This window comes from Spartinivicinus marinus (assembly GCF_026309355.1).
GTDB classification, from domain to species: domain Bacteria; phylum Pseudomonadota; class Gammaproteobacteria; order Pseudomonadales; family Zooshikellaceae; genus Spartinivicinus; species Spartinivicinus marinus.
In genome coordinates this window covers 4,875,423-4,990,765 of sequence record NZ_JAPJZK010000001.1, presented here as the reverse complement: position 1 = coordinate 4,990,765, position 115,343 = coordinate 4,875,423, and the positions used below count along the sequence as shown (strand labels likewise).

Here is a 115,343-nt window from a genome sequence, read left to right as displayed (position 1 = left end):
TTTAGCAAAGACATCCATCTCGGAATCAGCAATTGCCTCTAGCCCAAGCAACCCTTCCTTACGCGCGGTCATACTCCAATTAACGACTTTGCTGATACCTTCTTGAATTTCAAACTGTGGTGGAATAAATATCCACAAAAACATTCGCAGTGCCCGTTTAAAACTCACTGCTGAAGTTTGAATACAGGCAGCCCCGAGGGTACCACCAAATACAATTAGTGCAGCTGGGCCATTAATTAATGCGCTTGCATGTCCCCCTTCCAGGTAATTGCCGCCTATAATGGCTAAAACAGCGAGGATAACCCCCACCACACTTAACACATCCATATATGAATGCTGTATCCTTGTTTATTGTATGAATATAATACAAGTGCTTAATATAATAGGTATTTAAATGTAGATATTGAGTTTTACTTCCCTGTTAACGTTAATTGATCAAAATGCTCTGCAGCAGTAGGTATACTCTTGAGTTATGCTCTTGCTTCAATAATTGATATCTTAGATGGCTTCTACTAATCGTTGGCTGAGGCTCTCCAAGCCAACCACTTCATCCGCTAAATTGGCATTAATGATGGCCATTGGCATCCCAAAAATAACACAACTTTCCCGGTCTTGGGCCCACACCTTTGAGCCTTTGGCTTTAAGCATTCGCGCCCCTTCCCTGCCATCGGCTCCCATCCCAGTTAACACCACAGCTAATACTTTATCGCCAAAGGCTTTGGCAGCAGAGCCAAAGGTCACATCTACACAAGGCTTATAATTTAACCGCTCATCACCAGCCAGTACCCGAACCGTTCCTCCACCTCGGCTATCAACCATCAGTTGTTTACCGCCAGGGGCTAACAAGGCTACCCCTGGTTTCAATTGATCACCATCTTCGGCCTCTTTTACATTTATTTGACATAGCCGATGAAGCCGTTCAGCAAAGGCTTTAGTAAAAGTACCCGGCATATGTTGAATCAGTAAAATAGGCGCAGGAAAATTACCAGGCAACGCGGTTAATACTTTTTGTAAAGCAACGGGGCCACCAGTGGAAGTACCAATAGCCACCAGTTTATGGCGAGCACTGCCACGATTAAAAGTAACCACTTTACCTGCAACTGCTTCGTTTGAGGCTAGGTCATGAATGATTTTTTTGGGTTTTGCGGCCGTCGGTGGTGGTGGGGCTGATGTCTTTGGCGCAGCGGGAGCCGCCGGAGCGGGAGAAGCCGCAGGTTCAGCAACGATGCTTTTACCTTGAATATGACTACGAGCGACCGCTTTTACGCGGTCACAAAGGGTTTTTCTTAATTCAGCACTATTTCTGGAAATATCTTCAAAGTTTTTTGGTAAATAATCCACAGCACCTGCTTCCAATGCATCTAACGTAACTCGAGCCCCTTCATGAGTTAATGAGGAAAACATCAATACAGGAGTCGGATGAGTTTCCATGATTTTAACAAGCGCGGTAATACCATCCATGACCGGCATTTCATAATCCATCGTAATGACATCAGGCTTTAATTCGAGATTTTTATCGACCGCTTCTCTGCCATTATCTGCAGTACCCACCACCTGGATTTGTGGGTCTGTTTTTAAAATTTCGCTGACCCGGCGACGGAAAAAACCTGAGTCATCAACAATTAGCACTCTAATGGCCACCCAGTCGCTCCTGTTTGTTAGCTAACAAAGTCAATACCATGTTTATGCATACTCTTTCAGTAAGCTAGGCACATCCAAAATTAATGCAATTCGCCCATCGCCTGTAATGGTGGCACCCGCCATCCCAGGCGTGCCTTGCAAGGTCTGTCCCAGGGGTTTAATGACCACTTCTTCCTGCCCAATGAGTTGATCGACGACAAACCCCACTCGTTGTGTACCTACAGATACCACGACTACATGAGCTTCTGTCTTCGTAACATCACTTTCATCAAATCGTCTGCCATTAATTAACCAACGCTTTAAGTGGAACAGTGGCAATGCTTTTTCTCTGACAATCACCACTTCCTGTCCATCTACCACATTAGTTTTCGATAAATCCAGATGAAAAATTTCATTCACACTGACTAGAGGTAAAGCAAATGCTTGGTTTTCCAGCATTACCATTAAGGTTGGCATAATTGCCAATGTTAATGGCACTTTAATAATAAGCTTAGAGCCTTCTCCTTTTACTGAGTCAATATTAATGGTGCCATTTAATTGAGAGATTTTATTTTTTACGACATCCATGCCCACCCCACGGCCAGAAATATCAGTAATTTCAGTTTTAGTTGAAAAACCGGGGGCAAAAATTAAGTTATAACACTCGTTATCCGATAGCCGATCCGCTGCATCCTGTTCATAAATCCCGCGAGAAACAGCAATTCCTCTTAATTTATCAGGGTCCATACCTGCACCGTCATCCGCAATGGATAGTAAAATATGATCGCCCTCTTGCTGGGCTGATAATACGACGGTGCCTTTGCGTGATTTACCTGCTTTTTCACGATCCTCTGGCGATTCAATACCATGATCAACCGCATTTCTGACCAAATGCACTAAAGGGTCAGCTAACGCTTCAACTAGGTTTTTATCTAGGTCGGTTTCTTCACCTTCAAGCTCTAAATTAATTTCTTTTTTCAAGCTTCTAGCCAAATCCCTTACTACCCGAGGAAACCGGCCAAATACTTTCTTGATCGGTTGCATCCGGGTTTTCATCACTGATAACTGAAGGTCACCTGTGACTACATCCAGGTTGGCAACGGCCTTTGATAGCACCTCATCGCCACTTTTGTTACCCAACCTGACCAATCGATTCCTGACTAACACCAGCTCACCGACCATGTTCATGATGTCATCAAGTCGCGCAGTATCCACCCGAACGGTTGCTTCTGCTGCCGGTGCTTCTTTGGCTGGCGCGGGTTTGCCGCCACCACCCGCTGGTTGACGGGCTTCGGCTGCCGCAGGCGGTTTAGGTGGACTGGCTGGAGGTGCTGCTGCCGGTGGCTCTCGTTTGACTGGCGCCGCAGTAGCGGCTGGTTGTGCTGGTGGAGGGGAAGCTGCCGCAGGCTTAGTAGGTGCAGCAGGAGGGCTCCCTTGTAGTTCATCTAGCAGGCTTTCAAACTCAGCTTCCGTTATCAAGTCGCTTCCTGTTTTGGCTGCGGCAGCTGCTGGAGCGCCTGCAGGGGCAGCAGGTGTAGTCGCAGCGGGTGGAGCCTCCGCTGTTTCAGCTGGAGTAGTAGCCTGGCCAACTGGAGCACTCCCGCCATGCAACTCATTCAACAGGGCCTCAAACTCATCTTCTGTAATTTCATCACTACCACTGGGTGGCGCTGCAGCCGAAGTAGTGGCTGGTGCAGGTTCAGCTGCTTTAGCGGGAGGTTCAGGCGGTGTTGCTGCGTCACTACTGACAGGACCACTGCCATGTAATTGGTCCAACAGCGCTTCAAACTCATCCTCAGTAATTTCATCACCACCAGCGGCGGTTGGCGCTGCCGCTTTAACCTCTGATGATTCATCTGCCACTGCATCTAACAGCTTTTCAAACTCTGCATCAGTGATATCCCCCCCTCCTTCAGTGCCAGCATTCGCAGTCGGTTGCTGGGGTGTGGTGGAGGCTGGCTCTGGTTCAGTAGGTGCAGGTTCCGGCGGTGCAGCTGCTTCTGCGGCAGGTGCAGCCCCTTCAGGCTGGGCTAAGTCAGCCAGAGCCTTTAATAACTCAGGATCAGCAGGTGTTGGCTCAACCCGGTCACGTACCTGGCTGAACATTTCATTAATGGTATCGAGTGCTTGCAACACCACATCCATTAATTCAGTCGAGACCTTCCGCTGCCCGTTACGCAGCATATCAAAAACGTTTTCAGCCACATGACAGCAGTCAACAAGACTATTTAATTGAAGAAACCCTGCTCCTCCTTTAACGGTGTGGAATCCCCGGAAAATAGCATTTAATAAATCCATATCATCGGGGCTATTTTCCAGGTCAACGAGCTGTTCAGAAAGCAGCTCTAAGATTTCTCCGGCTTCGACTAAAAAATCCTGCAGGATGTCTTCATCAGCCTCGAAACTCATGAGACAGCTCCCCTAAAACCCCAAACTAGAAAGCAAATCATCAACATCATCTTGGCCTGACACTACATCGACCCGTTCCTCTGCTTTGATTTGTGGACCTTCAGCAGCGATAGAATCTTCTTCAGTTACTGTTATTTCATGTTCAATACCAGTCAGTTTATCTACCTGACCCGCCATCCTGACGAGGTCAACTAAACTGTCTTCTACCTGCTGAACAAGCTCAACGACTCTTTTAATAACCTGACCAGTTAAGTCCTGATAATTTTGTGCAACTAAAATTTCAGTTAAGTTGCTATGGACTTGATTAACTTGTTTTTCACTGCGATCTAAAAACTCATCCATCTGTTTATAAAGCTTTCTAAATTCATCAGGGTTCATTTGTCGCTTGCGAATTTTTGACCACTCATCTCGTAAGCTATGAGCATCAGACTTTAATTCACCGACTATCGGCATACAGTTATCCACCAAATCCATGGTGGTATTTGCCGCACTTTCAGTCATCTTTGTGACATATTCCAAACGATCAGAAGCGTCCACCATATCTGACATATTTTCTTGATCGCCACCTGCCAGCCCCGCTTCAACATGAAAGTTTCGAATCGACTCATGTAATGCCCGGGTTAGTCTGCCTACCTCTTTATATAAGCTTTTATCCCTAACCTCGTTAATTTCCTGAATGACTTCTATGGCATCTTTTAAATTGCCTTTTTCCAGATGCTCCACCATTTTTTGAGCCTGCTCTTTCAGGCTCGTTTCAAATTCAGTGGGTGCCTGGTCTTTTAATTTATCAAGCAGCGACATATATACCTCTTAACCACCTGCTTCAACACGCTCGAAAATCTTTTCGATTTTCTCCTTCAACACCGCAGCAGTAAAAGGTTTTACTACATAGCCATTCACACCGGCCTGAGCAGCTTCAATAATCTGATCGCGCTTGGCTTCAGCAGTTACCATTAAAACAGGAAGTGCATTTAGTTTTGGGTCTGCCCTTACAGCTTTGAGTAAGTCAATACCTGTCATACCCGGCATATTCCAGTCGGTCACCAGAAAATCAAAGCCACCACTTTGCAACATAGGTAGTGCAGTTTGCCCGTCATCAGCTTCTGACGTATTAGTGAAACCTAAGTCACGTAACAAGTTTTTTATAATCCGTCTCATCGTAGAGAAATCATCTACGATCAGAATTTTCATATTTTTGTCCAAAGCGACCTCCATCAAGCCACATTGATGTTTGTGCTGAACATCTAACTTACTAGTCTAGTAGGTCATTAAGAGGGTGCCAGTCTATTCAACTGCCCAGTCTTGCAGACGTGCTCGAAGCCGAGCAGCAGCTTGACTGTGAAGCTGACTTACACGTGACTCACTCACCCCCAATACCATGCCAATTTCCTTGAGGTTAAGCTCTTCGTCATAATAGAGTGAGAGCAATAACTGCTCTCGTTCCGGTAGCGTGGCAATGGCTTTAGCCAGTGCTTTTTTAAATTGCTCAGTTTGATGCTTGGTTGGCGGCGATGATTGTTGTTGATCCGCTAACCAAGAGTGCCTTCCATCTTGGCTACTCAGTAATTCTTCAAAGCTAAATAACCGGCTTGAAGCTGTATCACTTAACAGCTGATGGTATTCAGTTAAGCTCAATCCTAATTCTTCTGCAATTTCTCCATCTTTTGCGTCGCGTCCAAGTCTCGCTTCAAGCCCACTGATTGCTTCTGTAATCCGCCGACTATTTCGATGTACCGAGCGAGGTACCCAATCCCCTTTGCGAATTTCATCAAGCATAGCGCCGCGAATGCGAATACCCGCATAGGTTTCAAAGGTGGCACCTTTGCTCCCATCATACTTTTTAGCAGCCTCTAATAGGCCTATCATGCCTGCTTGTAATAAATCATCTAATTGCACCTGAGATGGCAGCCGGGCAGCTAAATGATGGGCAATTCGTTTCACTAAACCAGTATATTGTTCAATTAATTGCTGGTTAAATTGCTGTCCTGACTTAGAATACAAACCGGCTTCATTCGACACCATAAAATTGCCTATTACCTTCCTACTTCACCAGCAACCAGGTTTTCAATAAAAAATTCTAAATGACCTCGCGGTGATGACGGGAGAGGAAAGGCATCGACTTTTTGTGCTAGTGCTCGAATTGCCACAGCAGCTTTAGAACGGGGGTAGATATCAATAACAGCACGTTGCCGCATAACAGCCTTTCGTACAGCCTCATCCTGCGGGATAGCACCCAAATATTGCAGTGCCACTTCTAAAAATCGATCAGTTACATTGGCTAGTTTATTATATATATTATGGCCTTCCTGCTGAGTTCTCACCATATTAGCCACGACTCGAAACCGCAATAAACCATAATCACGGTGCAATAATTTAATCAAAGCGTAAGCATCAGTAATTGAGGTAGGCTCATCAGTAACAACAATAATTAATTCTTGCGCCGCTCGAACAAAACTAATGACCGTATCGGAAATACCCGCTGCGGTATCGATGATTAGCATGTCCAATTGGTTACTGAGCTCGCTGAAGGCTGAAATCATTCCCGCATGTTCCTGGGGACTCAGCTCAGTCATTTTCTGAGTGCCGGAAGAAGCAGGAATAATTCGAACACCACCCGGGCCTTGTAAAATAATATCTCTTAAATCACAGCGCCCAGCCAATACATCTGCCATATTCCGAGTCGGGGATAAGCCCAATAAAATATCTACATTTGCCAACCCTAAATCAGCATCTAGCAGCATCACCCGCCGCCCCAGTTCCGCCAATGCTATGCTCAAATTTACTGCTAGATTTGTTTTACCTACTCCCCCTTTTGCTCCGGTCACTGCCACTACTTGTACTGGATGTTTGATCATATGCGGAATAATCCTGGTTATATCCTTAATGAATAGCTCATCGCATCAACCTCCTAAAACTCATTCATTGCCACCATACTCTTCAACTGAGTACAGATAATAAGGAGCACGCTATATGGAGGTACTCCCCTTAGCGCCTTATTTATTATTCTCATCCCCTTTTCATTGGGCACAGGGTTATTAACCAACATTGGCTTGCATAGGAGGTGTTACAGCTACAGGATTGGCCTGCATATAAGCTGACATTAGCTCATTTTCTGCTAACTCAGCATGTTGGCTGAGGGCCACCGCACGACTAATCAATTGATAAGCTCGTGCTTGGTGAATATCATCCGGAATCCGCTGGCCATCAGTGACATAAGAAACCGCAAGGTGTTTATCCATTAGCAGCTCAATTGCTTCCCCCAGCCTGGAAGCCTCATCCAGTTTAGTTAACACCCCCCCTACCAACCGAGTTTGACTATATATGTTATAAGCCACTTGCAGCACTTGTTGCTGGCTGGTTGTCGCTAAAACCAGCAAGCTTCGCACCATTGGCCTCACCTGATTCAATATAGATAATTGTAGCTGCAATTTGGGATCTTGGTGATTAAGCCCCGCCGTATCAATTAAGACCAACGATTTTTTCTGAAAGCTATCTAACACGGCTTGTAATTGCTGGCCATCTCCCACCACTTTAACGGGTACATTTAATATTTTACCCAAGGTTTTAATTTGGTCCGTGGCACCAATTCGAAAGGTGTCCATGGTGACTAATGCCAGTTTATCGGTACCGTGTTTTAATGCATAACGGGTAGCAAGTTTACCAATAGTCGTCGTTTTCCCTGCGCCAGTAGGACCGACACAAGCAAAAATCCCCCCTTGATCAACAATATCTTTAGAGGTAATAGGTAATTTCTTCACCAGATTGGCCAATACATGTCGCCAAGCATCAAGGCCTTGTTGTTGTAGAGGTAAATTCGCTAGTAACTGTTGACAATAATGGCCACTAAAACCTATCGCCTGTAATTTTTTCCAAAGCTGTGCCTTAGCCGGATTTTGCTTACAGTATTTTAACCAGCCCAACTGCCCTAACTGTTGTTCTAGTAATGCCCGCATCCCACTGACTTCATTTTGCAATGCACTAAATTGATGATCAGTGACATTAGGTTGTACAACAGATGTTACTGTCGTATCCATTTTATCAGCTGACTTTACGCCAGACGTTGCCCGCAGCTGTAAATTCACATCGGTTGTTGTAGCACTGCCCTGCTGAGCACGATTAATCACCTGCTTCGCTTGGTTAATTGCCACACGCAGCTGTTGTTTTTCCTCATTTAATAAAGGTTCAGGTGTCACAGGACCTGGTGGCCTGGTTGGCTGGGGTAATTCTAAAGTCGCTAATACCTCAACCCCCCCCGCCACTTTTTGTTGATTTAAAATCGTTGCATCAAGCCCTAGATCATTTTTCACCAGCCGCATGGCTTGTCGCATATCCGCTGCAAAATAACGTTTTATTGTCATGCCACTTAACCCCTGCGCACTCAACGGCCAAAACACTACAACTTAAGTCTTTTGGCGCAACGTTCCACGTAAGTTGTTTAGACTCACCATGTAGCCTTACCTTAACCAGCCTTATTGCTGGCTAATTATGTTACTGGCCGACGGTTGCTTCTATTGTGACCTGCTTGTTATCAGGTACTTCCTGGTAAGAAAGCACATGTAAATTCGGCACACCAAACCGGGCAAATCGAGCTAAAAACGGCCTGATCAGTGCTGCCACCAATAATATGGCAGGTTTTCCGGCTAGCTCTTGCCGCTGACAAGCTTCAGCCAAAGACTGCTGTAACTGCTCTGCCATACCCGGTTCTAACACAACTGAGTCAATCGTTGCAGCACCAGACTGTTTCGCTTGTTGTACAGACTGCAGCAACATCTGTTCCAACTGAGGTGCTAAAGTAACGACCGGAATTTGCAGGTCAGTACCCACCAACCCTTGGACGATAGATCGAGATAAAGCCTCTCTGGCAGCGGCGGTGAGTGTGGCAGGATCTTGACTGATCATTGCAGCTTCCGCCAAAGCTTCGGCAATGGTTCGAATATCTCTAACTGGGACTTTTTCCAGTAATAAATTCTGCAGCACTTTTAGTAATAAACTGATGGATAATTTATTGGGTACTAAATCTTCAGCCAGCTTCGGCGACTGCTTGGCTAATAAGTCCAACATCTGTTGTACTTCTTCATGACCAATCAACTCATGGGCATGTTTATGGATAATCTGATTTAAATGTGTAGCAACCACGGTGGATGCATCCACTACGGTATAGCCCAAGGTTTGGGCTTGCTCCTTTAAGTTTGACTCAATCCAAATGGCATCCAAACCAAACGCAGGGTCCTTGGCTTCAATCCCTTGTAATGAGCCAAAAACTTGACCAGGGTTAATTGCCAAGTCACGATCTGGGTGTACTTCTGCCTCACTGATTGTCACCCCCATTAACGTTATACGATAGGCGTTGGGTAATAAATCCAGGTTGTCACGAATATGCACCGAAGGCATCAAAAACCCCAGCTCTTGAGACAATTTTTTTCTGACCCCTTTAATTCGGCTCAACAACTCTCCTCCCTGCGTCTTATCCACAAGAGGAATTAGCCGATAACCAACTTCTAAACCAATCATATCGACCGGGGTAACATCATCCCAACCTAACTCTTTTACCTCCGGTGCTGCTGCAGATACCCCTGCTGATTCTGCTGTTTCCTGACCTGGTGCAGCAGGCAATTGCCCTTCTCCTGTTGTTTTCACTTTTGGCTGAGCCCGACGATGAATCAAGAAAGCCCCACCTGCGGCTAATAAGCCCAACCCCAAAAAAGCCAAATGAGGCATTCCTGGGATAGATCCCATCACTATTAAAATGGCTGCAGCCACACCCAACGCCTTAGGTGTAGCAAACATTTGTTGAATAACTTGGTGGCCCATATCTTTCGCATCAGACACCCTAGTCACAATAATGGCAGCTGCTGTTGATAGTAATAAGGAAGGAATTTGCGCGACTAACCCATCGCCAATCGTTAGTAATGAATAATTCTGCATGGCCACAGGAAAAGATAAATCATGCTGAATCATCCCAATACTCAAACCACCAATAATATTTATAAATAAAATTAAAAGCCCTGCAACTGCATCACCCCGAACAAACTTACTGGCACCATCCATTGAACCATAAAAATCAGCCTCCTGACCCACTTCTGTCCGCCGTGTACGGGCTTCATCCTGATTAATCAGGCCCGCATTTAAATCAGCATCAATGGCCATTTGTTTACCTGGCATCGCATCCAGGGTGAACCTTGCACTGACTTCAGATATACGGCCCGCCCCTTTAGTGACTACCACGAAATTAATGATCATTAAAATGGCAAACACCACCAAACCAACCACATAATTCCCCCCAATCACCACCTCGCCGAACGCTTGAATCACCTTCCCTGCAGCATCGCCACCTTCATGACCACGGAGTAACACTACGCGGGTTGAAGCAACATTTAATGCTAAACGTAATAAAGTGGCGACTAATAAAATGGTAGGAAAAACAGCGAAATCTAAGGGGCGCAGAGTATAAACACTGACTAACAAAACGACTAACGATAAAGTGATATTAAAGGTAAAGAGCACATCCAGTATAAAAGGAGGAACTGGCAACGTCATCATCGCCAGCAGCGCTAACAGCAGCAGTGGCACCCCAAAACTACCTCGACCTATCCCCTTAATACCTTCAACAACTGCTGCTTTGTCCATGGAGTTGCTCTTACCCTTCGTTGTGCATCTTTTATCCTGCTACTGCCAAATTTCTTACAGCAGTGGCAGATGATGCAAAAAGCTTTCCGCAACAAAAAACAGCCATACCAAATAGCACCCTTACAGTATTTTTTACATCAGCGGCTCCGTTTATTAGCCGGTATTTAATTAGGCTTGATTTATACCAATGAAACAGCAATTAAAATGTAAATTTTTATTGCCAAATTTGAATTTAGTGTAATATGCTGAACTAGTCTCAACGGTTATCGACATAAAAAATTAATCACAAGCATAATAAAATAATAATATAAATGTAATCTTTTTGCTCACATGGATAGGAGTACTTATGAAAAGAAGGGACTTTATTAAAGCTGCTGGTGTCGCAGGATTAATGCCTAGCATCGCACTTTCAGAAAATACAGCTATTGATAATTCTTTTTTTCCTAACTCTATAATGGATGGCAGCTTACAGCCTTCTTCTGGTTCATTAGATGTTATTGCTGGTACTTTACCCTACGACATCTATGGACATATATTTATCGCCGAAGGGATTCCACTGGAAAAGAATCACTTTACACCTAATAGCAAAGGGGCCTTAACACGGGTTGACTTTACCAATAGTGGTGCCAGCTTTGCTCGTAATATGATTAATACTCCATCAGCTATCATGCAAAATCATGTAGATAGTTTTTTAGATAAATTCTATCTGCTAGGCGGCACTATTTACTTTAGCCCTAATTTAGGTTTTATGAATTATTGTAATACCGCACCTATTTACATGGGAGATAACCGATTCGCCTTAAATTATGAAGGTGGCATTCCTTACGAGTTTGATGGTTCAACACTTGATTTAATTACCCCTATTGGTGAAGTTAGCGATTGGAAGTCCAGCCTTCCTCCCATTGCAGAAGCATTTGCGCCAGATAAGTGGTTATTTCCACAAATACGTACCACTGCTCACCCCTATTTTGACTTTAAAACAGGTGAGTGTTATACCATGAATTACGGTGGGAATATGGGCACAACTGGTACTCGCCATGGCTTTGTCAGATTGATTAAGTGGGATAGAGAAAGTCGTTTCAATAGCTGGACGATTGTTAACCGGGAAGGAAATAATATCTATATTTCTACCACCTCTCACTCACTTGGTGTCACTCGCAATCATATTATTATTTTCGAAACAGCATCACGAGTAGAAAACACTCGTGTACTAGGCACAAAAATTATTACCCCTCAAGAGCATAAAACGCCTATTTGGGTTATTCGAAAATCTGACCTATACGAGAGCAATAGTAAAGTTGTTGCCGACACTATTATCCTAGATTTCGATACCTCAGATATTATGTGTAATTATGATGATTATGATGATGAGCTGACTTTTTATGGTCATTATTTAGGTGCAATGGATAAATCTGAACCACAGTTTTATTATGAGAAGCTATTTTTTGGAGGCAGAGTTCTAGAGGATATTTCTGGCTATCCCGTAGCTCCAGTCGATGTAGGAGGTCTTGTTAGAGCAAGAGTCAAAGTAAACTATGATTCCATAAAAGAAATCACGTCTGGGTATAAAGTCATACGAGACGAAAAACTGTTGTGGGATATGAATGTTCCTGCTTATAAAGGTCAGTATCAGTTTCCTGATGAGTTTAAACATATTTATTGGGTTGCTATCGGTTATCGCCCAGAACATGTAGTTACAAGGGTCGCTAAAGCTTACCAAAATTACCCAAACCGTTTATATACCAATGAAACGCTACCCACTGAAATGAACCCATCCGCACTGGTGCATATGGATTGTCAGCAAATGTCTATTACTGATGAGTTTAGTTTCCCAAATGACTGTGTTATGCAAACAGCTCAGTTTTTACCAAGAAGAGGATCATTTGATCAGGATGATGGCTATATTATTACTCCTGTTGTGAGAAAATACCCCACCAACGGCTTGACCAATGGCAAAGAATACTGGTTATTTGATGGCAAGAATTTAGCACAAGGCCCTATCTGTATATTAGCCAGCCAGCAGCTTAACTTCGCTACGACTAATCATGCATTATGGGTAGACAGTATTGGTCCTCGTCCAGCTAATGCCTATAAAGCAGATATAGCTGGTTACTTCAAAGAAAAGCTACCGTCTCACTCTCGCCAAGTCCAACAAGCCATCAAAAGCCATGTTTTACCTCGATTTAGTTAGGGCTAGTCATAAGCCAGTATGAATAATTAATTAGTGAAGGATGCACACTACCACCACACAAGGAGACTAAGTGTGAAACAAAGAATCACCGCTTTTATCTCAGTTATTTTGATAGCGATTGCTTCAACAGTCGCTTTTGCTTGGTTTGAAAGCAATCAAGAAACCTTAACCAATTACCAGAATACCTTTGAGTGTAAGCCCGGGATTATTTACGACCCTCGATCGATTGAAGAAGTGCAAACGATTGTGCGACAAGCGATAACAGAAAATAGAACCGTTATGACGGGTAACCGTAAATTTGCCAGCCAAATTGATGCCGCTTGCACCAAAGATGGAGAAATCCAAATCACCTTAAAAAACATGGATAAAGTCGTTCAGTTTGATGCGGAAAATAAAACCATAACCGTACAAGCAGGCATGCGCTTTAATAAACTAAATGATTTTTTGCGTGAACAGGCTTTGGCTGTCAACATGGTCACAGAGCTTGGTACCTTCACTATAGGCGGTATGTTAGGCAGTGGCACCCATGGCTCAACGCTACATAAACAAAGTAACATGATTGCTGATTATGTTACTGAGTTAAAAATTGTTGATGGATTAGGAGAAGTCAGAGTATTAACCGGTGAATCCCTCAATGCCGCCAGAGTGAATTTAGGCGTATTAGGCGTTGTTGTCGAAGTCACTATTCAATTGGAACCCGCTTTCAAAGTCAAAGCCGATGTTAAAGGCCATAAAAGCGATAAAGGCTTAGAAGATAAAATATTAACCATTGCCCAACAAAACTATTCTACCAATATTGCTTGGTTTCCGGGATTAGGTCGTTATACCGTTACCACCTATAATCCAGTTCCCTTGGAAACACCCGGTAATGCTTATAATGCCCAGGCTGATGTATCAGACTTTCAGGAATATATGTATGGGTTATTGTTTAATGCCCTTCATGAGTTTCCTGGTTCCAGTCTACAGTGTTTAGCAGCCACTGTTCGCTATAACAGCAGAGCCAGTTCCTACTACCGAGATATTGATACAGGCAAAAAACTGAAAAACCCTATCGGACACTCTGATCGTATGCAGTACTTTCAATGTAAAAAACCTGATCAGTGTATTTGGGACCGGTTACCTATTGCTTTACAAGAAGTCACCATTCCTCTTGAGCAGCTCCCTAACTGGATTAAAGATGTCAAACAAATTATCGCCAAACATCCACGCACTTGCTTTCCTCTAAATGGTATTTACTTCCGCTTTTCAAAAGCGTCCCCTAGTTATTTAGGCATGAATGCTGGCCGTGATTCAGCTTATATAAGTACTGAATATACACTACGCAAAAAAGGAGAAGCGGTACCTAAAAATTATTTTGTTAATTTAGAAATTGAGCAAATGTCACTGCGTAAATATCAAGCTAGACCACATTGGGGTAAAAACTCCATTGCCATTTTTGAAGACATGCCATCTCGTTATCCTAAATGGGATGAGTTTGTTGCCTTTAAACAGCAAATTGATCCTAATAATATTTTTACCAATCCATTCTGGGAGCGTGTCAGTAACCAAGACCCTTTAGCCAACTATTTAAACCCAGGTTGTAACGCCAGTGGAGAATGCTATTGCCAAACTGACGAGCATTGCCAAGCTGGGGCTCAGTGTGTGCCAGGCAAACATTTTACTGACGCCAAAATTTGTATGTAAAACACTATAGGCTAACTTTAACTAATACATATGCTTTATCTGTTTTAGTTAAAGTTCTCCTTCACTTCTTCAGCGCCTTGGCCCAAGGCGCTTCTTCAAAGTGATAGTTATGGCAAAGCAGACAGTTTTCACCCACCCTTTCTTCTTTATGACAACTAACACAAGGCTGTTTAGTGACAGGTGAAAACAGCCAACTTGATGATTCTTGTTGTTCTTCAGTTTCACTAGTTTCTTCGCTATTAATACCCAACTGTTGCTGTGTTGATGCTGTGTTAGCTGCTGAACGGGTATGACAGTTTAGGCACACGGTTTCTGGTTGGCCTACCAGGTGAGGTTGATGTTTAAATTTAAAGGTGGGCATCGGTGGTTTTGGTTGATACTGCCATACAATTTTTTTATCTTGTATTTGGTGGCACAGTAAACACCCTGTATTGGCATCTTCTGAAGATAACTCACCTTTTTCCAATTGCTTTTCAATACGCTTAATTTCACTCACTCGTGCATGGTGATTAACAGACACAACCACAGAACCTTTTCGGGTTAATTGCCAATTTCCCATTGTTCCCCATTGCTGGTCAGGTTTAAGGGCTTTTCGCTGGGCTTTTTTTGGCTTATCTGTTGGGCTAGCTTGTGCTTTTAACAGGCTGGGAAACCACTGTTCTTGTAAATTAGTCAGCAATGGCATTACTGCTTTGCAATCATGCAACAACAGGCGTACAGCATCGGCCTCCTTAAATAACCCCTCTGCCATTAGCTTACCTTGCACCTTCAGTAATTTAGCTTCCTGTAAATTATCTTGTAAAATATCTTGAACCAGTTGTTTATAGCCCTTTGCAAGCTGCTGTTGAAAAAACTGGGTTGCTTTTTTTGACTTATCCGTAGGCTTTTCAGGTACACCATATTCAGCCAGTAATGCTAACATTGCAGCAGAAAGCCTTTTATTACCACGCTGTTTGGGCCACTCACCAATATCAGGCGTTTTTGTCGCTACACGGGGTAAGGCAAGCAAAACTACAGGTTTTTCGATCGTTTCTTCATGGCAGCTTAAGCACTGTTGATCAAATTTGGGAAATACAGGCTCAGCTTTACTACCATGACATTGTTGACATTGAAACACCTTCCCCTGCTCTGAAAATACGCCCTGATGGCGATCATGGTTAAACTGAATACCGGTATCTCGTGCCAAAGAGAAGTCACTATGCTGCTTAGCAAAATCTTGCTGAGACTTTAAATGACAACTGTCGCATTCCGTATCCGATAGTTTTGTTAGTTCTCCAGCAGTCCCTTGGTGCTCGGTGTGGCAGTTAAAACAGCCCAATGGTTTGCGGCTGGTTAATTCAGATAAATGTCGGTCAGCCTGTTGTTGTTCAATATTTTTCGGCAACAGCGTACGAATGGCTTGCTCATCTAAGCCATGGGCAACTACACCCTTTTGATGCTTGTGTTGATGACAGCTCATACACCCTTGGCTTTGTTGAGCCAAGGTCAGAGGTTGCATAGTGTGCCATAGCCAGGACATCACAGGGTCATTTGCTCTAACATGACAACTAATACACTGATCTTGTTGACTTCCATGCTGACTACTCAGTGCACCTGGAAACAGCAGTTGCTGCCGCCAAGGAGTATGAGTCAAAATGATAAACAACCCCAATAACACAACCAGAAAAAGCACAAATGCCAAACGACTACGTTTTAACCGGGTGATGGCTCCCTCTTGGCTGGGCCTGACATAGCGGCTTTGCCAGTGGGCTAACGGTTGAATACGTTCTCCTTTCATATCAACCTAAACCCCAGAAAAGCTATGAATCACCATTACGTGAGCCAAAACAAAAATAAATAATGCGTAAGCAAGAGGAATGTGTAAAAACAGCCATCGCCGCAGTAATCCCTGTATGGCGTACTGTTTATCAAGCTCAATTTTACGAAATACCAATATTCTTAGCTCCGTTACTGCAGGTAGCTCATCTTCTACTAGATAACGCTGTAACCCCTCAAACTTCAGAGCCCAGCGGCTACGCACCTGGCCACTGTTAAACACATGAAGCCAGAAATTGGCTGCCCCCAGCAAAAAATTTTGCAGGTTGCGGTTGTAAAATTTTACTAAAGTATCTGTGTGATGCTCGGCCGCTGCCTGTAAAGCCAGATCTTCTGCCTGCTGACGCAGCTGTTGATAATATTCTGGCATTTTTTCATACAATAACCGTTCCCCCAGCCAGGTCATCCTCGGTGGCATAGTCCGTGATAAATAAAGACCCAATAGGCCAGAGCCCACCTCCAATAAAAAAGCGGCCGCAATCAATTGATTAAACAAGCCCTTTGGCCAGCTAAAATTAATATGAATAAAAAATAAAATGACGCCATAAACCCCAAATAAAATATGCAGCCGCAGCCAATAACGTACTCCACCCACATTCAGAAATAACAGTTTTTTACGCCAGTGATAACTAGCCAACACCCCCATTACAGCAAGCAATCCCCAACCAGTGCAGTACACCTCACTGGGCATGGATAAGTTAAACCAACTTAATAAAATCTGTGTGCCAACCAGCAGCAAACCCAGCACTAACAAATAAGCAAGCCGACGTCTTACAACATATAAATTCATTTTCTACTGCCTGTCATGTCAGCCAATCTCTAATCTTTTCAACTTGATGAATATCAACTCGCCTCAGTGCATCATGAGGGCAAGCCAACTCACAGGCTGGTTTATTCAGCTGCCCGGTACACATATCACACTTGGTGGCCTTTAATTGAGGAGCCAATTTCCCTTGGTGGTCACTGGTATGGACTGGCTTGCCATGCTCATCCACAATTTTCACCATCTGAATATTGTCAAACGGGCAATTATCCGCACAGGTACTGCAGCCAACACAAATATCGTCGTTTATTACCACTGTGCCAGCATTGTTCATATAAATTGCCCCCGTAGGGCAGCCGTCCAAGCACAGTGGGTCACTACACTGCATACAAGCATTCGCGACCATAAAACCACCATGCTGATGACCATGACGAATAAACCGAGGGTTTTGGTCATGTACTGAAGCACAAGCTCTCACACAGTCATCACAGCCAGTACATCGATCAAGATTGATCAGCATGGTTTGAGTACCATAGATAAAACGCTGATCAATAAAAAACTCCAGCAAGTCTGATGCTTCATGAACTAAAAGCTCATGTTGTTGACTGGAAGGTAGCGTTTCTGGTGACAAGACAGCTGGTTGAGAGACGTCATGAGGAGTAGATGCTTTACTAGCTGCTAATACTTTTTCCAGCTCTCTCGCAGGAATTCTAATAATATCGGTATAACCAACAGCCCGAATAGTGCAGCTATAACGAGGCAAATCAGCTTCTGACAGCTCACTCACCTGCTGGCCACGTAACTGAATACCTCCCAATACCTCTTGAAACCCATAGCTATCACCTTGCCGAAGATAGTCTAGTGCCCGCTCACTATGCCCATAAGCCTTACTTTTTCGGGCATAACCTGCCCGGATAAAAATCACAGCATTGGCATAATCGCCTTCTTTAATAATTAACGGCTCCGACTGCTCTATTCGGCTTTTACGTTGATCAGAGTTTTGGTCAGAAACCGATTTCCAGTCCATCGCACCATAACTATCAAGCTCAGCAACCGTTGCCAAACGCTCCAACTGGGACTTATTTAACCCCAATAAAATCGGTTGTTGTTGCAATAAAGCGGGTAACCGATGGCGACGATACTGTTCATCTAAAAACTGGCGAAACCCCCGATCAAATCGGGCCAGCTGTCTGACCCCTTGCCAACGAATTTCCAGCAAAGTCGCTTGTTCACTGGTCACCACGATAGTGCGAAAGTGAGGGCTATGCTGTAAAGCAGCAACCGCACCAAACAGCTCTCCAGTCTTTAATAACTTAGGCTCTGGCGTACCGGGTTGATGCGCTTCGGTTAAGTCTGGAATACGTAAGTAACTATCGCGCCCTTGGGCCACAGTCACTTGTTGGGCTGCATCATAGCGTCGGGTATCACGACGTTCGACCCACTGGCTAGGTAACAAGTTTTGCTTGAGTCGCTGATACCAGGGGTGCTGCTCAGGACGTTGGCGAAACAGTGCTTTTTCTTTGACTTGTAAGGTGCAGGCTTGCCCTGCTAATAACAGGTAAGCATTACCCGCATGCTCATTCTGTCGTACCACGACTGCCGTTTTTTCCATGACTCGAATGGTGGCATGGTGCAGCAAGATGGATAACAAAGGCTGGAGTTCTTTTTGAGCAAGCTGATATGCCTCTTCTGTCGTATCTTTTCCTAGAAACGCTGTTAGCCATTCATTTGCTGAGTCATTTTTTACCCAGTGGCTTACAAGCTGAATGTCCTGCCATAGACTATTCAAGCTATTAACCAGTTCAATGACTGCTTGAAGCTGTAATGGCAGCTGTACCCTAGGAAGTCGGCCCAACTTAATCAGGTTTCTTTGATAACGTCCCTGCAACTTACGTAACCGCTGCTGCAGGTGATGCGACACCATGGTACGGAATGGTTCAAATACCAATAGGGTTGCATCAAGTTGCCAAGCGCTGTGGGATTGAGGAGTAGTCAGGTCTTCAGCCATTGCTGGATCGATTAGTAACCTCGGGCCTGCGGGTGCCTGCCTCAAAGCAAGCACCCGCAGGCCATAATGACATTAGTTTTTGTAGGTGTTGGCCGCAGGCAATAATGAATCAACGGTTGAAGAACTGATTCCCTGCGAATACTTACTTGCAAAAGTTTTGGCAGCCTGAGCGGCTTGTCCAGCATTTGTTGCTGATAACACCTTAGCTACCAGCGGATCACCCAATTTTGCTTGAATTTGTTTCAGTCGATTACGGGTTTGTTGTAATTTTTCTTTTTGTACCTGAGCATATTTACCTGTTGCACTCTGAGTCATTTTTAGCAGCAATTCATACTGAACCATTTGTCCCATCACATAGAGCAGGCGCTGCCGAGATTTAGGTACAGGTGGGTTATGGCTACCCAGGCTAAAGTTATGGCGAATTTGCTTACCTTGCGACCAGCTTAGTAGCTCAAATGCTAACTTAGAGGGATGACCACCTTGGTTAATCAGTTTTTGGTTTGGCACCAAATGACAGCTCAAACAATTTTTTGCCAGTCGATAAGCATGACCAGGCCGTACCATTCCAGCCCTATCAGCAGCGGCTAAGCGCTTCTGCCGTTGGACAGGAGCCTCTTGCTCTTTTTTGTTTACTTTTTTACCCGCCGCATCTCGGTATGTGCCGTGGGTTTCAAGCCAGTTTTTGGCAGGGTTATGACAAGACTCACAGGAAACTGTTGCTAACTCGCCATGAAGTTTAGCGCCTCTAGTGAAGTGACATTGCGAACAAAGCGCTGAGCTACTTTCTGGGTCAGACACTCCCATCTTTTCCGCAATCTCTTCACTATCAAATTCCTCATCAAGAAACCCTATATTATGAGGAGAATCTTCCCACACCCTATATTGTGGCTTATGACATTTTTGACATTTAGCAGGCCCTACCACTGATGAAGGCTGCCAATCAGACAATAAGTTGGCTGCTTGACTGGTTGCAGCGCTTGTTGCACCAACAACCCCCAAAATAAAACACCAGACCCATGCTTTCACTTCCAAACTCCTACTACCAAGCACTTTTTATATAATCCTAGTTAATTCTGTAATGATTGCGCGATTGTCAGACATTTAGTACCAAACGGTTACTTTTTGGATAACAAACACAAGGTAAACAGTAACGAGATGTATCAAAATGATTAGCCTGCTTTTGATTGAGAAACTCTGGGTCTTTGAGGTAACCCACTTCCCCTTCAAGAATCTCAGTCATACAAGAGCCACAAGAGCCTTTGCGGCAACTACTATTGATGCTTACCCCCTCTTCTTCTGACAAAGTGAGTAACCAACGATCTTCGCCTTGAAGCCATTCCGACCGCCTGCCAGAAGATGAAAATACAACCTCTGAGAGCTCTGGTGCATCCAAAAGAGGCACTTGATGGGTAACTGTGGCGCTAAAGCACTCATCATGAAACTGACTGGTATCAATATCACTTGCTGCCAGCTCTTGCTGAAGTTTGGTCATAAATGCCTCAGGCCCACAGAAATAGTATTGGCATTGCTGCGGCTGAAGCGAAATCTCTGCTAATACATCCAAACATGTTTGGCCATTTAGCCGACCACTTAGCTGGTAATCAATTTCAGGCCAATCCAGAGCAGAACGAGGATGGCTATAGCTAACATAGAGGTGCAGTCCCTGGTATTGAGTCTGCAGTGCTTCGAATTCGTCTTTAGCCGCATGGTGGGAGCCATTTCTTACACAGTAAAAAACGACGACAGGTGGTGGAAATGGTTGGTTAACTAATACCTTAAGCATACTGAGCACAGGGGTATAGCCAACTCCAGCGACTAAAAACACTAATGGCTCAATAGTACTTTCTGGTAATACAAAGCTGCCTTGGGGCTCTCGAATTTCAACAATTGCCCCCTCATACACTTCTTCATGAAGGTAGCTCGAAACCTTACCAGCGGGGTGATTCGTCTTAGCAGGTGCATCCGCTCGTTTCACACTAATCCGGTAATAGTCAGGATTATATGACTCAGACAATGAGTAACAACGGGTATATACCCGTGACCCAATTGGCAGCCTAACAGTCACATGCTGGCCAGCGGAAAAAGGCGACAATGGCAGTTCATCACGAGGCCGCAAATAAAATGAGATAATATCGCCTACTGGGTTTTCAACTACCCGTCTAGTGACGACAAAATCCCGAAACCCTTGCCAGTGACTTTGCTCAACTAATTGACTGGACACTTGCTGACAACGCTGCTGCCAGTTATTGGCTGCCAGTCCCCGTTGAACGTATTGAGCTTGGAACTGCAACCACTCTCTATAAACTAACCAAGCAATATAACTACATACCAACAGGGTGAGTATAAATACAATTAACCACTTCATTTGAACAGCTAACTACTTCCTTATGTGTTATTGCTAAAAATTAACCTGCAGCCCTACTCGTATCCCATTGGCATCATCTCGACGCTTCTGTGCAGAATGAAACATGTCCACCTGCACCAAGGTTCGATTGCCAATTGGCTGCTGGTATCGCATCCCTACTGCCATTGCACTTTGTTCTTGAGTTAAATGGCTGTAACGACCACCCAGCTCTACAGTCAGTTGACGCTGCTTAGCAAGTTGCCACTGATAGCCCATAGCAAACCCTGACGTTTTATTTGCTGAGGGATCAAGGGCAGCAACGTAGTTACCAATCCCCGCGCCAGCAAATAAAATCCCCATGGAAGCCAAAGGCCCACCATTACCTCGATCACGAGCCAGTGACACATAATTTTTTTCACTGTGAAATAAGTTTAAATACGCCAGATCATGAGTTGCTGCAGGAGTCAGAGAAAATTCAGCAGATAATAAATAACCATCTCGTCGGGTGTTATCTACTGGGCTACCAGGCTCAGGTAAATCGGTAGCATCTGAGAAATTAAAGCGAAAGGTCGTATTCAGATGACCAAATCGTTGAGTGCTGCCCAGGCCAAGCCAATAACCATCATGACTGTCATCTGACTCACGATAAGCCAGATCGACTTCCATCGTGGTTGAATAAGTGTCCCAAGCAGAAAACAAGCCGTAAATTTTCGTACCACCAATGGGTTCTTGGTTGTAGTCATTAATACTGCCCCAGCCATAAAACCCCGTAAGACGGAAATTCGTCACTAAATCACCTAAGAATAAGGTGTTTTTGGTGACCCCAATACCATCCAACGTATCATTGATTAAAATACCGTTTTGGATATTGAGTGGCTGACGGCCAATAGCAAAACCAATATCAGCAGCCCGATAGCCTTTTTCTGAAAGGACAGGAAATATTTCGCCAACATCTCCCTCAAAAAAAGCAACACTGACATCAGTATCAAAGTCGCCATCCCAGCCTTCACTTTCGTTTGGCTTAAAGGTATAGCCTGCATACTGCCTACCATCACGATCGAGTGGTCTAAAACCGACAAGTATCCGCTCAGTGCCTGTCAGTCGCAGGTTAAAAAACAGATCAAGTCGATTAGCCCACTCTGCCTGGTCAGTTTCACCATTATCAAAATACTGCAATGCCGATTGATAGCGCCCAAACACCCACAAACTGGGCCGCCAAACAGCGCCAGTAGGTAGCTCCCAGCCTTTTGATAAAGTGGCTGGTGCAAGAAATGGCTCGTTTACTTCCAGTAAAGGAGCAGGCCGTTCAGGCAAAATAGCCAGTCCGCCAGCGGTGCGTGCTGAGTCATTTTCTGCATTAGTTGCAGCCAACGCCAGCTCAACCGCACCACTTAAAACCAACCCCGCAGTTAGTACAGCTACTTTAGTCATTTTGCTGTCCCCCTTGCACTTTACTCCTGCCTTGCTGGTAATAAGCCGGGGTGTAAAGGTGGTTTTCAGGCAATGTCATTCGCTCCGCTACATTCTGTTGCTTACCTTTCCGGTTCAGGTCAATCTGCTGCCGCCAAAGCAATAATTTGCCAGCCACCAATTGCTTGACTACTTGCTCAGTTGTCATTTGGTAATCAAAGCCAACACCAGCAATCGTATGCACTAAGTTAACTGGTACCATTTGAGCGTACAGATTAACCTCTACGGTATAGCGCTGACCTGGTTTGATTTTGTTTTTAGGAATTTGATATTCCACCCAGCGTCGACCATTAGGAGGCAAGCTGCGCTTATGAATCCGCGCACCCTGAGGACGACCTTGCAATGTAGTGGGTGAAGTGGCTGGGCGTAAAAATGGCAGCGCCGTTTGCGAGTGATTAATTGGTATAATGGCTTCTCGCTCACTACCCCGTAAGTTTCTGGTTAAGAATCGAGCTTGTAAGTTATGTAGTTGATCATCAAGGGGAAGCTTACCGTCATGTACATACAAAGAGTGCTGATCTCGCACATCGCCATTTGGATCCAGATCACCTGACTCAAATACGACCTGACCAGCAGCATCCTGTACTTTCACGTTGAGATAAACCAGCCGTTCACCGATAAAGCCAGTGGGTACCATATGGCCATCTGTGCCGTTAACTAGCTCAACTTTCACAATTGGGTCACCCAGCCAGCTCCGACTAACTTCAGCAGCACCTAACTGATAACCATTTTGTAATACCGTCAGCCGTTTTTCGTGAGCTTCTGATAACAGCTGCAAGTTAGGTTGAATCACCTCTTGCCAAGCGATAACTCGGTCTTTGCTCTTAGACCAGACTTTGGGAAAGCGGTAGCCAGCAGGAATTGCTTTTTCAAATGCCGGTGTGCCCCAGCCATCGGCCAGATTAAACTTGCTCCAGATGTCGATGCCAGTTAAGCAAGTCTTTTTACGCTTTTGGCTTTTTTTCCGCTGCTTTTCAGTGCCGTCATGACAACCTTTTAAATATTTACGAAACCGTTTACGGATAAAACGATCAGCCGTCGGGTTATGAGGAAAAATACCAGGATGAATGACAGAGTAATCTGGACCGATAAAACTGTGGTCAGTTAAGCGCCGAGTAGGAGAATGGTAAGTGGAACCATGGGCTTTCTCAAAAGTAGCAGCAGGACCTTGTTCATAGCCAGCAGCGACACCAGGCTCTTTGCCCATATGGCAATCCTGACAACTAATCCCTTTTTTCGCAGCAGGAGAAGCACGGTACTCAGAATAAGCTTCTTCGAGGCGTAATTGGGTCATTGAGTTTACATCATGACAGGTACCACAAAATTGAGGTTTTACTAAATCAAAGAAAGGCTCAATTTTGCCATGGACTTCAATACCGGGTGCCTGAAATTCGGTGGTTAATCCTACCTCAGGATCTTTTAACAGCTTTTCAAAACCTTTATTTTCTGAAGCTCTTGGCCCACTAACCGGTTTAGTTAAATCGCCTTCAACCAGATTAATTCTGCCACTGAATTTGCCATAAGCCTGATTGACTCTGTGACAAGCAACACAGGTAACACCTTCCCGTGAAATCGGGTGCCGGTATTTATTTTCGATAAAAATAGGCTCTTCCATTGCCATCCCTACCGGTGTATGACAACGAATACAAAAATCGCCTGTAGTACCATTAGTTAACTTAACTGTTGTGGCATGCATCGCATTAAAAATAGGACTTAATTGTGCGTAAGCATGAGGTGATACAGACCACTCACGGTATTGTTTGGGATGACAAGCACCACACTCTTTCGCTGAGACAAAACGCTTTTCCCCATTAAATAATGTTTGATGGGCTCGGTTAGCCTCAGAAAGCCGTTTTTCTTCTTTTGTTAATTGGGCAGCATTTGCAGCTTCCTGCCCCAAAATCAGGAAACAACACAGGAAACTTATCCATCTTGTCATTATCTAACTACTCTCCACATCGTATTAATGACTGGCTATATCTTAACTATTAACTACTTATCGTTTTTGATCGTTATTGCTATTGCTTTTGGTTATTGCTTTTGAAAGCTATTCGCAACATGTCAGCATTTATAAATATTTCTTTAATAACTAATTCATAGTCTATTTTTTGCTATACGTGTATCTAAACTCACTCATTGAGTTTGAAAAAGTACCCACGTCAAAAAAGACTATTTTCACTCATCCTAAAAACCAGAAAAAACCAGCAAACTGGGTGTGAGTTAACAAAACGAGTAAAAGGATTAATTTCTATTACGGAGTAATAATTTTTTGATAGATAACATGGATGAGTAATAGTACAGCAGGTTAAAGGTAGATCTAATCCTGTTGAAGATGGCTGTAACCATGACCTGACGATTCCTTTTCTATTTTATTTCATCAATATGACGACCTTATAAGCATTCTCCTTTAAGCAAAAGGCATACCATTATCTCGAAAACACATAAAACACTGGCTACTAATTGCAAGCCCAATTAAACAAAACAATAAAATGTAAATTTATTTGACAAGCGCACTCATTATTTCACACTTATTACACATTTTTTGTCGATGATTTTTATAAACGTAGAGTCACAGTAAATGCTTTTTATTTTTGAAGCTCGTCAGGCACCGTTACTTTAGGAACGGGTCCTGGTTTTTGACCTTGGCCATTACGATATTGTTTTAACTGATAGACATAAGCTAAGACCTGTGCAACAGCCATATACAATGCTGTAGGTATTTGCTGATTAATTTTAGTGTTGTAATAAATGGCGCGAGATAAAGGTGGAGCCTCTAACATGACGACTTCATGTTCTTTAGCAATTTCTCTGATTTTGAGAGCCACTTCATCAGCACCTTTGGCAATGAGGTAAGGTGCATCAGCTTGCTCTGGATCATATTTAAGGGCAACAGAGAAATGAGTCGGGTTAGTAATAACCACATCTGCTTTTGGTACTTCAGCCATCATTCTTTGTTGAGCTAAATCACGTTGCAACTGTCGAATACGGCTTTTAACTTCTGGTTTGCCTTCTGTATCTTTAAACTCGTCTTTTATCTCCTGCTTCGTCATTTTCAATTTTCGCTGATGCTCCCAAACCTGAAATGGCACATCAATCAGTGCAATCAAAATCAAACTAGAGCAAATGGCTAAACTGGCCCAACCTAAAATCCAACTACCATGCACAATGGCCTGCATGATGTTTTCTTTACCTAACGCTAATAAATCATCTTGCCTAACAAACAATACTAATAATACAAATGCTGTCACCACTAATACTTTGGCAATCGCTTTAATTAGCTCTACCAGTGACTTCAAAGAAAACATCCGTTTAAGCCCACTCAACGGATCAATTCTGTTTAATTTAGGTAGTAATGATTTACCGCTAAATATCCACCCCCCCACTAAAATAGGAGAAGCTAACCCTACTAATAATAATGTGATAAATAAGGGTAATAAGGCAAAGGTCGCAGCTGAAATGGATTCGCCTAAATACTGAAACATCCGTGCAGTGTCAAAAGCGATTTCTCTTTCAAAGGCAAAGTTTAACCGCATAATACCAGCCAGTTTAGTTGCCAAAAAATGACCTGAGAGAAACAGGCTGGATACTCCCAGCATCAACAACGCCATGGTTGACAACTCTTTAGAGCGAGCAACCTGCCCTTCTTTACGAGCATCCTGTAAACGCTTCTGGGTCGGCTGCTCCGTTTTTTCCTGACTGTTGTCTTTATCTTCAGCCATACCCTCATACCTTTCGGGGCTGTCGCAAAATGACGGTAACTGCAAATACTACAGCTTGCAAAAACTGTGTTAGAAACAGGCCCTCAAAATAAAAGTAGTTAGCCAAAATTATGGCTGTATTAGGCTTCTAAGCATAAACAATGCCGCTTCAGTAAAACGGCTGTATTGTGCCAATAAACCGCTACTCACCCCTACCCAGGTTACAAACAAACCAAAAATCATTGAGATAGGAAAACCTAATGCAAACACATTCAGTTGAGGAGCCGCTTTGGTCATCACCCCAAAGGCAATATTGACAATTAACATTGCAATCACTACAGGTAGTGCAATAAGCAACGCACTAGCAAAAATCCAGCTAAACCACATCACTAATTCAATGAAGTGGTGAAATGGAACAAACTGGCCAATAGGAATTGTACGAAAACTTTCTACTAATACTTCAAACACCACATGATGTCCGTTCATTGCCAAAAATAATAATGAACATAGGATTAAGAAAAACTGCCCCACAGCGGCTACATTCACACCATTAGCAGGGTCGTTAAGAGAAGCAAAACCCAATCCCATTTGCATCGAAATCATTTGCCCTGCAACCGCAAACAAATGAAAAAATAGTTGTAACGCAAACCCCATCAATAAGCCAATTAATACCTGCTGGGCAATGATGACCATGCTTGGGATTGAAATCAGGTCAACTGTTGGTCCAGGTGGAATAATCGGCGCAATTAATAACGTCACCAAGATAGCAAAAAATGCACGAACCCGCATGGGAACCAGCTGGGTACCGAAAATGGGCATCACCATTAAAATACCTGCTACTCGAAATAATGGCCAAAGTATTTGTGCTAGTAATAACTGGATGTCTTCTAGTTGATAATGAATCAAACTAAACCTAATAATCAGCCGATTAAATTGGGAATTTCAAATAAAAGATTTTCAAAGAAATCCTGCAGTTTTCTTAATAACCAAGGCCCCGTAAACAAGACCGCTAATAAAGTCACTAATAACCGAGGTAAAAAGCTTAGGGTTTGTTCATTTATTTGAGTAGCTGCTTGAAACACACTCACTACCAACCCCACGATTAAGCTGGGAGTAATAATCACTGCTACCATTTGAACAATGATAAAAAGTGCTTCGCGAAAGATATCATTTACAGATGATGGATCCATAATAGCGATTCTTTTTACAGACCTAAATGCTCGCACCAAAACTGGCTGCTAATGTACCCATAATCATTGCCCAACCATCGACCATTACAAACAACATAATTTTAAAGGGTAATGAAACAATCAATGGCGACAGCATCATCATCCCCATTGCCATCAAAACACTGGCCACGACCAAATCGATCATTAAAAAAGGAATAAACAATAAAAAGCCAATTTGAAAAGCTGTTTTTAATTCACTCGTTACAAATGCTGGCACTAGGATAGAAAACGGCACATCCTGAGGCGTATTAAAGCTCTTCTCATCAGCAATTCGAATAAATAAATCTAAATCTGACTCACGCGTTTGTGCCAACATAAACGCATGAAAAGGCTCACTGGCTTTATGCAATGCATCTGCAGACGTCAATTGCTCATTCAAATAGGGTTGTAAACCGGCTTTATTTGCTTCCTGTAAAACTGGCGTCATAATAAAAAACGTCAAAAATAACGCTAGCCCAACCATTATCTGGTTTGAAGGCGTCTGTTGTAATCCCAGAGCCTGGCGTAAAATGGCTAGCACCACAATAATACGAGTAAAAGAAGTCATCATCATCACAATCGCCGGCAACAGCGTTAATGCGGTCATGATGGCTAAAATTTGGATAGTCACCGTATATTCCTGTTGACCATCCGGCAACGTGGTTACCTTAAGCGCAGGAATCCCCAAATCAACAGCTGTTGCAGGCTGGCAAATAAATAAACCTGCCCCTACAAGCCATAGCCAAGGATTGCACTTATCAGGTAACCACTGCTTCATGATGATTTTTGCTTTAATAGTTTTGCTAGTGTATTGGAAAAATCCGTTCCTGCTGCCGGAGTTGAATTAGCATCAATAACGGGCTCAGAAAACACATGCAGCATATTAATTCGACCTGGTGAAGCACCGAGTAATACTTGCTGCTCACCCACCTGAACCAACAACACCCGATCACGAGGCCCTAATGCCAAGCTTGCCACCACTTGCATTGATGACTGGGACATAGGCTGAAAATGCTGCATTTTTTTCACTAACCAAGCTAAGCCGGCAATAGCCGCAATCACCAACAGTAACGATAATGCTACTTGAGCAAGTGCTGAAATACCCAAACCATCATCTGGTTTAGTTTTTTCTGCGGCCCATCCCCATTGGCAAAAAAAACTACCTAAAGAAATAACTGCAAATTTACCGAAGCTTTTTAATACGTTCTGTTGGACTAATAACATCAGTTAACCGAATACCAAATTTTTCATTGACCACAACCACTTCGCCATGCGCAATCAAGGTGCCATTCACTTTGACATCTAACGGCTCCCCCGCTAGGCGATCCAATTCAATTACAGACCCCTGGTTTAACTGCAACAGATTACGTATAGTAATTTCTGTGCCGCCCACTTCCATTGTGATCACAACCGGAATATCTAAGATAACATCTAAACTGGGTCCTTCGTCACCTTCCCCAAAACTTTCAACCCCAGCAAACTCATCCATCACCATTGGCTGAGAATCATCACCACCATCAGCCTGGCTCATTAACTCATCAATATCGCCCTGATCACCATCGTCAGACTCTTCCAGGGCTGCAGCCCACTCTGCGGCCAGTTCTGCATCATCCTGATTAGTGCTCAGCTCATCAGCCAAGTCCTCAGGACTAGCGTCACCATTAGTGGTTTCATTCGGCTCTTCGGAATCTGCCATAGTACTCTGCGGTGCCTCCTTACCTACCTGTGGTTATTTAGGTCTGGAAATTGATGAAATAATCTGAAAGGCTAGATTTTCTTTGAATATCCCTAAGCGTGTTTTAAAAATAGGGATTTGATTCGCTGTTAGCACAATATAAGGAGGCATTTCAGCCGGAATTACATCCCCTTCTTCTAAATTTAAAATGTCTCTCAAATTGAGTTCTTGCTTCATGATGGTGGCACTCATCTCCACATTAATATCCAGCACTTCCCGCCTAAGTGAGCGAACCCAACGTTCATCCCGATCATCCACATCACTTTGCACGCCGGCATCAAGCACTTCTCGAATAGGCTCAATCATCGAATAAGGGATAGTGATATGCATATCTCCCCCGCCGCCTTCCAGCTCGATATGGAAGGTACTAACCACCACCACCTCACTGGGGCTGACAATATTGGCTAAAGCAGGGTTAACCTCTGAGTTGATATATTCAAATAGCACCTTCATAACCGGGTTCCAGGCTTCTTTTAAATCCACAAAAACCTGGTTAAGCACCATCTGAACTACTCGGTTTTCAGTTGGTGTAAATTCACGGCCCTCAATTTTGGCATGCAATCCCTCACCACCAAAAAAGTTATCCACCAACTTATAAACCAGCTTGGCATCGAGAATAAACAATGCCGTGCCACGCAAAGGTTTTATTTTGACCAAATTTAAGCTGGTAGGCACATACAGGGTATGAACGTATTCGCCAAACTTCATGACTTGCACACCACCAACAGCAACATCTGCCGTACGCCTTAGCATATTAAACATGCTAATACGGGTATAACGGGCAAACCGTTCATTAATCATTTCCAGAGTGGGCATTCTGCCACGGACAATCCTATCCTGACTGGTCAGGTCATAGGATGCCACCCCATCCGGACTCTCATCACCCTCAGTTTCAACAGCGCCGTCATCAACACCACCTAAGAGGGCATCAATCTCGTCTTGTGACAGTAAGTCTTGCATAGTACACCACTCACCGCATGATCACTGATTTAAACTGCAATTGCTGTTTAAGCACTTTATTGCATGACAAAATTGGTAAATAACACTTGCTCAATCCCGGGCTTACCAATTTCCTTTTCCAACACCGCTTGAATTGACTTGGTTAATGACTCGCGTAGCTTTTCTTTACCCTCTTCTGTTTGCAAAGAATGGTATTCAAAACCACCGATTAATAGCACTAAATTATTGCGAATTAACGGCATATGCTTTTTCAAACCTTCCAAGGCTTCCAAATCACGTCCCATTACAGTTAAATTCACCTGCAAAAATCGCTGTCTTCCTGACACATTAAAATCAATGACAAAGGGTGGATCTAAAGACTGATAAGCCGCAGGCTGCTTAACTGGCTCTGTCGGTTGTTCAGTTGTTCCACCTTCCTCTTCTCCCCCCATCATCAAAAAGAGAGTTACACCTATTGAAACCCCTATCAGCAACACAGCAATAACAATAAATAGTATTAACTTTTTGTTACCACCAGCTTCTTCTTTTTCGTCTTCCTGTCCTTGCTCTGTATTGTCAGCCATTCCCTTACCCGTCAATAATTCAACATTTCTTGCACTTGATCGTTAACTATTACTGTCATCCATACAAAAAACATACCACTAAATCGATTAAGATTTCCTGTCGATATAAGTTTAGAAAACTAACTCCCTTATTTTGACAACGTTTATTGGATCTGCTTAAAAAATTATAGAGATAAAAAGCTAGGCTATACCAGTCAATTGGCAATTAAACAAAAAAATGCAGCAAACAATGATTAAAGATGCCCTTAACAACGGCTGGTTTTAACCAACCGTTTAATCAGACAAGATAAATCAGATGAGTTTAATGCTCGTATCGAGCGAGAAATAGATGAAATACATCTTCGACTTTTTTTCGGGAAGTGATCACGTCAGAAGGCGTAATATTTAATGCTTCACGCAGCCAAACACCATCAATAGCCGCGGCAATAACTTCAGCCATATGTTGTGCTTGTGAACGGGGAAATGCTTTATTTAGTTCAAAGGTTAGATTACTGACTAGACGTTTAGCATTTACATTTTGTAATCGGCGCAGCTCAGGCTTATGCATAGCTTCTGCCCAAAAAGCCAACCAGGCTTTGCGAGCAGCTGATGTCATTTGGGTATGATCAAAATTCCCATCAATTATCGCATGAACCCGTGCCTTAAAGTCTTCTTGTGGAATGGTTGATAGCCTAGCTTTTACACCCAATTGCAAATCCTTAAGAATTTGCCGCATGGCTGCTTCCAATAAGCCATCTTTACCAGAAAAGTAATGATTAATAATACCTGCGGATACCTGAGCCTGTTTACTGATGCGCTGGGTAGTGGTTTCAGAAAGCCCCCACTCATCAATGCAATTTAATACTGCCTCAATTAATTGTTTGCGCCGTATCGGCCCCATTCCAAGCTTTGGCATACAGTTAGTTCCTATTCATCCCGCGAAAACATCTTCTTACTAAGCTATTCAAGTAGCTTTTTGTCAATGACTTGTTAATTACTGTTAATTGTTTTTTTAAAGGCTCAGCTACTCTATTCAATTTAAGACTAACATAATACATGAAACCAGCCTGTCATGTTAATTACATTTTAAAAAGTCAACGGCACAATCAAGTGCTATAGTTTATTCAAGCCCGATACCGGGCTAAAAGATCGGGCTAAAACCATGTGGCTTATTTTCATTTCTCGATTACGCCTACTTTTCACTGTCAGTTTATTGTTATTGCTTACCGCATGCGATAAAGCACCTGAAGAAAAACCTGCTTCCTTAGAGCCCAAAGGTCCGATTAGTCTGGTTTATGTTGAATGGGCCAGTGAAATTGCTAGTACTCATGTAATGAAGGCTTTATTAACTTCTGTTGGTTACAACGTATCGATCAAGCCAGTCACTGCCGATGAAATGTGGAAAAATGTGGGAAACGGTTCTGCAGATGCCATGGTAGCTGCGTGGCTACCTAGCACCCATGCCCATTACCTTGAACAAAACCGGCCCGGCATTAACGACTTTGGTCCAAATCTAACCGGCACTCGAATTGGGTTAGTCGTTCCCTCCAATTTACCGATTAACTCCATAACTGAACTTAATTCGATGGTATCAGAGTTAGAAGGTAAAATTATTGGAATTGATCCAGGGGCAGGATTAATGAAAAAAACTCGTCTAGCAATAAAAGAGTACCAACTGAACTTTCAATTAATTGAAGGCAGTGGTACAACAATGACAAAAGCACTTACCGAAGCCATTAATAACAGCAAACCAGTTGTTGTCACTGGCTGGACACCACACTGGAAATTTGCCAAGTTTGACCTGAAGTACTTGGCAGACCCCAAAGGTATTTATGGCAAACAAGAGTTCATTCATACTATTGCTCGAAAAGGTCTACAAACAGATAAGCCACTAGCAGCTGCCATTTTAAATGCTTTTGAGTGGACTCCAGCTGATATTGCGCAAGTCATGGTATGGATAAATAGTGGCATGACCCCAGAAAAAAGTGCCGAGCGCTGGTTAAGTGCTAATAAAGAGAAAGTGGCTAAGTGGTTGCCCAAAAACTAATACGGCTAAAGTCAAGCAATATATACCCATCACAAAGGGGATAGTTAATCAGAGCCAATCGTATTATTTTCAAGCCGTGCAAGCCGATCATCTATCTGCTTCAATTGTTGTTGCAAACCTAATGATTGATTAGTGACTTCAGCTGCCACTCCATGATTATCCGTAATTTGATAAGCTGAATTACCTTTCCACCAGTCTAAACCCAGCTCCACGGCTTTATCAACAGAACAAATCACTAAACGAATTTCTAAACTCAGTAGCTCTATATCAACCAGTTTTATTTTAATATCCCCAGAAATAACAATACCTTTATCAAGAATTCGTTCCAATAAGTCGGCAACTGACGTGGTTTCAGTTGCATGACGAAGGCCTTGCTGATTTTGCAATGCCATTTATTGACTCCTTTCAACAGTTTCATACTTACAGTAATTGACCAAGCGGCCCTAAATCCAGGTTTAAATCTTCTTCAACCAAACCGAATGCTTCACATAACCTGTCAATTTCTGCTGCTTGCTGCATCAAAGCAATACCTAGCTGCTCTACTTCCTCGTCAGTTAAAGAACCAGCATCCATACGACGAATTGCTTGTCTTTCAAGTAACTCATGAAGTAGTTTAACCAGGGTTAATACTAATTGCCCCAAACCATTCTTAACTTGATCGGTATCAACATTAACTCGCTGTGTAACTGTGGACTGAGGCTGACTGAGCAGATCTTTTTGGTCAGATAAATCGGTAGTCACTATATCAGCAAAGTCCACTAAATAATCAGACGACACTTTAGTCTGCTGGCTCATTCGTTTGTACTACCCCTACCAATTTGATGTTTCATTGCAGTTTCAATTGAGCTAAGCACCAATTGCAAACTAACATGAATAAGATCAATATTTGCAACTGAAAGCGTGACTTCTCCAACAACTACAGCGCCTTTATTAAGCACTCGGTCAAGGGTCTCACATAGAGTAAGACGCTCTGCGTCTTCTATTAATAGCGGTGTTTGACCTTCTTCCTGCTCTAATAAGTTATCAATAGTCATTATTATTTTGCTTAAGAGATGAATACAATTACATATTCATTCACTATTTTTCATCCTTAACTAAAGTTTGTTCTTCGGTTATTGCTGTATTCCTATCAAACTCATCATCAAGCTCACTGTCTTCCTCTTCATCTGGATGTAGAAGTGCTTCAATTTCATCCAGTCGATCAAGTAACACCTGTTCTTCTTCATCAAACTGTTCTTCAGCTATTTCGCCTGATTCTAATTTTCTATACAGTTCAGTTAATGCCTGAGTTATTTGTTCTGATTCACTTTCTAGTTCTTCTTGGGTCAACCGGTAAATTTCTTTGAAAATCCATTTAACACCTTTATATGGTGCTAAGAGAAGGTCATCAATTAAAAACATTGTTATTTCCTCCTCGACTGTTTCATCTAATATGAAAGGTCCAAGGCATTTGGAATATACACTCTTCTCAAACCTCACTTCACTCCAAATTAACTTGCCAACACTTTTAAGTCCAGGTCAACAAAATTATGTGGAGCCCAAGGCCCAGAAAAATCGATATGGCAATCATTATTCAGTTGTGTTGCTGTATCATTAATGTGTTGCTCCAATTCATCAATATTTGCACGATCAACTAAACAGGCAAAGTTCAAGATTTCAAACTCATTACTAGGTTGCAATATTTTTATTTTACGGCAACATGGCTGCAGCATAGCCTCTATGATTTGTTGGTGAGCATCACGTTCTTGATTCAGCAGTTTTTCATACAAACTGCCAACCGCTATTTTTTCATCTCTATTTTTAAACTTTGTATTACTGTTTTGTTGTTTAGACAATAATTTATCTCTTGCTTCCCTTAACTGCGGATAATGATTAACAAAATATTCATAAATATTACCTACTTTCCATTTTACCCGAAGCCCCATTTCGACTTTACCACCTAACTCACCAAGCGCGCTCATAATCAACTCTTCATTGTTCTCTAACAACCGCTGAATTAACTGAGTACTGCTGGTTATAACCCCAAAGCGCATTGGTAGCACTGTTTCCAGCTCAGTAAAATATTTAAGTACTTCTCGGTGGGCAGCTAAATTTCTCCGCTCAGGTCTCACTTTTGGTGATAATATATCACTGGCTACTGCAGCAACTTTACCATAGTTAACAATATATACAGTTGATTTATTAATTCCTGTTAACGACAATTGCTGCTTATCAGTAGCTGCTTTTAAAGCGTAAATGTATTTAACATTACGCAGATTACGCTTTTTCATAGCTACCTTCCTATTGAATTAAACGCTTAGTGGAAGACGGTGATAGTGGTTCTTCATATTGTTTGGGTTCTGATACCCTTGACCAGGGAATCACTGATTTAACCTGTCCAGATTCTGCTTTTACTTCAAGCATGGCAGAACACACCCAACATTTTATCGGACCTTGATAGTCATCATAATTAATACCTAAATCAATGCTATGGCCACAGGAAGTGCAATTAATTTTCATGATAGGCTGCTCCTTGCCGACTGGGTTAAGGTAAGAATTTTATTAAACTCCCCTAACCTGCCAATGCCAAATAGTTAATTTGCTATTATAAGTTTTTTTTATTGCTTTTCGAAGTATAGGCATTGACCGAGAAATTACCACTTCCTTCAATAGTCAATTCTTAAACCATTATTGACGGCCAACTCCGGCTGAATATTATTCTGTTCTGATTTTTTTTCCAATATACCTGTAGCGTTATTCAACTGATTGCGTAACTCAATTAACTCATGGTCAATGCGGCTAAGGCTCTTGTCAATATTATCAATTCGTAACATAGTTGCCTCACGCTCCTTGAGTTTTCTCATCCTTTGTATTTCCAGAGCGCCTAGCTTAAAGTAAGAGCGATAAGACAGATGTCGCTGGTCAGTTTTACCACTCATTGTTTTGATATCAGTCATTCCTGGTCTTGGTTTGGTTGGGCTTCCCATAACAGCTCTCCTGACTATTTTTTATCCAGCTCAATAATTTTCACCGTGCATATCTTTCTTATTACTTCACTGATGAGTTGTTCTCTTTGTTTTATATTATTAGGTGATGTGCTTGTTGTTACAACATTAAAAAGGTCATAACAAGTACGACGAAAATTAATATTGTCCCACCGAGCCTGCCCACCAGACTGAGCTAGCACTTTGCCAATGGCAATACCAGAACGAATTGTGGTTTTAAATTGATTTTTTTTCACCTTTCGTAACGTACGCATGACTCTTACTATACGCTGAGCTTCACTCCATTCAATACCTGAGCGTTTCGACACAATTTCTATTTCTGTTTCTAAGTCAGGATGCTCAAGTCTAATGGTGATCATTCTATCCAACAATGCATCTTGTGCTTTATGGGTTCCTGCATACTCTTCTGGGTTAGAAGTAAAAATAGCGTGAAAATCAGGGTTAACATCAAGATAGCCTTCCCCTCTATGACGAAGCCCAGGTAAATTCAATACCCCCTCAGACAAGACACTAAGTAATACATTGTTTGCTTCCGGACGAGAACGATTAAATTCATCATAAATTAAGGTATCACCATTACGACAAGCAGATGTCAAACGATTATCCACCCATAACTGCATCATTTCTTCTTCTCGTTTGATCACTGAATGAATAAAATTGTCAACAACTTGTTTTTTACTGTAACCAGCATCTTTACCAATTAAATCAGAACTGCCAAATTCATCATTACCATGTATCAGTGTCACTGGTCTTCTAAGTGAAGCAGCCACGTGGAATGCTAAGGTTGTTTTTCCTGTACCGGCTGGGCCTGCAAAGTGAACTGGATAACCCGCTTTCAAATAACCCTGTGCTCGTTGAACAATTTCTTCAACATAAGGGGTAAGAACAAACTTATCGCTGGCTGTTGGAATAATTTTATCTTCATTAGCTGGTAATTTAGCCACTGCAACCCCACTAACACCTGCTTGATTATTGGTCATTCTATATCCACTCCCAAGGAAAATTAATTTAATACACAGCAATATATTTCAACATTAGATTAATGCTGCTTTATAAAATTATTAAGCTTCAACAACAGCAGTTATCAATAAATTATTATTTTTAGTTATATACCCATCATGATTCATTTTTAGGTATAAAGACAAAGTAATATTTACAGCGTAAATTTATTTAGGCAGAACCGCCAAACGATGAATTCCAACAGCACTTTTGTACTTTAAAGGTTTAAAAATCATTCGTAACGAGTATACTGAGGGCTATTTAGCCCCCAGTGAACACTATACTCAAGCTGGTGCAGCAGCACTGGCAGTTAAACCAATAGCTTCGGCATATTTCAGATAAGTTTCAACTGAAGAAACAACAACCCGCGCTTCAACAGATAATAACTCAATACCAACTAATGAAACTTTAACCCACGCGTCAACTACAATACCTTTATCCAAAATACGATCGACTACTTCAGCTAGCCCAGAAGAATCAGTTGATTTTTGAATAGTAGCCATGTAAATCTCCCTATTTTAATATTAAAAATTTATTTTTTTGTCTACAGAAATGGCTATCACCACTTCTATGAAGATACTTTAGCATAGGCAATGCCATACTTCATTTTCACTATAAATATTTTAGCTCACTGAATTTTCAATCATTTTAATCAAGCATCTCGCTAACTTAGTAGTAGTTAAGCATTCTATCCAATAGTAGCTATGGAATAAAAACCATAATAGGGTTTCTATTCCATATATACTCTTCGCGAATAATTTTTAGGCTTTGTTACCATCGCACTTCACTCCAGTCATTTAGTTTATCTAAACTCCTGGGACTTCATCTCTCGGTGGCCTTGCCTAAATAATCCTTCGCTGTGAGTATATACCACTTTATTTTTACACCTAAAAATGATTTGTGATGGGTATACTCATTGCAAATAAATTTTAGATTGCTTGAAGGTTTTTAGAAAAGCTGGTTATTTATCAAACTTCATTAAAGCATTTTTAAAATATCATTATGGGTAAAAGGCTTTGCGATGAAATCATAAATTAAGCCTGCTGACAATGCTTGCTGAATGGTTGGATCATCTTTATAGTAATAACCAGAAACCAACACAACTTGCAGCGAGGGTACCAACTTATGGACTTGCCGAGCTAGTTCCAAGCCTTCTATATCAGGCAACTTGGCATCCATAAAGACTCTACCAAAAGCGTGGCTTTTAATAAGAGATAATACTTCCCCGCCTGTTTGTAAAGTCACTACACTGCCACCTGCCGAACTTAAAATTCGCTTCATCACCCAACAGATATCAGGCTCATCATCCACGACAAGATAATCTGCTTTTTTTAGCAATATTAACTGTCCTTTTGTTGCAAAGGCAGTTTAATCGTAAACTTACTGCCTCGATTTAGATAACTTTCCACCAGAATGTGGCCAAAGTGTTGTTTAATAATTGAATAACAAATGGTAAGTCCTAATCCAGTACCTTTTCCTATCGGTGATGTAGTATGAAATGGATCAAATATTTTATCAAAGTCCTTTGGATTTATCCCAACGCCAGTATCTTCAACTTGTACTTCAACACAATCAGAATAAAGAAAAAAACTAACGGTTAAAGCCCCCCCATTAGGCATAGCATTTACTGCATTTAAACATAAATTTAAAAAAACCTGCTGTAGTAAGCTAGCCACGCCATTGACTAACACCCGCTGTTTTGGAAACTGGCTATTCACACAGATATTTTGAACCTTCGCATGACTGGCAATTAATGTTAATGCTTCTTGAACAACTTTAATCAAGTCAACCGACACCATCTCTGATGCCGTTGTAGGTCGAGAAAACCGCAATAAATTTTCTATGATAGAAGAAATTTTTTCGATACTCACTTGTATTTTATCTGCACACTCTCTGGCAAATGGTGTAGGAAGAGACTCTTCCTGAAGAAATTGGGCAGCTGACGAGCATATCGCTAATGGATTGCGAATTTCATGGGCAATCCCTCCAGCCATTACACCTAAAGCGGCAATTTTTTGTGATTGTCTTAATTGATACTCTAATTTACGTTGCTCAGTTAAGTCCCGTCCCACTGCAACAAAACCAACCACTTTTCGATAATCATCCATCATCGGTGATACCACCCATGATACGGGAATCATCTGGTTCTCTTTGGTAATAAGTTCCCATTCAGCAGTGTGGACATCGCTACCCGAACAAATCTGCCCAAGAAACCCCTTGATGTTTGCCACTTGGCTACAAAATTCTGACCAGCAATGGCCTTTGACTTCATTGAACTTAAATCCTGATAACTTTTCTGCAGCTGAATTCCAGGTAAGAATTCGCCCAGATAAATCCGTAGATAATACAATATCTTGGGCACTTTCAACGACACTGGCTAAATGCCGCTCCATTCGTCGTACTTCTTCACTTAAACGTACTTGCTCTGTGACATCTTCCATCAACAGAACAACAAGTCGCACACTTTCATCCTCACCAATCGGTAAAATACTGTAATAATAAGTACGAATAGGTATACCTGGGGCACGATAAGTCATTCGATGCCCACGCACCACCCGTTTTTTTTCAAAACAGTCATACACCTGTTTCTTTATACTGGTATGCTCTAAAATAACGGCTGGAAATACTTCTTCTAATCGTCGACTAATAGTATCTCTCATCAGCCGCTGACTTTTTTCTAAAAAATTTCTATTAACAGAGACGATCCGCAAACTCTCATCCAAAACTAAAATAGACGAAGGAATGGCATCCAATAGAATACTGTAAAGCTGCATTTTATCTGGTAAAGTCAAACACTGTATATCTGTCAACATGCCACCGAACTCCCTATTTTATTCTTTTTAAATTAACTCATGGGCTGTGTGACGAAATTATAAGGAGGCCATGGCCCACTCAGTAACAATTTTTGACAATCACTTGATTTTGATAGTAACTGTTGAAATGCAATATCAAATGGTTTTATCACTTTTTTAGCAACCAGATAATAAATTGAAAGAACCTGCTGACCTGTTTGTGTTTTCACTTCCCACTGACATTGATGATAAAGTCCCTGAAATGCATCATTAATACTTTCAATGAATGTGTTCAATTCAGCATTATTAGTTGTCTCATTATAATATGACCGTCTGGATTGTAGATATGCTGCTCCAGCGACTTGCTTGTTAACACCCGATAATACTTCCTCTTGCAATACTCCTTGATCAAGCAACGCTGATTTTATTTTATTGGTTAGTTGTGAGGGCAAAAGCGCTTTTATACTAAACTCTGCGAGATTGTCTAGAGAGGTTAACAACTTTGTGTATTGTTGATAGTAATTGCTTAAGTAGCTAATTAACTGTTGTTTATTATCCAGGCAACAACCAAAGCGAATAGGAATGAGTGTATATTGATTATATAGCCTTTCAATTATCTGACTAAAGACTAATACATCACGAATAGCTGCCTTTTTCTGACTATTTTCACTGTTAGCAAAATGTGCTTGTTGATGCAGGTCATCGGAATAAAAACTATAGGCAGCAAAAAGATCATGATAACTAGCAACAAGTACTTTTTTCCCTTGCACTCCAACGGGCAAACCTGTGCATAAATCAGTCACTTGTGGCGTTTGAAATAAGCAATATAACAAACATTTCATGAGGCCACGTTGAGTGACTCAGAAGTAAACGTGGTTCGACAAAAACTATAGGGTGGCCAGCGAGTACAGCTGAATTGCAGGCCATATTCCTGCCAACGGCTATTATTCTCTGCTATTTTTTGCAAAAAGTTGTCTTGCTGCAAAGTATCAACTAAAAACGCCAGATTCAATATCGTTTCTACTTGACTACCATCAGGTAATTCCGCTTGTTTTGTCATCACTTTTCGTTGGCACCACTCTCTAGCCAGTGCCGATAATTCACTAGTAAATGTCTGACAAGTGCCGTTTAACCATTGATTAACTTGTTTGCCAAGCTCCCTACGTAAACGCTGCTCCTGCAAGTGCCGTATACCTGCCGAATGAGAAAGTGTTGACTGCTGTTGCTGACAAGTGATTTCCCACAGTGCTGTCTGTGCTTGTTGCCTATCAAGAAACCCTTTCACAGCCCATTCATTACATAGGGCAAACTTAGTTAAACATTGTTTAATGCTGTGTTGCTGGCAAGCCATTTGCTCAGCTAGCTGACGGGTAGACGAAAACAAGGTAGCAAAGCGCACGGGGTAAATAGGCACATGCTGCCACACTTGCTCCACTACTTGTTCATGCTGATAAGCCTGTTGAGTCAACCACTCTGGATCTTGTAATCGCTGCTCAGCTGCTGATCCAGTAAATACATCAATTGACACCTTGCTGATAACCGCCGCGAGTTGCTGCTGATAATAAATAATAACTGGGGCCTCGCTAATCCCCAATACTTTAATTGGCACAGGTAATGCGTGAGGCAGGATAAAACCATATAAATAAATAGCTTCATCAGTTAATAATGTTAAATCCGCAGCTTCTTCAGCCATGCCCATGCTTCCAGGCTTCTTCCATAGCAGCGGCAAAATCAGCTTCGCTAATAGAAACTTGTATCTCACCTGAATCATCCATCGAGGCGATAGCACGTCGGATAGCAGCAATCGCCGCTTGATTACACACCCCCGCAATGTCTGCGCCACTAAAGTCTACCGCCTGATCAGCTAAGCTAGCTGCTGATACACTGGATACCACAGGCTTGCTTTGTAGATGAATAGTAAAAATCTGCTCACGATCCCAAGCAGTCGGTAACCCAATTTCTACCACTTGATCAAATCGCCCAGGCCTTAACATGGCAGGGTCAATTAAATCGGTACGGTTGGTGGCCCCTAGAACAAAAACCCCTTTTAGCTCATCAATGCCATCCATTTCCGCTAAAAACTGACTCAACACCCGCTCTGACACATGAGAGTCCGTTCCTGCAGCACTTCGCGCGGGTACCAAACTATCAATTTCATCAAAAAATATAATACAAGGTGCTGCTTGCCGGGCTTTATGAAAAACCTCTCGCACTGCACGCTCTGATTCACCCACGTATTTGGACATTAACGCTGGGCCTTTCACACTAATGAAGTTCACTCCACTTTCATTTGCCACCGCTTGAGCCACCAGCGTTTTTCCCACGCCAGGTGGCCCACCTAAAAGTAGTCCTTTAGGCGGATTCACTCCAGCCTGCTGAAATAGTTCTGGATATTTCAGTGGCCACTCAACCGCTTCTTTAAGGTGTTTTTTAACCTTTTCCATGCCCCCTACATCATCCCAATGTACATCAGGTACTTCAACAAACACTTCACGGATAGCGGAAGGTTCTACTTCACACATGGCGGCTAAAAAGTCATCCATTTGTACCTGGAGATTTAACAGTTGCTCCGAGGGTATTTCCTCTAAAGTAAAATTAATATCGGGCAAAATACGACGCAAAGCAATCATGGCTGCTTCACGACATAAGGCTTCTAAATCAGCACCGACAAAACCATGACTGCTATCTGCCAACTGTGTAATATCGACATCATCGGCTAATGGCATACCACGGCTATGTATTTCTAAAATAGCCAATCGACCATGACGATCAGGAATTGGAATCGCAATTTCCCGATCAAAGCGTCCTGGCCGCCTTAAAGCCGGATCAAGAGCATTAGGCAAGTTAGTCGCTGCAATTACAATGACATTATTGCGCTTATTAAGTCCATCCATCAGCGCTAATAGCTGGGCAACTACGCGCTTTTCTACTTCACCTGTCACCTGATCACGGCGTGGAGCAATGGCATCAATTTCATCGAGAAAAACGATACTGGGTCCTTTTTTACTGGCTTGCTCAAATACTTTGCGTAAAGCCGCTTCACTCTCGCCATAAAACTTATGGACGATTTCCGGGCCACTGACAGAAAAGAAATTAGCTTCTGTTTCCTGAGCAATAATCCGTGCTATTAAGGTTTTACCGCAACCCGGTGGTCCATGGAGTAACACACCTTTAGGAGCATCGATACCCAAGCGCTCAAACACTTCTGGGTAACGCAAAGGTAATTCAATCATCTCACGAATACGATGTAATTGATTTTTTAAACCACCAACATCTTCATAAGAGGCTGTAATTGTGGGTTCATTTTCCTGAGACTTACCAACACTTAATTCCGTGGTAGGGTTTATCAGCACAGCACCTCGTGGCACAGTGCTTTGCACCCGAAAATCAGCAGAGCCTCGCCCAAATAAAGGAACATGAATCCGGTCGCCTTCCATAACCGGTAATCCATCCACTAGATTGCAGATATAATCCAAGTCACGTTGTTTAGGCGTAAAAGTGATTGGCGCAATCACCAAGCGCTCTGCATGACGCGCCCTAACCGGTTGAATGGTTAATTGCTCATCTAATTTAACACCCGCATTTTGTCGGGTAATGCCATCTAACTGAACCTGACCTTTACCCCGCATCTCTTTATAAGCAGGCATAAGCTTGGCAACGGTACGACGCTTACCGACAATTTCAACAATATCGCCAACATCCATGCCTAACTGCTTGATATCTTCAGGTCCCATCCGCGCAAACGAGCGCCCGACATCTTTGCTTAACGCTTCTGCCACTTTTAACGTTAAAGCTTTATTAGCGGTTTTTTCCTTATCTGACTGCTCTTCCATATGCTCAACACTTTCCTTTACTGTGATCCTTAAAGGTTATCCCTAAAGCCCTTAGAAGTTGTCGAGATATCCCTCTTACGTTGGGGTACTGACTCGCTCTAACTTAATTTCAACCACCCCGTTTTTAACTCTGACGCTCATGCTGTCGTCACTAAATTTTTCAGGTAATAACATTTCTTTACGGTATTTTTTATCACCCCGTTCAGCAGCCAAGATTAAAATATCATCTTTCAATTCCAGTATTAAATCATGCTGGTTGATACCGGGCATCTCCCCTACCAACAAGACATGATCTTCTTCTTCAAAAATATCAACTAAAGGTTCACGCACGTCTTTTATTTCGGTTTTACCTGTTTTTTTATTACGATAGACATTACCAAAAGGCTCAACCTGTACTTCCGAGTCACCTTGCTCTCCGAGTCCCATTTTTACTGAAAAGCCAAAAACACCTTTTGCCTCTTGGCCTTCCTTGATCTCAAACTCCATTTCACCAGTACGTTTCAATGTTTCACCGGCTTCCGCCAGATCTGTCAGTTTATCCACCAACCCATTTAAGCCTTCCAGAATGCCGCCAAAATGCATACCAGCGCCACCACGCTCATTATCCTTTGCCATAACTAATCCCTAATTATGCTATTCCATATCTTTTTAGCTTAGTATGAATTGTTTTGTAGTCCACCTGAAGTAAACGTGCCGCTTCTGCTTTATTACCATTGGTAAACGCTAACACCTCAGTTAATACTTGCCTTTCAACACATGCCGTATGCTTTTTTACAATGTCTTTCAAGGAAAGACCCTGATAGGACAATGTTTTATCAATGACCTGCGATATATCATTATCGTTTTGTGAATCCAGCTGGATATGTTGCTCAGTAATCATCTCTTCTGCTAACAATACGGCTCGCCGCACAACAGTCCGCAATTGCCGGACATTGCCAGGCCAATCATAGGCTTGAAGTTGACAGCAAGCACCTTTAGAAAACCCTGTAACTGTTTTTTTCAACTCTTGATTAGATGCTTTACGAAAACTTTCCGCCAAAAATAAAATATCGTCTGAACGTTCTCTCAAAGCTGGTAGATTAATAGCAAACTCATTCAGCCGATAATAAAGATCTTCTCTAAATGCACCATTCCCTATAATGGCACGTAAATCTTGGTTAGAAGCAGCTAATAATCTTACATCCACAGGAATAGCGCTGGTACCACCCACAGGAAAAATAACTTTATCTTGCAAGACACATAATAATTTCATTTGTGATGATAATGACAAATTTGCCACTTCATCTAAAAATAAAGTACCTCCTTGAGCTAACTCAAACTGTCCAGCTTTACGACGGGTAGCGCCAGTAAATGCCCCTTTTTCATAACCAAATAGTTCACTTTCCAATAGACTTTCTGGAATAGCGCCACAATCTAACGCAACAAAAGGATTTTTGGCTCGTGGACTGGCCTCATGAATAGTTCTTGCTAATAAACTCTTTCCCGTGCCCGTTTCACCTTGTAACACCACGGTAAAATTGGTTTGCGCCACTCGTCTAACATCAGCTGCTAAATGTTCAATCGCCTGGCTGGGTCCCATTAATTGATGAAGCTGTGTCTCTACTTCCATTGCAGAGCCAGTTTTAACTACTGTTTGCTTGCCTTGCTCCAAAGCACAGCGAATCACCCGAATAACATGTTCATGGTTAAATGGTTTTGAAATATAGTCCACGGCACCTGCCCGCATCACTGCCACTGCATCAGCAATACCCGCGTGCCCGGTAATCATAATCACCGGCAACTCTGGTCGTTGTTGTAATGCCCGTTTTAATAGCTCAATGCCTGTCATTTCAGGCATTTGTACATCTACCAGCATTACATCGGGCCAGTCCGAGTTAATTTTTTCCAGCGCAGTGAAACCGTTATAGACGGCCGTTGCTTTATGCTCATGGGTTTTCATCAAATAACACAACATCTGACACATATCAGGGTCATCATCAACAATTAATATATTGCCAGGTTCAGCCGCTGCCACAGTACTTCTCCTCACTCTTTATTGATTATTATTTTGCGCATCGGCTATTGGGTTAATTAGCTGAATATCATTGGCGAGTAAGCTAGAGAGGCTATGTAACATACCTAGAAAAATGATTGCCGTTTCCTGTTCGGCTAACGTTGAGTTAATCCGTTCTGCAATAAACTGGTCCCGTTGCAGCAATAACTGTTTCGCTTTTTCTAGTGTGTGTTGCTGATGTTTTTGAGTAATAGCCACTTTTGTGAACTGATATTCCTCTCGTAATAATTCCGACGATTCAGTCCCCATTAACGTGGCACCTTTTGCCATTAAATCCAGCAACAATTGATGATTAATACTACCCTGCTCAGCTAGATCACGGACAATTTGCTGCTCTTTACCACATATGGGCAAGCCATCTTGATACAGCTTCACCTTGGCAAAGTTCAGTTGTAAACTATGCACAAATTGCTTTATTTCATTCCAAGCCTGGGTAATTAAGGCTTGCTGTTGTGCCCAGGCTTGTTGCCCCTGTTGATGAATTTGTGTTTGACTAACTGACGCAGCTAAACTCCCCAAATCAACTTGGGTATGAATGATAGGAATTTGAATAACGACCCGATTAACTGTGTTGGTTTCACGCCCACTGTTCATGTCAATAATTGGTATCCCTTCCTAGTAGACTGCTATTGTATACCACGCATTGGTGATATTTTTTGCTCTTTTTTTCAACAGCCTAATACAGTGAAACACTGATTTTTATAAAGAAACACACCTAGTGTAGTACGGGACAGCCATTTAGGTGGGAATTAGAATTATTAAGAAAAGGCTGCTTAGTCGATTAAACAAAGTAGTCAACCAACCCAACCCCTTGCTCACCGACATTAGCCTCAGCGGTCGTTGTATCTTGCTCTTCGTCCATCTCTTCAGTTGCATCAGCCTGGAATCCTGATTGGCGATTCGACTCTGCAAATTGCTGGCTAGAAACATCCACATTGACCAAGTCAATACCTTGTTGCGCAAACATTTCCCTTAACCGAACCAATTGCGCTTCGATACTTTCCCGAACACTGGCATGGTGACTGGTAAACTGTACATTTGCCTGGTCTTGGGTCACCTGTACGCGTACCTCAACCATTCCCAAGTCAGGAGGATCTAATTGAATATGGGCCGTTTTAACCCCTTGCTGAACTAGCCAAACCACTCGATCAGAAAACTGTTGTCCCCAATTAGGGTGAGGCATCGGTAAAGGCAGTTGCGAAGCAACCACTGACGGTTGAGCAAGCTGAGCCGAATTAGCATTGATACTTGAGCCTGTCAGCTGCAAAGCGGGAAATTGTGATAAATGGCTTTGCGCTGTTTCATGGGTAGCCGCATTGAGAAGTGGAAAGTCTATACGCTGCTCGACACCCGCCTGTAAGCTCATTAATCCTAGTTGATTATTGAGTTTGCTTGGGTTTAGTAAAGACATGAGTCCTGTACTGTTTTCTCCACCGTCTAGTAACTGGGTTTTAACATCAGCGAGGGTTTCTCCTAACAACTGATGCGGCATGGCTTGATGAGAAGAGCCTCGCTCAGCTTTGGCCAAATTCTGCCAATGAAACTGCAGCGCCCCGGCCTCTTCTTGCTTCATTAACGCTGCGAATGGGTTCAACTCCGCCAGTAGCATATTGGGATCATTGTATTGATCACTTTCCTGCTCATCACCTACTGCTGTTTTAAGAGGTTTAGTGCTGGGCTGGGTGCTTTCCATTAGCGTACTGATGTCCATTTCAGCTTGATCACTTTCCTGTTGATTACGTTGCTCAGTTGTCAGTAATAGCGCTTCATCTAGCATTGATGGCGCAATTAACGCTTCTAACGCTTCAGTTGCTTCAACAGCAACCTGGTGCTCTGGCTCTACTTCTTGTGATGCTTGTGGTGCGTGGGCTTCTACTTTAGTTTTAGTCTGCTTGTCAGTGTCAGTCGTTTGGGTAGTGGTTTTAGTGGCGGCAACTGGTTGCCGCTGCTTATCAAGTGTTTGCTGAAAAGGTTTTTTATCAGCAGGCTCAATCTCTGGACGAGGCTCAACAGCCGGTGCTTTTTCTTGCTGGCTTGTGGCAGGCTTCAGCTCAGAAGCCCCTATATTTAACAAGAAGGTATTCACTGCTTAACTCTCTAACTATTTACCAACTACTTATTTATTAACTACTTATTAACGACTTAACTCGCTAACAACCGCTACTACTGATTATTTTTTACTGACTAACCACCAACACCCTTACAAACGACTATTGCCGCTTTTTGTTGTTATCTAAGAAACAGCAATGGTTATGCCAAGCAGATTAAAGAGGATATATCAATTAATTGTGCTTTTTAAAAAACCTTCCACTAGTTTGTATTCTTGTTCAATGTCAGCCAACACTGTTTCAGTACCACGGATATCTCCCTTTTTACCCTTTTCCTCAAGGGTTAAACACATATTACCTAACGGCATGATACCCATGTTAAAACAGCTGCCTTTCATGCTATGTGCCAATTCTCTTAACCGATATGCATCACTTTCCGCAATAGCACTGGCCATTCCTTCGATGCGCATACTACTGTCACGCATAAAAGTTTCAACTAACATTGCAAACTCATCTTCCATTACGGCTTTCAATTCCAAAATGGCATCTAGGTCTACATGTGATTCAATCATCCCCCTCTCCTCAGAGGCTGCCACCAAAACACTTCACCCATAGCCTTTTGCCACACACTTTCCAGAGACAACAAAAGGCTTTAGTTGTCCCTTTAATCATTTGTCCATGAAAATACCACTTCAACACAATTCCCCTTTCCAAGATAAGTCACTTGTTGGCAAAATGAACGCAACAAGCTAATACCTCTGCCATGAAATAGCTGATCACCTTTCATATTTTGTAATTGTTGATAGTCAAAACCAGGCCCACTGTCTTCCACCCTGATCTGAACAAAGCCTCCTTGCTCAGTAGGGACATGATTTAATGCAAACCGAATGTAACCCTGAGCCAACCGCCGTAATCGGCTCTCTCGCTCAGCATAATACTCAGTAAATCCTTGGCTGGAATGTTTCAATGACGAGCTCATTTGTAATACGCCATGCTCCAGCGCATTGGAGTAAAGCTCAGATAAAATGGTATAAAGCTTACTGTTATGTAACCCCAAACCAGGAATTTCCATCAAACAATGTAGCACTAACGGAATCGGGTTATAGTTGCGGAGGGTTTCTGGCCGAAATTCAAAATTGACTGCCCAGTTTTGTGCCCCCCTTGCCGCAGATACCTCAAAGACTTCATCCTCATCTGCAAAGGTTTCCGGTGGCACCATCATTACTTCAACCATGGTCAAATCATCGGTAGGTTCACCAATAAAACTAAATACTGATTTGCGAATCTCTTCAAATAGGCTGTCAATCTGATTATTTTGCTTAAACACTTGTTGTAGCCGTTCTACCCCAAAAAATTGCTTAGCTTCATCTTGTGCTTCAATCACCCCATCACTCATCAGTAATAAGCGATCATCATTCGCCATTTCAATCAGTTGATATTCTGCATTAAATTTTTGAGCACCAAGAATACCTAACGGCAAGTGCTGAGAAGTCAACGCTTCAAATTCTCCCGTACAGTTGCGGTATAAGTAACAATCGGGCAGACCACCAATCCATAATTTAACCAGCTTGCTGGTAAAATCTAAATCCACCATAACAGCACAACAAAAACTGGAAACTGGTAGTACTTTTTTCAGTTTATTATTAATTTCAGCCAACACCTCTGGCATGGAAAAACCTTTATTAATCATGCCATAAAATATTTCTGCTAATGGCATTGCACCAATGGCCGCGGGTAACCCATGCCCAGCAAAATCGCCTAACAATACCATCATTCCACCAGATGGCTTGCGAGCAGCAACAACAATATCACCGTTAAAAATTGCAAAAGGCGATTGCACAGCACGTAAATTAGGTGCATTTAAACAACCTGAATGAGCAACTTTGTCAAAAATTTCCTTGGCTACTGTTTGTTCATGTAATAAATATTGATTGTGCTCAACAATTTTATCCCGCTGTTCTTGAAGGGTATTATGCATTACCCGCATGCGATTAAATGCATTAATTTTAGCGCGCAGGATAGTGGCATTATAAGGCTTAGATAAAAAGTCATCCCCACCCACATCTAAACAACGAGCCAATGACTCCGCATCGGTTAGTGAGGTTAAAAAAATGATCGGTACCAGTTCCTCCCCCGCCAATGCTTTAATTTGTCGTGCGGCTTCAAGCCCATCCACATTAGGCATCATTACATCAAGCAATACCAGCTCAGGGCACTCTTGCTGATATAAATCAATGGCTTCTGCACCATCGGTTGCAATGATGACTCGATGTCCCAGCTTATTAACAATTGTCCTTAAAATAAGCCGATCTGTTTCTGTGTCATCTGCAATTAATATGGTTAGGCCCATAGTTTTACGCTTAAATGCTAGAATAGTGATAGTCAGGTCAGAACAAGCGATGACGATTTGATAACATAGATCAATGCACTTTGTTACAGTGTGTAACAGCCACTGCTAGTTACCCGCTATTTTAAGTATTACCGTCGGTTGTTGTACTTCATTTGTTACATATACCACTCCTGCCATTAACGTAACCGTCCATTCACAAAACGCTAACAGAAAGAAAAGGAATATGTTCAAACAATTCAACTTAAGTACTACTGAATAGCAAATAATTGTTCAAAGTTAGAAATTAATAGGATCTTTTTTACATCAGGTTTGCAATTGACGATTTTAATATCTGCTTCATCACCACCAGCATGATCTCGCAACAATAACAACATGCCTAATGCAGAGCTGTCTAAATAGGTTGTTTCATTAAGGTCGATCACATATTCAGCGGGGCGTCTTGGAATTCGCTCATATGCATCACGAAAGGCTTGATGTTCACCAAAGTCAAAACGACCCTGAATTTTGATGGTTAGTGCTTTGCCATCCTCTGACTTAATCGTGGATATAGTCATCTTATCCCCCTTTAATCATTCCCTTATTCATTTAGCATAGCATTAAACAACTTGTCAGTGCTGACGAGATTGGTGGACCATTACCCATTCATCCAGTAGCCGTTGCTCTCTACGGGTTAGCCTCACTTGCTCTGAAGCCGCTAGTCGTGCCTGCAACTGTTCAACTTTTCTGGTTTCTTGATGAGCCTGTTGCCATTGCTGCTGGGCTTGTTGCCATTGCCGAGTCACCGCTACAAGCTGCTGCTGCTGTTGCTCAATGGCTTGCCCTAACTGAGATAAAAAGTTACTCATCATTTGTAACTGCTGGATATTAACATGGGGGCCAGTCGCCTGCTGTTGGTAATCTGCCTGAAATTTAAATAGCTGCTGTAGCTGCTGTTCAGCATGTAAACACTGCTGTTGGCACTCTTGCAGGTATCGCCCTGCTGATGTTTCTTTAGCCTGATTTACTTTTAATACGACATTGAGCTGTGCTGCAGGTTTCATTGTCATTGCTCCTAGCTACCACTTCACCATTACTCCTACCTAAACTAGCTAATTAAATTTACCAATTACTAGCACCTTACCCCATAGGAGTTGATAACAACTGTTCCAGCTGACTGATGCTATCCGCCAGGGTAGCTTGCTCATTCAACCCTTGAGTTAAATAGCGCTCTAGCTGCGCCCTTCGCGAAATAGCTTCATCGGTTACCACATCACTCCCTTGGGTATAGGCCCCAATGTTGATTAAGTCACGGTTTTTTTCAAAAGCTGAGACTAATTGTTTTAACCGTTGAGCACTGGTCAAATGACTGGTTTTCACTATCGCAGGCATTGCTCGGCTAATTGAAGCTTCAATATCGATAGCAGGATAATGACCGGCATCAGCCAAATGACGAGACAATACCAAGTGACCATCTAAAATAGCCCGCGAAGCATCTGCAATAGGGTCTTGTTGATCATCGCCTTCCGCCAGTACAGTGTAAAACGCCGTAATAGAACCACTGCCTTGCGCGCCATTGCCCGCCCGTTCCACCAGCTGAGGTAACTTAGCAAAAACTGACGGTGGATAACCTTTAGTCGCTGGAGGCTCACCAATCGCTAAGGCAATTTCTCGTTGCGCCTGGGCATAGCGGGTGAGTGAGTCCATCAATAACAGCACACTTTTGCCTTGATCACGAAAGTGCTCTGCAATGCGGGTGGCTAACATAGCTGCCCGCAACCTGACCAGTGGAGAATCATCAGCAGGTGAGGCCACGACCACAGAACGAGCCAAGCCGGCTTCCCCCAAAGTATGATCAATAAACTCCTTCACCTCACGGCCCCGCTCACCCACCAGCGCCACAACGATTATGTCAGCCGCCGTAAAGCGAGTCATCATTCCTAACAGCACACTTTTCCCTACGCCACTGCCAGCAAATAGCCCTAATCGCTGGCCTCGACCAACAGTTAACACTCCATTGATGGCACGAATCCCTACATCCAAAGGCTCCTTGATAGGCTGTCGAGAAAGTGGGTTAATCATTGGCCCGTAAAGCTCTACATAGTCTTCCACATCTAATGGCCCTAGCCCATCAAGCGGCTTACCCAAACCACCCAGAATACGCCCCAATAAGCCTGATCCTACAGGTACCAAAGTTTCACTGGCCATTGGAATCACTTTTGCGCCAGGGTGAATCCCTTCTGCAGAGGTCAGCGGCATCAGAAATAGCTTGTCCCCTGCAAAACCCATCACTTCAGCTTCTACCTGGGTATTGTCATCCGCCACCACCATGCAGCGCTGCCCCGTAGCGATTCGGCAGCCCACCGCCTCCAAAGTCAGCCCGACCATGCGAGTCAATCGACCTTCCACTAAAGGCTGAACTGGCTGAGTCAAGCTTGCTTGATACGGTTTAAGCCTTTCGGTGAGTGGCATTCTCAAGTGCGTCATGGTGATGAGCTATCGGCTGGCTGACTGTTGTCTAGGGGGAGGGCTTCTGCAGCAGGATTATCCGCAGTAACGGGGGCAGCCTCAGGCTGGGTAGTTGACTCTTCAACAACCGGTTGCTGTTGAATCGTTTGTGCATGGGTATGTAAGTGTTGCTCTGCCAACCTTTCAGTCAGCTGGCTTAATCTTGCTTCGACAGAAGCATCAACCAGACTATTGGCTGTCTCTACCCGGCAGCCACCTGGTAATAGCTTATCATCTGGTAATAACTGCCAATTTTCACCTTGTTGAGCTACATGCTCATTGATTAAGTCAATATCCTGCGGGTTTAAGAACACCTTAATCTGTTGATCAGTAATTGGCATCGCTTGTATAGCAGCTCTGACGACCGTAGTAATTTGACTGGAGTCCAGTTGTAGCTCTCGCTGAACCACCTGCTTCGCAATAGCAATTGCGATATTCACCAGCTGTTGCGTCAAAGCTTCATCTTGGTCGGCAATAGGGTTATATAATGCATTAATTAGCTGCTGTAAGCGCCCCATTTGCTTATGCAGCTCTTCAATGGCTGCTTCCTGGCCTTGCTGTAAACCTTGCTGGTAGCCGTCTTCTTGCCCTTTAGTTAACCCCTCTTGATATCCAGCGGTTTTACCTTCCTCTAATCCAGTTTGCCAGCCGAGCTGTTTTCCTTCATTAAAACCCGCTTGAAAACCCTGCTCTTGCAGCTGATCAGCATCCATGGCAGCGGGTGGCGAGGCGCTTGGTTGTGCACTAGATGAAGTCTGAGAAGGAAGTGGCGCAGATGGCTGGGCTACCGGCTGATGTGTAACGGGTGCTGGTGCTGGTGCAGACTGCTGAGTTGTCGGCTTAGGTGGTGGACGTCGCTCCGCATCTCGCATGCGATGCTTAACAATGTGCCGAGCATTAGCAAAGACTGGCAGCCCAAATGACTGTACATCCACCGCCTCGCTTGCAGAAATTACTCGTTCTTCCTTATTCTTAGCCATGTTTTGTTGCTAGTGCTCAACTAAGTACCCAGTTTAGATCAACCTACACCATTTCCTCTCCACCTTTACCTAAGGCAATTTCTCCAGAGTCAGCCATTCGTCGGGCGATGCTGAGAATTTCTTTTTGTGCTGTTTCCACTTCACTTAAGCGAACAGGCCCTTTAGCTTCCAGGTCATCTTGGAGTAATTCCGCCGCCCGCTTAGACATGTTTTTGAAGATTTTTTCCTTCACTGCTTCATTGGCACCTTTCAGTGCCAAAATCAGTACATCCGAAGAGACTTCACGCATCAATGCTTGGATACCTCGATCATCAACATCTGACAAGTTATCAAACACAAACATCAAATCTTCAATTTCGGTACACAAATCTTCATCAACTTGCTTAATAGACTCCATTAACGGGGCTTCGATAGAGCCTTCTACATAGTTCATTATATCAGCAACCCGTTTCACCCCACCCATCGTGGTGGTTTTGGTTGACCCACTGCCAGAGAACTGGCGTTCCAAGATGTCATTTAGCTCTTGTAATGCCGCTGGTTGAACCGTTGTCAGGTTAGCAACCCGTAGCATAATATCCAGGCGCACCTTGGCATCAAAATACCCCAGAATTTCTGCTGCTTGGTCTGCATCTAAATAGGCCACCACAATGGCTTGGATTTGAGGGTGTTCATAACGAATGATATCGGCCACAGCTCGCGGCTCCATCCACTTTAAGGTATCCAGGCCAGTGGTATTACCTCCCAGTAAGATGCGATCAATCAGGCCACTGGCTTTATCTTCACCAAGGGCCTGGGTCAACATATTGCGAATATAACCATCGGCTCCCATACCCAAGCCAGTCTCATGACGAACAATTTCTATAAAGTATTTCAGCACTGATACAACTTTGCTGCGATTAACATCTTCCAGCTGTGCCATCATTGCCCCTACTTTCTGAACTTCTTTAGGGCCCATATGTTTTAGTACTTCTGCAGCGTCAGCCTCGCCTAAACTCAGCAAAAAAATTGCTGAACGTTCAACACCTGACATTTTCGCTGCCTCAGCAGTTTCTTCTGATACCACAGAGGGGGGACTGCCAGCTTGCTCAGTCATCTTCTGATACCCAATGTTTTATCACTAATGCCACTCGGCCAGCATCATCACCAATAAGCTCTCTCACCGCATTTAGCTGCTGCTCATAGCCTTCGTGAGGGCCTGGCAACAAAATACTGCTACCTGCACCTGAAATGCTGACTTGATCTTCTGCCAATGAGCCACCTTCACCCAACGACTCCAAATCTTCCAGCCCTTCCATACCACCAACACCAGCTGCAGCAGCTACAGGCTCAGGTTTAGCGAATAAATGACGCACCATAGGCTTTAAAAAACCAAATAATAAAATCAGCAAAAATATGCCAGCCAATACTAGTTTGATAATTTCCCAGAACCAGGGTTGCGTCCAAAATGGAATTTCTTCGATGGCTTCTGTTGGCACATCTACGAAAGCAGAGTTAATGACATTTACACTATCACCCCGTGATACATCAAATCCTACCGCATCTTTGACTAGCTGGGTGAACCTCGCTAGTTCGTTGTTATCCCAAGGTGTACGAACGACCTCATTGGTGTCTGGCGTTACAGTCACCAGGTCATTGACTACCACAGCGACTGTCAACCGCTTTAGTCGCCCCTGTTGAAAACGAGTATGGCTGATGGTTTTGTCTAGCTCAAAATTACGAGTGGCTTGCACTCTAACATCTGAAGGCTTCGCAGCAGCCGCCTGACCACCTTCACCCGCTTCTACTTGCTCAGGTACGGTTACCTCTCCTGGAGGTTGATTAGAGAGGGCTCCTGGTACCCCGCCTTGGCCTGGACCCGTTTGGCGGCTTTCATCTAAGGTTTGCTCACTGCGTAAAGCAGGTGTATCTGGGTTAAATAGCTCAGATGTTTGCTCAATGGCAGTAAAATCAATATCGGCAGCCACCTCTGCTTTATAATTATTCTGGCCCAGGATTGGCTCTAAAATATTATGGACTCGCTGCACCAACCCTTCTTCAACTCGACTAATGTACTCTCGCTGCTGATTTGCAACTTTGAGCCTGCTCTCTTCAGCGGTAGACTCCACCGATAGCAGCTGGCCATGTTGATCCACTACTGCCACTCGTTCAACGGGCATATCTGGCACACTAGCAGCGACTAAGTTACGAATGGCTTTTACCTGTTCTGGCTTCAAGCTACGAGTACCATATAACTCCAGAAAAACGGATGCAGAGGGCTGACGAGCATCGCGAATAAAGACAGAGCGTTTAGGAATAGCTAGGTGCACTCGGGCATTTCGAACGTTATACAGACTGGCAATGGTTCGGGCCAACTCGCCTTCAAGGCCTCGGCGATAGCGAGCATTCTCTAAGAACTGGCTGGTGCCTAAGCCTTGTTCTTTATCCAATACTTCCAAACCTATATTGGTTTCATCCGTCACATCAGCAGCAGCTAATGCCATTCGTGCTTTTGCTACCTGGTCCGCCTCCACTAAAATAATGCCGCTGTTTGGCTCTATTCGATAGTTAATCTCACTATCCTGTAGCGTTTGCACAACTTGGGCACTGTTAAATCCTTGCATTGAACCATAAATGGGGCGAAAGTCTGGTGACTGAGACCAAATGACAATGGCAAAACCAATCGCGACACTGGCCGCTAACCCTACCATTAAGGCAATTTGCCTAGCGATAGACAGGCCACTGAGTGACTCTAACAACTCCCCACCAAAACGGTTTGGCGCTGCAGCCTGATTACCCAACACAGCTGGTTGAGTATTGTTAGATTCAGCCTCGGTTGTTGCCATTGCAATATCCAACCATTAAATGGGCATTTTCATAATCTCTTCATAAGCACTGACTAGCTTATTACGTACCTCTACCATGGCATCAAAGGCTACTTTTGCCTTTTGGCTTTCAACCATGACTTGAGGCAAATCAATGGTGGTATCACCTCGATCATAGCGATCTCTTAATTGGCCACTGATTTGTTGCTGGGTATTAACCTCATTGATGGCCTGTTTAAACATATCTCCAAATGAAGGCGTCACTTGCTTGACGTCCCCTTCTGCCGCCTGATCAGTAACTAATAGCTTACCAGGCAATGGCGTTGACATGGCTTCAGCCTGCATAGCTCGCATTTCAACAAGCAAACGATTCATGGATAACTGCGAAGACATAATGACTAAACTCCCTGAGCAGCCAATGACAAACAATTGGCTTTCTGTCAGGGCGCTGCATTTTTTAAGCCAGCCATTATGTTAAACAAAATATTTTCTTCTTTTTCAATTGGTTAAGGAGCTAACTTAAAAAGCCTTTGAAGTTTTAGCCAGTCACTGTTACACACTAAAGTGATTTCTCGTTTATGAACCCCATTAATGAACTAAGGAGCTGCTTGTTTGAATATATTAATTACTGGTGCGGCTGGTTTTATTGGTAGTGCCATTGTGGCTGAGTTATTAGCTCAAGGGCATCAGGTGTATGCCTGCGTGCGAAATCCACGTAATTTACCCAAGCATCCCAACTTATCGATTATTTGCTTAAACCTAGCTGACTGCCTGACTCCTAAAAGCTGGCTCCCTCATTTAAAACCTATCGATGCTGTGATTAATTGTGCGGGTATTTTAACGGAAACCAAGCCCGGTGATTTTGAGCAGTTGCATTACCATGCACCCAAAGCATTGGCTGAAACCTGCTTACAACAAGGCATCAAATGCTTTATTCAGTTATCCGCTTTAGGCAATCCTACAGATGGTGCCTTTATCAGGAGTAAACATCAGTTTGATGATTATCTTATTGAACAGTTTCCCTCAGCCATCATTATCAGGCCTTCCGTCGTATTATCTTGCCGGGGCTCTTATGGAGGCACCTCATTGATGAGAGCCATCGCCAGTTTGCCGATGATTCCACTGGCTGGCGATGGTAACCAACAGTTTCAGCCCATTTTACTGGAAGACCTGGCTAATATCGTATGCCGGCTGTTGACGTATCAAGGCGATAAACGAGTTTTTTACCCTGCGGGGCCAGAGATATTGTCAATTAAAGAATTTTTAGGCAACTTGCGACAATGGCTAAAATGGCCTGAACCTCACTGGTTACCCACTCCATTAAGCTTATTTAAAAAACTGGCAACGCTGAATAGCAAACTCAAGATTGTGCCATTTAACGACACTCTGTTAACCATGCTGGAACAGGGAAATGTTATACCTGATAATGAATATCAGGCCCTTTCCCAAGAACTGAATTACTCACCACAATCGGTTAAATCAACCCTATTAAATACACCCAGTTTTGTGCAAGACCGCTGGCACGCCAAGCTTTATTGGATTAGACCAGTACTTTGGTTTGCCATTACCTTTATTTGGTTGCTCTCAGCCGTTGCTGGGTTTATAGCAACCCCCGAGCAATTCGCCCCCACCCTGAATGCCCTGGCAATTCCTCCCGCTTATCAATCAACACTTGTGGTATTAACCTCACTATTAGACTTAAGTTTAGGTATGCTATTTATTATGGGGTGGCGCCCTAAATTGATTCTGAGCTTAATGGTATTGTCAGTTTTAGGTTACACCTTAATGTTAGGGCTATTTGCACCATTTACTTGGTTAGACCCCTTGGGTGGGCTGATTAAAAATGTAGCGGTGTTAATGATGTTGTGGTGTTACTGGGTAATTAAAGAAGCACGTTAAGGGCACATCTAAAAATGTATTTTTAGATGTGCCCTTAAGAAAACTAGTGTTTAAACAAACAAGTACAGAAGTATAGTCAAAACAAATGGCAGAATATTATTTATTATTAAAATTAGTGCATATTATTTCTTCCACCCTGCTGTTTGGCACAGGATTGGGTACCGCTTTTTATATGTGGCGTGCTGATCGCAGTCAAAACCTGAATACCATCGCCATTACCAGCCAAAATGTTGTTTTAGCCGACTGGCTATTTACGACACCTGCCGTCATTATCCAACCCGTTACCGGTATTTGGATGTTACTGCTGGTAGGATTACCGTTGACCACCTCCTGGGTAATGGCAAGCTTGGTTTTGTATGTTATTACTGGGCTCTGTTGGATACCGGTGGTTTATATTCAAATTAAGGTGGCTAAACTGGCTAAAGCTGCTCTTAGTGAAAATCAACCACTACCTGCCGTTTATCGAAAGCTCATGACCTATTGGTACAGTTTGGGTTGGCCGGCCTTTATCAGTGTAATGGCTATTTTTTATTTGATGGTGTTTAAACCCATTCTTTGGTGATCAACATTATGAAAGTACTGCATACGCGTCAATCACATGTTGTAAAGCAAATCAACCAGTTTAATCAACAAGCCAGTGATGCTGATCGGCGTTTAAAATTTGAAAAAATGCAAGCATCTGCTTTTGTTTTTTTCAGAGGTACTAATCACATCTACTGGCACGATGTTTCCCGCGACTGGCGCATCAGTCTTTATGGTGGCCGCCCTGAAACCCAAGTCTGGTTACAAGGTGATGCCCATGTCTATAATTTTGGTGCGTTACATGATCATCATGGCCAAATTTACTATGGCATGGATGATTTCGATGATGCCATTATTGCTGATTACCAATTCGACTTATGGCGGTTAGCCACCAGTTTAGTCTTAGACTTGCAACAACATGATTATTATCAGCAAGACCTTGCTGAACAAGCAGTACAACGACTGGGTAAAGCTTATTTGCAAGGGGTTGTTGCTAGCAAAACCGACGACTCTGCTATTTACATTGAAAATGCTGTTAAGCCGATTAAAAAATTTCTGACCAAAGTCCATCAGAAGAATACCCGCTTAAACATGCTGCAAAAATGGACTACCTCTGACTTAAATCGCTTTAATTATGCAAATCCTAAATTAACTGAATTGTCCGACCATGTAAAAACCAACCTAACGGGTGCATTGCTAGATTACCATCGTAGCCAACAGTCCATTACACCAGATTTTACCAGCCGTTTTGAAGTAGTAGACCTGGTCAAACGGGTCAAAGCCGGTACAGGATCACTCGGTAATCAGCGCTTTTATGCATTAATCCAAGGCCCCACACCAGAAGAAAATATTATTCTGGATATCAAACAGCAGCAACAGCCCGCAGCAATTCGTTGCTTTCCGAAAATTGAACAACACTGGTATTACAGTCAATTTACCAATGAGGGCCAACGCCATGCTGATGCCTATTCAGCCATTGCCGAGCATCCAGATGCCTGGCTAGGCTGGTTGAGTTATAACGATGAATTGTATTCCGTGAGAGAACGCTCACCCTTCAAAAAAGACTTCCCCACCCACAAGCTATTTAAACCCAAGCATTATTTAACAATGGCTGAGATATGGGGTGAAATATTAGGTAAAGAACATGCCCGCGGCTCCATTCAGGTGCAGGAACCCAACCACCGATTTATTCATTATGTTAAAAATGAGTTAATGGAACATCAAAAAGAGTTTATCAAACTACTATCTGCTGTTTCAGTTCACTACGCAAGATGTGTGGTGCAGGATTGGGGGTATTTTCGGAATAGCGGATTGTGGTAATTTATAGCGTAATTACTATGACCACTATAAATTTACATTTCTTCTTGATCTTCTCTATAAAACTAGAACCATTGATGACTTCATCATGTGCTTTTGAATAATGCTAATGGTGTTGTCATCAACGGCTTCATTAGTTTCACTCAAGGAGTAACTTTTAAAACTCCAGCATTCTAAAACAAGTAAAGCATCATTTTTTGCACCATGTTTTTAATAGTGTTTCCCAGATCGATATACTTGACTATTCCCATCGCGAATCATTTTTAGGTTTTGTTATCATCATTCTTCACTCCATTCACCTATTTCAATAGGCTAATGAGGCTTCGTCACTTGATGGCCTCACCTAGTGGTCCATGTGCAAAAAAGAACCTTGCCAGAAAATAAATGGTTTTGAAAACTGTTACCCAACTTTACGCATGAACCACTAGAAACCCTTCGTCTTGGGTATATATTTAAAAGCTAACGCCCTATTTTTCGATATAAACCTTTGTGAGCCTGTTTTTCTTGATATTCCTTCACCCATTCAACAAAACTCGCTGCAGGTAATGGAGGTGAAAAGAAATACCCTTGTGCTTGATCACATTTTAATTTTTGTAAAAATTCCAATTGTTTTTTCGTTTCTACACCTTCTGCGATGACGACCAAGTTTAAGCTGTGAGCTAAGCTAATAACAGAACGAACAATTGCCTGCGCCTCATTATTATGCAGTAAATCTTTAATAAAAGAACGGTCTATCTTTACTTTGTTAACAGGAAAACGCCACAAATAGGCTAAAGAGGAATAACCCGTTCCAAAGTCATCAATCGAAATACTTACACCACGCCTGGCAAAATGGTGAAGTGCTTGCGAAACAGCATCCGCGTCATTCATTACCATGGTTTCTGTAATTTCCACTTCTAGACAGCCAGGCTCCATTGTCAACTTTTGTAAAACTCGATCGGCAGTGCCTGTAATATCTCCATATTTAAATTGAGATGCAGATAAATTAACCGCCACCTGTAACTTCCCCAATTCATTTACCTCACTCCATTCCTGGCACTGCCTACAAGCTTCCTCTAGCACCCACTCACCAATATCAGTAATAAGATTACTCTGCTCTGCAATAGGAATAAATTTATTGGGAGTAATTAAACCACGGTTGGAATGTTGCCAACGAACTAACGCTTCCATCCCTACCACATGTGATGTATTTAAATCTATCTTGGGTTGATAATAAACAAGGAATTCATCGGCCATTAAGGCACGTCGCATGTCTTTTTCTAGTGCATTACGTTCTTGTACCCGTCGATTCATTTCATCGTTATACATTCGGTATTGATTGCGCCCCAAGTTTTTAGCCTCATACATTGCCATATCAGCATTTTTTAATAACTGATCACAATCATTACCATCATAAGGAAATAAAGTGACGCCTATACTGGCACCAATATGAATAGTGTGGCCTTGACAATCCACCGTGCAATTAAGCAAGTCGTTCATCCGTTGGGCCATATTTTCCACTTCAACTTCAGAACGCAACCCACTGGAAATCACTGCAAACTCATCCCCTCCTAACCTAGCTGCAATATCAAACCCACGAATAGAGTTTAATAAAATATCTGCGACTTTTTTCAGTAACTCATCACCCACCATATGTCCCAAGGTATCATTTACATCTTTAAACTTATCTAAGTCTATGAAAAATAATGCAACGATTCCTTCAAACCGTTCAGCACGATTAATGTTTTTCTTTAACTCATGCTGAAACATCACTCGGTTGGGTAAGTTTGTTAAAAGATCATAAGAAGCCAAATACTGTAAACGCTGCTCAGCCATTTTCCGGTCGGTAATATCAGTATGTATACCAACCACCCCCCCATCACTGGTTGCATATTCCCTAAACTCAATAAAGCGATCCTGATTTAACTCTATCAAATGCGCTCGTCCAACTTTATCCCTAGTGAGCATAATACTCTTAATCCAAGTTTCTAAAGGCACATCAACGGAGACGACACCTTCTCGATACATAATACGTAAGATATCTTGAAATGAGGCTTGGTCAGGTAACAAGGTTAAGCTGTAAAAATTTCTAAAGTGTTGATTACATAAAATAAGCTGGTCTTGTTCATCAAACAGTACAAACCCTTCTGACATACTTTCAATAGCATCACTTAACTGTGCTTTAGCTTTTTCAATTTCTTGATTGGTTGATTCTAATAAATGGGTTTTTTCTGTTAGCGAGTGCATCATACCTGCGATACTATCACTTAGAAATTCAAACTCTGAAACTCCTCTATAACTTGGTTGATTACCTTTTTTAATAGCACCAATAATGCGATTAATGGGATTTCTAACCTTATAGCTCAAAAAATAAAACATTAGCCCGGTAATAATTACGATAGTGATCAACGCTATACTAAATGCATAGCGATATACAGGCTGCTCCATTGTTCGTAACGCCTGGGCTTTAGGCTTTAATAGAATAATACGCCACTGCCATGGCTGAAATAATTGAGAGTGAACAATATAGTCTGTCAATTTATCAATGACAGCAATCGAGGCATCTGTTAATAATGAAGTTTCAATAGTTGCTAATGTTGCTCTGGGTAACTCTGTTTTAACGATGACTTCTTGTAAGTTATTATCAAAAACAATAACGCCTACATTATTAGCACGTACAAAGTCCTCGATGGCCACCATAGTGGATACTTTTTCCAATCTGACTAGCTTTTCATTAGTTGCATTTCCTGTTTGAAACAATTTATCTACGTTGGTATCGCAAATATACAGTACACTGCGGGATAACCAGTTGAGATTTTCTTTAATTTGATGGTTGGCTGAATCAGAAATTGAATATGAAGTAAATAGATATAAAACAATAACCACCAAGCTAACAAACACCAGAAAAGGCGTAAAAACACGGAATGCAAAAGAGTTAACCAGTTTCTTTAGCATTACTCATACCTTCCTATCCTACCACTCGCATTGGCTATACTTTTTCCATAATTTACTAATTATCACTGGCTGCTTCCATTAACTACTTTATTTAATAGGTGTAAAAACCGGCGGTTTCGTTCTCAGCGCCTCAGGCCAAACTATTTCCTTTTTTCCTTGCTGCCATTGAATAGTGAGAGGAAACCGCTTTACCTGAACACCGGTTCGATCAACAGCATAGCGCCCAATTAAACTGTATGTATCTAGTGTAAATAATGCTTCCCTCACTTTATCTCGATTAAATGAGTTAGCCCGTTTAACCGCTGCTTCTAAAATTTGTCCCGCAGCAAAGGCAGTAGCCGCATGGTAAGAAGGAGATATGGTATAAGTAGCTTCGAAGTTTTTAGCAAATTCTTTTGCTCCACCTTTAATACTACCCTGGTCTTTTATTTTCTCCCAAATTGACACCGCAAAGGTATTTTCAACCTCAACAGGCCCTAGTGTAGTTAAATATTTTGGCAGTGTTGGACCAACTGTTGCCAAATAGCCTCTCGGCTGCCAATGAATTGCCGTTAATGCCTGACGCATCGCTACTGACTCTTCAAAATGTCCTGTCATCATAAGAATCTGTGCTCCAGACTGGCGGGCAACTGTTGCTAATTCTTGATAATTAACTGCACCTTTTGCAAATACTTGGTAATACTTGATAGTTAAACCTAGTCTTGTCGCCCATTCACGGGCGCCTAATCCAACACTTTTTGAAAAACTATCATCAGGACTTACAATGGCTAACTTATCTTCCTCCATTATTAGCAGCATTTTTAAGAAGCCTAGGGTATAGCGGCTAGCGGGTGTCCACATACCAAACACATTATTAAAGCCTTGTTGCCAGATTTTATCAGACGCCGCACCAGCAGCCAGCATAGGATAACCATAACGCTCTGCTACTCCTGATACCGCTAAGGTAATGGCACTTGAATAAGGGCCAAAAATAAAGTCAACTTTATCTTTAGTGATTAGCTCTTCATATAACGCAGGGGCTAAACCTTTCTGACTTTGATCATTTTTTATAACAATATCGACTTGCCGCCCTAGCAGTCCTCCTCGACTATTGACTTGCCTTTGCCAAAGCCGATAGGCTTTCTGCTGCATATCAGCCATCAACGCATATCGCCCCGTTAAGCCCAGCGACAAGCCAATTTTGACGGACTCTTTAGCAACCGCCCAATGACTTCCTAACCCTAGCAACAACAACCAGCCTATCAATAAACACAGCTTAGTTATGCTAGATTGACAGAAAAAAATCACAATGTTTTATACCCTTCCCAAATGACTTTTAGGGTTTGTTGTCGTCGCTCTTCACCCCAATCATTTATAAAAACATAAACTCATGGGGCTTCATCGCTTGACAGCCGCCCCTAAAAGCCATTCGCTTTGGCTATATTAGCTAAAAATTGCAATGAGTTAGTTACAGTATAATTAAGTCGTAATCACTGTGCAGGTGCAATTATCAAGAAGTAACAATCCAAGCATGGAATAGCAGCAAATGGTTGGAAAGCAAGTAACAATAAGGCTTTTGATAACAATGATACTTTAGAGATATGGGCTATATTAATTATGCTCTCATTACCAATGGTTATTTAATATATATAGATTTATATGATGTATAAATAGAAGCGTACATCACTGGCATCAGTACTAAATAGCCTAGTCCCAATGGTATTGCAGCAATGATAGCCATTACGAGCATTAAAACGCCATAAATAATAAATGGCAAAATATTGCGTAAACAACCTTGAAAGCTCATAACCATAGCAGGCCATGCATTGAAATCATTCAAAATAACTAAGGCAGGAGCGAACCAAACCATCATAACAATGGGTAACAATAGAGCCAAAAATAACAACCCAAAGATAAGCGCAACAGCCATGCTAAAATCCGAGTACCCACTTGGGCTCATCATATTAAAACCAAAGGCTAACGCTATCAAAAAGAGCACAGCAAAAACTATCACTGACAATACAATACTTAACACTGCGACTAACACCAGCTGACCCAGATTGCGCTGAAACCCTTCAAAAATATCGACTATTTCCATCCCTTGCCCAGTATCCAGTTTATAACTGGCATAAATAAAGCCTGCAGTAAAGATTGGCGCCACGAAACCAGACACTAAGTTAACAAAAGGGATAACTGCCAAAATAATGACAATGACCCAGTAAACAATAGTTGCCAAAATCCATAAACCAGGCTTACTACCAAACAGCTTAAAAGCATCGCTAATCCAGCTGACACCTGAGCCTGCGCTTTGTTTAGTCGGTTCATGCAAGTGCAAATCGGCTGAGTGGTCACCAATTACATCAGCCTCAGGGCTTTTGTAAGGGTTTGTATCAGTCATTGTTATCCCCAATATTTAATCAGATTACCTTGCCCTGCTATCTGATGGCAGACCTGTACTGTTAGCGAATTACATATTACTGACGTTGTATATAGTATAGCCAGTTTGATCAAACTATACGGCAAATAGACTGAGTCGTTAATATCCATGCGGCTTGTAATACTAAGCCAGCGTTATCTTCATTACACTCACAGCTGTCGCAAGACAACTAACCTTACACATCGCAAGCCGCCTTGCGCAAGACCCCGTCAGTTTGTGCAGAGGCCATAAACAATTATTAGAGGTACCCTTAAAGCTCATCTAAAGTAAGTGAATGTGATGCTACTCTGCATGTGTTGTACTGACTTAGCCCTACATCAGCTGCAATCACAGAATATTAACGCCTATAAGACGATTGTGTTACAATTAGCGAGTTTATCTTTATAAAATTCAGGTAGATCATGCAACGGCTGGATTCACAAATAGTCATAGAAACTCCTGAGGGTATTTCTTTACCACTTACCCCAGCAGGGCCAGGGGTAAGAATTCTGGCATTTTTAATCGATGCTATTATTCGCTATGCCATCGTATTTGCAGTGTTTTTGGTTTTACAATTTTTTGGTGACATTGGTAGTGGTATTGGCTTGATTGCAATGTTTTTGTTTGAATGGTTTTATCCCGTTTTTTTTGACATCTTTCGTCATGGCGTTACCCCAGGTAAAAAATCTTTTAATTTACGAGTGATTCATGACGATGGCACTCCTATCTGCTTTTCTAGTTCAGTTGTTCGTAATTTACTACGAGTTGCTGACTTTTTGCCTTCTTTTTATATATTAGGCGTGCTTTGTATGATGAGTAATCGTCGGTTTCAGCGCTTAGGTGATCTAGCTGCGGGCACACTCGTGGTATACGACAGTCCCTCCCCACAGTTTGCAGAAAGCCGAATTGAAGGTAGTCAACCTTTTCCTGCACCATTAAACTGGCAACAGCAACAAGCAATTATCCAGTTTTCTGAGCGCTGTAATACCTTGTCCGAAGCTCGCCAACAAGAGCTAGCCAACTTGCTGACTCCTATCACTCAAGATAGGGATCAAGCAGCTGTTAATACCCTACTAAGAGTTGCCAATGGAATCCTTGGGCGTCAATGAAGCAAGAAACGTTTGAAAACCGATATCAGCATGATTGGCAAGCATTTGAAGCATTACTTGAGCAGCTGGAAAAACGCCAGTCACCTTCTGTAGTCCAGTTTGCCAGTCACTATCGACGTATTTGCCATTATCTGGCATTAGCCAAAGCCCGAACCTACAGTCCCCAGCTACAAGCTCAACTGGAAAGTATGGTATTACGTGGTCATCAACAGTTGTATAATCGCAGAACACAATTCCTTTATAACAGCATTCAGTTTATTGTGCTCAAGTTTCCAGCTTTATTACGTGAAAACTGGCGCTTTTTCTGGTTAGCAACCGCACTCTTTTATCTACCTGGCTTGGTTATTTTTTTAGCGATTCAGTGGGATCCTAATATTGTTTATACCATCATGAACCCACACCAGGTGACTGAATATGAAAGTATGTATGACCCTGCCCTGCGCCATTTAGGCCGAGAAAGACAGTCAGATACTGATATCTTTATGTTTGGTTTTTATATCTGGAATAATGTAGGTATTGCCTTTAAAACGTTTGCAGGTGGGATTTTATTTACCATCGGTAGCCTATTTTTTCTGCTTTTTAATGGGGTTTTCTTTGGAGCCTTTGCCAGCCATATCGTCAATGTGGGCTACCAAAGCACATTCTTTCCTTTTGTGGTAGGCCATGGTGCTTTTGAGCTAACCGCTATCACCATTGCTGGAGCAGCAGGCATAAAAATGGGCTACAGCCTATTAGCACCCGGTAACCTGTCTCGCCTAGATGCGTTAAAACAAAGTACCAAAGTCGCCGTCCAGTTACTCTTAGGTGCTGCTTTTTTGCTGGTTATTGCAGCCTTTGTTGAAGCATTTTGGTCTTCTTCAACGCTATTAACACCCACCATTAAATACATTGTCGGTGGGTTATTTTGGTTAGTGGTTGCTGGCTACCTGACCCAAGGAGGGAAAGGTTATGCAACTTGAACGCATTGCTTTTACTGCTCGCCCACGCCAGTCGTGGGAAGCAGCTGATTTAGGGCTTCAATTTACACGGCAACTGTATTGGCGGCTAGTCAAGCTATGCTTCTTGATCACTCTGCCTATTTACTTGTTACTTGAAGCAATCTGGCCAAATACTGGTATTAACAGTTTGCTTATCTGGTGGCTGAAACCACTTTGGGAAAGGGTTATTCTGGTCGTACTTAGCCAGGCAGTCTTTCAATCCACACCAACAACTCGTCAGACATTAACAGGATTTAAAGCCATTGTTTGGCGCCAGGCATTTGCAGCCATTACCTGGCGACGGCTGTCACCTTCTCGCTCGTTTAACTTACCTGTTATTCAGCTGGAAGGATTAAAAGGTAAACAATATCAATCGCGTTTGTCTATTTTACATCGTGGTCACACCTCACCTGCCTTCTGGCTTACGATTCTTGGAGTACATCTAGAGTCACTGATTTCTTTAAGTGCCTTTATGATAGTGATTTATATACTACCAAACGTCAGTGAATTTGATGAAGTCATTGGTTTACTTGAAATGACCTGGCTTGGTAGTGTGCTGTATTATTTTAGTATGCTGCTGGTAGCTCCTTTTTATGTGGCCAGTGGTTTTTTTCTTTACCTCAACCGCCGTATCATACTAGAAGCTTGGGATATTGAGCTAATTTTCCGCCAAATGGCCGCCCGTTTTAAACGGTCAGCAACCTCTCTTAACAAAGCTGCTTCCTTGATATTCATTTCAGGTTTGATATTCAGCAGCTTAAATCCAACTCAAGCTGTCTATGCAGAAACGTTTCAAACGCCAGAAGCAGCAAAAACAACCATTGAAGAAGTATTAAATGGAGAGGACTTTCATCAATTTGAAAAAACCAAGTTTCCTAAATTAAATATCGACTGGAATTGGTTATTTGATGATATGGAATTAGAGGATGGTGAGGATAAAGAGTCAGGCTTTTTGGCTGATTTAGCAGTAAATATCGCTCCTTTTCTTGAGGTAATGTTATGGAGTGTAGTCATTGCTCTTATCTTATTAGTTACATTCCGATACCGCCATTGGCTATTAGCCTTTGCAAAACCAACAGATAAAACAAAGACGAAGCCTGATAGCCTACCCTCTACTTTGTTTGGCTTAGATGTAAGCGCTGAGTCGCTTCCAAACGACATCCCTACCTCAGTCATGAATTTATGGCAAAAACAGCAACATCGAGAAGCAATTGGTTTATTGTATCGTGCTTTACTCAGCCAGTTAATTAATGATTATCAAATACCAATCACGACAGGAGATACCGAGGGAGACTGCATTCATAAAACTAGACCTTTAGCAAATACAACACTCAGCGGATATCTACAAGAGCTTACTAACGTATGGCTACAACTAGCGTATGCCCATCAGCTTCCTACTGAGTCTACGGTTAACGCATTGTGTCAACGTTGGCAACAACTCAATACAGGAGTAGTTAATGGCTAGGTCAACCCAAATCATACTGGCCATTATTTTATTACTGTTGGTTGCAGTAGCTGGCTGGCTATATAGCCGTATTGAATGGCAAGAACGCAACATTGACCTGGGTTATTCAAAAGCAGCCAAACAGAACCACTACTTAGCACTACAACAGTTTCTGGCAAAGCAGAATATAACAGCAACCGTTAAACAAGGGTTAGCAGGTATTGATAAGGTTTCAGGTTATGGCACTGTTATTCTCTCTCAGGCTTATGGATCATTAGATAAACAACGAGCTGAGCGATTGTTAAAATGGGTTGAGGCGGGTGGCCATTTAATTATGGAAGCACACAACCCGTTTATTCATAACTTGTCCGATAAAAAAGACGTCATTTTCAGCCAGTTTAATGTCACTGTTATTGAAGATGAGGCCGTGGATGAAGATCTTGAAGAACGTCTACAGTCTTTAACCGCGAGGTTAGATCAAAGCACAGAGAAACCGAGAAAAAACTGTCGTGGTTACAGCTTATTAGGCGAAATAAAGATTAAAGGTCGCAGCAAGCCACTCACGATTGATTTTTCTAACGACCAACGGTTAAGCGCCCCACTGGATGATGCCTATGGCTGGGTTGCGACTGAATCCACTGATAACTTTGTGAGGATGGTGCAATTTCAACATGGAGATGGCTTAATCAGCTTCATGGGTAGCCTTAAATTATGGCGTAACCCTTATATCAGCTGTGAAGATAATGCCTTTTTACTCACTCAGTTGATTGACCCAAAAGGCAATTTAACACTATTTAAAAATCAAGATAGTGACTCGTTATTTGCCAAACTGTGGCAGTGGGCACCTTATTTTATTCTTGGATGTATTTTATGGTTGGTAGCTTGGCTATGGAATAAAGGCGTTCGATTTGGCCCTATCAAACACTATCAACCCTATGAAATAAGACAGATTATTGAACATATTGAAGCAGCCAGTAGGCTATGCTGGCAACAGCAACAGATTGAAGAACAAGTGGACAATTTAAGAAAAACGATCCTCTTCCAATTGGCAGAAAAACACCCAGGCTTTAAGCAGCTGAGTCAGTCAGAGCAAATTAAACGCATCGCAAAAGACTCACATTTAGCTTATGCCTTGATAGAGCACAGTTTATTTTCTCCAGTCACTCGTAAAGAAGTTGAATTTACCCAACTGTTAAAAGGGTTACAACAAATTAGGAACGGTTTATGACACAAACACCTAACGCCACACTGGAACAAACCAAAGCCTATGAGCTAACCCAACAAATTCAACAACAATTGAATAAGGTGGTTATTGGCCAGCCGGAGGTTATTAATCAAGTATTAATTGGGCTGCTAGCAGGTGGTCATATTTTAATTGAAGGGGTCCCAGGTTTAGGAAAAACATTATTAGTCCGCTCACTAGCCAAAACATTTAATGGCCATTTTAGTCGGATTCAATTCACGCCTGATTTAATGCCCACTGATATTACTGGCCATGCACTGTTTAATATGCAATCCAGAGAATTTGAAATTCGTAAAGGCCCCGTATTTACCAATTTATTATTAGCAGATGAAATCAACCGTGCTCCAGCGAAAACTCAAGCAGCTTTATTGGAAGTCATGCAAGAAAAACAAGTTACCATTGAAGGAGACTCATTTGCAGTATCAGCACCTTTTATGGTGTTAGCAACTCAAAACCCTATTGAACAAGAAGGGACTTATCCATTACCAGAAGCTGAACTTGATCGGTTTATGATGAAGGTATTTATTAATTATCCTGCCGCAGACCAAGAGTTAGCAATGGTGACTCAGTTATCAGCTCCTTCTAAAGAAGACTATCTGGCACAAGTCAAACCTATCTTATCAGCACAAGCAGTGATTAATTTGCAACAAATGACTAACCAAGTCACTACAGATACCAGTGTATTGGATTATGCGGTACGTATCGTTCGTACTACCCGTGACTGGCCGGGTATTGCAAGAGGGGCTGGACCAAGGGCCAGTTTATTTATTGTTCAGGCAGCAAAAGCCAATGCATTATTAAGTGGGAGATATTTTATTACTCCAGATGACATCAAAACTCTGGCTCTACCTATTCTTCGTCATAGAGTATTACTAAGCGCCGACCGTGAGCTAGAAGGGGTGACCGCTGACCAAGCGCTGCAAGAGTTACTTGTGCAAGTGGATGCACCGCGACAATGAGACAGTTTAAGCCTAGCCAGCCATTACTGTATATACTCGTCCTATTCACTGGCCTAGGCCTGGTCCAGGCCTTTATCCAACAGTTGTGGCCTAATGTTTTACCTTGGCTTGCTCAGCTATTACTGGCTGGGTTATTAATCATTGGCCTGTTAGCTTTAGCTGATTTAATATTATCTACACAGGCGCCATCGCTAACAATTACCCGACAACTGCCTCATAATTTAGCCCTTTCTAATTCAGTCCAAGTAGCAGTCCAGGTGCATCACCAGCTACCGCTGCGTCAACAGATCGAACTCTATGATCATGCACCTAATCAATTTAACGTTAAAGGGTTACCACTAGCACTTGAATTACAGCCAGGTAAATTTTCCATAGGCCACTATGAAGTTACACCTCATCAACGAGGGCCAGCCCTGTTTACCCAGGTAGAAGTTAGAGTTCGTTCGCAGCTAGGATTATGGGCTATGCAGTTTATTTACCCTGTTACTACAGAAGTTAAAGTGTATCCAAACTTTGCCACAGTGACAGGCTATAACCTGCTGGCTAACAGCCACCACACTTCTCAGTTGGGTATTCGTAAACAGCAGCGCCGTGGAGAAGGTATGGACTTTCATCAGCTGAGGGAATATCGACCTGGAGATCCATTACGCCAAGTCGATTGGAAAGCTACTGCACGACGGATGTCGCTTATATCAAAAGAGTACCAGGATGAGCGTGACCAACAAATATTGATATTGCTGGATAGTGGTAAGCGAATGCGCATTCAGGATGGCCAACTGACCCACTTTGATCATGCGTTAAACTCCCTGTTATTACTTGCTTTAGTAGCACTTAAACAAGGGGATGTGGTAGGTATGATGAGCTTTGGCCAGAATAACCGCTGGGTACCAGGGATTAAAGGTACTGGCAACATTAATATGCTACTTAATAATTTTTATGATTTATATCCCGATGTACAACCAACCGACTATATTGCCGCTGCCGAAGATTTAATGACTAGGCAGCGTAAACGCGCATTAGTGGTATTAGTCACTAACCTACGTGATGAGGATACAGAGGACTTAATAGCCGCTATCAAATTATTACGGCGAAAACATTTGGTATTACTGGTTAACTTACAAGAAACCGCTATACAACAGGTTAGCCACCAGCCAATCAGTGATTTCCCTGCTGCTTTACGATATTTAGGTGCATTTCAGTATTTAACTGAACGCAACGCTACCGTTGATAAATTAGTAGCAGAAGGTGCATTAATTCTTGATTGCACACCGCAAGAAATGATGGCTCGGTTAGTGAACCGTTATCTAGATATTAAACGCAGTGGCAGATTATAGAGGAGTATAAAGGCTAACAACATTAAGTAGATTAGGGACAAACTGTATTAAGTGGTTGGTATGCTGTTGATTGATCAGTAAATTGCTGTCTAATTTTATGATATATGCCTTACTGTAAGGGGGGAAAGTCCTGTGTAACCAGTAAAAGTTTTTCTTCAGGCAACGCCTCAGTAGTTATTATAAATCCAACGAATATACCCAACAGACAATTTTTTATTAGTTTTAACCACTTCATCTTGTTGGCTTTGGCTTACCTGCTCCCAGCATCACTACAGAGCCATTTCTTGCTTTAACACAATTTCGCCCTGCCTGTTTAGCTTGATATAACGCTTGGTCAGCCTCCCTTAATAGATCAACATGACTCATACTCACTAAAGGTAAAGCACTGGCAATGCCTGCACTAATGGTTACCCGATCACCTGTCAACGCAAATTCATGATGAATATGCAAATTTTCAACGCCTTCTCGCATGGCTTCAGCTACTTTTAGTGCCCCCGTTTTATCCGTTCCAGGTAATATCACCACAAACTCTTCACCACCATAGCGTGCAATGGTGTCTGTTTCACGTACAGTTAAGACATTGAGGGCTTTAGCCACCAACCGAATACACTGATCTCCTGCTTGATGGCCATAATGGTCGTTGTATAGTTTAAAATAATCGATATCGATCATAATAACGGCTAAATTTTGTTGATGACGAACGGCCCGCTTCCACTCCTGCTTAAAAACCTCATCAAAATAACGACGGTTACTTAACTCAGTCAATGGATCGATCAATGATAAACGCCGTAACTCTGTTTCAGCTTGCTTACGAGTTGCAATTTCTGCTTCAAGTTTCTTATTGGTCTCGGCAATAGCGGCAGCATAAGTATTTGCTTCATGGTTCCGCAGCCTTAATTTACGGAGCGCTAACGTAATACAGATAAGGCAGAACATTAAAATACTACTAATCAGAATAAATGACTGCCTTAGCATACTATTAGTCAGTAACATATGGGTTTCTATTGGAATAATAACCTCCAATACTCCCCTGACTTCTCCAACTCGCCAGTTATGTTTGGGACTATCAGGATGGGCGTTGTGACAGCTAATACAACCCGGACGCATTACGTCTGCGGTGGCATAACGCAAAGCGGCTCGGCCATCGACATCTTCAAAGCGGTAATAAGACTGTTGGGGGCTTTGCTGTAATGTTTTCCAGGCGGTTTGAGCAAAATTATCATTTAACCCCCCAGATATTTCACGCCAGGGAAAAGGATATTTACTATAAAGTCGGCTTTTTACACCACTTTGTTTTCCCCCAAGGCGGTTTCCCAACAACATACTTAACGTAGCTGGAAGCGGAATTGCCCCTGTTTTAGTTTTATAATCATGGCTTACTTCGATACCATGTGACTGTGCAACGGCCACTACTTCAGATGTATATAACGTACGAAATTCGGCAAGGGCTTGGGAGTAAGACTGAGCATTATCCAAGGCAGTCGACTCAATTTGCTTGTTCGCTAGCCGTTCCAGATGCCATAAAATAATAATTGTTGCTAAAGTAAAAGCAATGATCAAAACCATTAAAGTATGGTTTATAAAGAAATTTATACCTGTTTCAAAGAAACTACTCAGGCGCCGTTTCATCAAAAGCCAATCCTACATCTCTAAATAGCAGCTTTATCGTAAACTGTAGTATATCCCGCCCCTGTTTCGCTAATCAAATTAGTCAATATGATTAAAATGCAACGAGATCATAGGTCACTAAAAATCGATTGACCCGCTCACTGTTTTCAAAGCCCTTGTGATTGGCAAAATACCAGCCAAAACCAAACCCTTCTAACAATCCTGTCTGGATAGTATATGACAGATAGCCTCCTAATTCGGTTGCAACATTTTTCTCATCATTTTCAATTAATAACATCTCATCAGGGCGAGAACCACGAGCATAGTGCATACTTAAAGTTAAGCCAGGTAAAGCAGCCCCCGCAAAGTCATAGTCAAACCCCAAAACCCAGGCTCCTTCATTTTTATGATTAAAGTTTTTGTGCAATGCCAGAGTTGAGTTAAAGGTACCTTCATCATCATAGAAATAGCCACCTGCCCAATCCGCATCATAAGTTTTGTTATAACCTACATAAAGTTTGCCGTGTCGGGTATGTAAAGCACCAGTTAAATTAACATAACGACTTTGGTAATCTTCAAAACGTACATAGGTAAACATTTGGGCATTATTAAAAGATAGCCAATCATAATAGCCAAACCCATTTTTGCCCTGGGCTTGTCCATACCGGGCATCTATTGATAGTGCCACTTTGCTGTTGAGTTCAGTGATATAAAACAGTTTAGCAAAATACTTTGTTAATTGATTATCCGCTCGACCATATTCAAGCTGCCCGTTTAACCCCGGCGCTAACTGATAATTCAGCCCTAGGATATCAATATGGTCAATTTTGCTTTGCCGGTCATAGCTTTCTAAATCACTCAACAATTGGCTGGAACGGCGATTATGATATTGATTAAAACGGGTCAAATACACCCGTGCATTTTTCCAGTTAGCGGTAATTAAAGCACCAAAGATAGAGCTGGCAGTCACATTAGCGTTTGCCGTTGAAAAGGTGGCGATATCTATATTTTGCAAACCGTAGTTTAAACCGATATAAAAGGAATCATCACCAAAACGTAATTTAGTATAAGCTTGTGATATTGCCGATAAACTACCGCTACTGTCACTATTAAGCTGGGGCTGACGCAAATAATCAATCTCTTCTGTTTCTAAAAGCGGCATTTCTATTTGACAAACTTGTGGCTCTTGGCTACCAGGATCCGACATACAGTCTTGCATTTCCTTACTTTTTGCCTCAAGCTGCTCATAACTAAAAGACGAGAATACAAACTCTCGCTCATTCGGTACTGGCTGTTCTATAAAACCTTCCGCAGCTGCACCTTCACCTGCCTGCTGCTGATTGGCGATAAAGCCATGAGCGTCTCCCGTATTATTAGCACCATTACTATTATTGTTGCCAGTCACATAAGACGCACTTCCCATAGTAAAGTCAAAACCAATAAAGCCAAAATAGTAATCGGATTTAAAGTCTAACTCTAAACCATGCACCCATTCATCTAAGTCAAATACCTCACTGCGTTGTGCAGAGCTGCTATTAACAAACAAATTGTTGTAACGCATTGTTACAGGGCCATTGCTTTTTTCTACTCCATTACAAATGCTACTTATCAAGCAACTTGATAAAGCTACTACAGTAATAATGGGTAAATACCTTACGAAGACTACATTAGAATGCATTACAACAACCACTACAACGTTTATAACAGCAAATAACCACCCCCAGATCCTGGGATCTGGTGAGTTTGTTGGGCTAACTGGTAGGAAATAAAAGGAAACTGGCTTAATTTATCTCACAATACATTGATGACCTCCATGGAAAGTTCAGTTTCCCTTCATTTATTGGGAGTAGTTAATGAGCTTCTTGTCGTATTTTTATTTATTTCCTTTGAAATTTAAAGTTATAAGTTCACAGTTTTTTGGTGCTACTTCAGCAAACCTATTAAATCCACACTAAGCAGCTACCGTTGTAGAAAAGCTATTAATCGTGATTACACAGAACCAGATGCAAGATTGTGGTGCTCTGTTGAAATATTTGAGCTAGCCTGATTATGGAACCAATTAAAATAAAAAAAGGATTTTACAAAATGCGTTTAATTATTGCCTTGTTAACCAATATACGACTTTTTATCCCTTTATTGTTTATTCTGTTATATACCACAATAGCTTCAGCGAATAGTTCCCCACAAAGCTGGCTTAACCGAGCTATTCAATTGCAGATTAAGCTAGATATTAGCGAGCCTTTAGGTCGCAGTACTTTTTTATATACCCATAATAGTTATAACTCAAAAGCTTACACCACTCTAGGTAGTTACTGGGACCCAAATCATCAATTAAGCATCAGGCAACAGCTAGATTATGGCATTCGCGCTATCGAATTAGATATTCACTGGACGTTAGGTACTCGTGCCAAAAAAGAAATTTTGTTGTGCCATGGTACTAACAAGCACACTGGTTGCAGTATTTTTGATCGGCGCTTTGAAGCCACTATAAAAGAAATAAACAGTTGGTTAAGAAAACCCGCTCATCGTGATCAACTATTAATGATTTACCTGGAAGATCACCTAGATGGCCATTACCCTGAAGCTTTAGCAGTGCTTAATCAGTTTATTGGTGACCTAATCTATCGACCTAATAGCTGTCGGCAGCTTCCCCAAACAATCACTAAACAAACTATTTTACAACAAGCTAAACAAGTCATTTTAATCGGCGGCAATTGTGCTACAACTGCCTGGAGTACTACAGTATTTAAAGACCATTGGCCAACCGAGAATGGTAGTTTTAGTGGTTACCCCAAATGTACAACCAAACGATTTTCAGCAGCAGCCGTTGCTAACCAACTGATTCGAATTTATGAAGATGCTACCTGGCTTACCCGTCACTTTGGCAACCCACCACCAGCTATTACCCCACAAGTTATGCATGACGCCGTATCTTGTGGGCTTGGTTTAGTGGGTGCTGAACCATTAGTTGAGCTTGATTCACGTATGAAAGCCGCTGTATGGAGCTGGGCAGAAAATGAGCCAAAAACTAGTTCAGCCGGAAAACACTGCGTTGTTCAAGGTAGTAATGGACGTTTTAATGCTGAAGCTTGTAGCAGCCATTACGCCTACAGTTGTCGTAATAGGCAAACTAACGAGTGGCAAGTAACCCCCTATACAGGTCCCTGGTCAACAGGAACGGCTAGATGTATAGCAGCGTTTGGTACTCATTTTCAATTTGATGTTCCCAGAAGTGGCTATCAAAATTTACAGTTATTAAAAGAAACTTCAGGAAAAGCCGTATGGATTAATTACCATGACAAAAATGGTCAGGGGAAATGGTTACCTGGAGATTACCCTACTAGTTTAATTAATAAATAACAGCTTCAGCCTAGTGATTAACGCACAAAATAAAAGCACTGATTACCAAAAATATTGTGATTTGCAAGCACCCTTTAAAGTGATACAGATCTAAAATCATCAGTTAAAATACCTAAACTCATTTTAGGTTGCGTATAGTTTAGTCTCTCAAAACATGGGGAGATTTAATATGGGAATTTTAGCTTGGATTGTATTAGGGCTGATTGCAGGTATTTTGGCCAAGTGGATTATGCCTGGACGTGATGGCGGCGGCTTTATCATTACCACTTTATTAGGTGTTGCAGGTGCTTTGGTGGGCGGCTATGTTGCTAGTTTATTTGGCTTTGGTGGAGTCAACTCATTTAGCTTACAAGGTATTTTAATTGCCACTGGCGGTGCATTCCTCTTGTTATACTTGTATCGACTGATTAAATAAATTGATTTTTTTAAAAGCTAATGGTGTAGAATTATTTACACCCTTAGCTTTTAAAGTAGCTTTCTCAACCTATCTGTAAACTCTATACTCTTTAGGACAATTCTAACTAAAAAACTAATGTAAGCCGTTGGTTTTGTATGATGATATCAGCCAGGTCAATCATGCCATACTTTTTCACTCAACTTAAAATGAACTTCTCTTTGATGAGACAAAAATTCGTTAAATACTGTTAAAGCTTCCTGGTAATTATTGGCTGTCGCATTTTTCTTAAACCCATCTATAGCCGCGAATAAATTAGTGCCTAATTCAGGATTATTGATTTTTTCCAGGAGTTTATCCACTTCAGCTCTTACTGATGAGCCGATTGTTGCGATAGCAATAAATATTTTTTTAAATTCTTTCTCATGCTGTTTCGTAAATAGCTGCCAGCGCTCGGTCTGCTCGGTGCTATTTAAGGCATTATAAATAGGCAACAGATAGCTTAAGGTATCACTCCCCAACCACTCTTGCCTAACAACAGTTTGGGTCTCTGCTGCTTTTGCACTAACTGCTGCCTTCACTGTAGGCGCAATATATACCCCTAAACCTGGCATCATCGCTGCCCGGCCAAATTGGGTTTTTATTCTTACAAACTGCAAATTCCAATGTTTTTTCGCTGATTTTTTAAAGCGACACTCAAGACTTGCTCCCAGTTCTAATCCCATATCAAATACATGACTTAAGGTTTGTCTTAACTGTGAGATGATATTTTGTTGAGTAACACCTGCCTCAGCATCATTATTTACTAATATAGCATCCAATCCATTAAATGTTGTTTTTTCAGAATCAATCAACGATAAAATATCCTCAACATTAAACTGATTATCTAAGCTAATCCTTAAGTCTAAAAACTCACCTTGGCGATAGTAGTTTGGGTGCTTTTCAGTATGAGTATAGGTAGCGCTTAGACTTAAGCCAACATTTTCTGATGGCAACTCAAGCGTTAATGTGCCACCAAAGGCATTACGTAACAACTGACTACGTGTCGAAAAGCTAAGTTGTTCAGCCATTGCACTTTCTGGGATATAAAATATAGGTTGTCTTAGTTGTTTATCAAAGGTTTGATAGTGTTGCTTATATGCTTCCTGTTGCTCTACTGGACAACTAGCTATGTATAATTGCAACAACGCTATATAAGATATAGACACTGTTTTTAAATATTCAACCCGGCCTTTGGCTCCTCTCTGCAACTCAATAGAGGCTTTAACTTGTTTTGCTTGCTCTAATGTACTCGATGGAATTTTTTTTGGATTAGCACGCGCATAATCACAAAACTGGGCCAAGTCACTATAATGTTGGTATTCTGCAAATAATCCATCTAATACCTGCTTTGTTCTAGCCAGCAAGGGTTTATCAGCCTGCTGGATGGCTAGTTGGGTCAAGTCATCAATACTTTTAGAATAATAGCGCGAATCATAACGAAATAACCGCAGTGAGTCTTGTTGCAGGCTATCAATCAATAGCTGCCGCTTAGCAATATCGGCATTAAATACATTTTTTGATATTTCACCTTTAAATATTCGCCTGAACAGGTTAACACCAGCAGCCATCTTGCCAGTAAATAATTTCATTTTTAGCGGCATTTTTTTTATTTTACCCAATGCTGGAGCTACTTGAGCAGGTAACCCTTGCTTAAGCAATAAGTTATTTAACCGATGTTGACTGGCAAGCGCCTGCTGTTGCAACTCCACATAGGTTTGGTTACGTTTCCAATCTACTAAATGACCAATACTCTTACTGGTTGCAGCAGTAAATAAAGCTCCTATTATTGAATCCACCTGTCGATCAACAAACGCTAACAACGACTCATCACTATAGATAGTGCCAGAGCTAGCCTGAACAGCTGCTTCACCTTCAACAATTAGTTTATCACCTCCCGCCAAGCTCAGCTTTAAGCCAGCAGAACGAATTTCAAAAATACCAGTATCATCATCTGTTAATACCTCAAACATTGCTTTAATGGTTACACTGCCTTCAAGTAAGTCCAACCCAGGTAAGCCTGCTCCTACTGACAAGCGTAACTGTACTTGAAATTTGCTACTGGCCCCTGGCTGCTCTAATTGTGTCAACTGCTGATAAAGTTGTTGCTTGAGTGATTCTCTAGCAACAGCCAAGCTTTGCAATTTTGTCTGCACCGCTAATAAGTCTGCCAATTCTTGTAAGTCACTTGTTTTAGGCAGCATATCCGCTAAGCTTTTTAGCTGCTGATAAACACTTTTCACCTCCGTTTCATTTAAGACAAATTCAGACTGTTGATTTAATTGATCTGATAATTGGTCTAGTTGCGAACTGACCCCTTTTGTAGTTAGACATTTTTGTTTATTCAACTCAGCTACTTTTTTTTGGAACAACTGCAGTATTTTTACAACACTGTCACGCAACCATTCTCCTCGTTCATTATGCATCTTAAAAGGAATAATAACTGATGAAGACTCATGCTGATGCCTATTTAGACAATGTTTAAAAAAAGTAAAACATTTAGCAGGTTTTTCTGAGTTTGACTCAACATTATTGAGTACTTTGATAAGACGTCCGTTGCGTATAAACGCAACTGATTTACTAACATAGTTAGCAGCAGGCTGATGAACAGTATTGTTTACAGACACAGTAGTTGAGTACATGACGATGATCCTCATCCACAAACTGTTACTTTGATAAGTTATCTCCCCAAAAATAAATCGTGAATGGTATACCTCTAGCAAAAAATCCCTATCATTAGTATTTTTAGGTTTCCAATTGATACTGACTCAAGAAACTGGATATATTAGTTAAAGTAACTGTTTTATGTTTGGGCTAACATTAATTTATATTTATTGTTGATGCACGCCAGACCATTTCAGCAGACCACTAAAATCAGTCAATATTTGAAATATTCAGGCTAGAGTGATTGATTATCACTAAAGACATAGCACAGTATCTTTAGTGATTAGTTTTAAATATTTAGGTTTCTTAGTTAAAAATCAGATAAGCTTTATAGGTATAGTCATAAGTTGACTAATTAAAAGTAAATATTATTGAGCACCTTATGAAGCCCAATAATCGTAGGCGTCATTAATTCTGTTAAAGCCTTTCGAAAATGCTCTGACTCAAAAATAACACCTCCATTATCATTACGTTCAAATACTAGGGGTGCCGGTCCCACTTCTATTTCAGTGATATCAAGCCCTAACTGCTCTCGTCGTATAAGTTCTTGATCTATATAACTGAGTAGTTCCTGACACTGCTCTGTTGTGCAATCAGCAAAAATTCTTTCAACAAAGGTGACTCCCTGCAAATGGTCCATTTCATGTTGTACGATATGTGCAAAAAAGCCTTCGCATTCCTCTTTATGTTGGTTACCCTGCTCATCCCAATAGTCAATCGTAACCAAGCGATGCCGCTTAACTTTTCCTCTTATAGGACCAAATACACTCAAACAGCCTTCACCAGAAACAGGATAATAGGTTTCCTGGCTGACTGAGGTAATGTTTGGATTAATCATCACAGTGATATGAGGAATGGTTTCACCAGGGTAGCGCTCTATAGCTTGTTGTCTTAATTGCTCGTCGTCCGTCCCTATAATCATGATTTGCACTGGCTGCTCGATTGCAGAACATTGATTACAAGCAACCCCTACCCCGCCATTCAAACTTTCTTTCATGATGGAAATCATAGCTGATATTGCTGAAAGATTAGATAAATCAGCTGGTTTAAGTGACTGATGCAGGATAGGATCACCCACTTGTCGTATTGCTAATAATTGACTACTTACTTTCATGTTACTCACTTGCGTTACATAATACCCTATTACTCCATACCCATCAGCTTTCATAGCCAGATTATTGTATGAATACAGGAATTATTATTGAGGAGCAATCAACGACCGTTGCTCTTCCAATCCCATCGATATTATAAAAGGATCGGTTTTTTGTCTTTCAATAAAATCTTCCTTAGCTTGCCAGCCTAGCCAATTAATAGCAATTAATGATTGGGCCACCGCTCCACCCAATGTAGTACCAGGGCCTAGAATAATCACTTTATCAGGGGCGAACTCTTTCACCCCCACTTGAATGGCTTTGGTAAAGTCATAAGTCTCTGTCACTTGGCAGCCCAAAGTATAATTCCATAGTAAGGCAAGATCAGTACTATAAGGTGACCATAGCTTTCCTCTACCATCAACTAAGGGCAAGTGCGGCTGTTGAAATAAATCTTGGGTTAATAGTTGCTTGGCTTGTAAAGATATCACTTGTTGCAGCGGGGTATGAAATGCAGCATGGTTAAACAGCCGCATAGGAAAACGCCCTTGTTCTAGAGGCAAGGCTTCTGTTAATTGCTTTAAGGCTAACTCATTACCACCAAACACCAACATTCCACCCAACTCAATGGATATAGTTAACTCACAATCAGTTTGTTGGTTAATAGCAGCCATCATTTCCAGTAAATGTGCACGTCTCCCCTCAATTGGCTGCCAGTTTGCATCAACTAAAGGATAAATTACCTGCCCACCAATTAACGACTGATGCATTAAATTACCCATGGTATTAATCAGCGTTAATGCAGATATTGACTCCATAGCTGCCGCAACCGCCAGACTAATGTACCAACCCATGGAGTTCCCTGTAACAGCAACAATCTCAAATTGGTCCTGATCAATGGTTAAAAAATCACAATAAGCGCATGCATAAATCAATGATGACGCATTATCACCTGCACTATGCTGCTTTAAGGAATATTCCGCTGCACTATCTAATTCAGTGAGCGTGACTTGCTGTTGCTTCGCTCGGTAATTATCAGCCTGACTAAGCCACGACTGTTGTTGACGATGATAACGTTGTAAATAACCCAGTTCGGTTTTATTGTAGGTACCCCGTCCTGGGCATACGACAAGTGCTCTTTGTTTTGGTTTCATCATCTTTTAGGCTTGCTTTATGTCGTATAGTGAGTTTTTCCCACCTGACTGATTGACTACGTCAAGTGCTGCTTGAATAATCGACACTTTGCTCGGTAAGGTACAACTGGCCGCTCGACCAATAGGAATAAAACTGTCCGTAGCAGTGAGTCGCTTAATCGGTTTATAAAAATCACCCATCTTCGTCATCTGTTCCATAAATAACGTCATCAAGGCTTCGCTAATTGAACCGGTTTGTCGACACTCGTCCACTATTAATACTGACTGACAAGGCGCAGCTGCTTCGAGAATAGCTTTGTGATTTAATGGTGCTAGCCAACGCAAATCTACTACTCGTAAGCTAATTCCACATTGCTCAGTAAGCTGTTTTGCTGCCTGACGACTTAGATAATACCCATTGCCATAAGTAATGATGCATAAATCCGTACCATTACCATATTGACCAATTTCACCACAACCGATTGGTTGTTTACCTGGCTCTGGATAAGTAGATAACCATTGCTCATCCCCTGGCTCGTGTAAATCTCTGGTCATATACAAAGCAATGGGTTCAATAAACACCACAATCCGTTGTTCTTCAGCAGCCAGTCTTACGCACTCTCTCAACAGGCCCACCGCATCAGCGCCATTAGATGGACAGGCAATAATAACCCCAGGAATATCTCGAAATACAGCAAATGAATTATCGTTGTGAAAATGTCCACCAAAACCTTTTTGGTAACCTAAACCAGGAATCCGGATCACCATTGGGTTGGTATATTGCCCCTGAGAGAAAAAGCTTAATGTCGATGCTTCACCACGAATTTGGTCTTCAGCATTATGGATATAGGCTAAAAACTGAATTTCAGGGATAGGAATAAAACCATTATGAGCTAGGCCAATCGCTAAACCTAAAATACTTTGCTCATCCAACAAAGTATTAATGATCCTGTGAGCACCAAACTTTTCTACCAGTTTACTGGTAACATTATAGACTCCCCCTTTAGGGCCAATGTCCTCACCAGCTAAAACAATATTCTGGTATTTCAGCATTAAGTCCACTAACGCCCAGTTTAATAGTTTGGCTAAATGTTGAGGTTTCTCCAATTGGAGCTTATCTCTGGCAAATGCTTGGCTACGATCCTTTTCATTAACATCATCTGTTGTAACAGACTCTCTTTGAGGTGGAATTAATGATGCAACCACTGTATTGGGATCGCTTAAATAAGACTTAGTTGCTACTTCCTTAGCCACTGCACCAACCCGATCTGCAGTCCATTGGTAAAGGTCTATAACTTGTCCTGCGCTCAAAATGCCTTCTTCAACTAGTAAGCAAGCACTAAATAGTAAAGGGTCCATTGACTCCTGGGCAATGATTTGAGCACGATTTAAATAAGCGGTTTCCGCATCAGAGCCTGCATGACCTAATAGCCGCACACAACGAAAGTGCAAAAAGACCGGTTTACGTTGTTTTCTTGCAATTAGTACTGCCTGTTGGGCTGTTTGATAAGTATCAATTAAATCCAATCCATTACAGCTTAAATAAATAATGTCTTCTCTGGCCTGAATGGTTTGAGCAACCCACCCTTTTGGAGTTGGGGTGGAAATACCAATACCATTGTCTTCACACACAAAAACAATAGGTAGCGGCACTTGCTGATAGCTTGTCCAAGCGGCAGTATTTAATGCGCCTTGCGCTGTGGAGTGATTTAATGATGCATCACCAAAGCTACAAACCACTAGGCTATCTTGAGGTAACTCTCCACACCCAATTCGTTTTGCTAAAGGGACACTATAAGCCGTGCCCACCGCTTTGGGTAAATGGGAGGCAATGGTACTGGTTTGAGGAGGGATAAATAATCTTTTTGAGCCTAATACTTTATGTCTGCCACCCGCAATGGGGTCATCACTGGAAGCAGCAAAACTTAATAACATGTCGTATAAAGGGGTTTGCCCTGGAAGCTGTTTTGAGCGCTGAATAAAAAAAGCTGCATCACGATAATGCAGAAAAGCCATATCTGTATATTCAAAAGCAGCTGCTACCGCTGCCATTCCTTCATGTCCGGTACTACCGATGGTATAAAATGCCTCACCACGCTTTTGCATGCGTCTGGCTTCTAAGTCGAGGTGACGGCTTAGCAACTGACTCTCAAATAACTCCACTAATTGTTGAGGAGTCAAGTGGGTATTGGCTAACGGTGCTCTCTCTGACCAATAAGGCCAATGACCCTGCTGTACCCGCTGAATAAAATTTTCGTCAATGACCTCAGCACGATTTCTCATCACCCTTCCTCACAGTGCACAACTCTAGTTTTATTATTTTTATTCGCTTTTTAGTAATAGGGCATTTTCTAAGGGTTTATTAGTTGTATTCTTTTATCCCATGTCCTTTAAAGATTGTCGTAAGAAACTAACAAAACGCTTGAATCCCAGTCTGTGCCCTACCCAATATTAACGCATGAATATCATGGGTTCCTTCGTAAGTATTGACTGCCTCTAAATTCATTACATGTCGGATGACATGGAACTCATCAGAAATACCATTACCACCGTGCATATCTCTCGCTATACGGGCTATCTCTAATGCTTTACCACAAGAGTTACGCTTTAATAAGGAAATTAATTCTGGTGGACATCGGTTGTCGTCCATTAATCGACCAGCTCTTAAGCAACCTTGTATACCCAAACTAATTTCTGTTTGCATATTAGCCAACTTTAATTGAATGAGCTGATTAGCTGCCAATGGTCGACCAAACTGTTTACGATCTAAGGTATACTGACGTGCTTGAAACCAACAAAACTCGGCAGCACCTAATGCGCCCCAAGCAATCCCATAGCGCGCTTTATTTAAACAACCAAAGGGACCTTTAATACCTTTTACATTAGGCAACAGTTGTTCGTCAGGCACCACTACGTCTTCCATCACTATTTCACCCGTAATGGACGCCCGTAAAGAAAACTTACCTTCTATTTTTGGAGCCGATAATCCAGGCATATCTTTTTCTAAAATAAAGCCACGTACTTCACCATCCAGTTTTGCCCACACAATAAATACATCAGCGATTGGGGAATTAGTAATCCACATTTTACTGCCATTAAGGCGATAACCATCCACTACTTTCTCAGCTTTTGTCCGCATACTGGCAGGATCTGAGCCCGAGTCTGGCTCAGTTAAACCAAAGCACCCTACCCATTCCCCTGTGGCTAATTTTGGTAAATACTTCTTGCGTTGGGTTTCACTACCGTAAGTATAAATAGGGTGCATCACCAATGAAGACTGCACACTCATGGCAGAGCGATAGCCACTATCAACCCGTTCAATTTCTCTCGCAGTCAATCCATAACACACATGATTAACACCCGCACAGCCGTATTCCGCTGGTAAAGTAGAACCTAATAAACCCAGCCCTCCCAGTTCAAATAAAATATCCCGGTCGAACACTTCATTACGGTTAGCTTGCTGCACTCGCGACATCAAACGGTTTTGTGCATAATCAAACGCCGTTTGCCTGACCATCCGTTCTTCTTCAGTTAACTGTTCATCAAGTAAAAAAGGATCTTGCCAATTAAAGGCAGGTTTATGTTTATCCATTATGAATGACTACCTTCTTATACAGAATAATTTCCTACTATAGTAATTTCCTATCTTGGGTTGCTAGCACCCAATTGTCGTTTAAAGCCAGCTTACGATGTTTTACTATTGGTTTAAAATACTGTTTAACTTTGTGGGGTATAGGTAAAAGCTATGGATCTGCGTTCCCTTAATTATTTTATTGCGGTATATGAGTTACGCTGCATCAGTGCCGCAGCAAGGGCTTGCTTTGTTGCACAACCGTCTATTTCTGCCGCGATTCACCAGCTTGAAGGGTCTCTAAATACCCTGCTTTTTCAGCGACACCCCAAAGGCGTTGAGCCCACAGAAGAAGGTCACCGCCTTTACCCTATGGCCAAGCGGCTAACCAATGATGCTAAAACCATTCAACACACATTCGCTAGTGAACCTTCCCCCATTCCCTTTCGGCTCGGATTAATGCGATCACTAGGGGCTGATCGAATGAGTAAGCTATTGAAAGAACTCACCAGTGCTGTGGATGCTTTAGAACTCACCCTAGTTAATCCGGAAGAACCCTGTGATGCACGAATTATCGATAGCACCTTAATCAGCCAGGATGAGTGTGCTCAACCAATTTGGCAGGATCGCTATATGATTGCATTACCTGTTAACCACCCATTATCAAGTCAAACAGCCATTCACTTTACTGACCTGGCTGGGTTACCTTTTATTAACCGACACCCTTGTGATGCCCTCACAAAATTAAAACAAGCCTTAGCTCAACAAAATATTTATTTGAATAACAGGGCCCATATTCGCACCATCGAATATGCATTAGCGTTGGTTAGTGCAGGGGTTGGAGCGGCGTTTGTCCCTGACTGGGAGAACACGCAGAATAGAGCTGACATTGTATTATTGCCTTTAGCTGAGCTAAACATTAGCCATCAAATTGTCCTTGCTTATCGGGAGCATGCTCTCCTTGAAGGCCCACTAAAAGTATTAGTTGATCGCTGTAAACAATGTTATCGCTCCTCAAACCACTAAATATTCCCTTCGCTGTAGGTGTTCTTACTATTAGCTTTATACCTGAAACCTTAGTTGATAGAGGTTACCCAAAACCACTCTAATATGTCAGCTGTTTTATTTTTATAATTTATAGTTTTTTTTATTTCAATCACTAAAAGTGATTATGCTAATTAAAAAACCTCTTTATTAGTTTCATCAATTAATAATATCAACAATTCAAATAGCATCCTAGTGCATTGAAAAATATAGAAAAAATCACATATAAAAATTAAATTACATGTTTAAATAATAATAACGAACGAGTTTATAGCCAAACGATACAAAAGTTGCCCAACTTATGTGACCAACTCCAAAAAAATATTAAGTAAACACGTGTATAAAAAGCACCCAGAAAGCTTAATTGTAAAGTTTGTAAGGAGGGCGCTTCAAATGCAGAAAAAATTAATGGCTTTAGGTTGCTTAGCAGGTGGGGTACTTGTTGCGGTTTTAATGGCAGGTCCATTTACAAAAAAAGAAATGCCCGCACAGCAACAAGCTACTAGCGCTGACCAAATCATAGCGACAGCAGCGCCGGCTCAGTCTGCATTGGAAAAGCGTCAACCCGCTCAAATAAAAGCTAATCCACAGTCAACCCAACCCACTGATTCATCAATCCCTTGGCAAGCAAATGAATGGGAATCAACTCTAAATGAAGATGGCTTAAGCTACTTCAAAACCAGTACTCCCCCCCAGTATTTTGCCAATTTAACAACAGGACAAACCCTCCGTTTACCACTCCCTGAACAGGATAGTGACTTTTCAGTCACCTTGTCAGAAGCGCGTAAAGGCTATGGCGATTTAGATATTGTTTCTGGTGATGTGCCAGGTACAACTCAAGGGGTAACCATTGTTAAAGGTAAACTGGATACTCATATGACCGTCATCACAGCCAACACAACTTACACCGTGGTTGTTGATAACCAAACGGGTGAAACCAAAATTATTGATGATAGAGACCGAGCCAAACTGCAATTTATTGATGGCAAAGATGGCTTAGAGCATCACCAGCAAGAAAAACAAATACCTTTCCCACCAGGCTTAAAACAAGCCCCTATTTCAAATGCTTCATAAAAGCTTTTAATAATTATTTTTAATGACAGTGACTACTAAGAGGACTCATTAAATGTCAATTAGCAATCAAGCGAAAAAAATCGGACTAGGCCTTGCCTTTACAGGTATTGCATTATCCGCAAATGCAGCCCCTAAAAATTTAGATATGTTAATTCTGTATACGCCAGAAGCCTTACAGACGATTGAGGGCCGTGATATTAATGCTCGGGTAAATATTTTTATTGAATATTTTAATCGGACCTTAAAAAACAGTAATGTCGATTTCCGTGCTCGCGTGGTACACAGCCAGTCAGTTAATTGGTTAGGTGACCTTAATGGTGCCTACGATGCTAATTTAAGAGCTGTCACCAACGATGACAGAGTCAGCCAATTAAGAGATAAATATGGTGCTGATATTGTTTCTGTCGTATATAAAAACCCACCCAGACAATCTTGTGGTTTAGGCTGGATAGCTTCAGGAAAAAATGGAGGCCTTAATTACTGGGCAGCTAAAGGCAATTCTGGTTTTAACCTGTCAGCTGTTAACTGTTATGATTATATTGTTGCGCACGAAACAGGTCATAATATGGGGTTAAGACATTCTATACCTCAGGATGATCAACAAGGATATAGTTTCCCTACCAATCACTGGGGAACATTTAAATACAGTCGTGGCTATGGTGAATATAATAACTTCCATACCCCAATGGCTTATCCATCTGCTTATGGCGCACCCTGGAATAGTGTTCAGCCAATATTTTCTAACCCAAGAAAAAATATTTGTGGTGGTCAACTAGGTACTCAACGAGCTTGTGGTCAAGCGGGTATGGCTGATGCCGCTGGGGCGCTTAATCAAATGAGTAGTCAAATTTTAAGCTATAGACCAACTCGTGTAACAGAGACGACAACCAAAACGACTATAACAACTAGGACGACCACTCCCACTGAGCCAACCCAACCAATAAAACCAGTAAAGTTAAACATGGTTTCTGACTTCAGTAATGTTAATCACGGTTGGAAGTCTATCTACAGTAATATTAATTTAGGCTCAGACCATCGAAACCGAAATAATAACGTTCTTTATGTTCAACAGGCTAACCACTATTGGGCAGGGGCTTATAAAAATGTCACTGAAACGATAAAAGGTGGAAACTCATACGATATCAGTCTGGATGCATGGATTTTCGAAAATAAACCTGTTCATGCATACCTTTACGTTGTCTATGACAATAATAAAACTGACTGGATTCAAGTGATTAACTATAATGTGCCTAGCTGGCGTTGGACCACAATCAACAATCAAATCAATATAGCTAAAGGCCAGGTTAAACGTGCTGAACTGTATCTTTACGCTCCCGGCTCAAGCTACTTTGTTGACAATGTACGACTAGCCCAGCGATAGTTCACACATCCCTCAATAAAAAAGGTGCTTTTTAAGCACCTTTTTTATTATCTGTAATGCAGCACTGTTATATCTTGATGCTTTTTTTAGAGGTACTCTATTCAAATAACCATTAGCACTTATTTCTCAACTTCAATAAAGTGCTTAAAGTTATCAGGTAATTTAAGTTGTATTTTGTCAAGTAGCGCTTGATTAGTTGCCACTCGCCAGTCTTTATTAGTAGCAATGGTAATATCTGCAGGGGAGGCTCCTGCCATTATTTTGAGCGCGGTATTAGCCGCATAACGTCCCTGTTCTTCTGGTAGATGAAAAAATGACAACATCACGAAGGGTTGCATCCAGCGAGCAGTAGATACGGTAATAGTAGTAATATTAGCTGCTTGAATAAACTCTCTAGCAAGTGAGTCATCCCAATTATTTATATCGTGATTATTAGGTACATATATAAAATCATATTTCTGGCTGTCTGCAAATACTGTTGTAAATTGCTGAAAATTATTAACCCAGCGAATATCGAATGTAACACCAAATTCGCTCGCTAGCTCTACTAAGTGTTTATGTAGTTTTTCATTAGTAATACGATGGGCTGCGATCATCATCCCCTGTTTAATTGACGGCCTGATTTTTTTTAATTGAACGAGCATCGGCCGAATGGGTTCAAACTCCACCATACCTGTCACATTCGGATAAGGATAGCCATACTTTTCTGCTGAAAAATTTACGCCACAAAATACTACAGGTGTTTGACTGTCTTTCAAATAAGGCTTAACTAAATACTTGGAAGCATTGTCATCACTGGCAATAATGATATGAGGCTGCCAATCTTGAATGATAGCCCACGCCTGATGAGCCATAGTCTGCTTATTCAACTCACTGGACTGACGGATGGTATCCAAATAAAATGATTTTAACCGACAATAACCGGCTAAGTTTTTCTCAACAGCAGCCGTCAATCCATCCTGCCAAGGATAGCCTTTATGGTAAGAAGCTACATAAAAGCAACGTTTTTTCCCTCCAACCCAGACAGCCAAACCGATACTGATGATGAGTAATACAATGACTGGAATAATCACAAAGGATACTTTTATATTTTTCATTATCTTCTAGTGTGTATCTTGTAATTAAAGAACCTGCAGAGCATTTTTTATAATCGCTCCCTCGTAATTTTAATTAACAATACATCCAGCTGATCAATTGTCAGTTCTAACTGAGCAATAATTCGGTCAACAGTTGACTGGTCTTTTGCCATAATGATAACACTCCATTCCGCTTGCTGATGCAAATCATGGAAATCTGATTCAGTGATAGCAACATTAGTTACCCTGCCAAACTTATCTTTAAGACCACCTAAGCGGCTCCTTTTTTCTTTTAGTGACCGACAGCCTGGTAAGTGGAAGAATAGTGTTAGTAACTGAATAACCATTTATATTAATACCCTACGCATTGGGTATATTTAGGTATGATGAATTTCAATTGAAAGTCCATTTTGCTTTAAGTGTTCAACCAACAAGGCTCGGTCTGCCTGATTTAAAAATTCTCCTACAGGAATAATTTGATTTCGATAGCACAAGCTCACTTCACCCACACTCCCCCCATGAGCTGACCTAAATACCTGCACCGTGGTCCACTCTCGCTGCAACACATAGCGCTGCTCTAAGCGTCGACGCCCTTTTTCGACACAAATCTGGTCAATGGTCAGCCAAATACGTTGCTGACGGGATGCTTGCCAAGCGGTGTAATAAAGCGCTATAGCCAGACACGCAAGTTCAATCCCAGCAAAGGGTAGGACTACCCAGGCCCCCACTAAGGCAAAACCTACGGCAATCAATAGGCTCAACACAGCAAGACCGCCAAAAACCTGCAAATTACCGCGCCAGCTTAACGACTGATTAGATCTCAGCCAAATTTCTTGACCGACCTGTTTGCTCTGTTCCACAACAACCATAATTAAGAGCCTGTTACTTGCTTCTTAAGCAATGTTACTGCTTAGATAATCCAGTCCTGAGAAGAATCAACAACCGTTGAATTCTATGAGCAAACCAAACACTTAATGTCTAAGCTTAGTTCAAGTACACCTAGTACTGAAGGAAGCACCATACGCGAAGGATGCCATGACTCAAGAAGCTAAATTTTCAATCGGGCAAATCGTTCACCACAAACTGTTTAACTATAGAGGGGTTGTGATTGATATAGACCCAACCTTTATGCTGACTGATGAGTGGTATCAAACCATGGCAAAAAGCCGCCCACCAAAAAACAAGCCTTGGTACCATGTGTTAGTGGATAATGCAGTCCATCAAACCTATGTGGCGGAACAAAATTTAGCACCTGATGACAGTGGTGAACAAGTCCACCACCCTGAGCTTGGGCTTTATTTTGATCAATTTATTAATGGTCACTATCACCTAAAACAAAAATCCAATTAGCCTGCCATATTTTGCCTTTTTATTACCGACAACTGTCTTAATATAACTATCAGATAGTCTTTTTCTGTTGTTTCAATAAGCCTTAACAACCGACCGAGTCATTCAGCGTCATCACTTTATTGAAATAAGAGAAATATTATGAAACTAACAAAACTCGCCTGCATCCTAGTTGCCACTACCTGTTTATCAACAGCGATTTTTGCTAAAGAGCCCAAAGCAAGTGTTGGGGATAAATTAATGGGCGTAGGTTCAGGTATGGTGATTGGCGCATTAGCAGGCGGCCCTTTTGGTGCAGTCATTGGTGCAGCTGTTGGAGATAGCATCACAGAAAAGTTTGCTATGGCAGATCAAGCTGAAGCAAACGAGGCGGCACTGATTACAGCCCAGCAAGAAATTGAGCTGCTTAGGCAACAATTGGCAGCGAACCAGCCTGGTAGTGAATCAATTAATAGCAGTAGTTATTGGGTAATGGGCGAAAACCAAACGGCACAATTCCCTGTATTGTTTCATACCGCTGAGAGCCGTATACCTGCTTCCCACTTAGCACTGCTTGATCACTGGGCAACCATATTAACAGCAAACCCTGCATTACAAATTCAGCTAGATGGTTATGCCGATCAACGAGGCTCAGATAGCACTAACCACCAACTATCTCTAGCCAGAGCTCAAGCTGTTAAGCAATACCTTGCCAGTGCAGGCATTGACCCACAACGTATTAGTGTCATCGCTCATGGCAAACAAGAGGCTTCCGCAGCCCAGGGTAATTTAGACGGTTATGCGTTGGATCGTCAGGTCGTCGTTACACTGAGCACTAATGAAAATACGGCAACGGTTGCACAAAACTAGGCCGCATGGATCACCATTGGTTGGGCTACAGATTGCGCTTTTTCCTTACCCAGTAATACTTCAACCAGGGCCAGAGCAAACGCTAACGCAGTACCTGGCCCTTGACTGGTAATCAGCTTATTATCCTGATCAACAACCACAGCGGCAGCTCTATCAACCTGTGCGCCTATTAATTTATCTTGAAAACTGGGATAACAGGTTGCTTTAACCCCTTTCAGCCAGCCATGTTGAGCCAACACCACAGCAGGCGATGCACAAATTGCAGCATGCCACTGTTTATTATTTCTTTGTTTTTCTAAGATGCCAGTGAGTGGTTGACTCTCATATAAATACTTTGCTCCAGGCATTCCTCCTGGTAAAACGACTAAATCATAAGCTTGGTCAACACAAGTTTTAATATGACAGTCCGCTTGAATTTTTACGCCTCTAGAAGCTGTGATTAGCAGCGATTCAGTCGGCATACAACTGGCCACGACAACATCGACATCTGCTCGTCTTAATACATCAATAATACAAACGGCCTCTAGTTCTTCAGAGCCATCAGCAATAGCAACCAATACTTTCTTCATATTATGACCTAGTGTAGAAAAGCGAGTATTAATAGAATAGTATGACTGAACCAAAGCTTTCTCAAAAACGTTCGCTAATGAGGCTGTTGCAAAAGGTCATGAGCGAAGCAAAGACAAGGCAAAAATCGGCGAAAAGGCGGAGTTTATACCTAATAAATGAGTATTTTGAGTCGATTTTTAACGCAGTATTTGCAAGCGTAGTAGTTGTGCGACAGCCTCTAATGGAAGTAATCAGCTGTTACTAATGCCTTATGAAAAATCAAAAACACGCCACTATTTATGGACTATCTGCTGTAATGCTTTGGTCTACTGTTGCTACTGCTTTTAAAATCAGTTTGCAACATTTTAGCCCATTACAATTACTGTTCTATTCCAGCCTTTGTTGCATTATGTTACTGACTGCTATTTTAGGGTGGCAAGGCAAACTTCAACAGGTCTATCACTGTATCAAAACAGCACCTACTCACTATTTATTACTGGGAACAATGAACCCTTTTATCTATTACCTGTTGTTACTTCAAGGCTATGACTTACTACCAGCCCAACAGGCCCAACCCATTAATTACACCTGGGCTATTACGTTAACCCTTTTATCCATTCCCATTCTAAAACAAAAAATTACTCTGTTAGCGTTTCTAGCCTGTTTAGTCAGCTATTTAGGTGTATTGGTGATTTCGACCAAAGGTGAGCTACTCAGTTTAAATTTTTCTAACCCGCTTGGAGTGTTATTTTTATTGACCAGCACCCTCTTCTGGGCTTTATATTGGTTGTTAAATACCAAACAAAACCACGACCCAGTTGTCAGTTTACTGGCCTGCTTTTTAATGGGTTTCCCTTTACTCATTATTAGTACGGCAGCATTTGCTGACTTTACTATCCCCCACTGGCATGGCTTTGCTGGCGCACTTTACATAGGTTTATTTGAAATGGGGTTTAGTTTTATTTTATGGTTAAATGCCATGAGGCTTGCTGAAAACACTGCCAAAATCAGTAATTTAATCTTTTTAGCCCCCTTTACTTCACTGATTTTTATTCATTATTTACTGGGCGAATCGATACACCCTGCCACCTACGTTGGGTTGGTATTAATTATTACAGGTATTGTATTACAGCAACGGTTAAGTCATCGCTCAGCAAGCATTAAAGGAAAAAAAGTAGCTGTTAATTAATGCATCACTCAAATGCTGGCAATAGGGAGTGATAGGATATTCTATAGTTGTGACATGAAGTCACTTTAGCGCAAGAGGCCATGGGTTGGCCTTTCTTGTGCAGCAGAAGAATACTCTATTGCCCCATATTATACACTCTATTTATCAAGCACTTTCATGGATCTTAATGTGATTAGTAATAATATCACTAATTGGTTGATACAACCCCTGTGGTATATCGTGCCCCATACCAGGAATCGTCACTAACTTAGCTCCTGTTATTAACTGCTTTAACTGAAAACTCGCTTTTACTGAAATAAGCAGATCAGCTATGCCATGAATAATTTGTGTCGGTAGGGTTATTTCACGGGACCATTTAATCAATGAGCCGGTCGCTAAAATAGCATGGGTTTGGCGCATCATGCCTGCGGGCCGAAAATCTCGATCAAAGCATTTTTCCAATAATTGCCTCAGCATAATTGGATCCGTTGGATAAGCAGGACTACCAATGGTTTCCCACATGGCTTGTTGATGATCAACCACCCGTTGTTTATTTCGTCCCGCCAACTTTCTGGCAAAAACAAACTTAATCAGTCGTAGATCAGGGGTAGGTAAATTCGGGTGGTTGGTAGATGTCATTAATAAAGTTAAGCTCGCCAACTTATCTGGATGCTTGGCAGCCAATAGCTGGGCAATCATCCCACCCATTGATACCCCCACTAAATGTACTTCAGTTAATTTCAGTGCATTAATTAAAGCTAAAGTATCCTCCGCCATATCATGCAAGGTGTAGTGGGCTTTAGGTAAGCCACCCAATCGATACCTAGCATAACTCAACGGTAAATTAATTGACATTTGCCGCTTTACACTATTTGAACCACCAATATCACGGTTATCAAACCGAATCACTCGAAAGCCTTGCTTCACTAACAAAGCAACAAAAGGGTCAGGCCACATCCACATCTGACAGGATAGCCCCATCACTAATAACATCACAGGCTTGTCAATTTCCCCCCAGGACTCATAGGCCAATTCAATACCATTGGCTTGAACAGTTCCGGTGGTAATAGGGATATCAGCAAAAAATAAAGTTTGTGGATGAAGGGTAACCAGACAATCGTTCAAGCAGCTTCTCCTTCTATGATGAATTAGTATGAAACAATGGGACACTCTTCTGCCACTCAAAAGTCTATCCCTAGCCTTTAGAATTAAAGCTTATCCCAACCACAGCTACAGAATACTCCATTAACTCATACATTCTCACGGAAGCCTTTTATGACTTCCAATATAATACCTGAAGTAATATCTGCCCCGATATCACCTTATTATTGTCAGCTTTTCTGACGATCTAGAACAGCATTTCGAGTTAATGCTTGATTGGCAGGAAGACGCACAACTAGACCGAGTAGATTGCTTTAAATATTCGCCAGTAGAAGGAGCTAAAGCAAATGAACTACCAGGCGCTGTACCAGAAGAAGTGAAGCAAGAATGCTGGGAACGGTTTATGGCAACTCAACAGCAAATCAGCGCCAACAAGCTTCAGCAAAAATTCGGTAAGACATATGTTGAAGTGATTATTGATGAGGTAGGTGATGGCGGAGCCGCTGGCCGAACCCAAGCCGATGCTCCTGAGATTGATGGGAAACTTTATTTGGAAGGTGCTACTCACATACAAGCAGGGCAATTGGTTAAGTTAGTAGTGGAGGAAGCCGATGAATACGACATGTGGAGGCATCTTCTTCACGAATAGATTAGATACGTAAAAATCATTCGCGAAAAGTATACAAAAAAGCTGGCTATTGCCGGCTTTTTTGTTCCAAACTCACAACTTTTTCTACAGTGACTTTTTTATTCTGGTTATACAACAAATCCACAATATTTTTTTCAGGTTTGTAACCAGTCACCGCTTTTAACAACAGGTGACGTACATTCGTATAGTCATACTCTTTTAATGACTGCTCAATCTCGCTTAGCAATTCTGCTAAAGACTCCCATGGCAGCATTTCCTCATGAGCACGCATAATCATTGAGTGCTCTGTTGGTGTATCATTTTCACCAATTAACAGCTCTTCATACAGTTTTTCACCCGGCCTCAAGCCAGTAAACTGAATTTCAATATCCCCTTCAGGGCTTTCCTCATTTTTAACTGTTAACCCTGATAGATTGATTATCTTTTCAGCTAGATCAACAATCTTAACAGGCTCCCCCATATTCAAAACAAATACGTCACCACCCTGCTCCATAGCACCGGCTTGAATCACCAACTGGGAAGCTTCAGGAATAGTCATAAAGTAACGGGTAATATTGGGATGTGTAACCGTAATAGGGCCGCCCTCTGCTACCTGCTCCCGGAATTTAGGAATAACTGAACCCGATGATCCTAATACATTACCAAAACGCACCATAGTAAAGCGGGTTTCATTATGAAAAGCACAATGGTTAACCAAGCCAAATACATTATTTTTATTTAAATAAAGCGTTGACTCTTCACTAAGTGCTTGCAACACCATTTCTGCCAAGCGCTTGCTAGCACCCATAACATTAGTGGGCCTAACCGCTTTATCAGTAGAAATCAGCACAAAGTGTTTTACTTTACCAATAATCGCTGCTTGTGCAGTAAGTAAGGTACCAAATACATTATTACGAATGCCTTCCGCAATATTTTGTTCGACAATAGGCACATGCTTATAGGCTGCTGCATGATATAAGGTATCGACATGATAAGAGCTGATCGTATTGAGCAAATGCTTGGCATTGGTGACCGAGCCAAGTAAAGGGATGACTTCAACAGGGTAATTCACTTGTTGTACAATTTGCTCCAGCTCTTTATGAATACTGTATAAGTTGTACTCCGAGTGCTCAAACAAAATGATACTTTTAGGTTGATTCTGCACAATCTGCCGACAAAGCTCTGAACCAATGGAGCCACCTGCCCCTGTTACCATCACCACCTTGTTTTTAATGCAGCGTTCTAAAAGCGCTTCTTCAGGTTGAACCGAATCTCTACCTAATACATCCGCTATCTCAACTTCACGGATATCTGCCACTTTCACCTTACCCATGGCTAGCTCAGAAATACTGGGTACTGTTCTAACATGCAGGGGGTATTGTTCCAAAGACTCTAAAATTTCTTTTTTCTGTGAGCGTGATAAAGTAGGCATTGCCAGCAGTATTTCCCTAGCCCCCGTTTCCTCAATCATCTGCCCAATATGCTTGGGAGTATATACTCGCTTCCCCGCAATCAAGCGATTAGCAATCGAACGATCATCATCCACAAACGCCACTGGCATTAACTCATGGCCACGCTCTAACGCTCCCAATAACTCAAAGCCAGCTTCACCAGCACCATAAATAGCCACCGGGCGCTTACTTAGATTTTGAGCCCGAGAAATCCGCAATAAGTGAGCACTATCTTGTGGAACCAGCCATAACCTAACAGCCCAGCGAATTCCCCCAATGGCCAACATACACAATGCCCAGTAATTTAACACCACCGAACGCGGCACCACTGCTGCTTCACGATGCCAGTAAATCAACAAAGACAACACTAGGGTAGATAAAGTTATAGCCTTAAAAACGGCTAAAAAAGCATCACGCCCCATATAGCGAAGCACTGCGCGGTAAAGTCCAAGCTTGATAAAAATCGGTAAAGAAACCAGTGGTGCGACGATAAACAACCAAGCGTAATCAGCCCCAATGGGGTTAACTAACTCCTCAGGCCCTAGTCGTACAAAAAAAGCAAGCCATAGGCAGAGCCAGGTGAGTGCAACATCTGTTGTAACACCCAGAATTCTTTTTTGTCGCCGAGTCAGCTCTAGTAAAAAATTTTTAATTTTCATTGCCATTCTAAGGAAAGGCTTACTGAAGAACATAGCTTATAAATAAAGTAGTAGATAGAAACACAACCAAGTATTAGCAACAAGCTTGGCTTTAATGGAGTTAGGTAAAATAATGCATAGGAATGCGGTTTATGAAACAAACGACTTTCAAATAACTTCCACTTGCTTAGAGCAAAAATTACTCACTTTACTTCACTATTGACTATACTGACTGCAAATGTGGGGGGAAGTTTAACACCAATATCCTCATACTAGGTATTTTTTACAAGAATATAGCCATACCTATTTACCGGATGCTATTGAATAAGTAAAGGTAACTATAGTTGAAAGTGTATTTAGTGGACTAAAGCTCAATGAAGCGTATTATTGATGAAGAGGTTTAACTAACAGGAATACTTACTTGCCGGGTCTGCGTTTGCCTGATGATAAGCTTTTAATTATTTCTTCAAGTAATCCTGGGGAAAACAACATTAACATTTATGCTCATTACAGGGAAATAGAATCATTATTTCAATGCCTAAAAAGCAGTGGCTTTAACTTTGAAGATACACTGTAGAACCAAGTTGACTCAGAAACAAAGTAGGGGGGGGGTAGCTATTGCTTTTTGCTGAGCTATTAAAACAAGTGAATGGAGTGTAAACAGGGTGAAGTGATTAGAGCCAAAAAGCGTGCTCGGCCACAAAAAAGCTTGTTCAACCATAGGTAGGGTTTGCTCCAACAGTTTGGGTTACAGGCTTGTCATTGTCTCAGACGTATTCTTCAGTGCTTGAAGCTATTGATAAATAAGCCTCAAGCTCCTGAATGACCACTTTTAGACTATAAATTGTCGTGTACAGTGTGAAAACCGTATAATTATGGCAGAGCTAAGAAATAGGTCCTAATCTTCATAAGAAAGCAGTACTATTTTTACTAACATGAAAAATTCATTAGTCTTAAACTATAGTGATAGATTTCGACATGATGCTGAATTAATTTGATATGAAAGATACTGCTAGAATGGAGAATATTTATTAATGGACTATAATTTAAAAATAACCTTTACAGAAAGTGATGAAATCGGAAGCCTCTCTAGGAAAAGTGTTATCAACATTTGTTAGGAGTATCATGTAAGAGAAAATATTTTATAATACCATTCAATTCGAAGATTTAAAGTCTTTCAAAGTCTACAATAACTATTATTTAATAGTATGATAGAGACCAAGAATGCTACCAGTATTTTAACAAATATAGATAACTAATAATATTTCATCCCTCTTGAATACAGTTAGATTTTGGTAACACATTAAGAAACGCTGAAATAATTATACAAAATAACAAAAGCATAAAATCACTCTAAATCTAATAGGCATGTTTTCCAATTATATCGAATTAGAAACAGAGTCTTTTTTTTTGACATATACTTTCTATAAAAACCCACTCAAGGATAAAGGAGTTAGGACTTGTCATCTCAAATTTATAAATATCGAAAATCATATAAGATACATAAAATAATAGTTGTGATAGCTTCAACTATGTCTTTAATATGCCAAGGTGAACCTAATCCAAATATCCAGTATTATGGATATGACTGGCTTGATAGTGATAATGTAGAGCAGAACTATGCCAGTATTACAGCCACTGGAGCAAATAACACAAATTTAAACATAGTTCACTCAATTTCAAGTTTAAACTCTACTGCTTGTTTAAATGATCAATGCGCAGTCAATATTAGTGCAGGCGAAGAAAATTATCATGGTCGGTTAGATATTTGTTTTTCAGCAAGAAACAATAGAGAATGCCAATCTAAAAACTCATGGAAAAATATATGGCATATTGTAGAAGATATTAAATCCGCAACAAATAGACCTAAGGCAATCTATTTTCTTGATGAACCTTCTGCCGATCCTGCACTCCAAGATAATGGAGTGTATGTTAAATGGCAATACGCTAGTTATGTTTGTACATTAAGGCAAGCTTTATCAGCATATGAGCTAAGTGATATACCAATATTTACTATTCTTATTTATAGAAAAACTGTTCCTGCAGTAATTAACGAAATTCGCCATCAAATGGCACAACCAAGCTGTATAGGGGTAAAAAGTACTCCTGATTGGGTTGGAATTGATAACTATTACTGGCGCTATGATAGTTCTCGAGATGACAGCACCACTATACATGAAACATACCGTAGATATTTTTCAGATAATTCTAGCCTAAAATGGGTTATTGTTCCACCATCAACACAAGAGCCTTCACTGAACCCACCTGTTATAAATGACCAAGATTTGCATGACCGCATTCAAGTATATTGGAACTATTTAAATAACTATCCACAAGATCCTATAATTGCTATTATGAACTTCAGATTTGATAAAAATATTTTAGATCCTTCCACAATTGATAATTTTCCAAAATCAAGGGCTATATTAAAATTTATGGGAAATATGCTTACCCCTTAGTTTTTCATACATTAACTGAATTTTTAAATTAGTAGCTTAGTAAAGTACAGCCTTAATAAACTGGTGTAGCTAGTAAAATGACAGCATTAACCTTGTAAACATGTTTGGTACACTTAACTTACAACACTTGTATATGGCCCGAAGCTTTGCGAGCACTGGTGGTAATAGTCCAAATTTTCTCACAACAGTGGATTATATACATGATGCAGTATTATTAAAGCTAGACATGATTCACGGCTGATCTGGAATATATTATCGTTTTTTCTGCTCTAGACTCACAACTTTTTCTATGGCTATTTTTTTGTTTTGGTTATACAGCAAATCCATAATATTTTTTTCTGGTTTATAGCCAGAAACCACTTTAAGTAACAAATGTCGAACATCGGTATAATCATTCTTTCTTAACGATAGCTCAATCTCACCTAGCAATTCTGCTAATGACTCCCATGACAACATTTCCTCATGAGCACGCATAATCATTGAGTGCTCTGTTAAAGTATTATTTTCACCAATTAATAGCTCTTCATACAGTTTTTCACCCGGCCTCAAGCCAGTAAACTTAATTTCAATATCACCCTCAGGGCTTTCCTCATTCTTAACTGTTAGCCCTGAAAGATTGATTATCTTTTCAGCCAGATCAACAATCTTAACTGGTTCCCCCATGTTCAAAACAAACACATCACCACCCTGCCCCATGGCTCCTGCTTGAATTACTAATTGGGAAGCCTCGGGTATCGTCATAAAGTAACGGGTAATATTAGGATGGGTAACGGTAATAGGGCCACCCTCTGCCACTTGTTCCCGAAACTTAGGAATAACTGAACCTGATGAACCCAATACATTACCAAACCGCACCATGGTAAAGCGTGTTTCATTATGAAAAGCACAATGGTTAACTAAACCAAATACATTATTTTTATTTAAATAAAGGATCGACTCTTTACTCAGCGCCTGTAAAACCATTTCTGCCAAGCGTTTACTGGCTCCCATTACATTTGTGGGCCGAACGGCTTTATCAGTTGAAATCAACACAAAGTGTTTTACTTTACCAATAATCGCTGCTTGTGCGGTAAGTAAGGTACCAAACACATTATTGCGAATACCTTCAGCAATATTTTGCTCAACAATAGGTACATGCTTATAAGCTGCTGCATGATAAAGCGTATCGACATGACAGGAACTAATTGTATTAAGAAGGTGTTTAGCATTGGTGACCGAGCCAAGCAACGGAATAATGTCAACAGCATAACTCACCTGCTGTACAATCTGCTCCAGCTCTTTATGAATACTGTATAAATTGTATTCAGAGTGCTCAAACAAAATAATACTTTTAGGTTGATTTTGTACAATCTGACGACAAAGTTCTGACCCTATTGAGCCACCTGCCCCCGTGACCATCACCACTTTATCTCTAATACAACGCTCCAACAGCACCGCCTCTGGCTGAACAGAGTCTCTCCCTAATACATCTGCTATTTCAACTTCACGAATATCCGCTACTTTCACCTTACCCATAGCTAACTCAGAAATGCTGGGTACCGTCCTAACATGTAGGGGATACTTTTCTAAAGACTCTAAAATCTCCTTTTTTTGAGCACGCGATAAAGAAGGCATCGCCAGTAGTATTTCCCTGGCCCCGGTTTCCTCAATCATCTGACCTATATGCTTCGGCGTATAAACTCGTTTACCTGCAATAAATCGATTTGCAATAGAACGGTCATCATCCACAAATGCTACAGGCATTAACTCATGCCCACGCTCTAAAGCTCCTAATAACTCAAAACCCGCTTCACCCGCTCCATAAATAGCCACTGGGCGCTTACTTGTATTTTGGCTTCTAGAAATTCTTAATAAATGAGCACTATCCTGAGGCACCAACCAAAGCCTAACAGCCCAACGAATCCCCCCTATAGCCACCATACACAGCGCCCAATAATTCAAAATAACAGAACGAGGCACCACCGCCGCATCACGATTCCAGTAGATGAGCAAAGCTAAAACCAAGGTAGATAAAGTAATGGCTTTAAAAACGGCTAAAAAAGCATCACGCCCCATGTAGCGCAACACAGCACGGTAAAGCCCCAACCTAATAAAAATAGGTAGTGATACCAACGGAGCAGTAATAAACAACCATAAATAGTCGTCGCCTACTGGATTAACTAAACGTTCAGGGCCTAAACGAACAAAGAAGGCAAGCCAGAGGCAGAGCCAGGTGAGAATAACATCAGTTGCAACGCCCAAAACTCTCTTTTGTCGCCTACTTAGTTCAAGTAAAAGATGTTTAATTTTCATTGCTACTTTAAAGCAAAGTTTTTTACAGAACATAATTAACATCAAGAGAGTAAAGAATAGGAGTATGGCCTAATGTGAACAACAAATTTGTCTGGATAAACTAGGAAAAGTAATTAAAAGGAATATAGTTTATGAAAATTAAGATATCTAGCTTTCCTCATTATTTAAGAAAGGCTATAGGAAAAAGTACAAATATGATTCATTTTGATGATACCATCCTTGCAAGCGCTGCTTGTGTATCCTGCTCAGGTATCCAGCCTAGAGTCCTAGAAGTGAACTCTACATCGACTTCAAGATTACCAAGAACACGTGCCACCTGATCCCTTTTTCCTAAGCAAAAACCCATAAGCTTTAGAAGAGACTGGGGGAGTTTAACCAGACGAGCTTGTACTCCAAGCCCATTAGCAAGAGCATTCACTAGTTCAACGGAAGAAATTTGTTTGGCATCTGCTGCTAAAAAAATTTGGTTAGCCGCATCGGGGTGAATAGTACATAACCATATTAAGTCACATAGAGCATCTAATGAGCATAGATTCCGCTTATTTCTCATTGCTCCAAAGGGAAGTGGCACCCGTTTTTTTATCAGCTTCTGTAAGGATAATAGATTACCTTTCACTCCCTCTCCATAAACTAATGCTGGGCGTACAATAGCTACTTCAAGAGTAGAGCTTTTGGCTATTTTAAATAAGCACTTTTCAGCAGCCAACTTAGAGCGCCCATAAGCATCTTCAGGTGAGGGCATATCATCAACAACGAATGGATGAATAGTTGACTCGCCATTTACTTTAATGCTACTTAAAAATACTAAACGTTTTACTCCTGATTGGGCTGCAGCTTCAGCAAGCTTACATGTATATTCAACATTTACCTCATGATAAGCAGTCTCTATATCAGATTCTGTATCTTTCATCACATGAGCACGGCCAGCCAGATGAACAACCACATCAATATTTTGAAGGTCTTTTACTAATTGGTCTTGAGCAGTTAATCTATTATTATTACCATCCAGGTTTACAGTTTTATGGCAACCTTTAATTTCAATCTTAGATCGACTAGCTCCTACTATTAATTTCACTTCTTCTTTTTGACTTAGAAACTTACAAAACGCTTGGCCAACGAAGCCGGAAGCACCCGTAATTAGAATATTCATAACTAAACCAGCTTCCAGCCATATCTATTGAAAAATTTTACCATTGAGCTAGAAAAATATTTGATATGTTTAAGCCCTTTTCTTCCCGCTCCTCCTCCATAATGAGTAACAACTACATCCGGGTGATAGACAACACGACCTAACTTTCTTGCACGAAATGATAAATCAAAATCTTCAAAATACATAAAGTAACGGCTATCAAAACCACCGAGTTGTTTTAAAATTGATGAGCGAAAAAGCATAAAACATCCACTTACAATATTGACATCGGTAATACTATTACTGTTAACAACCTGATGGTTCTCGTAATCAGCCAGCTTTTTTTGGAAAAGCCTGTTTAGTTTTTTGTTATTCAAAAATCTAAGTAATAAAACGAATACTGATGGATAAGACTTCACACCAGATTCTAAAGTACCTTTTTCATTCAATATTTTTGGCGAGACAAGTACAACATCATTGTTGTTACTTAAATAATCAAGTGCTATTTCAAAAACTCCCTGATGAATAATTACATCAGGGTTAAGTACTAAAACATAGTCATAACCAAGTACATTTGTGGCTAAGTTATTACCTAGGCCATAACCTAAATTCCCTTGACCTTGAATTAACCTTAAATCAAACATTTCATTTATATTAGAATATCTATGAGATAATTTTTTACTTAAAGCTGAGTCACCGAAGTTATCAACAACAACTATTGAAGCAAATAGTATCTTAGTTTCATTTACTGCCCTAATAAGAGAATCGATGACATTCTCTATTAAACTCCAAGATTGCTTGTAAACAACTAAAGAAACAAGCAGTTTCATATTCTGCCCTATAAATTAGAATTTGTTTATAAATTTACGTTATAACTCATTTTGAATCATTGATATAAACAATATTCTAGTCAACATAAAAATTCTATGAAATCACTCAGCCTTAGGGATACAGGGTGGAATGACTAGAAAATAATCTATTATCAAAATCATATTCCACTCAACAATATCATTATATAAAAATCAAAATCTATAGAACCTTTTTTCTATAAAATAGAAAGAAAAAACAGCCATTAAAATTGTCATACCTAAACAAACTATACCAAATAAAAATTTATTTTCATCAGAATAAGCCTCACTATTCTTTAAAGCTAATATAATTGGCATGTGATAAAGATAAATACCAAAACTTATCCTCCCTAGAAAAGGCATTCCAGATTTATTAATGATCAGCTTACCATTATCTTTAATTCTAGAGCTTATTAAAATTGCAACAAAAATAAGTATTGAAAATGAAATAGCTAAAAAAGTTCTACCAATAACTAAATATACCCAATTTGACCAATAATCAGGTTCCTTTTGGACAGCCAAGTAAAAATATAATATAGACAATGATACAAATAATAATAGAAATACAACCTTGTAACTTAATAGCTTACTCATTAAACTACTGGATCTATAGAACCTAGCAATTATAATTCCATATGCAAACTCATCTAGCATACCTATAATTTGAGTAGACCATATAAATTTTAAAATAGGGATTAAACTATCTTCTTGGCTAACCAAAAACCTCCATATCCAAGCAGTTATAATCCAACAAGATAATATTAAGGCTATATGCCTATCATTTCTAATTTTTAAAGCTGAAATAGCGATAAGTATATAAAATGCAGCCTCAACGCCTAGACTCCAGTAGACACCATTTATGCTTCCATGAGTATGATAAGAATAAACATGAATAAAGCTTACATGAGCCAAAATATCGATAAGTCCATGAACTGATATAATATAAGTTGGAGCTGCAAATGCAATTACTAGTAATAGTGATATATAATATCCTGGTGCTAGCCTAAGAAATCTTTTTGTTAAAAATATTCTCAGATTCCATTCTGGCATTGCCAGAACAGATAACCCAATAAAGAAGCCGCTTAAAACAAAAAATAGGTCAACACCTATACCACCTAAATTAAAAAAGCCTTCAAAAGGATCTCCACCAATAACTGCAATATGATAAAAGAAAACGGAGAGTGCCGCGAGCGCTCTAAGTACATCGAGCAAATCAATTCTGTTCAAAACATTTGCCTATTATAAAAAATACAAGGATATTATTTACTTTCTATGTTGATCAGATCATGGAAAGGCCTTGAACTCAAAGATTTTTTTACAAACCTTTGAAAACTAAATGGTATTAGATTTACAAATCTTGATAAAAATGGACTGTTGCGAAGTTTCCAAAGAAGTATGAGAGCTTTCTCCTTACGATTAAGCTGATCACTCATCTGTGAACTAGAGAATCCCAGCAAATCATATAATGAAGATTCATTTGACTTTGTTGGACATTTAACAAACTCTAAGTAATTGTCTTTATAGAAGTCTTTGTTCAAATATAAATCAGTATTATATTCATTACTTTTGATTTGATGCTGACCAATTTTAGAATTAGAAAGATCTGAAGACCAAAAATCAACTAGTGAATTAATAGTTATATCCCAGGGTAATAAAATTGAGTTCTCTCGCTCTGAAACTCGCTCAGGAAAAGCACCAAGATTAGGGCAGATAATAGGCAAATTTGTTCTTAATGCTATAGATAATGTATAGCTATATGTTTCTGGCCAAACTGCAGGAAACCAAATACAGTCAGGGTTTATCTGTTCAATTAAGTCATCAGCTTCCACTATATCATAAGGTCCGTGAGTTATTACGCCCTCTAGAGGTTTATATGCATAACCTAGCAGATGAAATTCATGGGAAGTAGAAGCAGCGACTTTCTCAAGTATATCAGCACCTTTTTCTTTACTTAAAGCCCCAAGAATTAATATTTTTTTCTTAGGGGTTATTGTAAACTTCCTAATTTTACCAGCAAATGTTTTTTTGACACAAACATCATGATGATAAGAAACTATAATTTTGGCAAAGCAACTTGAATAGACTTCACAAAACCTTTTTGCAGTATCTTTAGATGGACAAATTATTCTACTAGCATTATTTACGAAAATACCATATTTCATTCGCCACTCATCTATTGTGCATGATATTGGATAACGACTTGCACACATAACATCCGTCTTATTTTTATCTTCGCCAACAAAAATTCCATCGTTATTTGTTAAGGTTGGATTACCGTTAATCGAGAAATAATCATGAACTGTATAGTCATACTCTAAGTTAAGCTTTGTTGCTAGGCCAAATAACTCATCTGGAAGCTCCATTGTATGGTGATAATGAACCCTATCTACACCCACATAAAGAAGTAATTCCTCCAGTATAGTGAACTCTTCTTTAACATTGAATGTGTGCTTAAAATTAACCTCTTTGCCATTTAAAAAATAAGTTACAGTTACTGTGTTCTCTATTTCTGTTGGAACAAGCTTTAGAAAGTCTACTTCATTAGCGTAAAACTCTACTAACTCATTTATATGCTGACTTACACCACCACCTAGCCTATGTGAAACAAGCAGTACTTTTTTCTTTTTACTTTTTCTTAGAAGCGATAAAAAAGCTAATTCCCTTGCTTTTTTTGCAGGATCATGAGAAATAAAGTTATGTACGTCTCGAACATAATCAGGATGCAAAGACTGAAGTAGCTCTAGAGCTTTATCTTTTCTAGGATCACCTTCATCAGCGAAACTAACCCCCCCTTTATGGAATGCAAACACATTCAGCTGATGAGTATTTTTCCAGCCTGCTTTAAGTGCCCGTTGACACCAATCATTTTCCTCACCATATCCTTTACCAAATGTTTCTTCATCAAAGTAGCCTACATCATTAAGACAATCTCGTCTTAAATACATACAAAAACCAACACCTGTTGGAACTTCAACTATATTTGTTTCCAATTCTAAGTCAGAGAATATATTGTCAATTTCTGTGACATTTAAATTACCTAGTAATTCATTATCTTCACAAAAATTCGGGAAACTACATATGGTCGCATTATTTGAAAAGGGGGTTACACTTCCAATTTTTTCATCAGAATAAGCAGCTTGTCTAATACGTTCAAGCCAATTAGACTCAGGTACTTCTACATCACTATTAAGTAGTAATATATCACTGTGTAAATTCAAAGCCATACCAATATTAACAGTGGCAACAAACCCTAAGTTTTTATCATTTTCAATTAGCTGAAAATTTTTCTTTTTGGAATAGCTTCTAAGCCAGTAAGACAGTTCTTCATCTGGGGAACAATCATTAATAACTAATAATGTTGCCCAACTAGGAATTGACTTTAAAGTTGAATGAATACAATCTTTTGTCTCATGCATACCACGGTAAACTGGTATAACTATAGTCACATTATTCATAATTCTTTTGCCTGTTTTAAGGACAGAGAAAATACTGTTTAAAAGCTTAATATATTTCATCTTAGCAATACTATGTAAATCAATGTATTTCTCTTTTTCAGACACTTTGTATTCATTATCCAATATTTTTACTAGCAATGCTCTTCTTTGCTCTAGCTCTAAAAGATCAAGATTTTTTTTCTTTAATTGATCTTTTATCTTATCACTTTCAGATATATAATTTAGGATTAATGTATTTTTTTCTACAATTTCTGCATCCATTCTTCTGATAGAGTCAAGCAATTTGTCACTCAATGGCGATGTGTAATTTAATCCTAACATTTCTGCTGAAGATGTATTTGCCAAAACTTCGTAAGGGTATTGAGGTTTATGCATTAATAAAAGAGCCACATCGTCTAGGCATGAAATTTTAACTAAATCTTTTACACAATACTCATCAGTTATATTATTTTTTAACAATAAAAGCCCAGCTTCCGAAGCATTTAAAAAAATATTTTCTTGATTATTCTTAAAATTCAATTTATTATAGGCATCAGCAATAACGCCATAAATATCATACTCTCTTTGACTTGCCCACTCTAGTACTTGACGAGAGTTGTTAAGGCTATTTACCTCAAGAAAAATAACTGGCTCATTATTTTCTATTAGTTTTTCAGCCCCAAAAAGAACATCTATTTCCATGCCTTCTACATCAATTTTTATAAAATCTACATTTTTAAAGTTTAATTTATCTAGTGCATAAACTTCAACTTCTTGTACATTAGTAGTGTCTATACAATTGAGTAAAGGTAGCCCTCCAAAATTCTCATTCTCAACTAATGAGAGTTTTGGAACACTTATAATAGAATTTTTATTTCCTACACCAATATTAAATGCTTCTATGTTACTTAACGGTGCTACTTCGATATTCTTTGATAAAATATTAAATAGTTCTTGTCTAGGCTCAAAGGAAAATACTTTACCATTAGCAGCCAAATGAGAAAAAGCTCTACTATGAGTTCCTATAAATGCTCCTACGTCGAAAACAATACTGTTTTTCTTTATAAAACGCTTAAGAATACAGATTTCATTTTCAGCCCATTCACCGTACATCTTTATAGACTGTGAAATAATACTATCATTTTCGATTATATAAAATTCACCATACTTAGTATTGGAGGTCTCAATATTACTGGTCATTTATTAATCCAACGAAGATTTATATTTAGATTATTTACTCCACAATATCCATGCACAAGACGCCCTTGTAAAACATCAATTCTTATCGCATCATGAATCCAGTGTAATTGTTGATGATCATCTAAGATACCATCGGAAATAGCAACATTAAGGGTATATGATCCTCGAATTAATACGGGCATCGAAAAACTAAAATCTGCTTGAACAGTCTCTCCTTTTTTAAAGCTAATACCTAAATTTCTATAAGAAGCACCGCTATCTTCGGTATATATATATTGCCCCTTTTTATCTTTTATCATAAATCCAATAACAGGATTTCTTATATCTCTATTTATCTCTATTTGAATCCTAAGTGTTACAGTATTACCATCAACTATCGAATTCAGTTCATTATTTTCTTCATCAAGAAAAACTACTTGTCTTATTCTTGCCCCACCAATTCCAAAAGATTCAGCTTCATGCCTAAACTGACCAATTCTGTATATATTTTCCAGTTGCTTTTCACCTTGCAATTCCAAAAAACATCTTTTTTCTTCAACTATTGAGCTACTTGCTAAACAAACTTTAGTTTCATTTTTTTCTTGATAAAGGTCATTTACATAATTTTTACATATTTCTTCTGTAGTACCTTCAATGGCAGGCTTTTCTCCACCAGGAAACAGTATTATTGCCTTTTGACACATGCTAAGAACAGTTGATGTATCATGACTAACAAAAAGCAATGTTCCACCTTGGGATTTAAACTCTTGTAGATATCTCATACATTTTTGTTGAAAGAAGATATCACCAACAGATAAAGCTTCATCAATTATTAGTATATCAGCATTGACATGAGCAGCTACAGAAAACCCAAGTCTAACATACATACCACTTGAGTATGTTTTCACTGGACGATCTATAAACTCGTTAAGCTCTGAAAAGTTAATTATATCTTGACAAACACTATCAATATTCCCTTTCGACAACCCCAAAATAGCTCCATTTAAATAAATATTCTCACGACCAGTAAATTCGGGATTAAAACCTGCACCAAGTTCAAGTAATGCAGCCAACTTTCCATTTAATTCAACACTGCCAATAGTGGGTGTCAACGTACCACATATTATTTGTAATAGTGTAGATTTTCCAGCACCATTTCTACCAATAATACCTACAGTATCACCTTTTTTAATCTCGAATGAAATGTTATTTAATGCACAAAATTCTCTATAGTATTTTTTATTTTCTGGTTTAGTGAAAATTTGTTTAATTCTATCATGAGGTTTATCATAAATTTTAAAGTATTTACTAACATTATTTACTTTGACTGCAACTTCATCAGATAACATCAGCAAACCCTTTTCTTGTTTTTTGGAAGAAGAAATAACCAATTTGAAGAGCCACGATACCTAAGACCCAATAAATTAAACATAATTTTAAATCTGGCTTTTCACCAAAAAACATCAATGTTCTACTTTCCTCAATAAAATATGTCAATGGGTTTATTTTCATAAACCATTTTAATTGATCAGGAACTGTTTCTAGTGAAAAGAAAATTGGTGATAAAAACATCATCATGGTAGAAATAACACCTGTCAATTGAGACATATCCTTTAAATACACTCCCACTGCAGAAAGCATAAAGCTGAGTCCTGTCATAAATAGGAGAAAAGGCAATAATACAAGCGGCAAGTAAATTGTTGTTATTGGTATACTCCCTTTAAAAAACAACATAGCTCCCCCCCATACAAAAATACTTATGAGCAAGTGAAAAAATGCTGAGAGTATTATATTAATGGGTAGCAATTCGATAGGGAAAACAACCTTTTTTACAAAGTTAACATTTGAGTTAATTATTAGAGGTGAGCGGTTAATTGATTCTGAAAAAAAATTAAAGTATATCATACCTATAAATAATATAAGCGCAAAATCTATTTTACTTTCATCAATATTTCCAGGAATCCACCTTGCTTTAAATATTACTGAAAACACTACAGTGTATACAGCTAATAAGATAACTGGGTAAAAAAAAGCCCAAGTTACTCCAGCAATAGAACCTCTATATCTACTTATTATATCACGCTTGGTTGTTTGACTAACCAACTCCCAGTTTTTTATTACTAAGCGTATTCCAGAAATTAATGAGTATGAGTTTTTTTGTTTAGAGTTCATTCTACAATATATTCGCTATTTTATAGCCTATTTACATCGATAAAGCTTATTGCATTTTCATCCTTTTCAGACAAAACTGGATGTTCATCAATAGGCCAGTCTATACACAAGTCTTCATCACACCACAATATTGAAACTTCTGCACCAGGATTGTAATAGTCTGTACACTTATATACAAACTCAGCATAGTCACTAGTCACATAAAACCCATGAGCAAAGCCTTCTGGAATCCAAAGTTGTCGCTGATTTTCTGCCGAAAGATATACACCAACCCATTTCCCAAATGTTGGTGATTTTTTTCTGATATCCACAGCTACATCATATACTTCACCAGAAATAACACGAACTAACTTCCCTTGTGTATTTTCTGTCTGATAATGCAAGCCACGGAGAATCCCTTTTTTCGATTTAGAGTGGTTATCCTGCACAAAAGTAGTAGGCTTTCCTGTAACTAATTCCTCAAACTTCTTTTGTTGCCAAGTTTCCATAAAGAAACCACGTTCATCACCATATACTGTAGGCTCAATAATTTTTACATCTGGAATTTTGGTATCTATTACTTTCATAAAATTATACGTAAACTTGAATATTATTTAATGCTTGCTGCCAATTACTTGGTTTAATTCCAAATTGTGTTTCTATTTTTTTGCAGTTTAGACATGAGTTCACTGGGCGTTTTGCTGGAGTGGGATAATCTTTAGTAGGTATTGAATTTAATATAGGTGTCCTATCAAATTCTTGTCTTTCAATAGCAGACTTGAAAATTTCAACTGCAAAGTCATACCAATTTACATATGGCATTCCAGAATAGTGGTAAACACCATAGTGAATGTCATTACTATTTTTAATTTTTTCTGCGATGCTAATTAAAGCTGAGGCAATATCACCAGCAAATGTGGGGCCTCCATACTGATCACCAACAATAGAAAGCTTTTCTTTTTCCCCCGCCAACCTAAGCATAGTTTTTACAAAGTTACTACCATATTCGCCAAATACCCAAGCTGTACGCAAGATTACATATTTTGAACAGTTTTGAATAATAGCTTTTTCACCAGCAAGCTTACTTGCTCCATAGATATTATTTGGTGATGGCTCATCTGTTTCTATATAACTTCTATTAAGTGCACCATCAAAAACATAATCTGTAGATAGATGTAATATGACTGCATTGACTAACTCTGCTGCTTTGGCCAGAAAAAGAGCTCCATCTCTATTAACTTTATATGCAAGTTCTCTCTCAACCTCTGCTTTATCTACAGCAGTATAAGCTGCCGCATTAATTATAAAATCTGGTTGAATGTTTGTTACAAGGTTAATAACTGCAGTTTCATTTGTGATGTCAAGTTCTTCACGACCTACAGCTATAAGCTCAGCCTTATTTTTTAGTTGTTTCTCAAGGTAAGTACCCACTTGACCTTTACAACCAGTAACTAGTACTTTCATTATTTTATTTAAATATTTTTGGTTAATATCTTTGTATTAAGTAAAGACTTTAAATATTTACCATAGTCATTTTTCATCATAGAACTGGATATTTGTAGTAGCTCTATGTCTGTAAGCCAGCCATTACGCCATGCAATCTCTTCAAGACAAGCTATTTTTAAACCCTGTCGGTGCTCTATGGTTTGAACAAATGACGATGCTTCATGTAAGCTTTCATGAGTTCCAGTATCCAACCATGCAAATCCACGCCCTAATTGCTCTACATGTAAAGCTTCATTTTCGAGATACATTTGGTTAATGCTGGTAATTTCCAATTCACCACGTGCAGAAGGTTTCACTGACTTTGCAAACTCAACCACTCGTTTATCGTAAAAATATAGACCTGTTACAGCATAGTTGGACTTAGGTGCTGTTGGCTTCTCTTCAATGGAAATAGCCTTCATATCACTGTTAAATTCAACGACACCAAAACGTTCTGGGTCTTTCACCTGATAACCAAACACAGTTGCACCGAACTCTCGGGTAGCTGCTTTTTTCAGCATATTACTAAAAGATTGACCGTAGAAGATATTATCACCCAATACCAGACAGCAGGTACTCTCTCCAATAAACTCTTCACCAATAATAAATGCCTGTGCCAAACCATCAGGGCTTTCTTGAATAGCATATTCAAGGTTAATCCCAAAGTCAGAACCATCCCCAAGAAGACGTTTAAAACTTTCATTATCTTCGGGTGTTGTAATAATTAAGATGTCCCGAATACCTGCTAACATGAGGGTTGAAAGGGGGTAGTAAATCATTGGTTTATCATAAACAGGTAGTAGCTGCTTAGATACGCCTCGAGTAATAGGGTACAATCGTGTACCCGAGCCTCCCGCCAATATAATACCTTTCATATTCTAGTTTGCCCCCACGCCTAAACGTTCTCGGCTATAAGATCCGTCGAGTACTCGGCTCCACCACTCTTGGTTATTTAAATACCACTGAACTGTTTTTCGAATACCTGATTCAAATGTTTCTGCCGGTGTCCAGCCTAGCTCCTGTTCAATTTTCATGGCATCAATCGCATACCGTAAATCATGACCTGGACGGTCTTGAACATAAGTAATTAAGTCCTGATATTGGCTAATACCATCAGGTTTATTAGGGGCTAACTCTTCTAATAAAGTACAAATTGTTTTGACTACTTCTATATTTGTTTTTTCGTTATGACCACCAATATTATAGGTTTCACCTACTATTCCAGTAGTGACAACCTTATAAAGTGCAGCTGCATGATCCTCTACATAAAGCCAATCACGTATTTGTTTACCATCCCCATAAACAGGTAAAGCTTTACCTTCTAATGCATTTAAAATTGTTAAAGGAATTAATTTCTCAGGGAAATGGTAGGGGCCATAATTATTCGAACAGTTGGTGATTAAAACTGGCAAGCCAAAAGTGCGATGCCATGCACGCACAAGATGGTCGCTTGAAGCTTTAGAAGCAGAGTATGGGCTGCTAGGCGAGTATGATGTAGTTTCTAAAAATAACGCTTTGCTATCTCCCAGGTCACCATATACTTCATCAGTCGAAATATGGTGAAAACGAAATGTTGCTTTTTTCTCATCACTTAGATTATTCCAATATTCCCTAGCTACCTCA

The 115,343-nt window shown here is 40.9% G+C and carries 101 protein-coding genes (2 of these 101 cut by a window edge); 22 read left to right on the top strand and 79 right to left on the bottom strand.

The window, feature by feature from the left end; genetic code table 11:
• The 9 genes from OQE68_RS22400 to flhA form a co-directional block, all read right to left on the bottom strand.
• Positions 1 to 327: the start of a flagellar motor protein gene (locus tag OQE68_RS22400; RefSeq protein WP_180567502.1), read on the bottom strand. It extends 414 nt beyond the left edge of the window; the window shows 327 of its 741 coding nt (coding positions 1–327); the start codon lies at positions 325 to 327; its stop codon lies beyond the left edge, outside the window.
• A 171-nt stretch (positions 328 to 498) separates the two neighbouring features.
• Positions 499 to 1,641 (bottom strand): protein-glutamate methylesterase/protein-glutamine glutaminase, encoded by a 1,143-nt coding sequence (locus OQE68_RS22395; protein ID WP_180567503.1) that lies wholly within the window; start codon positions 1,639 to 1,641, stop codon positions 499 to 501.
• A 42-nt stretch (positions 1,642 to 1,683) separates the two neighbouring features.
• Complete coding sequence (locus OQE68_RS22390) at positions 1,684 to 4,029, bottom strand: chemotaxis protein CheA (protein ID WP_180567504.1); 2,346 nt, start codon at positions 4,027 to 4,029, stop codon at positions 1,684 to 1,686.
• Positions 4,030 to 4,041: 12 nt separating this feature from the next.
• A complete protein-coding gene (locus OQE68_RS22385) occupies positions 4,042 to 4,830 on the bottom strand; it encodes a protein phosphatase CheZ (protein WP_180567505.1) in 789 nt (262 codons plus the stop codon).
• A 9-nt stretch (positions 4,831 to 4,839) separates the two neighbouring features.
• Positions 4,840 to 5,220: a chemotaxis response regulator CheY gene (gene cheY, locus OQE68_RS22380; protein ID WP_434801420.1), complete on the bottom strand. Its 381-nt coding sequence runs from the start codon at positions 5,218 to 5,220 to the stop codon at positions 4,840 to 4,842.
• 93 nt (positions 5,221 to 5,313) lie between these two features.
• Positions 5,314 to 6,051: an RNA polymerase sigma factor FliA gene (locus tag OQE68_RS22375; protein WP_180567507.1), complete on the bottom strand. Its 738-nt coding sequence runs from the start codon at positions 6,049 to 6,051 to the stop codon at positions 5,314 to 5,316.
• 11 nt (positions 6,052 to 6,062) lie between these two features.
• Entirely contained in the window at positions 6,063 to 6,884 is an 822-nt protein-coding gene (locus tag OQE68_RS22370) for a MinD/ParA family protein (protein WP_180567508.1), read from the bottom strand.
• A gap of 180 nt (positions 6,885 to 7,064) precedes the next feature.
• The gene (gene flhF, locus OQE68_RS22365; protein ID WP_180567509.1) at positions 7,065 to 8,387 is read right to left on the bottom strand and encodes a flagellar biosynthesis GTPase FlhF; all 1,323 of its coding nucleotides are present in this window, start codon (positions 8,385 to 8,387) and stop codon (positions 7,065 to 7,067) included.
• Between the two features lie 130 nt (positions 8,388 to 8,517).
• Positions 8,518 to 10,656 carry a flagellar biosynthesis protein FlhA gene (flhA, locus tag OQE68_RS22360; protein ID WP_180567510.1) on the bottom strand — a complete coding sequence of 713 codons (2,139 nt, stop codon included), beginning with the start codon at positions 10,654 to 10,656 and terminating at the stop codon, positions 8,518 to 8,520.
• 346 nt (positions 10,657 to 11,002) lie between these two features.
• Between flhA and OQE68_RS22355 the strand changes: the two genes are divergently transcribed.
• Positions 11,003 to 12,847 carry a carotenoid oxygenase family protein gene (locus tag OQE68_RS22355; protein ID WP_180567511.1) on the top strand — a complete coding sequence of 615 codons (1,845 nt, stop codon included), beginning with the start codon at positions 11,003 to 11,005 and terminating at the stop codon, positions 12,845 to 12,847.
• A 96-nt stretch (positions 12,848 to 12,943) separates the two neighbouring features.
• Positions 12,944 to 14,530, top strand: coding sequence for a D-arabinono-1,4-lactone oxidase (locus OQE68_RS22350; protein ID WP_434801422.1), 1,587 nt, complete (start codon positions 12,944 to 12,946; stop codon positions 14,528 to 14,530).
• 61 nt (positions 14,531 to 14,591) lie between these two features.
• Here OQE68_RS22350 and OQE68_RS22345 read toward each other — a convergent pair whose 3' ends face one another.
• The 16 genes from OQE68_RS22345 to betI form a co-directional block, all read right to left on the bottom strand.
• Positions 14,592 to 16,307, bottom strand: a complete 1,716-nt coding sequence (locus tag OQE68_RS22345) for a hypothetical protein (protein ID WP_180567512.1) — start codon at positions 16,305 to 16,307, stop codon at positions 14,592 to 14,594.
• Between the two features lie 6 nt (positions 16,308 to 16,313).
• Positions 16,314 to 17,135 (bottom strand): hypothetical protein, encoded by an 822-nt coding sequence (locus OQE68_RS22340; RefSeq protein WP_180567513.1) that lies wholly within the window; start codon positions 17,133 to 17,135, stop codon positions 16,314 to 16,316.
• Between the two features lie 13 nt (positions 17,136 to 17,148).
• Positions 17,149 to 19,161: a 4Fe-4S dicluster domain-containing protein gene (locus OQE68_RS22335; RefSeq protein WP_180567514.1), complete on the bottom strand. Its 2,013-nt coding sequence runs from the start codon at positions 19,159 to 19,161 to the stop codon at positions 17,149 to 17,151.
• A 27-nt stretch (positions 19,162 to 19,188) separates the two neighbouring features.
• Positions 19,189 to 20,142, bottom strand: a complete 954-nt coding sequence (locus tag OQE68_RS22330) for a multiheme c-type cytochrome (RefSeq protein ID WP_180567515.1) — start codon at positions 20,140 to 20,142, stop codon at positions 19,189 to 19,191.
• A 67-nt stretch (positions 20,143 to 20,209) separates the two neighbouring features.
• Positions 20,210 to 21,481, bottom strand: a complete 1,272-nt coding sequence (locus tag OQE68_RS22325) for a 2Fe-2S iron-sulfur cluster-binding protein (protein WP_180567516.1) — start codon at positions 21,479 to 21,481, stop codon at positions 20,210 to 20,212.
• 33 nt (positions 21,482 to 21,514) lie between these two features.
• Positions 21,515 to 22,891 (bottom strand): hypothetical protein, encoded by a 1,377-nt coding sequence (locus OQE68_RS22320; RefSeq protein ID WP_180567517.1) that lies wholly within the window; start codon positions 22,889 to 22,891, stop codon positions 21,515 to 21,517.
• Positions 22,884 to 24,869: a multiheme c-type cytochrome gene (locus OQE68_RS22315; RefSeq protein WP_180567518.1), complete on the bottom strand. Its 1,986-nt coding sequence runs from the start codon at positions 24,867 to 24,869 to the stop codon at positions 22,884 to 22,886. Before OQE68_RS22315 ends, OQE68_RS22320 begins: the two co-directional genes overlap by 8 nt.
• A gap of 646 nt (positions 24,870 to 25,515) precedes the next feature.
• Complete coding sequence (flhB, locus tag OQE68_RS22310) at positions 25,516 to 26,649, bottom strand: flagellar biosynthesis protein FlhB (RefSeq protein WP_180567519.1); 1,134 nt, start codon at positions 26,647 to 26,649, stop codon at positions 25,516 to 25,518.
• Positions 26,650 to 26,757: 108 nt separating this feature from the next.
• Positions 26,758 to 27,534, bottom strand: a complete 777-nt coding sequence (fliR, locus tag OQE68_RS22305) for a flagellar biosynthetic protein FliR (RefSeq protein ID WP_180567520.1) — start codon at positions 27,532 to 27,534, stop codon at positions 26,758 to 26,760.
• 14 nt (positions 27,535 to 27,548) lie between these two features.
• Positions 27,549 to 27,818 (bottom strand): flagellar biosynthesis protein FliQ, encoded by a 270-nt coding sequence (gene fliQ, locus OQE68_RS22300; RefSeq protein WP_180567521.1) that lies wholly within the window; start codon positions 27,816 to 27,818, stop codon positions 27,549 to 27,551.
• A 22-nt stretch (positions 27,819 to 27,840) separates the two neighbouring features.
• Complete coding sequence (fliP, locus tag OQE68_RS22295; RefSeq protein WP_180567522.1) at positions 27,841 to 28,614, bottom strand: flagellar type III secretion system pore protein FliP; 774 nt, start codon at positions 28,612 to 28,614, stop codon at positions 27,841 to 27,843.
• Positions 28,611 to 29,060 carry a flagellar biosynthetic protein FliO gene (gene fliO, locus OQE68_RS22290; RefSeq protein WP_180567523.1) on the bottom strand — a complete coding sequence of 150 codons (450 nt, stop codon included), beginning with the start codon at positions 29,058 to 29,060 and terminating at the stop codon, positions 28,611 to 28,613. The genes fliP and fliO overlap by 4 nt, the downstream gene beginning before the upstream one ends.
• The gene (fliN, locus tag OQE68_RS22285) at positions 29,020 to 29,532 is read right to left on the bottom strand and encodes a flagellar motor switch protein FliN (protein WP_180567524.1); all 513 of its coding nucleotides are present in this window, start codon (positions 29,530 to 29,532) and stop codon (positions 29,020 to 29,022) included. Before fliN ends, fliO begins: the two co-directional genes overlap by 41 nt.
• Before the next feature lie 33 nt (positions 29,533 to 29,565).
• Positions 29,566 to 30,531, bottom strand: coding sequence for a flagellar motor switch protein FliM (gene fliM, locus OQE68_RS22280; protein WP_180567525.1), 966 nt, complete (start codon positions 30,529 to 30,531; stop codon positions 29,566 to 29,568).
• A gap of 56 nt (positions 30,532 to 30,587) precedes the next feature.
• A complete protein-coding gene (locus OQE68_RS22275) occupies positions 30,588 to 31,094 on the bottom strand; it encodes a flagellar basal body-associated FliL family protein (protein WP_180567526.1) in 507 nt (168 codons plus the stop codon).
• 301 nt (positions 31,095 to 31,395) lie between these two features.
• Positions 31,396 to 31,989 carry a transcriptional regulator BetI gene (betI, locus tag OQE68_RS22270; RefSeq protein WP_180567527.1) on the bottom strand — a complete coding sequence of 198 codons (594 nt, stop codon included), beginning with the start codon at positions 31,987 to 31,989 and terminating at the stop codon, positions 31,396 to 31,398.
• Positions 31,990 to 32,235: 246 nt separating this feature from the next.
• Here betI and OQE68_RS22265 point away from each other — a divergent pair, with 246 nt between their 5' ends.
• The gene (locus OQE68_RS22265; protein ID WP_180567528.1) at positions 32,236 to 33,120 is read left to right on the top strand and encodes a glycine betaine ABC transporter substrate-binding protein; all 885 of its coding nucleotides are present in this window, start codon (positions 32,236 to 32,238) and stop codon (positions 33,118 to 33,120) included.
• A gap of 44 nt (positions 33,121 to 33,164) precedes the next feature.
• Here the strand turns inward: OQE68_RS22265 and OQE68_RS22260 are convergent, their stop codons facing one another.
• From OQE68_RS22260 to fliE, 27 genes are all read right to left on the bottom strand, one after another.
• Positions 33,165 to 33,512 carry a gas vesicle protein gene (locus tag OQE68_RS22260; RefSeq protein WP_180567529.1) on the bottom strand — a complete coding sequence of 116 codons (348 nt, stop codon included), beginning with the start codon at positions 33,510 to 33,512 and terminating at the stop codon, positions 33,165 to 33,167.
• Positions 33,513 to 33,540: 28 nt separating this feature from the next.
• The gene (locus OQE68_RS22255) at positions 33,541 to 33,915 is read right to left on the bottom strand and encodes a gas vesicle protein K (protein ID WP_180567530.1); all 375 of its coding nucleotides are present in this window, start codon (positions 33,913 to 33,915) and stop codon (positions 33,541 to 33,543) included.
• On the bottom strand, positions 33,912 to 34,154 hold the full coding sequence (locus OQE68_RS22250) for a gas vesicle protein (RefSeq protein ID WP_180567531.1): 243 nt from the start codon (positions 34,152 to 34,154) through the stop codon (positions 33,912 to 33,914). The genes OQE68_RS22255 and OQE68_RS22250 overlap by 4 nt, the downstream gene beginning before the upstream one ends.
• A gap of 43 nt (positions 34,155 to 34,197) precedes the next feature.
• The gene (locus OQE68_RS22245) at positions 34,198 to 34,521 is read right to left on the bottom strand and encodes a gas vesicle protein GvpG (RefSeq protein ID WP_180567532.1); all 324 of its coding nucleotides are present in this window, start codon (positions 34,519 to 34,521) and stop codon (positions 34,198 to 34,200) included.
• Between the two features lie 89 nt (positions 34,522 to 34,610).
• Positions 34,611 to 35,390: a GvpL/GvpF family gas vesicle protein gene (locus OQE68_RS22240; RefSeq protein ID WP_180567533.1), complete on the bottom strand. Its 780-nt coding sequence runs from the start codon at positions 35,388 to 35,390 to the stop codon at positions 34,611 to 34,613.
• A 10-nt stretch (positions 35,391 to 35,400) separates the two neighbouring features.
• Positions 35,401 to 35,619 (bottom strand): hypothetical protein, encoded by a 219-nt coding sequence (locus OQE68_RS22235; RefSeq protein ID WP_180567534.1) that lies wholly within the window; start codon positions 35,617 to 35,619, stop codon positions 35,401 to 35,403.
• A gap of 146 nt (positions 35,620 to 35,765) precedes the next feature.
• A complete protein-coding gene (locus OQE68_RS22230; protein ID WP_180567535.1) occupies positions 35,766 to 36,086 on the bottom strand; it encodes a hypothetical protein in 321 nt (106 codons plus the stop codon).
• A 14-nt stretch (positions 36,087 to 36,100) separates the two neighbouring features.
• Positions 36,101 to 37,084, bottom strand: a complete 984-nt coding sequence (gvpN, locus tag OQE68_RS22225) for a gas vesicle protein GvpN (RefSeq protein ID WP_180567536.1) — start codon at positions 37,082 to 37,084, stop codon at positions 36,101 to 36,103.
• 303 nt (positions 37,085 to 37,387) lie between these two features.
• Positions 37,388 to 37,606, bottom strand: coding sequence for a gas vesicle structural protein GvpA (gene gvpA / locus OQE68_RS22220; protein WP_163833110.1), 219 nt, complete (start codon positions 37,604 to 37,606; stop codon positions 37,388 to 37,390).
• 475 nt (positions 37,607 to 38,081) lie between these two features.
• The gene (locus OQE68_RS22215; protein ID WP_219339954.1) at positions 38,082 to 38,441 is read right to left on the bottom strand and encodes a response regulator; all 360 of its coding nucleotides are present in this window, start codon (positions 38,439 to 38,441) and stop codon (positions 38,082 to 38,084) included.
• 2 nt (positions 38,442 to 38,443) lie between these two features.
• Positions 38,444 to 39,916: a PAS domain-containing sensor histidine kinase gene (locus tag OQE68_RS22210; RefSeq protein WP_180567537.1), complete on the bottom strand. Its 1,473-nt coding sequence runs from the start codon at positions 39,914 to 39,916 to the stop codon at positions 38,444 to 38,446.
• A gap of 32 nt (positions 39,917 to 39,948) precedes the next feature.
• Complete coding sequence (locus tag OQE68_RS22205; RefSeq protein ID WP_180567538.1) at positions 39,949 to 40,737, bottom strand: GvpL/GvpF family gas vesicle protein; 789 nt, start codon at positions 40,735 to 40,737, stop codon at positions 39,949 to 39,951.
• Positions 40,734 to 41,588 (bottom strand): GvpL/GvpF family gas vesicle protein, encoded by an 855-nt coding sequence (locus OQE68_RS22200; protein WP_180567539.1) that lies wholly within the window; start codon positions 41,586 to 41,588, stop codon positions 40,734 to 40,736. Before OQE68_RS22200 ends, OQE68_RS22205 begins: the two co-directional genes overlap by 4 nt.
• On the bottom strand, positions 41,581 to 43,728 hold the full coding sequence (locus tag OQE68_RS22195; RefSeq protein ID WP_180567540.1) for a CDC48 family AAA ATPase: 2,148 nt from the start codon (positions 43,726 to 43,728) through the stop codon (positions 41,581 to 41,583). The genes OQE68_RS22200 and OQE68_RS22195 overlap by 8 nt, the downstream gene beginning before the upstream one ends.
• A gap of 75 nt (positions 43,729 to 43,803) precedes the next feature.
• Positions 43,804 to 44,343 (bottom strand): Hsp20/alpha crystallin family protein, encoded by a 540-nt coding sequence (locus tag OQE68_RS22190; RefSeq protein ID WP_180567541.1) that lies wholly within the window; start codon positions 44,341 to 44,343, stop codon positions 43,804 to 43,806.
• A 13-nt stretch (positions 44,344 to 44,356) separates the two neighbouring features.
• The gene (locus tag OQE68_RS22185; protein WP_219339955.1) at positions 44,357 to 45,742 is read right to left on the bottom strand and encodes a sigma-54-dependent transcriptional regulator; all 1,386 of its coding nucleotides are present in this window, start codon (positions 45,740 to 45,742) and stop codon (positions 44,357 to 44,359) included.
• A gap of 18 nt (positions 45,743 to 45,760) precedes the next feature.
• Positions 45,761 to 46,375: a hypothetical protein gene (locus OQE68_RS22180; protein ID WP_180567542.1), complete on the bottom strand. Its 615-nt coding sequence runs from the start codon at positions 46,373 to 46,375 to the stop codon at positions 45,761 to 45,763.
• 187 nt (positions 46,376 to 46,562) lie between these two features.
• The gene (locus OQE68_RS30980) at positions 46,563 to 47,867 is read right to left on the bottom strand and encodes a flagellar hook-length control protein FliK (protein WP_180567543.1); all 1,305 of its coding nucleotides are present in this window, start codon (positions 47,865 to 47,867) and stop codon (positions 46,563 to 46,565) included.
• Positions 47,868 to 48,059: 192 nt separating this feature from the next.
• Entirely contained in the window at positions 48,060 to 48,401 is a 342-nt protein-coding gene (locus OQE68_RS22170; RefSeq protein ID WP_180567544.1) for an Hpt domain-containing protein, read from the bottom strand.
• 92 nt (positions 48,402 to 48,493) lie between these two features.
• Positions 48,494 to 50,179 (bottom strand): ATP-binding SpoIIE family protein phosphatase, encoded by a 1,686-nt coding sequence (locus tag OQE68_RS22165; RefSeq protein WP_180567545.1) that lies wholly within the window; start codon positions 50,177 to 50,179, stop codon positions 48,494 to 48,496.
• Positions 50,180 to 50,427: 248 nt separating this feature from the next.
• On the bottom strand, positions 50,428 to 50,733 hold the full coding sequence (locus tag OQE68_RS22160; RefSeq protein ID WP_180567546.1) for an STAS domain-containing protein: 306 nt from the start codon (positions 50,731 to 50,733) through the stop codon (positions 50,428 to 50,430).
• A gap of 54 nt (positions 50,734 to 50,787) precedes the next feature.
• On the bottom strand, positions 50,788 to 51,219 hold the full coding sequence (fliJ, locus tag OQE68_RS22155) for a flagellar export protein FliJ (protein WP_180567547.1): 432 nt from the start codon (positions 51,217 to 51,219) through the stop codon (positions 50,788 to 50,790).
• A 76-nt stretch (positions 51,220 to 51,295) separates the two neighbouring features.
• Positions 51,296 to 52,642: a flagellar protein export ATPase FliI gene (fliI, locus tag OQE68_RS22150; RefSeq protein WP_434801421.1), complete on the bottom strand. Its 1,347-nt coding sequence runs from the start codon at positions 52,640 to 52,642 to the stop codon at positions 51,296 to 51,298.
• Positions 52,639 to 53,643, bottom strand: a complete 1,005-nt coding sequence (locus OQE68_RS22145) for a flagellar assembly protein FliH (protein ID WP_180567548.1) — start codon at positions 53,641 to 53,643, stop codon at positions 52,639 to 52,641. Before OQE68_RS22145 ends, fliI begins: the two co-directional genes overlap by 4 nt.
• A gap of 43 nt (positions 53,644 to 53,686) precedes the next feature.
• Positions 53,687 to 54,673 (bottom strand): flagellar motor switch protein FliG, encoded by a 987-nt coding sequence (gene fliG, locus OQE68_RS22140; protein WP_255490807.1) that lies wholly within the window; start codon positions 54,671 to 54,673, stop codon positions 53,687 to 53,689.
• A gap of 55 nt (positions 54,674 to 54,728) precedes the next feature.
• Positions 54,729 to 56,465: a flagellar basal-body MS-ring/collar protein FliF gene (fliF, locus tag OQE68_RS22135; RefSeq protein ID WP_180567550.1), complete on the bottom strand. Its 1,737-nt coding sequence runs from the start codon at positions 56,463 to 56,465 to the stop codon at positions 54,729 to 54,731.
• 15 nt (positions 56,466 to 56,480) lie between these two features.
• Entirely contained in the window at positions 56,481 to 56,837 is a 357-nt protein-coding gene (gene fliE, locus OQE68_RS22130; RefSeq protein ID WP_180567551.1) for a flagellar hook-basal body complex protein FliE, read from the bottom strand.
• A 219-nt stretch (positions 56,838 to 57,056) separates the two neighbouring features.
• On the opposite strand from fliE, the gene OQE68_RS22125 reads away from it, so the two are divergent.
• The 3 genes from OQE68_RS22125 (at position 57,057) to OQE68_RS22115 (ending at position 60,185) form a co-directional block, all read left to right on the top strand.
• A complete protein-coding gene (locus OQE68_RS22125; protein WP_180567552.1) occupies positions 57,057 to 58,343 on the top strand; it encodes an NAD(P)H-binding protein in 1,287 nt (428 codons plus the stop codon).
• A gap of 85 nt (positions 58,344 to 58,428) precedes the next feature.
• Positions 58,429 to 58,905 carry a DUF2269 family protein gene (locus tag OQE68_RS22120; RefSeq protein WP_180567553.1) on the top strand — a complete coding sequence of 159 codons (477 nt, stop codon included), beginning with the start codon at positions 58,429 to 58,431 and terminating at the stop codon, positions 58,903 to 58,905.
• A gap of 8 nt (positions 58,906 to 58,913) precedes the next feature.
• Positions 58,914 to 60,185 carry a DUF2252 family protein gene (locus OQE68_RS22115; RefSeq protein WP_180567554.1) on the top strand — a complete coding sequence of 424 codons (1,272 nt, stop codon included), beginning with the start codon at positions 58,914 to 58,916 and terminating at the stop codon, positions 60,183 to 60,185.
• A 456-nt stretch (positions 60,186 to 60,641) separates the two neighbouring features.
• On the opposite strand, the gene OQE68_RS22110 is transcribed toward OQE68_RS22115, so the two are convergent.
• From OQE68_RS22110 to OQE68_RS22100, 3 genes are all read right to left on the bottom strand, one after another.
• Complete coding sequence (locus tag OQE68_RS22110; RefSeq protein ID WP_180567555.1) at positions 60,642 to 63,116, bottom strand: putative bifunctional diguanylate cyclase/phosphodiesterase; 2,475 nt, start codon at positions 63,114 to 63,116, stop codon at positions 60,642 to 60,644.
• Between the two features lie 87 nt (positions 63,117 to 63,203).
• Entirely contained in the window at positions 63,204 to 64,361 is a 1,158-nt protein-coding gene (locus OQE68_RS22105; protein WP_180567556.1) for an amino acid ABC transporter substrate-binding protein, read from the bottom strand.
• Positions 64,362 to 64,731: 370 nt separating this feature from the next.
• Positions 64,732 to 65,493, bottom strand: coding sequence for a BPSS1780 family membrane protein (locus OQE68_RS22100; protein WP_180567557.1), 762 nt, complete (start codon positions 65,491 to 65,493; stop codon positions 64,732 to 64,734).
• 440 nt (positions 65,494 to 65,933) lie between these two features.
• On the opposite strand from OQE68_RS22100, the gene OQE68_RS22095 reads away from it, so the two are divergent.
• Genes OQE68_RS22095 through OQE68_RS22070 form a run of 6 tightly spaced genes read left to right on the top strand, consistent with a single transcriptional unit; the run spans position 65,934 to position 72,577 of the window.
• Positions 65,934 to 66,620, top strand: a complete 687-nt coding sequence (locus tag OQE68_RS22095; protein ID WP_180567558.1) for an RDD family protein — start codon at positions 65,934 to 65,936, stop codon at positions 66,618 to 66,620.
• A complete protein-coding gene (locus tag OQE68_RS22090; RefSeq protein WP_180567559.1) occupies positions 66,617 to 67,579 on the top strand; it encodes a stage II sporulation protein M in 963 nt (320 codons plus the stop codon). Before OQE68_RS22095 ends, OQE68_RS22090 begins: the two co-directional genes overlap by 4 nt.
• Positions 67,569 to 69,062 (top strand): DUF4129 domain-containing protein, encoded by a 1,494-nt coding sequence (locus OQE68_RS22085; protein ID WP_180567560.1) that lies wholly within the window; start codon positions 67,569 to 67,571, stop codon positions 69,060 to 69,062. Before OQE68_RS22090 ends, OQE68_RS22085 begins: the two co-directional genes overlap by 11 nt.
• Entirely contained in the window at positions 69,055 to 70,269 is a 1,215-nt protein-coding gene (locus OQE68_RS22080; RefSeq protein ID WP_180567561.1) for a DUF4350 domain-containing protein, read from the top strand. Before OQE68_RS22085 ends, OQE68_RS22080 begins: the two co-directional genes overlap by 8 nt.
• Positions 70,266 to 71,243 carry an AAA family ATPase gene (locus OQE68_RS22075; RefSeq protein WP_180567562.1) on the top strand — a complete coding sequence of 326 codons (978 nt, stop codon included), beginning with the start codon at positions 70,266 to 70,268 and terminating at the stop codon, positions 71,241 to 71,243. Before OQE68_RS22080 ends, OQE68_RS22075 begins: the two co-directional genes overlap by 4 nt.
• Entirely contained in the window at positions 71,240 to 72,577 is a 1,338-nt protein-coding gene (locus OQE68_RS22070; protein ID WP_180567563.1) for a DUF58 domain-containing protein, read from the top strand. The genes OQE68_RS22075 and OQE68_RS22070 overlap by 4 nt, the downstream gene beginning before the upstream one ends.
• A gap of 231 nt (positions 72,578 to 72,808) precedes the next feature.
• Here the strand turns inward: OQE68_RS22070 and OQE68_RS22065 are convergent, their stop codons facing one another.
• Entirely contained in the window at positions 72,809 to 74,206 is a 1,398-nt protein-coding gene (locus tag OQE68_RS22065; RefSeq protein WP_180567564.1) for a diguanylate cyclase, read from the bottom strand.
• A 91-nt stretch (positions 74,207 to 74,297) separates the two neighbouring features.
• On the bottom strand, positions 74,298 to 75,863 hold the full coding sequence (locus OQE68_RS22060) for an OprD family outer membrane porin (RefSeq protein ID WP_180567565.1): 1,566 nt from the start codon (positions 75,861 to 75,863) through the stop codon (positions 74,298 to 74,300).
• A 407-nt stretch (positions 75,864 to 76,270) separates the two neighbouring features.
• Between OQE68_RS22060 and OQE68_RS22055 the strand changes: the two genes are divergently transcribed.
• Complete coding sequence (locus OQE68_RS22055) at positions 76,271 to 77,545, top strand: phosphatidylinositol-specific phospholipase C domain-containing protein (protein ID WP_180567566.1); 1,275 nt, start codon at positions 76,271 to 76,273, stop codon at positions 77,543 to 77,545.
• A gap of 169 nt (positions 77,546 to 77,714) precedes the next feature.
• Complete coding sequence (locus OQE68_RS22050; RefSeq protein WP_180567567.1) at positions 77,715 to 77,960, top strand: GlsB/YeaQ/YmgE family stress response membrane protein; 246 nt, start codon at positions 77,715 to 77,717, stop codon at positions 77,958 to 77,960.
• A gap of 155 nt (positions 77,961 to 78,115) precedes the next feature.
• On the opposite strand, the gene OQE68_RS22045 is transcribed toward OQE68_RS22050, so the two are convergent.
• From OQE68_RS22045 to OQE68_RS22025, 5 genes are all read right to left on the bottom strand, one after another.
• Positions 78,116 to 80,620: a hypothetical protein gene (locus OQE68_RS22045; RefSeq protein WP_180567568.1), complete on the bottom strand. Its 2,505-nt coding sequence runs from the start codon at positions 80,618 to 80,620 to the stop codon at positions 78,116 to 78,118.
• A gap of 377 nt (positions 80,621 to 80,997) precedes the next feature.
• The gene (locus OQE68_RS22040) at positions 80,998 to 81,756 is read right to left on the bottom strand and encodes a peptide deformylase (protein ID WP_180567569.1); all 759 of its coding nucleotides are present in this window, start codon (positions 81,754 to 81,756) and stop codon (positions 80,998 to 81,000) included.
• Positions 81,757 to 81,840: 84 nt separating this feature from the next.
• Entirely contained in the window at positions 81,841 to 82,890 is a 1,050-nt protein-coding gene (locus OQE68_RS22035; RefSeq protein WP_180567570.1) for an ACP S-malonyltransferase, read from the bottom strand.
• Between the two features lie 3 nt (positions 82,891 to 82,893).
• Entirely contained in the window at positions 82,894 to 85,149 is a 2,256-nt protein-coding gene (locus OQE68_RS22030; RefSeq protein ID WP_180567571.1) for a dehydrogenase E1 component subunit alpha/beta, read from the bottom strand.
• A gap of 127 nt (positions 85,150 to 85,276) precedes the next feature.
• Positions 85,277 to 86,458 carry an acyl-CoA dehydrogenase gene (locus tag OQE68_RS22025; protein ID WP_180567572.1) on the bottom strand — a complete coding sequence of 394 codons (1,182 nt, stop codon included), beginning with the start codon at positions 86,456 to 86,458 and terminating at the stop codon, positions 85,277 to 85,279.
• Positions 86,459 to 86,611: 153 nt separating this feature from the next.
• Between OQE68_RS22025 and OQE68_RS22020 the strand changes: the two genes are divergently transcribed.
• The 3 genes from OQE68_RS22020 to OQE68_RS22010 all read left to right on the top strand — a co-directional run bounded on the left by OQE68_RS22020 (position 86,612) and on the right by OQE68_RS22010 (position 89,936).
• Positions 86,612 to 87,463, top strand: coding sequence for a LysR family transcriptional regulator (locus OQE68_RS22020; RefSeq protein ID WP_180567573.1), 852 nt, complete (start codon positions 86,612 to 86,614; stop codon positions 87,461 to 87,463).
• A 411-nt stretch (positions 87,464 to 87,874) separates the two neighbouring features.
• The gene (locus tag OQE68_RS22015) at positions 87,875 to 88,555 is read left to right on the top strand and encodes a protease inhibitor BamI-like protein (protein WP_180567574.1); all 681 of its coding nucleotides are present in this window, start codon (positions 87,875 to 87,877) and stop codon (positions 88,553 to 88,555) included.
• 52 nt (positions 88,556 to 88,607) lie between these two features.
• A complete protein-coding gene (locus tag OQE68_RS22010; RefSeq protein ID WP_180567575.1) occupies positions 88,608 to 89,936 on the top strand; it encodes a M57 family metalloprotease in 1,329 nt (442 codons plus the stop codon).
• Between the two features lie 119 nt (positions 89,937 to 90,055).
• On the opposite strand, the gene OQE68_RS22005 is transcribed toward OQE68_RS22010, so the two are convergent.
• From OQE68_RS22005 to OQE68_RS21995, 3 genes are read right to left on the bottom strand one after another with little or no spacing between them, the layout of a single operon-like run.
• Positions 90,056 to 91,033 (bottom strand): ABC transporter substrate-binding protein, encoded by a 978-nt coding sequence (locus tag OQE68_RS22005; RefSeq protein ID WP_180567576.1) that lies wholly within the window; start codon positions 91,031 to 91,033, stop codon positions 90,056 to 90,058.
• Between the two features lie 47 nt (positions 91,034 to 91,080).
• A complete protein-coding gene (locus OQE68_RS22000; protein WP_180567577.1) occupies positions 91,081 to 91,359 on the bottom strand; it encodes a DUF503 domain-containing protein in 279 nt (92 codons plus the stop codon).
• A 30-nt stretch (positions 91,360 to 91,389) separates the two neighbouring features.
• A complete protein-coding gene (locus OQE68_RS21995; RefSeq protein WP_180567578.1) occupies positions 91,390 to 91,881 on the bottom strand; it encodes a DUF2244 domain-containing protein in 492 nt (163 codons plus the stop codon).
• 166 nt (positions 91,882 to 92,047) lie between these two features.
• Here OQE68_RS21995 and hspQ point away from each other — a divergent pair, with 166 nt between their 5' ends.
• Entirely contained in the window at positions 92,048 to 92,362 is a 315-nt protein-coding gene (gene hspQ / locus OQE68_RS21990) for a heat shock protein HspQ (protein WP_180567579.1), read from the top strand.
• Positions 92,363 to 92,500: 138 nt separating this feature from the next.
• Positions 92,501 to 93,208: an OmpA family protein gene (locus tag OQE68_RS21985; protein ID WP_180567580.1), complete on the top strand. Its 708-nt coding sequence runs from the start codon at positions 92,501 to 92,503 to the stop codon at positions 93,206 to 93,208.
• Here the strand turns inward: OQE68_RS21985 and OQE68_RS21980 are convergent.
• Positions 93,205 to 93,777, bottom strand: coding sequence for a DJ-1 family glyoxalase III (locus OQE68_RS21980; protein WP_180567581.1), 573 nt, complete (start codon positions 93,775 to 93,777; stop codon positions 93,205 to 93,207). The two genes, OQE68_RS21985 and OQE68_RS21980, sit on opposite strands and share 4 nt — an antisense overlap.
• A gap of 251 nt (positions 93,778 to 94,028) precedes the next feature.
• On the opposite strand from OQE68_RS21980, the gene OQE68_RS21975 reads away from it, so the two are divergent.
• Positions 94,029 to 94,946, top strand: a complete 918-nt coding sequence (locus tag OQE68_RS21975; protein ID WP_180567582.1) for a DMT family transporter — start codon at positions 94,029 to 94,031, stop codon at positions 94,944 to 94,946.
• Positions 94,947 to 95,090: 144 nt separating this feature from the next.
• Here the strand turns inward: OQE68_RS21975 and OQE68_RS21970 are convergent, their stop codons facing one another.
• Positions 95,091 to 96,050 (bottom strand): alpha/beta fold hydrolase, encoded by a 960-nt coding sequence (locus tag OQE68_RS21970; protein ID WP_180567583.1) that lies wholly within the window; start codon positions 96,048 to 96,050, stop codon positions 95,091 to 95,093.
• Between the two features lie 244 nt (positions 96,051 to 96,294).
• Here OQE68_RS21970 and OQE68_RS21965 point away from each other — a divergent pair, with 244 nt between their 5' ends.
• The gene (locus OQE68_RS21965; protein ID WP_180567584.1) at positions 96,295 to 96,675 is read left to right on the top strand and encodes a ribosomal protein S12 methylthiotransferase; all 381 of its coding nucleotides are present in this window, start codon (positions 96,295 to 96,297) and stop codon (positions 96,673 to 96,675) included.
• Positions 96,676 to 96,721: 46 nt separating this feature from the next.
• On the opposite strand, the gene OQE68_RS21960 is transcribed toward OQE68_RS21965, so the two are convergent.
• Positions 96,722 to 98,764, bottom strand: coding sequence for a polysaccharide biosynthesis protein (locus OQE68_RS21960; RefSeq protein WP_219339956.1), 2,043 nt, complete (start codon positions 98,762 to 98,764; stop codon positions 96,722 to 96,724).
• A 1,439-nt stretch (positions 98,765 to 100,203) separates the two neighbouring features.
• Here OQE68_RS21960 and OQE68_RS21955 point away from each other — a divergent pair.
• Positions 100,204 to 101,202, top strand: coding sequence for a hypothetical protein (locus OQE68_RS21955; RefSeq protein ID WP_180567586.1), 999 nt, complete (start codon positions 100,204 to 100,206; stop codon positions 101,200 to 101,202).
• Positions 101,203 to 101,454: 252 nt separating this feature from the next.
• On the opposite strand, the gene OQE68_RS21950 is transcribed toward OQE68_RS21955, so the two are convergent.
• The 11 genes from OQE68_RS21950 to rfbB all read right to left on the bottom strand — a co-directional run.
• Entirely contained in the window at positions 101,455 to 103,443 is a 1,989-nt protein-coding gene (locus OQE68_RS21950) for a polysaccharide biosynthesis protein (RefSeq protein WP_255490799.1), read from the bottom strand.
• A gap of 250 nt (positions 103,444 to 103,693) precedes the next feature.
• Complete coding sequence (locus OQE68_RS21945; protein WP_180567588.1) at positions 103,694 to 104,644, bottom strand: NAD-dependent epimerase/dehydratase family protein; 951 nt, start codon at positions 104,642 to 104,644, stop codon at positions 103,694 to 103,696.
• Between the two features lie 2 nt (positions 104,645 to 104,646).
• Positions 104,647 to 105,453, bottom strand: a complete 807-nt coding sequence (locus tag OQE68_RS21940; RefSeq protein ID WP_180567589.1) for a glycosyltransferase family 2 protein — start codon at positions 105,451 to 105,453, stop codon at positions 104,647 to 104,649.
• 192 nt (positions 105,454 to 105,645) lie between these two features.
• Positions 105,646 to 106,698, bottom strand: coding sequence for an acyltransferase family protein (locus OQE68_RS21935; protein WP_180567590.1), 1,053 nt, complete (start codon positions 106,696 to 106,698; stop codon positions 105,646 to 105,648).
• Between the two features lie 32 nt (positions 106,699 to 106,730).
• Entirely contained in the window at positions 106,731 to 110,105 is a 3,375-nt protein-coding gene (locus OQE68_RS21930) for an FkbM family methyltransferase (RefSeq protein ID WP_180567591.1), read from the bottom strand.
• Positions 110,102 to 111,433: an ABC transporter ATP-binding protein gene (locus tag OQE68_RS21925; protein WP_219339958.1), complete on the bottom strand. Its 1,332-nt coding sequence runs from the start codon at positions 111,431 to 111,433 to the stop codon at positions 110,102 to 110,104. Before OQE68_RS21925 ends, OQE68_RS21930 begins: the two co-directional genes overlap by 4 nt.
• Positions 111,423 to 112,256 (bottom strand): ABC transporter permease, encoded by an 834-nt coding sequence (locus OQE68_RS21920; protein ID WP_180567592.1) that lies wholly within the window; start codon positions 112,254 to 112,256, stop codon positions 111,423 to 111,425. The genes OQE68_RS21925 and OQE68_RS21920 overlap by 11 nt, the downstream gene beginning before the upstream one ends.
• Before the next feature lie 20 nt (positions 112,257 to 112,276).
• The gene (gene rfbC, locus OQE68_RS21915) at positions 112,277 to 112,822 is read right to left on the bottom strand and encodes a dTDP-4-dehydrorhamnose 3,5-epimerase (RefSeq protein ID WP_180567593.1); all 546 of its coding nucleotides are present in this window, start codon (positions 112,820 to 112,822) and stop codon (positions 112,277 to 112,279) included.
• Between the two features lie 4 nt (positions 112,823 to 112,826).
• Positions 112,827 to 113,699, bottom strand: coding sequence for a dTDP-4-dehydrorhamnose reductase (gene rfbD / locus OQE68_RS21910; protein WP_180567594.1), 873 nt, complete (start codon positions 113,697 to 113,699; stop codon positions 112,827 to 112,829).
• Between the two features lie 8 nt (positions 113,700 to 113,707).
• Positions 113,708 to 114,595 carry a glucose-1-phosphate thymidylyltransferase RfbA gene (gene rfbA, locus OQE68_RS21905; RefSeq protein WP_180567595.1) on the bottom strand — a complete coding sequence of 296 codons (888 nt, stop codon included), beginning with the start codon at positions 114,593 to 114,595 and terminating at the stop codon, positions 113,708 to 113,710.
• 3 nt (positions 114,596 to 114,598) lie between these two features.
• A protein-coding gene (gene rfbB, locus OQE68_RS21900; RefSeq protein ID WP_180567596.1) for a dTDP-glucose 4,6-dehydratase crosses the window boundary here: on the bottom strand, positions 114,599 to 115,343 show its 3' portion. Its footprint extends 323 nt past the window's final position; only the last 745 of its 1,068 coding nucleotides appear in the window; the start codon falls outside the window, past its right edge; it ends in the stop codon at positions 114,599 to 114,601.

What these genes read in the sequence shown, in the direction of transcription:
- OQE68_RS22390 (WP_180567504.1), bottom strand. Translation starts at nt 4,029, where the DNA reads ATGAGTTTCGAGGCTGATGAAGACATCCTGCAGGATTTTTTAGTCGAA.
- OQE68_RS22385 (WP_180567505.1), bottom strand. Translation starts at nt 4,830, where the DNA reads ATGTCGCTGCTTGATAAATTAAAAGACCAGGCACCCACTGAATTTGAA.
- cheY (WP_434801420.1), bottom strand. Translation starts at nt 5,220, where the DNA reads ATGAAAATTCTGATCGTAGATGATTTCTCTACGATGAGACGGATTATA.
- OQE68_RS22375 (WP_180567507.1), bottom strand. Translation starts at nt 6,051, where the DNA reads ATGGTGTCGAATGAAGCCGGTTTGTATTCTAAGTCAGGACAGCAATTT.
- OQE68_RS22370 (WP_180567508.1), bottom strand. Translation starts at nt 6,884, where the DNA reads ATGATCAAACATCCAGTACAAGTAGTGGCAGTGACCGGAGCAAAAGGG.
- flhF (WP_180567509.1), bottom strand. Translation starts at nt 8,387, where the DNA reads ATGACAATAAAACGTTATTTTGCAGCGGATATGCGACAAGCCATGCGG.
- flhA (WP_180567510.1), bottom strand. Translation starts at nt 10,656, where the DNA reads ATGGACAAAGCAGCAGTTGTTGAAGGTATTAAGGGGATAGGTCGAGGT.
- OQE68_RS22355 (WP_180567511.1), top strand. Translation starts at nt 11,003, where the DNA reads ATGAAAAGAAGGGACTTTATTAAAGCTGCTGGTGTCGCAGGATTAATG.
- OQE68_RS22345 (WP_180567512.1), bottom strand. Translation starts at nt 16,307, where the DNA reads ATGAAAGGAGAACGTATTCAACCGTTAGCCCACTGGCAAAGCCGCTAT.
- OQE68_RS22340 (WP_180567513.1), bottom strand. Translation starts at nt 17,135, where the DNA reads ATGAATTTATATGTTGTAAGACGTCGGCTTGCTTATTTGTTAGTGCTG.
- OQE68_RS22325 (WP_180567516.1), bottom strand. Translation starts at nt 21,481, where the DNA reads ATGAAGTGGTTAATTGTATTTATACTCACCCTGTTGGTATGTAGTTAT.
- OQE68_RS22320 (WP_180567517.1), bottom strand. Translation starts at nt 22,891, where the DNA reads ATGACTAAAGTAGCTGTACTAACTGCGGGGTTGGTTTTAAGTGGTGCG.
- OQE68_RS22315 (WP_180567518.1), bottom strand. Translation starts at nt 24,869, where the DNA reads ATGACAAGATGGATAAGTTTCCTGTGTTGTTTCCTGATTTTGGGGCAG.
- flhB (WP_180567519.1), bottom strand. Translation starts at nt 26,649, where the DNA reads ATGGCTGAAGATAAAGACAACAGTCAGGAAAAAACGGAGCAGCCGACC.
- fliQ (WP_180567521.1), bottom strand. Translation starts at nt 27,818, where the DNA reads ATGGATCCATCATCTGTAAATGATATCTTTCGCGAAGCACTTTTTATC.
- fliP (WP_180567522.1), bottom strand. Translation starts at nt 28,614, where the DNA reads ATGAAGCAGTGGTTACCTGATAAGTGCAATCCTTGGCTATGGCTTGTA.
- fliO (WP_180567523.1), bottom strand. Translation starts at nt 29,060, where the DNA reads ATGTTATTAGTCCAACAGAACGTATTAAAAAGCTTCGGTAAATTTGCA.
- fliN (WP_180567524.1), bottom strand. Translation starts at nt 29,532, where the DNA reads ATGGCAGATTCCGAAGAGCCGAATGAAACCACTAATGGTGACGCTAGT.
- fliM (WP_180567525.1), bottom strand. Translation starts at nt 30,531, where the DNA reads ATGCAAGACTTACTGTCACAAGACGAGATTGATGCCCTCTTAGGTGGT.
- OQE68_RS22275 (WP_180567526.1), bottom strand. Translation starts at nt 31,094, where the DNA reads ATGGCTGACAATACAGAGCAAGGACAGGAAGACGAAAAAGAAGAAGCT.
- betI (WP_180567527.1), bottom strand. Translation starts at nt 31,989, where the DNA reads ATGCCAAAGCTTGGAATGGGGCCGATACGGCGCAAACAATTAATTGAG.
- OQE68_RS22265 (WP_180567528.1), top strand. Translation starts at nt 32,236, where the DNA reads ATGTGGCTTATTTTCATTTCTCGATTACGCCTACTTTTCACTGTCAGT.
- OQE68_RS22260 (WP_180567529.1), bottom strand. Translation starts at nt 33,512, where the DNA reads ATGGCATTGCAAAATCAGCAAGGCCTTCGTCATGCAACTGAAACCACG.
- OQE68_RS22255 (WP_180567530.1), bottom strand. Translation starts at nt 33,915, where the DNA reads ATGAGCCAGCAGACTAAAGTGTCGTCTGATTATTTAGTGGACTTTGCT.
- OQE68_RS22250 (WP_180567531.1), bottom strand. Translation starts at nt 34,154, where the DNA reads ATGACTATTGATAACTTATTAGAGCAGGAAGAAGGTCAAACACCGCTA.
- OQE68_RS22245 (WP_180567532.1), bottom strand. Translation starts at nt 34,521, where the DNA reads ATGTTTTTAATTGATGACCTTCTCTTAGCACCATATAAAGGTGTTAAA.
- OQE68_RS22240 (WP_180567533.1), bottom strand. Translation starts at nt 35,390, where the DNA reads ATGAAAAAGCGTAATCTGCGTAATGTTAAATACATTTACGCTTTAAAA.
- OQE68_RS22235 (WP_180567534.1), bottom strand. Translation starts at nt 35,619, where the DNA reads ATGAAAATTAATTGCACTTCCTGTGGCCATAGCATTGATTTAGGTATT.
- OQE68_RS22230 (WP_180567535.1), bottom strand. Translation starts at nt 36,086, where the DNA reads ATGGGAAGCCCAACCAAACCAAGACCAGGAATGACTGATATCAAAACA.
- gvpN (WP_180567536.1), bottom strand. Translation starts at nt 37,084, where the DNA reads ATGACCAATAATCAAGCAGGTGTTAGTGGGGTTGCAGTGGCTAAATTA.
- gvpA (WP_163833110.1), bottom strand. Translation starts at nt 37,606, where the DNA reads ATGGCTACTATTCAAAAATCAACTGATTCTTCTGGGCTAGCTGAAGTA.
- OQE68_RS22210 (WP_180567537.1), bottom strand. Translation starts at nt 39,916, where the DNA reads ATGTTGACAGATATACAGTGTTTGACTTTACCAGATAAAATGCAGCTT.
- OQE68_RS22205 (WP_180567538.1), bottom strand. Translation starts at nt 40,737, where the DNA reads ATGAAATGTTTGTTATATTGCTTATTTCAAACGCCACAAGTGACTGAT.
- OQE68_RS22200 (WP_180567539.1), bottom strand. Translation starts at nt 41,588, where the DNA reads ATGGCTGAAGAAGCTGCGGATTTAACATTATTAACTGATGAAGCTATT.
- OQE68_RS22195 (WP_180567540.1), bottom strand. Translation starts at nt 43,728, where the DNA reads ATGGAAGAGCAGTCAGATAAGGAAAAAACCGCTAATAAAGCTTTAACG.
- OQE68_RS22190 (WP_180567541.1), bottom strand. Translation starts at nt 44,343, where the DNA reads ATGGCAAAGGATAATGAGCGTGGTGGCGCTGGTATGCATTTTGGCGGC.
- OQE68_RS22180 (WP_180567542.1), bottom strand. Translation starts at nt 46,375, where the DNA reads ATGAACAGTGGGCGTGAAACCAACACAGTTAATCGGGTCGTTATTCAA.
- OQE68_RS22170 (WP_180567544.1), bottom strand. Translation starts at nt 48,401, where the DNA reads ATGATTGAATCACATGTAGACCTAGATGCCATTTTGGAATTGAAAGCC.
- OQE68_RS22165 (WP_180567545.1), bottom strand. Translation starts at nt 50,179, where the DNA reads ATGGGCCTAACCATATTAATTGCAGATGACACAGAAACAGATCGGCTT.
- OQE68_RS22160 (WP_180567546.1), bottom strand. Translation starts at nt 50,733, where the DNA reads ATGACTATATCCACGATTAAGTCAGAGGATGGCAAAGCACTAACCATC.
- fliJ (WP_180567547.1), bottom strand. Translation starts at nt 51,219, where the DNA reads ATGAAACCTGCAGCACAGCTCAATGTCGTATTAAAAGTAAATCAGGCT.
- fliI (WP_434801421.1), bottom strand. Translation starts at nt 52,642, where the DNA reads ATGACGCACTTGAGAATGCCACTCACCGAAAGGCTTAAACCGTATCAA.
- OQE68_RS22145 (WP_180567548.1), bottom strand. Translation starts at nt 53,643, where the DNA reads ATGGCTAAGAATAAGGAAGAACGAGTAATTTCTGCAAGCGAGGCGGTG.
- fliG (WP_255490807.1), bottom strand. Translation starts at nt 54,673, where the DNA reads ATGTCAGGTGTTGAACGTTCAGCAATTTTTTTGCTGAGTTTAGGCGAG.
- fliF (WP_180567550.1), bottom strand. Translation starts at nt 56,465, where the DNA reads ATGGCAACAACCGAGGCTGAATCTAACAATACTCAACCAGCTGTGTTG.
- fliE (WP_180567551.1), bottom strand. Translation starts at nt 56,837, where the DNA reads ATGTCTTCGCAGTTATCCATGAATCGTTTGCTTGTTGAAATGCGAGCT.
- OQE68_RS22120 (WP_180567553.1), top strand. Translation starts at nt 58,429, where the DNA reads ATGGCAGAATATTATTTATTATTAAAATTAGTGCATATTATTTCTTCC.
- OQE68_RS22115 (WP_180567554.1), top strand. Translation starts at nt 58,914, where the DNA reads ATGAAAGTACTGCATACGCGTCAATCACATGTTGTAAAGCAAATCAAC.
- OQE68_RS22110 (WP_180567555.1), bottom strand. Translation starts at nt 63,116, where the DNA reads ATGCTAAAGAAACTGGTTAACTCTTTTGCATTCCGTGTTTTTACGCCT.
- OQE68_RS22100 (WP_180567557.1), bottom strand. Translation starts at nt 65,493, where the DNA reads ATGACTGATACAAACCCTTACAAAAGCCCTGAGGCTGATGTAATTGGT.
- OQE68_RS22095 (WP_180567558.1), top strand. Translation starts at nt 65,934, where the DNA reads ATGCAACGGCTGGATTCACAAATAGTCATAGAAACTCCTGAGGGTATT.
- OQE68_RS22090 (WP_180567559.1), top strand. Translation starts at nt 66,617, where the DNA reads ATGAAGCAAGAAACGTTTGAAAACCGATATCAGCATGATTGGCAAGCA.
- OQE68_RS22085 (WP_180567560.1), top strand. Translation starts at nt 67,569, where the DNA reads ATGCAACTTGAACGCATTGCTTTTACTGCTCGCCCACGCCAGTCGTGG.
- OQE68_RS22080 (WP_180567561.1), top strand. Translation starts at nt 69,055, where the DNA reads ATGGCTAGGTCAACCCAAATCATACTGGCCATTATTTTATTACTGTTG.
- OQE68_RS22075 (WP_180567562.1), top strand. Translation starts at nt 70,266, where the DNA reads ATGACACAAACACCTAACGCCACACTGGAACAAACCAAAGCCTATGAG.
- OQE68_RS22070 (WP_180567563.1), top strand. Translation starts at nt 71,240, where the DNA reads ATGAGACAGTTTAAGCCTAGCCAGCCATTACTGTATATACTCGTCCTA.
- OQE68_RS22065 (WP_180567564.1), bottom strand. Translation starts at nt 74,206, where the DNA reads ATGAAACGGCGCCTGAGTAGTTTCTTTGAAACAGGTATAAATTTCTTT.
- OQE68_RS22060 (WP_180567565.1), bottom strand. Translation starts at nt 75,863, where the DNA reads ATGCATTCTAATGTAGTCTTCGTAAGGTATTTACCCATTATTACTGTA.
- OQE68_RS22055 (WP_180567566.1), top strand. Translation starts at nt 76,271, where the DNA reads ATGCGTTTAATTATTGCCTTGTTAACCAATATACGACTTTTTATCCCT.
- OQE68_RS22050 (WP_180567567.1), top strand. Translation starts at nt 77,715, where the DNA reads ATGGGAATTTTAGCTTGGATTGTATTAGGGCTGATTGCAGGTATTTTG.
- OQE68_RS22045 (WP_180567568.1), bottom strand. Translation starts at nt 80,620, where the DNA reads ATGTACTCAACTACTGTGTCTGTAAACAATACTGTTCATCAGCCTGCT.
- OQE68_RS22040 (WP_180567569.1), bottom strand. Translation starts at nt 81,756, where the DNA reads ATGAAAGTAAGTAGTCAATTATTAGCAATACGACAAGTGGGTGATCCT.
- OQE68_RS22035 (WP_180567570.1), bottom strand. Translation starts at nt 82,890, where the DNA reads ATGATGAAACCAAAACAAAGAGCACTTGTCGTATGCCCAGGACGGGGT.
- OQE68_RS22030 (WP_180567571.1), bottom strand. Translation starts at nt 85,149, where the DNA reads ATGAGAAATCGTGCTGAGGTCATTGACGAAAATTTTATTCAGCGGGTA.
- OQE68_RS22025 (WP_180567572.1), bottom strand. Translation starts at nt 86,458, where the DNA reads ATGGATAAACATAAACCTGCCTTTAATTGGCAAGATCCTTTTTTACTT.
- OQE68_RS22020 (WP_180567573.1), top strand. Translation starts at nt 86,612, where the DNA reads ATGGATCTGCGTTCCCTTAATTATTTTATTGCGGTATATGAGTTACGC.
- OQE68_RS22015 (WP_180567574.1), top strand. Translation starts at nt 87,875, where the DNA reads ATGCAGAAAAAATTAATGGCTTTAGGTTGCTTAGCAGGTGGGGTACTT.
- OQE68_RS22010 (WP_180567575.1), top strand. Translation starts at nt 88,608, where the DNA reads ATGTCAATTAGCAATCAAGCGAAAAAAATCGGACTAGGCCTTGCCTTT.
- OQE68_RS22005 (WP_180567576.1), bottom strand. Translation starts at nt 91,033, where the DNA reads ATGAAAAATATAAAAGTATCCTTTGTGATTATTCCAGTCATTGTATTA.
- OQE68_RS22000 (WP_180567577.1), bottom strand. Translation starts at nt 91,359, where the DNA reads ATGGTTATTCAGTTACTAACACTATTCTTCCACTTACCAGGCTGTCGG.
- OQE68_RS21995 (WP_180567578.1), bottom strand. Translation starts at nt 91,881, where the DNA reads ATGGTTGTTGTGGAACAGAGCAAACAGGTCGGTCAAGAAATTTGGCTG.
- hspQ (WP_180567579.1), top strand. Translation starts at nt 92,048, where the DNA reads ATGACTCAAGAAGCTAAATTTTCAATCGGGCAAATCGTTCACCACAAA.
- OQE68_RS21985 (WP_180567580.1), top strand. Translation starts at nt 92,501, where the DNA reads ATGAAACTAACAAAACTCGCCTGCATCCTAGTTGCCACTACCTGTTTA.
- OQE68_RS21980 (WP_180567581.1), bottom strand. Translation starts at nt 93,777, where the DNA reads ATGAAGAAAGTATTGGTTGCTATTGCTGATGGCTCTGAAGAACTAGAG.
- OQE68_RS21975 (WP_180567582.1), top strand. Translation starts at nt 94,029, where the DNA reads ATGAAAAATCAAAAACACGCCACTATTTATGGACTATCTGCTGTAATG.
- OQE68_RS21965 (WP_180567584.1), top strand. Translation starts at nt 96,295, where the DNA reads ATGCTTGATTGGCAGGAAGACGCACAACTAGACCGAGTAGATTGCTTT.
- OQE68_RS21960 (WP_219339956.1), bottom strand. Translation starts at nt 98,764, where the DNA reads ATGAAAATTAAAAATTTTTTACTAGAGCTGACTCGGCGACAAAAAAGA.
- OQE68_RS21945 (WP_180567588.1), bottom strand. Translation starts at nt 104,644, where the DNA reads ATGAATATTCTAATTACGGGTGCTTCCGGCTTCGTTGGCCAAGCGTTT.
- OQE68_RS21940 (WP_180567589.1), bottom strand. Translation starts at nt 105,453, where the DNA reads ATGAAACTGCTTGTTTCTTTAGTTGTTTACAAGCAATCTTGGAGTTTA.
- OQE68_RS21930 (WP_180567591.1), bottom strand. Translation starts at nt 110,105, where the DNA reads ATGACCAGTAATATTGAGACCTCCAATACTAAGTATGGTGAATTTTAT.
- OQE68_RS21925 (WP_219339958.1), bottom strand. Translation starts at nt 111,433, where the DNA reads ATGTTATCTGATGAAGTTGCAGTCAAAGTAAATAATGTTAGTAAATAC.
- OQE68_RS21920 (WP_180567592.1), bottom strand. Translation starts at nt 112,256, where the DNA reads ATGAACTCTAAACAAAAAAACTCATACTCATTAATTTCTGGAATACGC.
- rfbC (WP_180567593.1), bottom strand. Translation starts at nt 112,822, where the DNA reads ATGAAAGTAATAGATACCAAAATTCCAGATGTAAAAATTATTGAGCCT.
- rfbD (WP_180567594.1), bottom strand. Translation starts at nt 113,699, where the DNA reads ATGAAAGTACTAGTTACTGGTTGTAAAGGTCAAGTGGGTACTTACCTT.
- rfbA (WP_180567595.1), bottom strand. Translation starts at nt 114,595, where the DNA reads ATGAAAGGTATTATATTGGCGGGAGGCTCGGGTACACGATTGTACCCT.